At 75.7% G+C, this 114,490-nt stretch carries 102 protein-coding genes, 2 tRNA genes and 5 pseudogenes (2 of these 109 only partly in view); 60 read left to right on the top strand and 49 right to left on the bottom strand.

Annotation, left to right across the window (positions count from 1 at the left end):
• Window positions 1-26 carry the 3' portion of a thioesterase family protein gene (locus tag GC089_RS11700; protein ID WP_155377818.1) on the top strand. The gene continues 469 nt to the left of window position 1, outside the view, so 26 of the gene's 495 nt are visible here — the last part of the coding sequence; the start codon falls outside the window, past its left edge; its stop codon occupies window positions 24-26.
• 22 nt (window positions 27-48) lie between these two features.
• Here GC089_RS11700 and GC089_RS11695 read toward each other — a convergent pair whose 3' ends face one another.
• From GC089_RS11695 to ptsP, 5 genes are all read right to left on the bottom strand, one after another.
• Complete coding sequence (locus GC089_RS11695; protein ID WP_230685235.1) at window positions 49-1,647, bottom strand: SDR family oxidoreductase; 1,599 nt, start codon at window positions 1,645-1,647, stop codon at window positions 49-51.
• 166 nt (window positions 1,648-1,813) lie between these two features.
• The gene (locus tag GC089_RS11690; RefSeq protein WP_155377816.1) at window positions 1,814-2,812 is read right to left on the bottom strand and encodes a DNA topoisomerase IB; all 999 of its coding nucleotides are present in this window, start codon (window positions 2,810-2,812) and stop codon (window positions 1,814-1,816) included.
• A 60-nt stretch (window positions 2,813-2,872) separates the two neighbouring features.
• On the bottom strand, window positions 2,873-3,757 hold the full coding sequence (locus tag GC089_RS11685) for an acyl-CoA thioesterase II (RefSeq protein WP_155377815.1): 885 nt from the start codon (window positions 3,755-3,757) through the stop codon (window positions 2,873-2,875).
• Window positions 3,758-3,770: 13 nt separating this feature from the next.
• Window positions 3,771-4,154 (bottom strand): globin, encoded by a 384-nt coding sequence (locus tag GC089_RS11680; protein WP_155377814.1) that lies wholly within the window; start codon window positions 4,152-4,154, stop codon window positions 3,771-3,773.
• 79 nt (window positions 4,155-4,233) lie between these two features.
• Entirely contained in the window at window positions 4,234-5,919 is a 1,686-nt protein-coding gene (ptsP, locus tag GC089_RS11675; protein ID WP_155377813.1) for a phosphoenolpyruvate--protein phosphotransferase, read from the bottom strand.
• 330 nt (window positions 5,920-6,249) lie between these two features.
• Here ptsP and GC089_RS11670 point away from each other — a divergent pair, with 330 nt between their 5' ends.
• Together GC089_RS11670 and GC089_RS11665 are read left to right on the top strand one after the other, a co-directional pair.
• Window positions 6,250-6,480 carry a glucose PTS transporter subunit EIIB gene (locus GC089_RS11670; RefSeq protein ID WP_136520512.1) on the top strand — a complete coding sequence of 77 codons (231 nt, stop codon included), beginning with the start codon at window positions 6,250-6,252 and terminating at the stop codon, window positions 6,478-6,480.
• A gap of 1 nt (window position 6,481) precedes the next feature.
• A complete protein-coding gene (locus GC089_RS11665; protein ID WP_155377812.1) occupies window positions 6,482-6,949 on the top strand; it encodes a PTS glucose transporter subunit IIA in 468 nt (155 codons plus the stop codon).
• A gap of 18 nt (window positions 6,950-6,967) precedes the next feature.
• Here the strand turns inward: GC089_RS11665 and GC089_RS11660 are convergent, their stop codons facing one another.
• Together GC089_RS11660 and GC089_RS11655 are read right to left on the bottom strand one after the other, a co-directional pair.
• Window positions 6,968-8,215 (bottom strand): mechanosensitive ion channel family protein, encoded by a 1,248-nt coding sequence (locus tag GC089_RS11660; RefSeq protein ID WP_230684766.1) that lies wholly within the window; start codon window positions 8,213-8,215, stop codon window positions 6,968-6,970.
• Window positions 8,212-10,431 (bottom strand): prolyl oligopeptidase family protein, encoded by a 2,220-nt coding sequence (locus tag GC089_RS11655; protein WP_155377811.1) that lies wholly within the window; start codon window positions 10,429-10,431, stop codon window positions 8,212-8,214. The genes GC089_RS11660 and GC089_RS11655 overlap by 4 nt, the downstream gene beginning before the upstream one ends.
• Here GC089_RS11655 and malQ point away from each other — a divergent pair.
• Window positions 10,430-12,691 (top strand): 4-alpha-glucanotransferase, encoded by a 2,262-nt coding sequence (gene malQ / locus GC089_RS11650; protein ID WP_155377810.1) that lies wholly within the window; start codon window positions 10,430-10,432, stop codon window positions 12,689-12,691. The genes GC089_RS11655 and malQ overlap by 2 nt on opposite strands.
• Window positions 12,692-13,373: 682 nt before the next feature.
• Here the strand turns inward: malQ and pepN are convergent.
• The gene (pepN, locus tag GC089_RS11640; protein ID WP_155377809.1) at window positions 13,374-15,980 is read right to left on the bottom strand and encodes an aminopeptidase N; all 2,607 of its coding nucleotides are present in this window, start codon (window positions 15,978-15,980) and stop codon (window positions 13,374-13,376) included.
• Between the two features lie 355 nt (window positions 15,981-16,335).
• Here pepN and GC089_RS11635 point away from each other — a divergent pair.
• Together GC089_RS11635 and GC089_RS11630 are read left to right on the top strand one after the other, a co-directional pair.
• Window positions 16,336-16,922 (top strand): annotated as a pseudogene (locus GC089_RS11635) (disulfide bond formation protein DsbA).
• Window positions 16,922-17,464 (top strand): hypothetical protein, encoded by a 543-nt coding sequence (locus GC089_RS11630; protein WP_230684764.1) that lies wholly within the window; start codon window positions 16,922-16,924, stop codon window positions 17,462-17,464. The pseudogene GC089_RS11635 and the gene GC089_RS11630 overlap by 1 nt, the downstream one beginning before the upstream one ends.
• A gap of 73 nt (window positions 17,465-17,537) precedes the next feature.
• Here GC089_RS11630 and GC089_RS11625 read toward each other — a convergent pair whose 3' ends face one another.
• Entirely contained in the window at window positions 17,538-19,526 is a 1,989-nt protein-coding gene (locus GC089_RS11625; RefSeq protein ID WP_155377808.1) for a M13 family metallopeptidase, read from the bottom strand.
• 59 nt (window positions 19,527-19,585) lie between these two features.
• Here GC089_RS11625 and GC089_RS11620 point away from each other — a divergent pair, with 59 nt between their 5' ends.
• A complete protein-coding gene (locus GC089_RS11620) occupies window positions 19,586-20,038 on the top strand; it encodes a ribose-5-phosphate isomerase (protein WP_155377807.1) in 453 nt (150 codons plus the stop codon).
• 97 nt (window positions 20,039-20,135) lie between these two features.
• Here the strand turns inward: GC089_RS11620 and GC089_RS11615 are convergent, their stop codons facing one another.
• Window positions 20,136-21,389: a GNAT family N-acetyltransferase gene (locus GC089_RS11615; RefSeq protein ID WP_155377806.1), complete on the bottom strand. Its 1,254-nt coding sequence runs from the start codon at window positions 21,387-21,389 to the stop codon at window positions 20,136-20,138.
• 133 nt (window positions 21,390-21,522) lie between these two features.
• On the opposite strand from GC089_RS11615, the gene GC089_RS11610 reads away from it, so the two are divergent.
• Window positions 21,523-22,578, top strand: a complete 1,056-nt coding sequence (locus GC089_RS11610) for a PP2C family protein-serine/threonine phosphatase (RefSeq protein WP_230684763.1) — start codon at window positions 21,523-21,525, stop codon at window positions 22,576-22,578.
• Window positions 22,579-22,666: 88 nt separating this feature from the next.
• Entirely contained in the window at window positions 22,667-22,909 is a 243-nt protein-coding gene (locus tag GC089_RS11605) for an MGMT family protein (protein ID WP_370513992.1), read from the top strand.
• A 52-nt stretch (window positions 22,910-22,961) separates the two neighbouring features.
• On the opposite strand, the gene GC089_RS11600 is transcribed toward GC089_RS11605, so the two are convergent.
• The 9 genes and pseudogenes from GC089_RS11600 to GC089_RS11560 form a co-directional block, all read right to left on the bottom strand.
• A complete protein-coding gene (locus GC089_RS11600; protein WP_136520498.1) occupies window positions 22,962-23,447 on the bottom strand; it encodes a CoA-binding protein in 486 nt (161 codons plus the stop codon).
• Entirely contained in the window at window positions 23,444-24,799 is a 1,356-nt protein-coding gene (locus tag GC089_RS11595; protein ID WP_155377804.1) for an O-acetylhomoserine aminocarboxypropyltransferase/cysteine synthase family protein, read from the bottom strand. The genes GC089_RS11600 and GC089_RS11595 overlap by 4 nt, the downstream gene beginning before the upstream one ends.
• A gap of 91 nt (window positions 24,800-24,890) precedes the next feature.
• On the bottom strand, window positions 24,891-26,948 hold the full coding sequence (gene acs, locus GC089_RS11590; protein ID WP_155377803.1) for an acetate--CoA ligase: 2,058 nt from the start codon (window positions 26,946-26,948) through the stop codon (window positions 24,891-24,893).
• A complete protein-coding gene (locus GC089_RS11585) occupies window positions 26,945-27,766 on the bottom strand; it encodes an ABC transporter permease (protein ID WP_155379170.1) in 822 nt (273 codons plus the stop codon). Before GC089_RS11585 ends, acs begins: the two co-directional genes overlap by 4 nt.
• A gap of 160 nt (window positions 27,767-27,926) precedes the next feature.
• Window positions 27,927-28,976 (bottom strand): aliphatic sulfonate ABC transporter substrate-binding protein, encoded by a 1,050-nt coding sequence (locus tag GC089_RS11580; RefSeq protein WP_155377802.1) that lies wholly within the window; start codon window positions 28,974-28,976, stop codon window positions 27,927-27,929.
• Window positions 28,977-29,027: 51 nt separating this feature from the next.
• Complete coding sequence (locus GC089_RS11575) at window positions 29,028-29,870, bottom strand: ABC transporter ATP-binding protein (protein ID WP_155377801.1); 843 nt, start codon at window positions 29,868-29,870, stop codon at window positions 29,028-29,030.
• A 390-nt stretch (window positions 29,871-30,260) separates the two neighbouring features.
• Window positions 30,261-31,324, bottom strand: a pseudogene (locus GC089_RS11570) (LLM class F420-dependent oxidoreductase).
• A gap of 59 nt (window positions 31,325-31,383) precedes the next feature.
• The gene (locus GC089_RS11565) at window positions 31,384-31,812 is read right to left on the bottom strand and encodes a hypothetical protein (protein ID WP_155377800.1); all 429 of its coding nucleotides are present in this window, start codon (window positions 31,810-31,812) and stop codon (window positions 31,384-31,386) included.
• Window positions 31,813-32,382: 570 nt separating this feature from the next.
• Window positions 32,383-32,736 (bottom strand): GntR family transcriptional regulator, encoded by a 354-nt coding sequence (locus GC089_RS11560; RefSeq protein WP_155377799.1) that lies wholly within the window; start codon window positions 32,734-32,736, stop codon window positions 32,383-32,385.
• Between the two features lie 161 nt (window positions 32,737-32,897).
• Here GC089_RS11560 and GC089_RS11555 point away from each other — a divergent pair, with 161 nt between their 5' ends.
• Window positions 32,898-34,703 carry a calcineurin-like phosphoesterase C-terminal domain-containing protein gene (locus tag GC089_RS11555; protein ID WP_230684761.1) on the top strand — a complete coding sequence of 602 codons (1,806 nt, stop codon included), beginning with the start codon at window positions 32,898-32,900 and terminating at the stop codon, window positions 34,701-34,703.
• A gap of 90 nt (window positions 34,704-34,793) precedes the next feature.
• Here the strand turns inward: GC089_RS11555 and epsC are convergent, their stop codons facing one another.
• The 3 genes from epsC to GC089_RS11540 all read right to left on the bottom strand — a co-directional run bounded on the left by epsC (window position 34,794) and on the right by GC089_RS11540 (window position 37,465).
• Window positions 34,794-35,378 carry a serine O-acetyltransferase EpsC gene (gene epsC, locus GC089_RS11550; protein WP_155377798.1) on the bottom strand — a complete coding sequence of 195 codons (585 nt, stop codon included), beginning with the start codon at window positions 35,376-35,378 and terminating at the stop codon, window positions 34,794-34,796.
• An 85-nt stretch (window positions 35,379-35,463) separates the two neighbouring features.
• Window positions 35,464-36,399 (bottom strand): cysteine synthase A, encoded by a 936-nt coding sequence (gene cysK / locus GC089_RS11545; RefSeq protein ID WP_155377797.1) that lies wholly within the window; start codon window positions 36,397-36,399, stop codon window positions 35,464-35,466.
• A gap of 418 nt (window positions 36,400-36,817) precedes the next feature.
• Complete coding sequence (locus GC089_RS11540) at window positions 36,818-37,465, bottom strand: SGNH/GDSL hydrolase family protein (RefSeq protein ID WP_155377796.1); 648 nt, start codon at window positions 37,463-37,465, stop codon at window positions 36,818-36,820.
• Between the two features lie 70 nt (window positions 37,466-37,535).
• Between GC089_RS11540 and GC089_RS11535 the strand changes: the two genes are divergently transcribed.
• Window positions 37,536-38,948 (top strand): FAD-dependent oxidoreductase, encoded by a 1,413-nt coding sequence (locus tag GC089_RS11535; protein WP_155377795.1) that lies wholly within the window; start codon window positions 37,536-37,538, stop codon window positions 38,946-38,948.
• Here GC089_RS11535 and GC089_RS11530 read toward each other — a convergent pair.
• A tRNA-Gly gene (locus GC089_RS11530) sits at window positions 38,917-38,990 on the bottom strand. The two genes, GC089_RS11535 and GC089_RS11530, sit on opposite strands and share 32 nt — an antisense overlap.
• Window positions 38,991-39,144: 154 nt before the next feature.
• Here GC089_RS11530 and GC089_RS11525 point away from each other — a divergent pair.
• From GC089_RS11525 to GC089_RS11495, 7 genes are all read left to right on the top strand, one after another.
• Window positions 39,145-39,218 (top strand) — tRNA-Pro (locus GC089_RS11525).
• A gap of 213 nt (window positions 39,219-39,431) precedes the next feature.
• The gene (tig, locus tag GC089_RS11520; RefSeq protein WP_155377794.1) at window positions 39,432-40,817 is read left to right on the top strand and encodes a trigger factor; all 1,386 of its coding nucleotides are present in this window, start codon (window positions 39,432-39,434) and stop codon (window positions 40,815-40,817) included.
• Between the two features lie 273 nt (window positions 40,818-41,090).
• Entirely contained in the window at window positions 41,091-41,732 is a 642-nt protein-coding gene (locus tag GC089_RS11515; protein WP_136520483.1) for an ATP-dependent Clp protease proteolytic subunit, read from the top strand.
• Between the two features lie 38 nt (window positions 41,733-41,770).
• Window positions 41,771-42,469: an ATP-dependent Clp protease proteolytic subunit gene (locus GC089_RS11510; RefSeq protein ID WP_155377793.1), complete on the top strand. Its 699-nt coding sequence runs from the start codon at window positions 41,771-41,773 to the stop codon at window positions 42,467-42,469.
• 244 nt (window positions 42,470-42,713) lie between these two features.
• A complete protein-coding gene (gene clpX, locus GC089_RS11505) occupies window positions 42,714-43,991 on the top strand; it encodes an ATP-dependent Clp protease ATP-binding subunit ClpX (RefSeq protein ID WP_155377792.1) in 1,278 nt (425 codons plus the stop codon).
• Window positions 43,988-44,344, top strand: a complete 357-nt coding sequence (locus GC089_RS11500) for a chorismate mutase (RefSeq protein ID WP_136520480.1) — start codon at window positions 43,988-43,990, stop codon at window positions 44,342-44,344. The genes clpX and GC089_RS11500 overlap by 4 nt, the downstream gene beginning before the upstream one ends.
• Before the next feature lie 126 nt (window positions 44,345-44,470).
• Window positions 44,471-45,664, top strand: coding sequence for a Vms1/Ankzf1 family peptidyl-tRNA hydrolase (locus tag GC089_RS11495; RefSeq protein ID WP_155377791.1), 1,194 nt, complete (start codon window positions 44,471-44,473; stop codon window positions 45,662-45,664).
• Between the two features lie 87 nt (window positions 45,665-45,751).
• On the opposite strand, the gene GC089_RS11490 is transcribed toward GC089_RS11495, so the two are convergent.
• From GC089_RS11490 to GC089_RS11455, 8 genes are all read right to left on the bottom strand, one after another.
• Window positions 45,752-47,560, bottom strand: coding sequence for a long-chain fatty acid--CoA ligase (locus GC089_RS11490; protein WP_155377790.1), 1,809 nt, complete (start codon window positions 47,558-47,560; stop codon window positions 45,752-45,754).
• A gap of 36 nt (window positions 47,561-47,596) precedes the next feature.
• Entirely contained in the window at window positions 47,597-48,397 is an 801-nt protein-coding gene (locus tag GC089_RS11485; protein ID WP_155377789.1) for an amino acid ABC transporter ATP-binding protein, read from the bottom strand.
• The gene (locus GC089_RS11480) at window positions 48,394-49,215 is read right to left on the bottom strand and encodes an amino acid ABC transporter permease (RefSeq protein ID WP_155377788.1); all 822 of its coding nucleotides are present in this window, start codon (window positions 49,213-49,215) and stop codon (window positions 48,394-48,396) included. Before GC089_RS11480 ends, GC089_RS11485 begins: the two co-directional genes overlap by 4 nt.
• Complete coding sequence (locus GC089_RS11475) at window positions 49,215-50,075, bottom strand: basic amino acid ABC transporter substrate-binding protein (protein ID WP_155377787.1); 861 nt, start codon at window positions 50,073-50,075, stop codon at window positions 49,215-49,217. Before GC089_RS11475 ends, GC089_RS11480 begins: the two co-directional genes overlap by 1 nt.
• Window positions 50,076-50,218: 143 nt before the next feature.
• Window positions 50,219-52,879 (bottom strand): valine--tRNA ligase, encoded by a 2,661-nt coding sequence (valS, locus tag GC089_RS11470; protein WP_155377786.1) that lies wholly within the window; start codon window positions 52,877-52,879, stop codon window positions 50,219-50,221.
• Window positions 52,880-52,921: 42 nt separating this feature from the next.
• Window positions 52,922-53,632, bottom strand: a complete 711-nt coding sequence (locus GC089_RS11465) for a DUF305 domain-containing protein (protein WP_230684760.1) — start codon at window positions 53,630-53,632, stop codon at window positions 52,922-52,924.
• Window positions 53,629-54,270: a DUF3105 domain-containing protein gene (locus GC089_RS11460; RefSeq protein ID WP_155377785.1), complete on the bottom strand. Its 642-nt coding sequence runs from the start codon at window positions 54,268-54,270 to the stop codon at window positions 53,629-53,631. The genes GC089_RS11465 and GC089_RS11460 overlap by 4 nt, the downstream gene beginning before the upstream one ends.
• Before the next feature lie 60 nt (window positions 54,271-54,330).
• Window positions 54,331-54,903, bottom strand: coding sequence for a CGNR zinc finger domain-containing protein (locus GC089_RS11455; RefSeq protein ID WP_155377784.1), 573 nt, complete (start codon window positions 54,901-54,903; stop codon window positions 54,331-54,333).
• Window positions 54,904-55,079: 176 nt separating this feature from the next.
• Between GC089_RS11455 and GC089_RS11450 the strand changes: the two genes are divergently transcribed.
• On the top strand, window positions 55,080-56,102 hold the full coding sequence (locus GC089_RS11450) for a DMT family transporter (protein WP_230684759.1): 1,023 nt from the start codon (window positions 55,080-55,082) through the stop codon (window positions 56,100-56,102).
• Here GC089_RS11450 and GC089_RS11445 read toward each other — a convergent pair.
• Window positions 56,086-57,789: a PQQ-dependent sugar dehydrogenase gene (locus GC089_RS11445; RefSeq protein WP_230684758.1), complete on the bottom strand. Its 1,704-nt coding sequence runs from the start codon at window positions 57,787-57,789 to the stop codon at window positions 56,086-56,088. The two genes, GC089_RS11450 and GC089_RS11445, sit on opposite strands and share 17 nt — an antisense overlap.
• Window positions 57,790-57,803: 14 nt before the next feature.
• Window positions 57,804-58,265: pseudogene (locus tag GC089_RS20115) on the bottom strand (RICIN domain-containing protein); the annotation flags it as partial.
• Window positions 58,266-58,404: 139 nt separating this feature from the next.
• Here GC089_RS20115 and GC089_RS11435 point away from each other — a divergent pair.
• The 5 genes from GC089_RS11435 to GC089_RS11415 all read left to right on the top strand — a co-directional run bounded on the left by GC089_RS11435 (window position 58,405) and on the right by GC089_RS11415 (window position 62,138).
• Entirely contained in the window at window positions 58,405-58,857 is a 453-nt protein-coding gene (locus GC089_RS11435) for a hypothetical protein (protein WP_230684757.1), read from the top strand.
• Between the two features lies 1 nt (window position 58,858).
• Complete coding sequence (locus tag GC089_RS11430; RefSeq protein ID WP_255449012.1) at window positions 58,859-59,092, top strand: helix-turn-helix transcriptional regulator; 234 nt, start codon at window positions 58,859-58,861, stop codon at window positions 59,090-59,092.
• Between the two features lie 163 nt (window positions 59,093-59,255).
• Window positions 59,256-60,272, top strand: a complete 1,017-nt coding sequence (locus GC089_RS11425; RefSeq protein WP_230684756.1) for an NAD(P)-dependent alcohol dehydrogenase — start codon at window positions 59,256-59,258, stop codon at window positions 60,270-60,272.
• Between the two features lie 80 nt (window positions 60,273-60,352).
• Window positions 60,353-61,354: a TIGR03557 family F420-dependent LLM class oxidoreductase gene (locus GC089_RS11420; protein ID WP_155377782.1), complete on the top strand. Its 1,002-nt coding sequence runs from the start codon at window positions 60,353-60,355 to the stop codon at window positions 61,352-61,354.
• Window position 61,355: 1 nt separating this feature from the next.
• Window positions 61,356-62,138 (top strand): coenzyme F420-0:L-glutamate ligase, encoded by a 783-nt coding sequence (locus tag GC089_RS11415; protein WP_155377781.1) that lies wholly within the window; start codon window positions 61,356-61,358, stop codon window positions 62,136-62,138.
• Window positions 62,139-62,146: 8 nt separating this feature from the next.
• Here the strand turns inward: GC089_RS11415 and GC089_RS11410 are convergent, their stop codons facing one another.
• Window positions 62,147-63,295 (bottom strand): DUF418 domain-containing protein, encoded by a 1,149-nt coding sequence (locus GC089_RS11410; protein WP_155377780.1) that lies wholly within the window; start codon window positions 63,293-63,295, stop codon window positions 62,147-62,149.
• A gap of 500 nt (window positions 63,296-63,795) precedes the next feature.
• On the opposite strand from GC089_RS11410, the gene GC089_RS11405 reads away from it, so the two are divergent.
• The 6 genes and pseudogenes from GC089_RS11405 (at window position 63,796) to GC089_RS11385 (ending at window position 67,054) form a co-directional block, all read left to right on the top strand.
• Window positions 63,796-64,155, top strand: coding sequence for a hypothetical protein (locus GC089_RS11405; RefSeq protein ID WP_155377779.1), 360 nt, complete (start codon window positions 63,796-63,798; stop codon window positions 64,153-64,155).
• A gap of 176 nt (window positions 64,156-64,331) precedes the next feature.
• Window positions 64,332-64,556 (top strand): hypothetical protein, encoded by a 225-nt coding sequence (locus GC089_RS11400; RefSeq protein ID WP_155377778.1) that lies wholly within the window; start codon window positions 64,332-64,334, stop codon window positions 64,554-64,556.
• Window positions 64,553-64,992 (top strand): annotated as a pseudogene (locus GC089_RS19145) (ATP-binding cassette domain-containing protein); the annotation flags it as partial. The gene GC089_RS11400 and the pseudogene GC089_RS19145, both read left to right, overlap by 4 nt.
• A 99-nt stretch (window positions 64,993-65,091) precedes the next feature.
• Complete coding sequence (locus GC089_RS19140) at window positions 65,092-65,514, top strand: hypothetical protein (protein ID WP_230684754.1); 423 nt, start codon at window positions 65,092-65,094, stop codon at window positions 65,512-65,514.
• Complete coding sequence (locus tag GC089_RS11390) at window positions 65,511-66,272, top strand: ABC transporter permease (RefSeq protein ID WP_155377777.1); 762 nt, start codon at window positions 65,511-65,513, stop codon at window positions 66,270-66,272. Before GC089_RS19140 ends, GC089_RS11390 begins: the two co-directional genes overlap by 4 nt.
• Entirely contained in the window at window positions 66,269-67,054 is a 786-nt protein-coding gene (locus GC089_RS11385) for a CPBP family intramembrane glutamic endopeptidase (protein WP_155377776.1), read from the top strand. Before GC089_RS11390 ends, GC089_RS11385 begins: the two co-directional genes overlap by 4 nt.
• Here GC089_RS11385 and GC089_RS11380 read toward each other — a convergent pair.
• The gene (locus GC089_RS11380; protein WP_155377775.1) at window positions 67,021-68,280 is read right to left on the bottom strand and encodes a DUF418 domain-containing protein; all 1,260 of its coding nucleotides are present in this window, start codon (window positions 68,278-68,280) and stop codon (window positions 67,021-67,023) included. The genes GC089_RS11385 and GC089_RS11380 overlap by 34 nt on opposite strands.
• Window positions 68,281-68,419: 139 nt before the next feature.
• Window positions 68,420-68,995 (bottom strand): HhH-GPD-type base excision DNA repair protein, encoded by a 576-nt coding sequence (locus tag GC089_RS11375; protein WP_155377774.1) that lies wholly within the window; start codon window positions 68,993-68,995, stop codon window positions 68,420-68,422.
• 432 nt (window positions 68,996-69,427) lie between these two features.
• Between GC089_RS11375 and GC089_RS11370 the strand changes: the two genes are divergently transcribed.
• From GC089_RS11370 to GC089_RS11360, 3 genes are all read left to right on the top strand, one after another.
• Window positions 69,428-69,907 (top strand): hypothetical protein, encoded by a 480-nt coding sequence (locus tag GC089_RS11370; RefSeq protein ID WP_155377773.1) that lies wholly within the window; start codon window positions 69,428-69,430, stop codon window positions 69,905-69,907.
• Window positions 69,904-70,260 (top strand): DUF2750 domain-containing protein, encoded by a 357-nt coding sequence (locus tag GC089_RS11365; RefSeq protein WP_155377772.1) that lies wholly within the window; start codon window positions 69,904-69,906, stop codon window positions 70,258-70,260. The genes GC089_RS11370 and GC089_RS11365 overlap by 4 nt, the downstream gene beginning before the upstream one ends.
• Window positions 70,261-70,405: 145 nt before the next feature.
• Window positions 70,406-71,212, top strand: a complete 807-nt coding sequence (locus GC089_RS11360; RefSeq protein WP_155377771.1) for a hypothetical protein — start codon at window positions 70,406-70,408, stop codon at window positions 71,210-71,212.
• 94 nt (window positions 71,213-71,306) lie between these two features.
• Here GC089_RS11360 and cofC read toward each other — a convergent pair whose 3' ends face one another.
• From cofC to GC089_RS11335, 5 genes are read right to left on the bottom strand one after another with little or no spacing between them, the layout of a single operon-like run.
• A complete protein-coding gene (gene cofC, locus GC089_RS11355; RefSeq protein ID WP_155377770.1) occupies window positions 71,307-71,912 on the bottom strand; it encodes a 2-phospho-L-lactate guanylyltransferase in 606 nt (201 codons plus the stop codon).
• A complete protein-coding gene (gene cofD, locus GC089_RS11350; RefSeq protein ID WP_155377769.1) occupies window positions 71,909-72,892 on the bottom strand; it encodes a 2-phospho-L-lactate transferase in 984 nt (327 codons plus the stop codon). Before cofD ends, cofC begins: the two co-directional genes overlap by 4 nt.
• Complete coding sequence (locus GC089_RS11345; protein ID WP_155377768.1) at window positions 72,889-73,692, bottom strand: putative F420-0 ABC transporter ATP-binding protein; 804 nt, start codon at window positions 73,690-73,692, stop codon at window positions 72,889-72,891. The genes cofD and GC089_RS11345 overlap by 4 nt, the downstream gene beginning before the upstream one ends.
• Window positions 73,683-74,720: a putative F420-0 ABC transporter permease subunit gene (locus tag GC089_RS11340; RefSeq protein WP_155377767.1), complete on the bottom strand. Its 1,038-nt coding sequence runs from the start codon at window positions 74,718-74,720 to the stop codon at window positions 73,683-73,685. Before GC089_RS11340 ends, GC089_RS11345 begins: the two co-directional genes overlap by 10 nt.
• A 10-nt stretch (window positions 74,721-74,730) precedes the next feature.
• Complete coding sequence (locus tag GC089_RS11335) at window positions 74,731-75,735, bottom strand: putative F420-0 ABC transporter substrate-binding protein (RefSeq protein WP_155377766.1); 1,005 nt, start codon at window positions 75,733-75,735, stop codon at window positions 74,731-74,733.
• Window positions 75,736-75,958: 223 nt separating this feature from the next.
• Here GC089_RS11335 and GC089_RS11330 point away from each other — a divergent pair, with 223 nt between their 5' ends.
• The 3 genes from GC089_RS11330 (at window position 75,959) to GC089_RS11320 (ending at window position 80,491) form a co-directional block, all read left to right on the top strand.
• Complete coding sequence (locus GC089_RS11330; RefSeq protein WP_155377765.1) at window positions 75,959-76,723, top strand: SDR family oxidoreductase; 765 nt, start codon at window positions 75,959-75,961, stop codon at window positions 76,721-76,723.
• Between the two features lie 103 nt (window positions 76,724-76,826).
• Window positions 76,827-78,644 (top strand): ABC transporter ATP-binding protein, encoded by a 1,818-nt coding sequence (locus tag GC089_RS11325; RefSeq protein WP_196250685.1) that lies wholly within the window; start codon window positions 76,827-76,829, stop codon window positions 78,642-78,644.
• Window positions 78,641-80,491 (top strand): ABC transporter ATP-binding protein, encoded by a 1,851-nt coding sequence (locus GC089_RS11320; protein WP_155377764.1) that lies wholly within the window; start codon window positions 78,641-78,643, stop codon window positions 80,489-80,491. The genes GC089_RS11325 and GC089_RS11320 overlap by 4 nt, the downstream gene beginning before the upstream one ends.
• Before the next feature lie 4 nt (window positions 80,492-80,495).
• Here the strand turns inward: GC089_RS11320 and GC089_RS11315 are convergent, their stop codons facing one another.
• The 4 genes from GC089_RS11315 to GC089_RS11305 form a co-directional block, all read right to left on the bottom strand.
• Window positions 80,496-81,140 (bottom strand): response regulator transcription factor, encoded by a 645-nt coding sequence (locus GC089_RS11315; RefSeq protein ID WP_155377763.1) that lies wholly within the window; start codon window positions 81,138-81,140, stop codon window positions 80,496-80,498.
• Window positions 81,137-82,861: a sensor histidine kinase gene (locus GC089_RS11310; RefSeq protein ID WP_230684753.1), complete on the bottom strand. Its 1,725-nt coding sequence runs from the start codon at window positions 82,859-82,861 to the stop codon at window positions 81,137-81,139. Before GC089_RS11310 ends, GC089_RS11315 begins: the two co-directional genes overlap by 4 nt.
• Window positions 82,783-83,109 (bottom strand): hypothetical protein, encoded by a 327-nt coding sequence (locus GC089_RS19135; protein ID WP_230684752.1) that lies wholly within the window; start codon window positions 83,107-83,109, stop codon window positions 82,783-82,785. Before GC089_RS19135 ends, GC089_RS11310 begins: the two co-directional genes overlap by 79 nt.
• An 85-nt stretch (window positions 83,110-83,194) precedes the next feature.
• Window positions 83,195-83,878 (bottom strand): hypothetical protein, encoded by a 684-nt coding sequence (locus tag GC089_RS11305; protein ID WP_155377762.1) that lies wholly within the window; start codon window positions 83,876-83,878, stop codon window positions 83,195-83,197.
• 235 nt (window positions 83,879-84,113) lie between these two features.
• On the opposite strand from GC089_RS11305, the gene GC089_RS11300 reads away from it, so the two are divergent.
• Complete coding sequence (locus tag GC089_RS11300; protein ID WP_155377761.1) at window positions 84,114-85,064, top strand: DUF2207 domain-containing protein; 951 nt, start codon at window positions 84,114-84,116, stop codon at window positions 85,062-85,064.
• Window positions 85,065-85,113: 49 nt separating this feature from the next.
• Here GC089_RS11300 and GC089_RS11295 read toward each other — a convergent pair whose 3' ends face one another.
• A complete protein-coding gene (locus GC089_RS11295) occupies window positions 85,114-85,869 on the bottom strand; it encodes a MerR family transcriptional regulator (RefSeq protein ID WP_155377760.1) in 756 nt (251 codons plus the stop codon).
• Between the two features lie 138 nt (window positions 85,870-86,007).
• On the opposite strand from GC089_RS11295, the gene pnuC reads away from it, so the two are divergent.
• The 8 genes and pseudogenes from pnuC (at window position 86,008) to GC089_RS11260 (ending at window position 94,994) form a co-directional block, all read left to right on the top strand.
• The gene (gene pnuC / locus GC089_RS11290) at window positions 86,008-86,619 is read left to right on the top strand and encodes a nicotinamide riboside transporter PnuC (protein WP_155377759.1); all 612 of its coding nucleotides are present in this window, start codon (window positions 86,008-86,010) and stop codon (window positions 86,617-86,619) included.
• The gene (locus tag GC089_RS11285; RefSeq protein ID WP_155377758.1) at window positions 86,616-87,761 is read left to right on the top strand and encodes an AAA family ATPase; all 1,146 of its coding nucleotides are present in this window, start codon (window positions 86,616-86,618) and stop codon (window positions 87,759-87,761) included. The genes pnuC and GC089_RS11285 overlap by 4 nt, the downstream gene beginning before the upstream one ends.
• Complete coding sequence (locus GC089_RS11280; protein ID WP_230684751.1) at window positions 87,758-88,885, top strand: AAA family ATPase; 1,128 nt, start codon at window positions 87,758-87,760, stop codon at window positions 88,883-88,885. Before GC089_RS11285 ends, GC089_RS11280 begins: the two co-directional genes overlap by 4 nt.
• A gap of 50 nt (window positions 88,886-88,935) precedes the next feature.
• Window positions 88,936-89,367: a hypothetical protein gene (locus tag GC089_RS20110; RefSeq protein WP_370514111.1), complete on the top strand. Its 432-nt coding sequence runs from the start codon at window positions 88,936-88,938 to the stop codon at window positions 89,365-89,367.
• On the top strand, window positions 89,364-90,353 hold the full coding sequence (locus GC089_RS11275; protein ID WP_155377757.1) for a hypothetical protein: 990 nt from the start codon (window positions 89,364-89,366) through the stop codon (window positions 90,351-90,353). Before GC089_RS20110 ends, GC089_RS11275 begins: the two co-directional genes overlap by 4 nt.
• The gene (locus GC089_RS11270; RefSeq protein WP_155377756.1) at window positions 90,350-92,848 is read left to right on the top strand and encodes a hypothetical protein; all 2,499 of its coding nucleotides are present in this window, start codon (window positions 90,350-90,352) and stop codon (window positions 92,846-92,848) included. Before GC089_RS11275 ends, GC089_RS11270 begins: the two co-directional genes overlap by 4 nt.
• Window positions 92,835-93,893, top strand: a pseudogene (locus GC089_RS20105) (AMP-dependent synthetase); the annotation flags it as partial. The gene GC089_RS11270 and the pseudogene GC089_RS20105, both read left to right, overlap by 14 nt.
• A 528-nt stretch (window positions 93,894-94,421) precedes the next feature.
• Window positions 94,422-94,994: a phosphoribosyltransferase gene (locus GC089_RS11260; protein WP_155377755.1), complete on the top strand. Its 573-nt coding sequence runs from the start codon at window positions 94,422-94,424 to the stop codon at window positions 94,992-94,994.
• Here GC089_RS11260 and GC089_RS11255 read toward each other — a convergent pair.
• The 3 genes from GC089_RS11255 to GC089_RS11245 form a co-directional block, all read right to left on the bottom strand.
• Window positions 94,954-95,817 (bottom strand): formate/nitrite transporter family protein, encoded by an 864-nt coding sequence (locus GC089_RS11255; RefSeq protein WP_155377754.1) that lies wholly within the window; start codon window positions 95,815-95,817, stop codon window positions 94,954-94,956. The genes GC089_RS11260 and GC089_RS11255 overlap by 41 nt on opposite strands.
• A 62-nt stretch (window positions 95,818-95,879) precedes the next feature.
• Window positions 95,880-96,575, bottom strand: coding sequence for an HAD hydrolase-like protein (locus tag GC089_RS11250; protein ID WP_155377753.1), 696 nt, complete (start codon window positions 96,573-96,575; stop codon window positions 95,880-95,882).
• A complete protein-coding gene (locus GC089_RS11245; RefSeq protein ID WP_155377752.1) occupies window positions 96,572-97,300 on the bottom strand; it encodes an HAD hydrolase-like protein in 729 nt (242 codons plus the stop codon). Before GC089_RS11245 ends, GC089_RS11250 begins: the two co-directional genes overlap by 4 nt.
• 297 nt (window positions 97,301-97,597) lie before the next feature.
• On the opposite strand from GC089_RS11245, the gene ileS reads away from it, so the two are divergent.
• The 15 genes from ileS to smc form a co-directional block, all read left to right on the top strand.
• The gene (ileS, locus tag GC089_RS11240; protein WP_155377751.1) at window positions 97,598-100,846 is read left to right on the top strand and encodes an isoleucine--tRNA ligase; all 3,249 of its coding nucleotides are present in this window, start codon (window positions 97,598-97,600) and stop codon (window positions 100,844-100,846) included.
• The gene (locus tag GC089_RS11235; protein WP_155377750.1) at window positions 100,843-102,231 is read left to right on the top strand and encodes a folylpolyglutamate synthase/dihydrofolate synthase family protein; all 1,389 of its coding nucleotides are present in this window, start codon (window positions 100,843-100,845) and stop codon (window positions 102,229-102,231) included. Before ileS ends, GC089_RS11235 begins: the two co-directional genes overlap by 4 nt.
• Window positions 102,232-102,412: 181 nt before the next feature.
• Complete coding sequence (gene dhaK, locus GC089_RS11230; protein WP_155377749.1) at window positions 102,413-103,408, top strand: dihydroxyacetone kinase subunit DhaK; 996 nt, start codon at window positions 102,413-102,415, stop codon at window positions 103,406-103,408.
• Window positions 103,409-103,452: 44 nt separating this feature from the next.
• Window positions 103,453-104,094, top strand: a complete 642-nt coding sequence (dhaL, locus tag GC089_RS11225) for a dihydroxyacetone kinase subunit DhaL (protein WP_155377748.1) — start codon at window positions 103,453-103,455, stop codon at window positions 104,092-104,094.
• Between the two features lie 53 nt (window positions 104,095-104,147).
• Window positions 104,148-104,891, top strand: coding sequence for a dihydroxyacetone kinase phosphoryl donor subunit DhaM (gene dhaM, locus GC089_RS11220; protein ID WP_155377747.1), 744 nt, complete (start codon window positions 104,148-104,150; stop codon window positions 104,889-104,891).
• 78 nt (window positions 104,892-104,969) lie between these two features.
• Window positions 104,970-105,605 carry a TetR/AcrR family transcriptional regulator gene (locus GC089_RS11215; protein WP_230684750.1) on the top strand — a complete coding sequence of 212 codons (636 nt, stop codon included), beginning with the start codon at window positions 104,970-104,972 and terminating at the stop codon, window positions 105,603-105,605.
• A gap of 88 nt (window positions 105,606-105,693) precedes the next feature.
• Complete coding sequence (locus GC089_RS11210; protein WP_230684749.1) at window positions 105,694-107,421, top strand: MDR family MFS transporter; 1,728 nt, start codon at window positions 105,694-105,696, stop codon at window positions 107,419-107,421.
• A 9-nt stretch (window positions 107,422-107,430) separates the two neighbouring features.
• Complete coding sequence (locus GC089_RS11205) at window positions 107,431-107,817, top strand: DUF4233 domain-containing protein (RefSeq protein ID WP_155377746.1); 387 nt, start codon at window positions 107,431-107,433, stop codon at window positions 107,815-107,817.
• A 305-nt stretch (window positions 107,818-108,122) separates the two neighbouring features.
• A complete protein-coding gene (locus GC089_RS11200; RefSeq protein WP_155377745.1) occupies window positions 108,123-108,740 on the top strand; it encodes a hypothetical protein in 618 nt (205 codons plus the stop codon).
• A 55-nt stretch (window positions 108,741-108,795) separates the two neighbouring features.
• Window positions 108,796-109,350 (top strand): signal peptidase I, encoded by a 555-nt coding sequence (locus GC089_RS11195; protein ID WP_155377744.1) that lies wholly within the window; start codon window positions 108,796-108,798, stop codon window positions 109,348-109,350.
• Window positions 109,347-109,997, top strand: coding sequence for an LPXTG cell wall anchor domain-containing protein (locus GC089_RS11190; protein ID WP_155377743.1), 651 nt, complete (start codon window positions 109,347-109,349; stop codon window positions 109,995-109,997). Before GC089_RS11195 ends, GC089_RS11190 begins: the two co-directional genes overlap by 4 nt.
• Window positions 109,994-110,539, top strand: a complete 546-nt coding sequence (locus GC089_RS11185; RefSeq protein ID WP_155377742.1) for a hypothetical protein — start codon at window positions 109,994-109,996, stop codon at window positions 110,537-110,539. Before GC089_RS11190 ends, GC089_RS11185 begins: the two co-directional genes overlap by 4 nt.
• A gap of 35 nt (window positions 110,540-110,574) precedes the next feature.
• The gene (locus GC089_RS11180) at window positions 110,575-111,156 is read left to right on the top strand and encodes a hypothetical protein (protein ID WP_155377741.1); all 582 of its coding nucleotides are present in this window, start codon (window positions 110,575-110,577) and stop codon (window positions 111,154-111,156) included.
• Between the two features lie 64 nt (window positions 111,157-111,220).
• Window positions 111,221-111,655, top strand: coding sequence for a nucleoside-diphosphate kinase (gene ndk, locus GC089_RS11175; RefSeq protein ID WP_155377740.1), 435 nt, complete (start codon window positions 111,221-111,223; stop codon window positions 111,653-111,655).
• An 86-nt stretch (window positions 111,656-111,741) separates the two neighbouring features.
• On the top strand, window positions 111,742-114,490 hold the 5' portion of the coding sequence (gene smc / locus GC089_RS11170; protein WP_196250684.1) for a chromosome segregation protein SMC. It continues 812 nt past the right edge of the window; only the first 2,749 of its 3,561 coding nucleotides appear in the window; it begins with the start codon at window positions 111,742-111,744; the stop codon falls past the right edge of the window.

Raw genomic sequence — 114,490 nt, 5'->3', positions numbered from 1 at the left:
CGGTCCGCCTGCGCCGCCGCCGCTGACGGGAGGCGGCGGAGCGACCGGTCACGGACGGCCGCCGGCGTTCGGCGCGACGTCCGTGCGCGCCCGCTCCGCCGTCTCGGCGGCCCGGGCGATGTTGCGCTGCATGCCCCCGAACACCACGCCGTGGAACGGGTACACCGACCACCAGTAGAGCTGGCCGGCCAGACCGTGCGGGTGGAACAGGGCGCGCTGCGCGAAGACGGTGGGCGGGCGGGTCCACGCCGCGTCGTCCGCGTGTCCTGCGTCGTCCGCGCCGGGAGCAGGCCCGTCCACCGGTTCCACCCGCAGCTCGAGCCACGCCAGGCCGGGCAGCCGCATCTCGGCCCGCAGCCGCAGCAGCCGTCCCGGCTCGACGGCCTCGACGCGCCAGAAGTCGACCGCGTCGTCGACGCGCAGGCGGTGCGGGTCGCGCCGGCCCCGGCGCAGGCCCGGCCCGCCGACGACCCGGTCGAGCAGCCCCCGCACGCGCCAGGCGAGGGACCAGGAGAACCAGCCGCGCTCGCCGCCGACGGCCTCGAGCACGCGCCACAGCGCCGCGGGCGAGGCGTCCACCTCCACGCGCCGCTCGTCGACGTACAGCGAGCCGCCCGCCCAGTCGGGGTCGGAGGGCAGCGGGTCGCTGGGCGCGCCCGGCACCGCGGCCGACGACCAGCGCGTCGCCACGCCCGCCTCCCCGATGCGGGCGAGCGCGAGGCGCACCGCGCGGTCGAACCCCACGAGACCTCCCGGCGGGTCGGGCACGTACGCCGCGACGTCGTGCTCGTCGCAGACGACCTCGTGCACGAGGGACTCGACCAGGGGGCGTGCGAGACCGCCGGGGACGGGTGTCACGAGCGACACCCACAGGCTCGACAGGCGGGGCGTGAGCACGGGGACGCCGACGATGACCCGGCGGGGCAGGTCCGAGATCGCCGCGTACCGCTGCATCATCTCCCGGTAGGTGAGGACGTCGGGGCCGCCGATGTCGAAGGCGCGGGACACGTCGGCGGGCATCGACGCCGCGCCCACGAGGTAGCGCAGCACGTCGCGGACCGCGATCGGCTGGATGCGGTTGTCCACCCACGTCGGCACGGTCATCGCCGGCAGCCGCTCGGTGAGGTACCGCATCATCTCGAACGACGCCGACCCCGACCCGAGGACGACCGCCGCCCGCAGCACCGTCGTGGGCACCCCGGAGGCCAGCAGGATCTCGCCGACCTCGGTCCGCGAGGCCAGGTGCGGGGAGAGCTCCTCACCCTCGGGGTGCAGGCCGCCCAGGTACACGACCCGTCCGACGGCGGCCTCGCGGGCCGCGCGCGCGAACGTGAGCGCTGTGCGCCGGTCCCGCTGCTCGAAGCGGCGCCCCGACCCGAGCGCGTGGACGAGGTAGTAGGCGACGTCGGCGCCGGCGAGCCCCGACCGGATCGCGTCGAGGTCGGACGCGTCGGCCTCGACCACCTCGACCTCGTCGTACCAGGGGCGTCCCCGCAGCCGCTCCGGGTGCCGGGCGAGGGCGCGGACGCGGTAGCCGGCGGCGAGCAGCTCGGGCACCAGGCGCCCGCCGACGTACCCCGTGACGCCCGTGACGGCGGCCACCGGTGCGTCCGGCCGGGGACGGCCGTCGGGTCCCGTGCCGGGCACGAGCCCGGCGAGCGTGCGGGCCACGGGCTCGGGCGCCAGGTCCGGCCCGGTGGGTGCGTCGGGCGTGGACGTCGGCGCGCCGGGCGGCGGTGCGTCCCGGTGCCTCACCCCGGCAGTCTGCGGGCCGGCGCCGGCCGACGCACGCGGAGCGTCCGGCGCCCGGGCGTCAGGACGACGACAGCATCGCCAGCGTGCGCTTCTCGGCCACCGCCTGCGACCGGGTGGGGGTGATCGTCTCGCCGCGCTCCCACAGGTCCACCACGCGCGGGTCGATGTAGGAGGCGCGCGCGACCGCCGGGGTGTTCCCCAGCTCCTCCGCCACCGCCTTCACGACCGACGACACCACGCGCCGCCGCCCGCGCTCGCTCGCCGGCGCGGGTCCGGCCTCGGCGAGGCCGCGCGCGGCCAGGACGGTCGCGTGCCACGTGCGGAAGTCCTTGGGCGAGGCGTCGCCGAGCCGGTCCTTGACGTACGCGGCGACGTCGCTGCTCGTCACGTCGTGCCACCCGCGCTCGTCGTGCCAGGCGAGCAGCTCCGGGCTCGGGTCGCGGCGGCGCAGGAGCGTGCGGCACAGGTCCGCGACGACCTCGTCCTCGACGACGGTGTCGCGCACCTGGCCGGACTTGGCGGGGAACACCAGGTGCACCGCACCCGGGTCGTCGTCCCGCTCCGGCTCGAGCACGTGCACGTGCTCCTTGCGCAGCGTCGCGAGCCCGAACGAGCCGTTGCGCCGCGCGTACCCCTCGCCGCCGACCCGCAGGTACGCCCGGTCGAGCAGCCGGAACGCGAGCGCGAGCGCCTTGTCCCGCGGCATGCCCTCGAGCGCGAGGTCGGCCTTCACGCGGCGGCGCGCCGCGGGCAGGCGCCGGGCGACCTCGAGGACGTGGTCGTGCTTGAGCCGCGCCCGCCGGGCGTGCCACTGCTGGTGGTACAGGTACTGGCGGCGCTGCGCGTCGTCGAAGCCGGCGGCCTGGATGTGCCCGTTCGGCCAGGGGCAGATCCACACGTCCTTCCACGCGGGCGGGATCGCCAGCGTGGAGACGCGCTCGAGGTGCTCGGGGTCGTCGATGCGCCGCCGGTCGACGTCGAGGTACACGAAGCCCTTGCCCGCCCGGCGCCGGGTCCAGCCGGGCTGGTCGATGCGCACACGTCGGAGCCGGACCATGCCGGGAGTGTCGCCCGCGCGCCGGCCGTGCGCTCGTCGAGCGGGCCGTGCGGGCGCACGTCACAGCGGCAGGCGCACCATGCCCTCCTGCGCGACGGTCGCCACGAGGACGCCCTCGCGCGTGAACACGCGTGCCGCGCCCAGGCCCCGGCCGCCCTGCGCGCTCGGCGTGGACTGCACGTACAGCAGCCAGTCGTCGACGCGCACGTCCCGGTGCCACCACATCGCGTGGTCGAGGCTCGCCATCGACAGCCCGGGCGTCACCCAGGAGCGGCCGGCGCGCCGCAGGACCGGCTCGAGCATGACCTGGTCGCACGCGTAGGCGAGCAGCGCCCGGTGCAGGAGCTGGTCGTCCGGCAGCGGTGCGCGCGAGCGCATCCACACCGCCTGGCGCCCCAGGCCCGGGTCGGGGTCGGCGTCCAGGTACAGCGAGCCGCCCACGTGCCGCACGTCGAACGCGGCCTCCTGCGTCCAGAACTTCGCGACGGGGTGGTCGATGCCGCCCAGCTGGTCGAGCGCCGACACCACGTCCTCCGGGTCGGGCACGTCGGCGGGCATCGTCTCGGCGTACTCCACGCCGGGCTGCTCCTCCTGGAACGAGGCGATCATCGACAGGATCGGCTGCCCGTCCTGCAGCGCGTGCGTGCGCCGGGCCGTGAACGACCGGCCGTCGCGCAGCCGCTCCACGGTGAGGGCGATCGGCTTGGTCACGTCACCCGGGCGCAGGAAGTAGCCGTGCAGCGAGTGGGGGAGCCGCTCGGCCGGCGTCGTGCGGCCGGCGGCCAGCAGCGCCTGCGCGAGCACCTGGCCGCCGAACACGCGCCCGCCGGGCTGGGCGAGGCTCGTGGCGTGGAACAGGTCGGGGGTCTCGGCGTCGGCCTCGACGTCGAGGACGCGCAGCACGGCGGCGGTGGGGTCGTCGGGGCGCACGTCGGCGTCGGTCATGGCGGGCTGGTCCTCAGTCCTCGAACGTGTTGAGCATGGAGAAGGCGGCGCGCTCGAGGTAGTCCCACAGCTGCGCGCGGTGCAGCGGCGCGAGGTCGAGGCTGTCGACGGCCGTGCGCATGTGCCGCAGCCAGCGGTCGCGCGCGTCGGGGTTCACCTTGTAGGGGGCGTGCCGCATGCGCAGGCGGGGGTGGCCGCGCTGCTCGGAGTAGGTGGTCGGGCCGCCCCAGTACTGCTCGAGGAACAGCGTCAGGCGCTCCGCGGCCGGCCCCAGGTCCTCCTCGGGGTACATCGGCTTGAGCACCGGGTCCTCGGCGACGCCCCGGTAGAACTCGTCGACGAGCCGGACGAATGTCTCGTGCCCGCCGACGGCCTCGTAGAACGAGTCGGCTCTCACGGCGCCCATCCTCACACGGCCCGCGCCGCGCACCGGGGCTGCGCGGCTGCGTCGGGGCGCACGTCACACGCCCGGCGTGTCAGAGCCCGAGCTCCTCGAGCACGGGCAGCGCGCGCCGCACGACGGACCGCGCGTGGTCGGCGCCGGGGGACTCGACCGCCAGCCGTGCGAGGCGCCGGCACTCGTCCCACGGGGTCGCCGCGAGCACGGCCGCGACGTCGGGCAGCGCGCGGGGCGTCATCGACAGGGACGTGACGCCGAGCCCCGCGAGCACGACCGCGAGCGCCGGGTCGGCCGCGGCCTCGCCGCAGACGCCGACGGGTCGCCCCTGCGCCGCACCGCCCAGGGCGGTCGCCTCCACGAGGCGCAGCACGGCCGGCTGCCAGGCGTCGGACAGGCGGGCCACGGCACCGAGCAGGCGGTCGGCGGCCATCGTGTACTGCGTGAGGTCGTTCGTGCCGATGCTGGCGAACGCGGCGTGCGCGAGCATCGGGGCGGCGAGCAGGGCCGCGCTCGGCACCTCGACCATGATCCCGGCCGTCGTCAGCCCGTGCCGCGCGCACGCCCCGACGAACGCCTCCGTCTCCTCGACGGTGGCCACCATGGGCGCCATGACCCACGTCGTGGTGCCCGGGTGCTCGGCGGCGGCGCGGGCGATCGCCGTGAGCTGGTCCTCGAGCACCTGCGGCTGGGCGTCGGCGACCCGCAGCCCGCGGACGCCGAGCGCCGGGTTCGCCTCCGGCGCCGCGTGCAGGAACGGCAGCGGCTTGTCCGCGCCCGCGTCGAGGGTGCGCACGACGACCTTGCGACCGGTGAACGCCGCGAGGACGCGCCCGTAGGCCGCGACCTGCTCGTCGACGCCCGGCGCCTCGGTGCGGTCGAGGAACGCGAACTCCGTGCGGAACAGCCCGACGCCCTGCGCACCGGAGGCCGCGGCGGCCTCCGCCTCGGCCGGGTCGCCGACGTTCGCGAGCAGCTCGACGCGGTGCCCGTCCGCGGTGCGCCCGTCGCCGTCGAAGGTGCGCACCGCCGCGGCACGCGCCCGCACGCGCGCGACCGCCTCGGGGGCGGGGTCGAGCGTCACCGTGCCCGACGCGCCGTCGACGAGCAGCGACGTCCCCTCGGCCACCGCGGCGGCCCCGGCGGCCGCGACGACCGCCGGGATGCCCCGGGCGCGCGCCAGGATCGCCGTGTGCGAGGTCGGGCCCCCGGCGGCGGTGACGACGGCGAGCACACGCTCCGGGTCGAGCGTGGCCGTGAGCGCGGGGGCGAGGTCGTGGGCCACGAGCACGTACGGGTGCGGACGCACCGGCAGGCCCGGCGCGGGACGTCCGGTCAGGCGTGCGACCAGCCGGTCCCGCACGTCGACGACGTCGCGCACGCGCTCGGCCATGTAGCCGCCGAGCTCGGCCAGCTGTGCCGCGACCGCGTCCGCCGCCTCCCACACCGCGCGCTCGGGCACCAGGTGCTCGGCGCGCACGCGGTCCTGGGCGTCCGCGACGAGGGACGGGTCCGCGGCCATCGCCGCGGTCGCGAACAGCAGGTCGGCGCTCGGGCCCTCGGCGGCCTCGGCGGCGGCGTCGAGCTCGGCGCGCACGGCCTCGGCCGCCTCGGCGACCCGTGCGGCGGCGGCCTCCGTGTCCGCGCCCGGCGGCAGGCGGCGCCCGGCGGGCGGCTCGGCGACCGGCTCGGGCAGGAGCGCCGCCGGTGCGACCGCGCGTCCGGGGCTGACGCCGATGCCGGTGACGACGGACGTGCTGCCCACGCGTACCTCCTCGCTGCTCGCACGGTGCGCCCGGGTGCACGGGCCGCGGAGCCGCCCGGTGCTGGACGCACCGGCCGACGACGTCGTCGGCCGGTGGCAGTCTGGCGCGCCCTGCGCCCGCCGTGCCAGCCTCGACACGCCCGGCGTGGCGGGCACGGCCCGGTGCCAGCACACGCGGCGGCGGCGCACCAGGGACCGAGGACCGGTGTGCGGACCCGGTGGGTGGTGCGGCGGCGGCGGCGGTAGCCTGGTGGGCACGCACCGACCGGTGCCCCGCACCGCGGCGGTGCGCGGGCCGTGCGCGTCGCGACGGATCGTGGGGAGAACCACTTGAGCAAGGCACAGCAGATCCTGGCCGCCCTGGGCGGGGAGACCAACGTGGTCGACCTCGAGCCCTGCATCACGCGGCTGCGGGTCGAGGTGGGCGACGCGGAGCTGGTCGACGAGGCCGCCCTCAAGGCGAGCGGCGCGTTCGGCGTCGTGCGCTCCGGCCGCATCGTGCAGGTCATCGTCGGTCCCGAGGCGGACAACCTCGCGGCCGAGCTCGACACCCTCCGCTGACGTGGTCGTGCGGCTGGTCAGCCCGGTGACGGGTGTCGTCCGGCCGCTGGCCGAGGTGCCCGACCCCGTCTTCGCCGAGCAGATGGTCGGCCCCGGTGTCGCCGTGCATCCCGACGCCGTCGACCGTGCGGACGTGCTCGCGCCCTGCGCGGGCGCGGTCGGGGCGCTGCACCCGCACGCGTTCGCCCTTGAGCTCGGCGGCGAGCGCGGCGTTCTCGTGCACGCCGGCATCGACACCGTCGGCCTCGGCGGTGCGGGGTTCACGGTGCACGTCGAGGCCGGCCGGCGCGTGCGGGCGGGCGAGACCGTGATCACGTGGTCGCCGGCCGCGGTCGCCGACGCCGGCCTCGCCACCGTGTGCCCGGTCGTCGTCCTGCAGGGCGACCCCGCGACGCTCACCCAGCTCGTCGCGGACGGCGAGCGGGTCGAGGCCGGGGAGCCGCTGCTGGAGTGGTCGCCCCGGGACTGACCCGCCCGCCGCCCGCGGTCAGGTCCGCCGGCTCCGGCCGGGGTCCGGGTGCACCGCGTCGTGCACCGGGGTGTCGTGGGGGTCGCGGTCCTGCTGCGTGGCCGCGGGGTCGGTCGCGGGGTCGGTCGCGGGGTCGGTCGCGGGGCGTGCGCCCTCGGTCGTGCCGGAGCTCTCGCCCTCGCCCGTGCCGGCGGACGGCTCGCCCGTGCCGGCGGACGGCTCGCCCGTGCCGGCGGACGCCGGGCCGGCGAGCACCTCGCGGTGCGCCGCGAGCAGGTCCCGCTGACCACCCAGCGGGATGCCCGCCTCGGTCAGGTGCCGGCGCACGGCGGCACGCAGGTGCCGCCCCACCTCCCAGTGCTTGCCCGGCTCGGTGCGCAGGCTCAGCTTGACCGTGACGGCCTCGGCGCTGAGCCGCTCCGCCCCGGTCACCGTGGGCGAGCCCTGCACGAACGCGCCCACGACGGGCTCCGCGGCGACCTCCGCCGCCGCCCGCTCCAGCAGGGCGCGCACCTCGTCGAGGTCGGCGAAGTAGTCGACGTCCAGCTCGACGACCGCGGTGCCGAAGCCCTGGGTCTTGTTGCCCACCCGCAGCATCGACCCGTTGGGCACGTACCAGAGCGTGCCGTCGGCGTCCCGGATCTTCGTCACCCGCAGCGCGACGGCCTCGACGGTCCCCGTGGCGGGCCCCACGTCCACGACGTCGCCGACGCCGTACTGGTCCTCCAGCAGCATGAAGAGCCCCGACAGGAAGTCCTTGACGAGCGCCTGCGCGCCGAAGCCGACCGCGACTCCGACGACCCCGGCGGACGCGATGAGCGGGGCGATGTTGACGCGCAGCTGGTCCAGGACCAGCACCACCGTGATCGACCCGACCACCACGGACGCCGTCGAGCGCAGGACGGAGCCGATCGTGCGGGCCCGCTGGGTGCGGCGCGCGGCCGCCACGGGGTTGGCCCGCTGCAGCACCGAGCGGACCTCGCTGCCGCCGAGGGGCTTGAGCACGCCGCGCTCGAGCAGCGAGTCGCCGTTGGCGATGTGGTTCGTGATCGAGCCGATGAGCCGGCGCAGCAGCGCGAGGACGAGTGCGCCGACCGCGACGATGATGACGATCCGCATGGGCAGGCCGACGAACCAGCTCCAGAAGGCGTCGAGCCACGCGAGCGGGTCGAACCGGCGCTCCGCGGGGGGCAGCTGGGGCAGCAGGGTGGGGTCGTCGCTCGGGGACGTCGTGCCGGTGGCGCGGGTGAGCGCTGCGGGCCTCACGCGGCGCCCTCCTCGGTCCCGGAGCGGGACGCGTCGAGCAGACCGGTCCGGTCGGCCACGAACTGCAGCTGCTCCGCCGACAGCGCGACCGTGCGCGACAGGGCGCGTCCGCCGTGGCCGACCCCGGTCTCGCGGCGCAGGAGCACCGGCCGATCGTCGGGGTCGGACGACGTCGCCGCCTGCAGGGCCGCCGCGAGCTTGCGGGCGTGCAGGGGGTCGACCCGCGTGTCGCCCTCGAACACCGTGAACAGCACCGCGGGGTAGGCGGTGGCGTCGACCACCCGGTGGTAGGGCGAGTAGGCGAGCAGCCAGTCGAGCTCCTCGGGCACCGCGGCGTCGCCGTACTCCTCGGTCCACGTGACGCCCAGGCCGAAGCGCTGGTAGCGCACCATGTCGAGCAGCGGGGCGGAGCACACGGCCGCCGCCCACAGGTCGGGCCGCTGCGTGACCGCCGCGCCGACGAGCAGGCCGCCGTTGGACCCGCCCCACACCGCGAGCCGGTCGGTCGTCGTCCACCCCTGCGCGACCAGGTGCTCGGCGACCGCGAACAGGTCGTCGAAGACGTTCTGCTTGGCGCCGCGCATGCCGGCGCGGTGCCACTCCTCACCCTCCTCGCCGCCGCCGCGCAGGTTCGCGACCACGTACACGCCGCCCGCCTCGACCCACGCGAGCGTGCTCGCCGAGTAGGCGGGGTCCAGCGACACCTGGAAGCCGCCGTAGCCGTACAGGACGGTGGGCGCCGGGGCGAGCGGCCGGCCTGCGGCGTCGAGCCGGTCGGCGCGGGCGAGGACGAACGCGCGCACCGCCGTGCCGTCGGCGCTCGTCACCTCGACCTGCCGCGCGCGCACGTCCGGCAGGTCCGGCACCGCGCCGGGCGGCGTCGCCCACAGCGTGACCTCGCCCGTCGCGGCGTCGTAGCGGTGCACGCGCGGGACCGTCACGTGGTCGGTGTAGGAGAACCACAGCGACGTGCCGCCCTCGGGCCGGGTGACGAGCCCGGAGATCGACCCGAGCCCGGGCAGGGGCAGGACGCCCGCGTCACCCGGCCGGCGCTCGCCCGTGGCCGGGTCGTGCAGCGTCACCTCGCTCACCGAGTGCCGTCGCCAGGACGCGACGAGCAGGACGGGAGCGGTGTCGTCGCCGCCGCCGTCGAGCAGCGCGACGTCCTCGAGCACGGCGGCGTCGTCCTGCGCGACGAGCGTCCGCCAGTGGGCGACGCCGGGCGTCGTCGGGTCCGTCACGCAGACGCGCCCGCGCGGCGCGTCGAGGTCCGTGTGCACGTAGAGGCGGCCGTCGCGGCCCACCCACGCGCCCACCTCCGCGTCGAGGCCGACGGCGACCTCGGTGAACGCGGGCGCCTCGACGCCGCCCGGGGCCGTCAGGTCCGCGATCCACACGTCGGTGCGGGGCGCGGTGCCCGCGGACGCCGAGACGATGAGCCAGCGTCCGTCCCGGCTCACGGAGACGCCGTAGTAGTTGGTCCGGTCCAGCCCCGCCCCGAACACCTCGACGTCCCGCTCGGGCGACGTGCCGAGCCGGTGCAGCCACACGCGGCGGTGGTACTGCCGCTCGTCCGCCGGGACGAGGTCGGGGGCGAGGCGGCGCACGTAGTAGAACGCCTCGCCGCCCGGCAGCCACGCGACGGGGGAGTACCGCGCACGGTCGACGGGCCCGTCGACGAGCTCGCCCGTCGCGACGTCCAGCACGTGCAGCACGCTCTCCTCGGTGCCGCCGCTGGAGACCTGGTACGCGAGCAGGTGCCCCTCCTTGGAGGGCTGCCACGCGTCGAGCGTGGTCGTGCCGGCCGGGTCGAGCCGCAACGGGTCGACGAGGACCCGCTCCCGCTCGCCGCCGGAGCCGTCGGGCTCGACGACGACGACCACGGCGTGCTCCTGGTCTCCGGCGCGCCGCGAGACGAACCGGCGCTCGCCCCGCCACGCCGGGGCGGAGACGAAGCCGGCGCCCAGCAGCGTGCCCAGGCGCGCGCGCAGCGCGTCGGTGGCGAACGGGCCACCGTCGGCAGCCGCCGCGACGCGCCGGCGGTACGCCGCGTACAGGGCGTCCTGCTCCGCGGACCACGCCACGGTCGCGGGGTCCTGCGGGTCCTCGAGGCGCCGGTACGGGTCGGCGACGGCACGCCCGTGCAGGTCCTCCACGAGGTCCTCGCGCGGGGCGGTCGGGTAGGCCAGGGCGGTCGGCGGGGAGGCGTCGGTCATGGTCCGACAGGCTACGGACCGATCCTGGGCGCGCGCTCCCCGCGGTGCGCCGCCCGCTGTCCGGGAAGCGCGTGCCACCGGCCCGCGCGCTGTCCGGGCAGGTCAGGTGGGTGCGTGGCAGGATCGACGCGTGCCCGAGCAGCCCGACCGCCCCTCCGCCGACCTGCTGCGCCTCGCGGAGGCGTACGACGTCGCCGGCCAGTACCAGGGCCACGACGGCGAGCAGCACGAGGCCAGCGCGCACACGCTGCGCGCCGTGCTCGCCGCGCTCGGCGTCGACGCCTCCACCCCCGAGCGGATCGCCCTCGCCCTCGCCCACGTCGAGAACATGCCGTGGCGGCGCACGCTGCCGCCCGTCGTCGTGGTCCGCGAGGGCCGTGAGGTGCAGGTGCCCGTCCACGTGACGCACGGGGACCCCGTCGAGGTGTGGGTCGAGCTCGACCCGGAGGCCGGGGGCGGGCGTCGTGAGGTCACGCAGGCCGACGTGTACGTCGAGCCGCGGACCGTCGACGGGCGCCTGGTCGGCCGGGCCACGTTCGTGCTCCCGGCGGACCTGCCGCTCGGCTGGCACGAGGTGTGGGCCGAGGGGCCGAGCGCGCAGGCGCACTGCCCGGTCGTCGTCACCCCCGACCGCCTGGCGCTGCCCGAGCAGCTGCACGACGGGCGGGCGTGGGGCCTCATGGCGCAGCTGTACTCCGTGCGCTCGCGCCAGTCGTGGGGCGTCGGCGACCTCGCCGACCTGGCCGAGCTCGGCTGGCTCGCGGGTCAGCACGGCGCGGACTTCCTGCTCATCAACCCGCTGCACGCGGCCGAGCCCGTCGAGCCGCTCACCCCCAGCCCCTACCTGCCCACGACGCGGCGGTTCGTGAACCCCCTGTACGTCCGACCGGAGGACGTGCGCGAGGCCGCGTACCTGTCGGCCGCGGACCGGGCGCTGCTCGAGTGGGCCGCCGAGCCCGTGCTGCCGCTCGACGTCGACCCCGGCCCGATCGACCGGGACGCCGTCTGGGCCGCCAAGCGCGCCGCGCTGGAGGTCGTCCACGCACAGCCGCGCTCGGCGGCGCGGCAGGCGGCGTTCGACGCGTTCGTCGAGGAGCAGGGCGAGGGGCTGCGCACGTTCGCCCTGTGGTGCGCGCTCGTCGAGCGGTACGGGCCCCCGCAGACGTGGCCCGAGGCGCTGCACGACCCGTGGTCCGACGAGGTCGTCGCCGCGGCCGTCGAGCTCGCGGACCGCGTGCGGTTCTGGTCCTGGCTGCAGTGGGTCGCGGACGAGCAGCTCGGCCGCGCGCAGCAGGCCGCGCTCGACGGCGGCATGACGGTGGGGATCATGCACGACCTGGCGGTGGGGGTGCACCCCGTCGGCGCAGACTCCTGGGCGCTGCGGGACGTGCTCGCGACGGGTGCGTCGGTGGGCGCACCGCCGGACATGTACAACCAGCAGGGGCAGGACTGGTCGCAGCCGCCGTGGCACCCGACCGAGCTCGCCCGGGCCGCGTACAAGCCGTACCGCGACATGCTGCGCACCGTGCTGCGGCACGCGGGGGCGATCCGCATCGACCACGTCATCGGCCTGTTCCGGCTGTGGTGGGTGCCCGAGGGCAACAGCGCGGCCGAGGGCGCGTACGTGCGCTACGACCACGAGGCGTTCGTCGGCATCCTCGCGCTCGAGGCGCACCGCGCCGGCGCCGTCGTCATCGGCGAGGACCTGGGCACCGTCGAGCCGTGGGTGCGCGACTACCTGGCGGACCGCGGCGTCCTCGGCACGTCCGTGCTCTGGTTCGAGCAGACCGAGGACGGCCCGCTGCCGCCCGAGCGGTACCGCCGCGAGGTCCTCGCGACCGTGACCACGCACGACCTGCCGCCCACCGCCGGGTACCTCGCGGGGGAGCACGTGCAGCTGCGCGAGCGGCTCGGGCTGCTGACCAAGCCGCTGCGCGAGGTGCAGGCGGAGGCGGACGCCGAGCGCGAGCGGATGCTGCGGGCGCTGCGCGAGCGCGGGCTGCTCGGGGACGACCCGTCGGAGCGCGAGGTCGTCGAGGCGCTGCACCGCTGGGTGCTCGCGACGCCGTCGGTGCTCGTCGGCGTCTCGCTCGCCGACGCGGTCGGGGAGCGGCGGGCGCAGAACCAGCCCGGCACCGACCAGGAGTACCCGAACTGGAAGGTCCCGCTCGCCGACGGCACCGGCAACGTCGTGCTGCTCGACGACCTGTTCACGAGCGCGCGCCTCGCGTCCCTCGCGCGCGTCATGAACGAGGGATGAGCCGGGCGCCCACCCCGCAGCCGCCCGACCCGCTGCCGCGACGCGTGCGCGTCGTCGGCAACTCCGGCGCCGGCAAGACGACCTACGCCCGGGCGCTCGCGGCCGCCCTCGGCGTGCCGCACGTCGAGCTCGACGACGTGTTCTGGGCGCCCGGGTGGGTGCACCGCGACCCCGCCGAGGGCCGTGCGGACCTCGCGCGCCGGCTCGCGGACGCGCCCGGCTGGGTCGTCGACGGCAACTGGCAGTCGCGCCTCGACGGCATGCTCGACGACGCCGACGCCGTGGTGTGGCTGGACCACCCGCGGCGCGTCGTGATGGCCCGGGTGGTGCGGCGCACCCTGTGGCGGGGGCTCACCCGGCAGGAGCTGTGGCACGGCAACCGCGAGCGGCTGCGCAACCTGCTGCGCCGCGACCCGGAGCAGAACATCGTGCGGTGGTCGTGGACGATGCACGACGCGTACCGCGCGCGGTACGCCGCGCTCGTGGACCGGGGCGCCGTACCCGTCGTGCGGCTGCGCGGTCCGCGGGAGGCGGCCGCGTTCCTGCGCGCGGTCGCCGCCGCGCGCCGTGCCGTCCCGGGGGACGACGGTGGCGGGGTCCCGGGCGACGACGGCGGCGCGGACCGACGCGGCGGGGGGGCGACGCGCCGGCTGACGCGTCGCCCCCCGCGTGGCACCGGGCCTCAGCCGCGGCGGCGGTCCGCCTCCTGCGCGGCCAGCGCGCGGCGCACGCCGTCGCGGTTCTCCGCGACGAGGCGACGCAGCGCCGCCGGCGCCTGCGGGTGCGCCTCGAGCCACGCGTCGGTCGCCCCCAGGACGTCGACGTCCGCGTGGTCGGCGAGCAGCGTCGGGTACAGCCCGAGGACGACGTTCTGCGCCATCTCGTTCGTCTTGTCGGCCCACACGCGCTCGAGCTCGCCGAAGTAGCGCTCGACCCAGGGCAGCAGCAGCGCGGTGTCGTGCACCCGGGTGAAGCCGCTGATCGTCGCAGCCTGCAGCGCGTTCGGCAGCTCGTCGCCGGTGACGACGGCGGCCCAGGCGCGCTCCTTCGCCTCGGGCGTCGGCAGTGCGGCCCGCGCGGCGGCGGCGGCCCGCTGACCGGTGGCCGTGGCGTCCTGCGAGAGCTGGGCCGCGACGTCGGTGTCGCCCGCGCGGCCGCCCGCGACGAGCGCCGTCAGCAGCTCCCAGCGCAGGTCCGTGTCGACCGTCAGACCCTCCAGCGAGCGCCGTCCGTCGAGCAGGTCCGCCACCGCGTCGAGCTGCGCCTGCGTGCGCGAGCGCGCCGCGAACGCCTTGACGAGCTGCAGCTGCAGGTCGGAGCCCGCGGGTGCGGCCTCCGCCAGCGCGAGCAGACGGTCCGCGGCCGCGACCTGCGCCGCCTCCCGGTGCTCGGGCGCCACGTACAGGTCCAGGGTCGTCGCCAGCTGGCGCAGCAGCACGAGCACCACGGACGAGTCCGTCTCGTGCGCGACGTTGCCGAGGACGAGGTCGACGAAGTCGCGCGCCGGCGTCTCGCCGTCCCGCGTCGCGTCCCAGGCCGCGGCCCACACGAGCGTGCGCGGCAGGGAGTCGGTGAACGCGTCGAGGTGCGCGATCGCGGTGGCCATCGACGCCTCGTCGAGGCGGACCTTGGCGTACGCGAGGTCGTCGTCGTTCACGAGCAGCAGGGCCGGCCGCGGGCGGCCGACGAGCTCGGGCACCTCGGTGCGCTCGCCGTCCACGTCGAGCTCGACGCGCACCGTGCGGACCAGGCGCGGCGCGCCGTCGACGTCCTGCACGTCGTACCCGCCGATCGCGAGCCGGTGCGGCCGCTGCGTCGGGTGCTCCTCGGGGACCTCCTGCAGCACCGCGAAGGACGTGACGGTGCCGTCCGCGTCGACCTCGACCTCGGGACGCAGCAGGGTCACGCCGGCCTTCTCGAGCCACAGCGCCGACCACGCGGACAGGTCGCGGCCGCTGGTGGCCTCGAGCTCGGCCAGCAGGTCGCGCAGCTGCGTGTTGCCCCAGGCGTGCTTCGCGAAGTACGCGCGCACCCCCGCGAAGAACTGCTCCTGGCCGACCCACGCGACGAGCTGCTTGAGCACCGACGCGCCCTTGGCGTAGGTGATGCCGTCGAAGTTGACCTCGACGTCCTCGAGGTCGCGCATGTCCGCGACGATCGGGTGCGTCGACGGCAGCTGGTCCTGCCGGTAGGCCCACGACTTCTCCAGCGAGGAGAACGTCGTCCAGGCGCTCGTCCAGCGGGTCGCCTCCGCGGTCGCCAGCGTCGAGGCGTACTCGGCGAACGACTCGTTGAGCCACAGGTCGTCCCACCAGCGCATCGTCACGAGGTCGCCGAACCACATGTGCGCGAGCTCGTGCAGGATCGTCACGGCGCGGCGCTCGACGGTGGCCTCGGGGACCTTGGAGCGGAAGACGTACGACTCGAGGAAGGTCACCGCACCGGCGTTCTCCATCGCCCCCGCGTTGAACTCCGGGACGAACAGCTGGTCGTACTTGGCGAACGGGTACGGGAAGCCGAACCGCTCCTCGTAGAAGCGGAAGCCCGCGCGCGTGACGTCGAGGATGTTGTCCGTGTCGAGGTGCTCCGCCAGCGACGCGCGGCAGTACACCCCGAGGGGGATCGTCCGGCCGTCCGAGCTGACCAGCGAGTCGTGCTCGCCGTGGTACGGCCCCGCGATGACCGCCGTGACGTACGACGAGATCCGCGGCGTCGGCTCGAACCGCCACGTCGCCGTGCCCTCGTCACGGCCGCCGTTGAGGTTCCGCCCGCCCTCGACCCGCTCGGGCTCGCCGACCTGCGGGTAGTTCGACACGACGGTCCAGTGCGCCGGTGCCGTCACCGTGAACGTGAACGCGGCCTTGAGGTCGGGCTGCTCGAACACCGCGAAGACCCGGCGCGAGTCGGCCACCTCGAACTGGCTGTACAGGTACACCTCGTCGTCGACCGGGTCGACGAACCGGTGCAGGCCCTCACCCGTGTGCATGTAGGCGCACTCGGCGACCACGCGCAGCTCGTTCTCCTCGGCCAGGTCGTCGAGCCGGATCCGCGCGTCGGAGACGACGTCGGCCGGGTCGAGGCTGCGGCCGTTGAGCACGACCTCGTGCACGGCCGGCGCGATCAGGTCCACGAACGTGCTCGCCCCCGGCGTGGCCGCGAAGCGGATCGTCGTCACCGACCCGAACGTCTTCGGGCTCGTCGTCAGGTCGAGCGCGACGTCGTACGCGTGGGTGCGCACGACCGAGGCGCGCTCGGCCGCCTCGGCGCGGGTGAGGTTCTCTCCGGGCACGGATCGGCTCCGATCGGGTCGGCGGCGGTGGCCGCGGGGGTCGGCGGCGACCGGTGGGTCGGCGACGACCTGCCGGCGGGCGGTGGCCCGGGGCGCGCGCGGCGCTCGGCAGGTGCGGGGTCGGCCGTGACGGTCGTGCAGGGCCGCGGTGTCGCGACCGGGGTCGATCATGCCACGCGGCCCCCGGCGGACCCCGTGCCTCGCCCGGTGCGTTTCGCGGTGCCCGCCCACGTGTGATGGGCTTGCCCCCGCGCGACGCCGGCGCCCGCCCGAGGCGCCCGTCGCCCCCCGTCGGAAGGAGTGGCCCGTGCCCGTCGTGGACTTCTGGTTCGACCCCGCCTGCCCGTGGGCGTGGATGACGTCACGGTGGATGGACGAGGTCGCGCGGGTGCGCGACGTCGACGTCCGCTGGCACGTCATGAGCCTGTCGGTGCTCAACGAGGGACGTGACCTGCCCGAGGACTACCGGCGGCTCATGGACGCGTCGTGGGGGCCGGTGCGCGTGCTCGTCGCCGCTGCCCGCGACCACGGCGACGAGGTGCTCAAGCCCCTCTACGACGCGATGGGCACCCGCCGGCACCCCGGCCGCCGCCGGGACACCGACGCGATCGTCGCCGAGTCGCTCGCCGAGGTCGGCCTGCCGGCCGCGCTCGCGGCCGTGGCCGGCACCGACGAGGTCGACGACCTGCTCCGCGCGTCGCACGCACGGGCGATGGAGCTCGTCGGCGACGAGGTCGGCACACCCGTCGTCGCGATCGACGGCGTGGGCTACTTCGGACCCGTCGTCACGCCCGCCCGAAGGGCGAGGACGCGGGCCGGCTGTTCGACGGCCTCGCGCTCATGACGAGCGTCCCCGGCTTCTACGAGCTCAAGCGCACGCGCACCGTCGGACCGGTCCTCGACGACGCCGCCCCCGACGCCGCGGCGGCGCAGGGGTCCTGATGGCCGGTCGTGGGCTCGCCGGGCTCAGCCCCGGCATGAAGGCGTTCCTCGCGGTCGACGTCGTGCTCGTCGTGGCGCTCGTCGTCGTGCTGCTGGTGACCCTGCAGGGCCGTGACGGCGGGCCGGACGCGGGGGCGACGGACGGCGCGACGGCGACCGGCACGGCCGGTCCGACCGACGCCGCGACGGACGCGGCCGAACCCGTCTCGTTCGTCCTGCCGAGCGGCAACATCGGCTGCGACATGACGCCCGGCGGGGTCGAGTGCCGCGTCGGCAGCTTCACGTACGCCGCGCCGCAGGTGGCCGGGTGCGAGGGCACGACCGGCAACGTCGTGCGCCTCGACGCCCAGGGCTTCGCGTTCGTGTGCGTCGAGGACGAGGTGCCGCCGGTCGCGGCGGCCGGTGCCGCCCGCCTCGAGTACGGCCGCGAGGCGACCGTCGGCGACTGGACGTGCGCGTCCGGCACCGACGGTGTCACGTGCACGGGCCCCGGCGGCGTGGGCTTCCGGCTCGCCCGCGGGGACTGGGCCGAGCTGCCCTGACGGCCGCGCCGCCCGCGGCGGGCCGGCGCGCCGGACGGTGCCGCCCCTGCGGGCGGCACCGTCCGGCACGGCGTCACCAGATGTGCACGCGGTCCGCCGGGTCGAGCCACAGCCCGTCGCCGGGCTGCACGTCGAACGCCGTGTAGAACTCGTCGATGTTGCGCACGACGCCGTTGCAGCGGAACTCGTCGGGGGCGTGGGGGTCCGTCGCCAGGCGCCGCACGACCTCCTCGTCGCGGCCCTTCGTCCGCCACGACTGCGCCCAGCCCAGGAACACGCGCTGCAGGCCGGTGAACCCGTCGATCACGGGCGCCTCCTCCAGCGGGCGGCCCAGCGCGATGCGGTAGGCGGTGATCGCGATCGCGAGCCCACCCAGGTCGCCGATGTTCTCGCCCACCGTGAGCTCGCCGTTCACGTGGTGGCTGCCGCCGAGCTGGGCGGGGGAGTAGCCGTCGTACTGCGCGACGAGCGCCTTGGTGCGGCGCTCGAACTCCGCGCGGTCGTCCGCGGTCCACCAGTCCTCGAGCCGGCCGTCGCCGTCGTACTTCGACCCCTGGTCGTCGAACCCGTGCCCGATCTCGTGCCCGATCACCGCACCGATCCCGCCGAAGTTCACGGCGTCGTCGGCCTCCGCGTCGAAGAACGGCGGCTGGAGGATCGCCGCGGGGAAGACGATCTCGTTCATCCCCGGGTTGTAGTAGGCGTTGACGGTCTGCGGCGTCATGAACCACTCGTCGCGGTCGATCGGCCGGCCGATCTTGCCCAGCTCGCGGTCCTGCTCGAACGCGTTGGCGCGGCGCACGTTGCCGACGAGGTCGTCGGCGCGCACCTCGAGCGCCGAGTAGTCGCGCCAGCGCACGGGGTAGCCGATCTTGGGCGTGAACTTCTCGAGCTTGTCGAGCGCCTTCGCGCGCGTCTCCTCGCTCATCCAGTCGAGCCGCGAGATGGACTCGCGGTACGCCTCGACGAGGTGCCCGACGAGCGCGTCCATGCGCTCCTTGTGCGTGGGCGGGAAGTGCCGCTCGACGTAGACCTTGCCGACGGCCTCCCCGAGCGCGCCCTGCACGAGGCTCACACCACGCTTCCAGCGCTCGCGCAGCTCCTGCGCACCGGTGAGCGTGCGGCCGTAGAAGTCGAAGTTCGCCTGCACCAGGGCGTCGGTCAGGTAGGGCGCACGCGACGAGACGACGTGGTAGGTCGCCCAGGCCTGCCAGTCCGCGAGGGGGACGTCGGTCCACGCCTGCGCGAACCCCTCGGCGAACGACGGCTCGCGCACCACCAGGCGGTCCAGCGCGCCCTCGGGCGCGCCCAGTGCGACGGCCCAGGCGCGCCAGTCGAAGCCGGGCGCGCGCTCGGCGAGCTCGGCGAGCGTCATCGGGTTGTACGTCAGGTCGGCGTCGCGGTCCTTGACGACGTCCCAGTGCGCCGCCGCGAGGCGGGTCTCGAGCGCGACCACGCGCTCGGACAGGTCCTCGGGGTCGCCCGCCGCGACGACGCCGGACACGTCCCGCACGAGGCCGAGCATGCGCGCCACGTGCGGCCGGTACGCCGCCAGCACGGCGGCGTGCTGCTCCTCGCGGTAGTACGCCTCGTCCGGCAGGCCCAGCCCGCCCTGCACGAGGTGCACGACGTAGGTGTCGGGGTCCTTCGCGTCGTTGTCGACGTAGAACTCCACGACGCCCGCCGCGCCCGTGCGCTGCAGCGCACCCAGCGCGGCGGTCAGCTCCTGCGGCGTGGTCGCGCCGTCGACGAGGGCGAGGTCCTCGCGCAGCGGCTCCAGCCCGGCCGCCTCCACGGCGTCGGTGTCCATGAAGCTCGCGTACAGCGCGCCGATCTTCGCCTCGACGCCGTCCGCGTCGCCGCCGGCGGCGGCGGCGTCCGTGATGATGTCGCGCACCTGGCGCTCGGCCTCGTCGTGCAGCGCGCGGAAGGTGCCGTCCATCGCGCGGTCCGGGGGGATGACGTGGGACGCGGCCCAGCGGCCGTTCACGTACGCGTACAGGTCGTCCTGGGGCCGCGTCGCCGGGTCCAGGTCCTCGAGGGGCAGTCCGCTGCGGGTCATGCGCGACAGCCTACGGACGCACGTGCGTCACGGGTCGCGGGCTGCGGCAGGATGACCCCATGCGCATCCACGTCGCCGCCGACCACGCCGGGTACGAGCTCAAGGCCGCGCTCGTCGAGCACCTGCGCGCCGCCGACCACGAGGTCGTGGACCACGGCGCGCACGAGTACGACAAGGAGGACGACTACCCCTCCTTCTGCATCGCGGCCGGTGAGGCCGTCGTCGCCGACCCCGGCTCCCTGGCGGTCGTCATCGGCGGGTCCGGCAACGGCGAGCAGATCGCCGCGAACAAGGTCGCCGGCGTGCGCGCCGCGCTCGCGTGGAACCTCGACACCGCGCGGCTCGGCCGGCAGCACAACGACGCGAACGTCGTCGCGATCGGCGCGCGGCAGCACTCCGTCGACGAGGCGCTCGCGCTGGTCGACGCGTTCCTCGCCGAGCCGTTCAGCGGCGACCCGCGCCACCAGCGCCGCATCGACGAGATGGCGGCGTACGAGCGCTCGCGCGGCTGACCCACCGGGCGGCAGCGCCCGTCCCCGACCACCACGGCCCGTGCGGGCGGTCCCGAGGGACCGTCCGCACGGGCCGTCGCCGTGCCGGGCCGCGACGTCAGAAGACCCAGCTGCACACGGGTGCGACCGGCCACGCGAACGCCGCGGCGACGGCGTCGACGTCCACGCCGGCGCGCACCGTGACGAGCCCCGCCCGCGCCATCGCGGCGAGGGACCGGCCGCCGAGGTAGGCCGCGCCGAGCTCGCGCACGTCGAGCAGCACGTCGGGCTCCGCGTCCGTCCGGGCGACCTCGGCGGTCCCGCCGGCCGGTGCGACCACCCGCCAGCGGCCGGCGTTGTCCGGCAGCAGCCCGTCCCGGACGTCGAGGACGACGTCGAGCGGCGCCGGGTACCGGCGCGCGGCGAGCGCCGCGGGCAGGTCGAGCAGGCGCACCCACACGTTGTCGGCCAGGCGCGCACGAGCGGGCCGGGGGTCGACGAGCAGGTGGGTGAGCACGTCGTCCACGGGCAGCATCGGCGTCTCCACCGTGCCCGTGAGGTCGAGGTCCAGCAGGAACGACCACAGGCGGTGCGCCGCCGCGGGGTCGAGCGCGAGGGCCTCGCGCACCTTCACGACGAAGGCGGGACCCGTCGGCTCCCACGCCGCCTTGCGTGCGAACGACGCCGCGGCGCGGACCTCGTCGGAGGCGTCGCGGACGACCGCCAGCAGCAGCGGCTCGGCGCCGTCGCGCCACGGCGGCGGGTCGGCCAGCGCGCGGGCCCGCAGCGCCGGCGTGGTGCGCGTCGCCCAGCCGGGCCGGCCGGCACCCGCGCGCACGTGCAGGTCCTGCAGCAGCGGGCCGTGCCGCTCGGGGTCGGCTGTCTCGAGCCGGACCGTGAGCTCGTCGCTGCCGGCGACCGGCCGCAGCGCCGCGCGCCGCGGCAGCGTCATGCGCAGGTCGTCGGCGGCGCACCCGTACCCGAAGCGCCCGTAGATCGGCGTCTCGGCGGCGAACAGCGCCGAGACGACCTCGCCGCGGGCGAGGGAGCGGTCGAGGTGGGCGCGGACCATCGCGCGCAGCAGGCCGCGCCGGCGGTGGTCGGGTCGCACGCCGACCCACGTCAGGCCCGCGCACGGCACGGCCCCGCCGGGCACCGGGAGGTGGAACGGGTAGGAGCCGTGCACGGCGGCCAGGGCGCCGTCGGGCGCCTCGACGCCGACCATGCGGTCGTGCGGGACGGGGAACGGGACGACCGCGTCGACGGCCGGGTCGGCCGGCACCACGAAGGCGAGGCGGTCCACGGCGAGGAACTCGTCCTGCCGCTCGGCGGGTAGCTGGAGGAGGCGGTAGCCCTCGGGGAGGTCGCTCATGGGCCCATGGTGGGCGACGGCCGGGCCCCGGGGCATGCGAATTGGCCGCTGACCTGCTGTGCTCCCCGTGCGGCCGCCCGATCGCGGCCACTAATCTCACGAGGTGGGTGCGGGGAGGGGGACCGGTGGCGCCGTGGCGCTCGTGCGTCGCGCGGCCCGCCGCGTCGTGGGTGCGTGGTCCCAGGGCGTGCTCACCCTGGCGTTCGTCCTCACGGGCGTGGCGCTCGCCGTCGCCGTCGCGCGCGACCCCCGGTGGTTCTCGCCGTCGGCCTTCGTGCTCCTGCTGCTCGTGGCGGCGTCGGTCCTGCGGTGGCGGGCGCTCGTCCTCGTCGTCGCGGTCGTGCTCGGCCTCACCACGGCGCTCGCGGTCGTCGCGAGCCCGACGATGCCGCCGGGCGCCGCGGTCGTCCTGCTGCTCGCGTGCGCCGCGGTGCTCGTCTTCTCGTGGGAGCGGGTGCGGCTGGGCCTGCAGGGCGCGCCGGGCGCGCTCATGCTCGTCGACCTGCGGGACCGGCTGAGCGCCGGCGCACGGGTGCCGCCGCTGCCCGCGGGCTGGTCGGCGGAGGTCGAGGTGCGCTCGGCGCACGGCGCGGGCTTCTCGGGGGACTTCGTCGTGACGCGGCTCGTCGAGGGCCGACGGCTGGAGGTGGCGCTCGTCGACGTCTCCGGCAAGGGCCAGGGCGCCGGCGTGCGCTCGCTGCAGCTGTCGGGAGCCTTCGGCGGCCTGCTCGGCGCGATGGAGCCGCCGCGCTTCCTGCCGGCGGCGAACGCGTACCTGCTCGACCAGGCGTGGGAGGAGGGCTTCGCCACCGCCGTGCACCTCGCGGTCGACCTGCGGACGGGGGACTGGACGATCGCCGCGGCCGGGCACCCGCCGCCGGTCCTGCTCGACGCGCAGTGCGGGCGGCTGGAGCTGCTCACGACGGAGCCGGGGCCCGCGCTCGGCGTCGTCGACGGCATCGCCCCCCGGGTCCGCACGGGCACGCTGCGGCCCGGCGACGTCGTCGTCCTGTACACGGACGGGCTCGTGGAGTCGCCCGGGCGGGACCTGGACCAGGGCATCGACCGCTTGCTGGGCGTGGTCGAGGCCGTCGTGGCGGCAGGGGGCGGCGGTGCGTCGGCGGTGCTGGACGGCATGCGGGCACCGGACGACGACGACCGCGCGGTCGTCGTCGTGCGGAGGGCGTGAGCGTGGACGAGTCGTACGCGGCCGAGGTGCTCGCGGTCGTCGCCGCGGTCCCCCGGGGCGCGCCATCACCTACGGGCTCGTCGCGGAGGTGGTCGCCGACCGGGCGCTCGCCGCGGGCCGGCCCGCGCGTGGCGGGCCGCGGCAGGTGGGTCAGGTGCTGGCGCGCGGGGACGGGGACGTGCCGTGGTGGCGCGTCGTGAACGCCGCCGGCTCGCCCCCGGCGCACCACCTCGCGCGGGCGCTGGAGCACCTGCGCGCCGAGGGCACCCCGCTCACGGCGGACGGCACGCGGGTGCGCCTGCGCGCCGCCGTGTGGTTCCCGGAGGACTGAGCGGCGCCGCGGGTCCCGCAGCCGTGCGTCGGCCCGGGACCCGCGGTGCGGGTCAGCCCAGCGCGCGGCGGGAGCTGATGACGCCGGTGTCGAACCCGGCCAGGTGCAGCCCGCCGTGGAAGCGCGCGTGCTCGATCTTCACGCAGCGGTCCATCACGACCTGCAGCCCGGCCTCCTCGCCACGGCGCGCGACGTCCTCGTGCCACGACCCGAGCTGGAGCCACAGGGTGCGGGCACCGACCGCGACCGTCTCGTCCAGCACGGTCGGCAGGTCGTCGTGCCGGCGGAAGACGTCGACGAGGTCCGGCACGACCGGCAGCGCGTCGAGCGACGGGTACACGGGCCGGCCCAGGATCTCGGTGGCGCGCGGGTTGACGAAGTAGACGTCGTACGGCGAGCTCGACAGCAGGTACGTCGAGACGAAGTACGACGCCCGGGACGGGTTGGCCGAGGCGCCCACGATCGCGATCGAGCGCGTGCCGCGCAGGATCGACAGCCGCTCCGGGGCGCTCGGCCCCTGCCAGGTGCGGGCGCTCACCGGGCCACCGCCGTCGCGTCCGCGTCCGCCACCCGGGTGCCGGACCGGTCGAGCCCGGTCGCGGTGGCCAGGGCCTGGTCGAGGTCCCACACGATGTCCTCCGCGTCCTCGAGGCCGACGCTGATCCGCACGAGGTCCTCCGGGACCCCCGCCGCGACGAGCTGCTCGGCCGACAGCTGCTGGTGCGTCGTCGACCCGGGGTGGATGACGAGCGTGCGGGCGTCGCCCACGTTCGCCAGGTGGCTCGCGAGCTGCAGGCCCTCGATGAACCGCCGCCCGACCTCCCGGCCGCTGCGCTCCGCGGTCTCCCGCAGGCCGAACGCGAACACCGACCCGGGTCCGAGCGGCAGGTACCGCCGCGCGCGCTCGTGGTGCGGGTGCGACGGCAGACCGGCCCACAGGACGTAGCCGACGCGCGGGTCCGCCTCGAGCCACTCGGCGACGACGCGCGCGTTCGCCAGGTGCGCGTCGAGGCGCTGCGGGAGCGTCTCGACGCCCTGCAGCAGCTGGAACGCCGACTGCGGGGACAGCGCCGGCCCGATGTCGCGCAGCTGCTCGGAGCGCAGCTTGGTGAGGAACCCGTACTCGCCGAAGTTCTCCCACCAGCTCACGCCGCCGTAGGACGGCACGGGCTCGGTCATCTGCGGGAACCTCCCGTTGCCCCAGTCGAACCGGCCCGACTCCACGACGACGCCGCCCAGGGTGGTGCCGTGCCCGCCGAGGAACTTGGTCGCCGAGTGGATGACGATGTCGGCGCCGTGCTCGAGCGGCCGGATCAGGTACGGGGTCGTGAGCGTCGAGTCCACGACGAGCGGCACGCCGGCGGCGTGCGCGACCTCGGCGAGCCCGGCCAGGTCCGCGACCTCGCCCGAGGGGTTCGCGACGACCTCGGTGTAGACGACCTTCGTCTCCGGGCGGATCGCGGCGGCGTAGTCGGCCGGGTCGGTGCCGGTGACGAACGTGGTCTCGACGCCGAACCGGCGCAGCGTCACGTCGAGCTGCGTGACCGTGCCGCCGTAGAGCTGCGCGGAGGCGACGACGTGGTCGCCCGCGCCGACGAGCGCCGCGAACGTGATGAACTCCGCCGCCATGCCGGACGACGTCGCGACCGCGCCGATGCCGCCCTCGAGCGAGGCGATGCGCTCCTCGAGCGCCGCGACGGTGGGGTTGCCGATGCGGGAGTAGATGTTCCCGTACTTCTGCAGCGCGAACAGGTTCGCCGCGTCGGCGGTGTCCTGGAACACGAACGACGTCGTCTGGTAGATCGGCACGGCGCGTGCGCCGGTGGCGGCGTCGGGGATGCCGCCGGCGTGCAGGGCGCGGGTGCGGAAGCCGAAGCGGTGCTCGCTCACGGTGCTCCTCGGGGGACGGGGGCCGCAGGGGACGGCCGTGGTGCCGCGGCGCGGGGTCGCCGTGCCGCGGCGGTGGTCGGGGGACGGGTGGTCAGGGGGTCGTGCGCAGCCCGGCCGCCGCGACGAGCGCGGCCACCTGGTCGACGGCCCACGGGTTCTGCAGCGAGGTGGTGTCGCCCAGCGGCGTGCCCTCGACGAGCTGCGTGAGCAGCCTGCGCATGATCTTGCCCGACCGGGTCTTGGGGACCTCCGGCACGACCAGCACGTGGCGCGGCTTGGCGACCGGCCCGATCTCGGCGGCGACGTGCGCGCGCAGCGCCTCGCGGACCTCCGCCGCGGCGGCGAGCCACGCGGCGTGGTCGTCGACGTCGCCGGGGGGCGCGGCCGGCACGACGAACGCCGCGATCGCCTGACCCGTCACGGGGTCGGCGACACCGGCCACGCCCGCCTCGCCGACGGCGGGGTGCGCGACGAGCGCGGACTCCACCTCGATGGTCGACAGCCGGTGGCCGGAGACGTTGATGACGTCGTCGATGCGCCCCAGCAGCCACACGTAGCGGTCCTCGTCGTACGACGCGCCGTCGCCGGCGAGGAAGTACGCGCCGTGCGGCCCGTGCCCGGCGAAGCGCCGCCAGTACGCGTCGAGGTAGCGGCGTGGGTCGCCCCACACCGTGCGGGCCATGCCCGGCCAGGGCCGCTCGACGACGAGGTACCCACCCTGCCCCGGGGCGACCTCGACGCCGGCGTCGTCGACGACCTTCGCGGCGACGCCGGGAAGCGGCCGTGTGGCCGACCCGGGCTTGAGGGTCGTGACGCCGGGCAGCGGCGCGATCATCGCCGCACCGGTCTCGGACTGCCACCAGGTGTCGACGACCGGGGCGCGGTCGGCCCCGAACGTGCGGCGGAACCACACCCACGCCTCGGGGTTGATCGCCTCACCGACGGTGCCGAGCAGGCGGACCGTCGACAGGTCGTACGGCGTGCCGTCGGGCCGCGGCGGCAGGTCGTCGCCGAACCACGTCATGAAGGTCCGGATCAGGGTCGGCGCGGTGTAGTAGGTCGTCACCCCGTAGCGCTCGATGACCTCGAGGTGCCGGGCGCGGTGCGGCGTGTCGGGCGTGCCCTCGTAGATCACCTGGGTCGCGCCGTTCGCGAGCGGCCCGTACAGGACGTACGTGTGGGCGGTGACCCAGGCGAGGTCCGCGGTGCACCAGTGCACGTCCGACGGCTTGTGGTCGAACGCCGCCCAGTACGACCAGGCCGCGTGCGTCAGGTAGCCGCCGGCGGTGTGCACGAGGCCCTTCGGCTTCCCGGTGGTGCCCGAGGTGTAGATGACGAACAGCGGGTGCTCGGCGTCGAACGACCCCGCCTCGTGCACGTCCGGCGCCGTGTCGACGACGTCGTGCCACCAGACGTCGCGGCCCTCCGTCCACGGCACGTCCTGGCCGGTCCTGCGCACGACGAGCACGTGCTCGACGTGGTCCAGCCCCGCGACCGCCGCGTCGGCGGTGGACTTCACCTCGACGTCCACGCCGCGGCGGACCTGGCCGTCGCTCGTCACGAGGACCTTCGCACCGGTGTCCTGCACGCGGAAGCGCAGCGCCTCGGCCGAGAACCCGCCGAACACGAGCGAGTGCACGGCGCCGATGCGGGCGATCGCGAGCGTCACCACGACGGTCTCGGCGAGCACGGGCAGGTAGACGACGACGCGGTCGCCCGGCCCGACGCCGAGCGCCGTGAGCGCGTTGGCCGCGCGGGCCACCTCGCGCTGGAGCTGGGCGTACGTGAGCGAGCGGCGGTCGCCCCGCTCGCCCTCGACGTGCAGCGCCACGACGTCGCCGCGGCCCTCGTCGACGTGGCGGTCCACGCAGTTCACCGCCACGTTGAGGCGCCCGCCGACGAACCAGCGGGCCTCGGGGACGGTGAGCGCGTCCTCGGCGCCGCCGGGCACCGGGACCGGCGGCGCCCAGGTGTGCGCCGTGTGCCAGGGCGTGTCCCAGCGCAGGCGCCGGGCCGCGTCCTCCCAGAACGCGAGGGGGTCGGCCTCGGCGCGCTCCCACGCGCCCGGGCCGACGTTCGCGGCCGCCGCCAGCTCGGGCGGCGGCGCGTACGTGCGCGTCTCGGACTGCAGGGCCGTGATGGTGCTCATGCGTACCTCCGCAGCAGCGCACGCTCGCCGAGGGCGACGAGGGAGTCGGACAGCTTGCCCAGCAGCGCGAGCAGCACGATCGCGAGCAGGATGCGGTCCACGCGGCCGCTGTACTGCGAGTCGTTCAGCAGGAAGCCCAGCCCCATCGAGGAGGCGATGAGCTCGGCCGCGACGAGGAACAGCCAGGCCTGCGCGAGGGCGAGCCGCAGCCCCGACAGCACGGACGGCAGGACGGCGGGCAGCTGCACGGTCTGCAGCAGCCGCACGCCGCGCAGGCCGAACGCGCGCCCCGCCTCCACCAGGTGCGGGTCGACGTGCCGCAGCGCGGCCGCGACCGTCGTGTACACGGGGAAGAAGGCGCCGATCGCGATGAGCGTGACCTTCGACTCCTCGCCGATCTTCAGCCAGAGGATGAGCAGCGGCACCCACGCGAGCGACGGCACGGCCCGCACCGCGCCGAGCAGCGGGGCGAGCAGCACGTCCGCGGCCCGCGACAGGCCCACGAGCGAGCCGAGCACCAGTCCGACCGCCGCACCGGTGACGAACCCGATGAGCACGCGCTGCACCGAGATCGCGACGTGCGTCTGGAGCTGACCGCGCGCGAGCAGGTCGAGCGCCGCGTCCCACACCGACGCCGGTGCGGGCAGCTGGTACGGCGGCACGAGGCCGCCGGCCGTCACGGCGTGCCACACGGCGAGCAGGAGCAGCGGCAGCAGCGCCCCGCCGACGACCCGCACGACCGGGCGGGACCAGAAGCCGCCCCGGGGCCGGCCCGGTGCGGCGGGGCCGGTGGCGGGCGCGGCGTCGGCACCGCGCATCGCGTCGAACGGGTTGAGCGCGCGCAGCGGGCGGCCCGCGCGGTCGGTCACGGGGCCGGTGCCGGTCCCGGCGACGTGGTCGGTCATGACTGCTCCTGGGGGACGAGGAGGGGCGGTCGGGTCCGCGGCGCCCGCCGGGGGAGCGGGGCGCCGCGGTGGGTCAGCCGTCGATGCGCGCGGGGTCCGCCTCCTGCGCGAACCTCGGCTCGAACAGCTCGTCGAGGGCGGTGTCGATCGCCTCCTGGCTCGCGACGTCGCCCGACTCCACGAAGATCGGCCCGACGACCTCGAGCACCTCGCGCTGCGCGTCGCCCGGGACCGGGTCGACCGCGAGGTTGGTGCGCTCGCCGATGACCTTGGCCGCCACGGCCGGCTCGATGCCCGCGACCTCGGCGAGGATCGCGACGACCTCGTCGGGGTTCTCCTGCGCCCAGGCGCGTGCCTTCTCGTACGCGTCGACGACCGCCTGCGCGACGTCGGGGCTCTGCTCGAGGAAGTCCTCGGTCGCGTTGAGGAACCCGTAGGTGTTGAAGTCGATGTTGCGGTAGACCAGCTGCGTGCCCGACTCGGCCTCGCTCGCCGCCATGATCGGGTCGAGGCCCGACCACGCGTCGACGGAGCCCTGCTCGAGAGCGGTGCGCCCGTCGGCGTGCTGGAGGTTCTGGACCTCCACCTGGTCGAGCGGGACGCCGGCCTCCTCGAGCGACTGGAGCAGGAAGAAGTAGGGGTCCGTCCCCTTGGTGGCCGCGACCGAGCGGCCCGCGAGGTCCGCGACCGAGGTGATGTCCGAGCCGGCGGGCACGACGATCGCCGACCACTCCGGCTGCGAGTAGATGTCGATGGTGCGGATCGGCGAGCCGTTGGAGCGCGCCAGGAGGGCCGCCGAGCCCGCCGTCGAGCCGACGTCCACGGCGCCCGCGCGCAGCGCCTCGTTCGCCTTGTTCGACCCGGCCGACTGCACCCAGTTCACGGTGACCTCGTCGCCGAACGTCTCCTCCAGCCAGCCCTGGTCCTTGATGACCAGGCTGAGCGGGTTGTACGTCGCGAAGTCGATGTCGAGCGTGTCGGTGCTCCAGCCGGTGTCGCCGGACGCGGTCCCGCCGGGCTCGGCGGCGGCCGGGGCGGAGCCCTCGCCGGGCACGCAGCCGGCCAGCGCCAGGGCGGTCACGAGGGCCAGCGCGGTGGCGGGGACGGAGGTGCGCAGGGTCATCGGTGGTCCTTCGGGGAGGCGGCCGGGGCCGGGAGGGGGAGAGGGAGGGGGTCAGATGGAGTGGTGCGCGTCGGGGTCGCCCGGGCGGACGTGGTGCGTGGCGACGCCCAGGCCCTCGAGCAGCTCGGCGCGCAGCTCGGCGAGGCGCTGGTCCGCGCGGTCGCGGGGCCGGCGGCCGGGCACGTCGATGACGCGGGCGACGCTGCCGAGGTCGTCGGCGCGGCCCGCGAGCGAACGCAGCAGGAGCACGCGGTCCGCGAGGTACAGCGCCTCCTCGACGTCGTGCGTGACGAGCAGGACCGTCGCCGGCTCCGCCGCGTGCACGTCGAGCAGCAGGTCCTGCATGCGCAGCCGGGTCAGCGCGTCGAGGGCGCCGAACGGCTCGTCCAGCAGCAGCACACCGGGGTTGCGGGCCAGGGCCCGGGCCAGGGACGCGCGCTGCGCCATGCCGCCCGAGACCTGCCGCGGGCGCAGGTCGGCCGACTCCTCGAGACCGACGAGGCGCAGCAGCTCCGCCACCCGCTCGCGGCCGGCGTCCTTCGGCGTCCCGCGGGGCAGCCCGAGCGCGACGTTCGCGGCGAGCGTCCGCCAGGGCAGCAGCCGCGGCTCCTGGAACGCCACGGCCGTGCGGCGGTCGATGCCCGCCACCGGGGTGCCGTCGAGCAGGACGCGTCCGCCGTCCGGGGTGTCCAGGCCGCTCACCTGCCGCAGCAGCGTCGACTTGCCGCAGCCGGAGGGCCCGACGAGCGCGACGATCTCGCCCGCGCGCAGCTCGAGGTCGACGCCGCGCAGCACGGGCCGCGCGCCCGCGGATGTCGCGAACGTGCGGCGCACGTCCTGCAGCACGACGCCGTGCGCGGGTCGGTCGGTGCGGACCGGGGTGGTGAGGGCCATGGGACGTCCCGGGGGTCGGGCGCGGACGTCCGGCGGGCCGGGCGCCCACGAGGGGGCGGGCACCGGCGTGACCCGCGGGGGAGCGGGTCGGCGTGCTGGGGGTCAGCGGGCGCCGGTGCGGGGCGTGCAGCAGCACGACCGACAGCACCGGCACATGAGCGCCGACGGGGCGACGGGGACGAGTGCGCGCGTCGTCGTCATGTCGTCCTCCTCCGTCCGTCGGCGTGGTCTCGGCTGGTGAGACGCGGTGACCACGTCTCGGACGCACTGTAGCCGGGCGTCCAGGACCGGGGCAACGACGTCCGTGCCTGGGCGCGCCGAGGGGGCGGGAGGTCGCACCTCCCGCCCCTCGGGACGTCCCTCGCCGGCGCGGACCCCGCGCCGGCCCGCTCACCCGCCCGCCACCGCGCCGCCCTCCTCCTGCGCCCACAGCGCGGCGAGCCGGGGCAGCGTGCGCGGGTCCGTCTGCGCGAGCACGGTCGTGACGGCCGTCGCGCGCCACGCCGGCAGCTGCGCACGGACGTCGTCCTCCGTGCCGACCAGCGCGACGTCCCGCACGAGCTCGGTGGGCACGGCCGCGGCCGCGCGCGCCCGGTCGCCCGCCAGGAAGTGCGCCTGCACCTCGTCGCACGCCTCGGCGTAGCCGAGCCGGTCGAGCACGTCGCGGTGGAAGTTCGCCCCCTTGGCGCCCATGCCGCCCGCGTACAGCGCGACGAAGGGACGCACGACGTCGGCCGCCTCCTCCACCGACCCGGCGAGCACGACCGGCACGGTCGCGACCACCTCGAAGTCCTCGGCCGGACGCAGCGCGGCCGACCGCCGGGCGAACCCGTCCGCCAGCCGGTTCCGGTACTCCGCGTCCATGCGCGGGGAGTAGAAGAGGGGCAGCCAGCCGTCGGCGAGCTCGGCGGCCAGCGCGACGTTGCGCGGCCCCTCCGCCGCCAGGTGGATCGGCAGGTCGGCGCGCAGGGGGTGCACCGTCGAGCGCAGCGCCTTGCCGAGCCCTGCGCCCTGGTCGGCCGGCAGCGGCAGCCGGTAGAAGTCCCCGTCGAACCGCACGGGCGCCTCGCGGGCCAGCACCTGCCGCACGACCGCCACGAACTCCCGCGTCCGGGCCAGCGGCCGCGGGTACGGCTGCCCGTACCAGCCCTCGACGACCTGCGGGCCCGAGGCGCCCAGCCCCAGCACGAACCGGCCCCCGCACAGGTGGTCGAGCGTCAGCGCGGCCATCGCGGTGGCCGTCGGGGTGCGGGCGGACACCTGGGCGATCGCCGTGCCGAGCCGCACGCGCCGGGTGCCGGCGCCCCACCACGCGAGCGGCGTGAAGGCGTCGGACCCGTACGCCTCCGCGGTCCAGACGGAGTCCAGGCCCAGTGCGTCCGCGGCCTGCACCGCCTCCTGCGCACCCGGGGCGGACCCGCCGACCAGTAGCCGGTGTGGTAGCCCAGTCGCATCCGTGGTCCTCCGTCGCCGTCGACGCACCCGCCGGTCGGCCGGCGCACGCGGCGACACGTTACCCGCGGGTAGCCCCGCGCGAGCGGTCCGCGAGCGTGTTGAGCAGGGCGGCCGCCGTGGCCGCGTCGTCCACGGTCACGACCGTGGCGCGGCCGCCCGTGCGCCGGACCTCGAGGCCCTCGCCCCTGCGCAGGACCACGCCGACGCGTCCCTGAGCACCGACGCGGTAGCCCCAGCCGCCGAAGTCGGCCAACGGGTCGACCGTCACCGTGCGCGCCTCCTCGACCTCCTCGAGCGGCACCCGCAGCGTCGGCCAGCCGAGCGCGGACCGGGCGGTGAGCCCGGCGGCGTCGACGCGCACGCGGAACACCGACATGGCGGCCAGCAGGGCCGCGAGCACGACGACCAGCAGCCACAGCGCGGGCATCGGCATCGTGATCGCGAGGCCCGCGACGAGCAGCACGGCCGCGCCCCCCGCCACGAGCACGGTCGACCCCGACGCGGTCCGGGTCCACGCCGCCCGCTCGTGCTCCGCCAGGGGCACCCGGGGGCGGCCGGGTCGACCGGGCGCTCCGCGGGGAGCGCGCGGTCGCCGGGGACCGCCCAGGCGGCGAGGGCCCCCGCGACGAGCCCGCCGACGAGCATCGCCGTGACCGCCGCGCCCACGTCCCGACGTCCCGCGCGTCCGCCAGCCCGCGCTGCGCGTGCAGCGTGCCCAGGACCAGCGCCGACATCCCGACCGCCAGGCCGGTCGCCACGCCGGCGCACAGGCGGCGCACGGACGCCTGACGTCCCGCGACGAGCGCCAGGACGAGGGCGGCCGCCGCGAGGGCGAGCGTGACCGCGCCCGTGCCGAGGAGCAGGCGGGGCAGGGTGTCGAAGCCGTCGACGCCCGACGGGCCCCAGTGGGTCGCCACGGGGTCGGGCAGGTCGGGCGCCCACGAGAGCGCGACGCCGGTGGCGGCGCCCACGACGACGAGCGGGACGACGCCGCACAGCAGGACGCTGCTGCCGCGGTGCGGCACGGGACCGGCCGGGTTGGCGGGGTGCGGTGCGGTCATCGCAGGGCCTCCTTGACGAGGGTGGTGACGGTCTCCGGGGCGACGGCGAGCCGGCGCGCGACCTGCGCCAGCCGGGCGACGGCGTCGTGCAGCTCGCTCAGGTCGGCGCCGGCGCGCGCGGCCACGACGGCGCCCCGGCCCCGGTGGAGCTCGATGACGCCCTCGTCCCGCAGGTCCTGGTAGGCGTGCAGGACGGTGTGCAGGTTGACGTCGAGCGCCCCGGCGAGCTCCCGTGCGGACGGCAGCCGCTCGCCGGCGCGCAGCTCGCCCCGGGCGACGCCGGAGCGCACCTGTGCGGCGAGCTGGGCGTACAGCGGCTCGCCGGAGGCGGTGTCGATGCGGAAGAGCACGTCCCGAGCCTAGTAGTTACCCAACATCTATAACAAGTCCGCCGCGGCACGCGAACTTCACCCGCTCGTCGGTCGCCCTGCGGCCGGATGTCATCCACGGCTGTGACGGTGGTCGTGGCCGGCCGCCAGGCCCGGCCGCAACCGACAGGGGGAGGAAAGTCGTGAGACCGACCGCACGCCGCACCGCCGTGACCTCGATCGCCGTCGCCGCGACGACGCTCTGCGTCTCGGGCCTCGTGCTCGCGCCGACCGCCCACGCCGAGGGGCGCCACGGCGACCGCCCGGGGCACTCGTGGGACCGGACCGCCTACCGCGGCGACGTCCACGTCGTCCCGGGCCCGGACGAGGACCAGGGCGTCGTCGACGGCACCGTCTTCGACGACCGCAACCGCAACTCCCGGCAGGACCGCGGGGAGCGCGGTGTGCCCGGCGTGGTGGTCTCGAACGGTCTCGAGGTCACGCGGACCGACCGGCACGGGCGGTACTCGCTGCCCGCGACCGACAACTTCACCGTCTTCGTCACGCAGCCCGCCGGGTACCAGGTGCCGGTCGACGACGACAACGTCGCCCGCTTCTTCTACCACCACCTGCCGGCCGGGTCGCCGCCGCTGCGCTACGGCGGTCTCGCCCCGACGGGCGAGCTGCCCGACCAGGTGAACTTCCCCCTCGTGCGCAGCGGCCTCACCGCGAGCCACGAGCAGCACTGCCTCATCGGCGGCGACATCCAGACCTACGACCTCGCCGAGGTCGAGTACGCGCGCGCCGGCGCGTTCGCCGACCTCGCCGAGCGGACGGACTACACCGGCTGCGGCGCCCTGTTCGTCGGTGACGTCGTCGGCGACGACCTGTCGCTGTACCCGCAGACGCGCGAGCTCGTCCGGATGATCAACGGCCCGGCGCGCTTCCTGCCGGGCAACCACGACCTGGACTTCGACGCCACCGACTCCGCGCACACCTTCGACACCTTCAAGGCCCACCTCGCGCCGGAGTACTACTCCTACGACGTCGGCAAGGTGCACGTCGTCGCGCTCAACACCGTCGAGTACCCGGTGCCGGGCGGCTACACGGGCGCGCTGGACGCCCGCCAGCTCGAGTGGCTCCGCAACGACATCGCCGCCGTGCCGCGCGACCGGCTGGTCGTCGTGGCGGCGCACATCCCGCTGCTCGACTTCGCCGACAGCGACAGCGCCAAGCACCAGGTCGCGCAGGTGCGCGAGGTCGTCGAGATCCTCGAGGGGCGCGAGGTGCTCTCCCTCGGCGGGCACACGCACAGCATCGAGAACCTCGAGAAGGGCGACAGCCTCGCCGGCTGGAAGAACCTCTTCGGGATCGACGCGCTGCCGTTCGACCACATCACGGTCGGCGCCATCTCCGGGGACTGGTACTCCGGTGCCGTGCAGCCGGAGGGGTACCCGACGGCGCTGCAGCGCGACGGCGGCAAGCCCGGCGTGCTCACGCTCGACATCCGCGGCCGGCACGTCCGCGAGCGGTTCACCGTGCGCGGGGGCGACGACGCCGAGCAGATGGCGCTGGGCCTCAACACCCCGCGGTACCGGGAGTGGTTCGCGGCGCACCGCGGCGCGGTCGGCTCGGCTCCCGAGCTCACGGACCCGCTGGTCGTCTCGCGCGCCGACCTGCAGGGCACGACGTGGCTGACCACGAACTTCTGGATGGGCTCCACGGGCGCGAAGGTCGTCGCACGGATCGACGGCGGTCGGCCCGTGAGCGCGGTGCGCACGCAGCCGATGCGCGGCGAGGGCCAGCTCGTCGGGGCGGAGCACTCCGACCCGGTCGCGGTCCAGCAGCAGCTCGTCCACGGCGGGTCGGTCGCGGACCGCACGAGCCACCTGTGGCGGCTCGAGCTCCCGGCGGACCTGGCCGCGGGCGAGCACACGGCGACGGTCACGGCGACCGACGCCCACGGTCGCCGGTACACCGACACGCTGACCTTCACCGTCAGCGGCTGACGGGCGGCAGCGGCCGTCGGCCCCGACCCACCTGGTCGGGGCCGACGGCTCACGGCACCTCGCGGGCGGCGTGCGGCACCGCCCCGGAGCTCAGATGTAGATGGCCGGGTCGTCGACCTCGGCGTCGAACGGCGCCGCCGCGGGGCGCCGGCGCACCTGCGCCGGGACGCCGACCGCGATCGCCCCCGCCGGGACGTCGTGGATGACCACCGCGTTCGCGCCGATCTGCGCGCCGTCGCCGACCCAGACCGGCCCCAGGACCTTCGCGCCGGCACCGACGACCACGCCGTCGCCGAGGGTGGGGTGCCGCTTGCCGCGCTTCATCGTCTTGCCGCCGAGCGTGGACCCGTGGAACAGGACGACGTCGTCCCCGACCTCCGCGGTCTCGCCCACGACCACGCCCATGCCGTGGTCGATGAACAGGCGGGCGCCGATGCGTGCGCCCGGGTGGATCTCGACGCCGGTCGCGGCGCGGGCCAGCTGGGACAGCAGCCGTGCCGGCAGCCGCAGGGGGAGCACCTGCCACATCCGGTGGGCGAGCCGGTACACCCAGATGGCGTGCACGCCCGGGTAGCCCAGCGCGACCTCGAGCCGGGAACGCGCCGCGGGGTCGTGCGCGTGCGCCGCGTCGAGGTCGTCGCGCAGCACGCGCAGGAAGTCGGTGAGGTGTCGCATGGGTGCTCCGTCGCCGGTGGTGCGCTGCCGCGCGGGATGACGACGCCCGGCCGCCGTCGCGCAGGACGGCGGCCGGGCGCGGGTGTCAGTCGAGCAGGTCGGCGTAGAGCACCGACGTCAGGTACCGCTCGCCGAACGACGGGATGATCGCGACGATCAGCTTGCCCGCGTTCTCCGGGCGCTTGGCCAGCTCGGTCGCGGCGTACAGGGCGGCGCCGGAGGAGATGCCCACGAGCAGCCCCTCCTCGCGCGCCGCGCGCCGCGCCCACGCGACGGCCGTCTCGGCGTCGACGTCGACGATCTCGTCGTACACCGACGTGTCGAGGATCTCCGGCACGAAGTTCGCGCCGATGCCCTGGATCTTGTGCGGCCCGGGGGCGCCGCCGTTGAGGATCGGCGACTCGGCCGGCTCGACGCCGACGATCTGCACGCCCGGCTTGCGCTCCTTGAGCACCTGGCCGACGCCGGTGATGGTGCCGCCCGTGCCGATGCCGGCGACGAGGATGTCGATCTCGCCGTCCGTGTCGGCCCAGATCTCCTCCGCCGTCGTGCGGCGGTGCACCTCGGGGTTCGCCTCGTTCGCGAACTGGCGGGCGAGGATCGCGCCCGGACGCTCGGCGACGATCTCGTTGGCCCGGTTGACCGCGCCCTTCATGCCCTCGGAGCCCGGCGTCAGGATGAGCTCGGCGCCGAACGCGCGCAGGAGGGCGCGGCGCTCCTTCGACATCGTCTCGGGCATCGTCAGCACGACGTCGTAGCCGCGGGCGGCGCCGACGAACGCCAGCGCGATGCCGGTGTTGCCCGACGTGGCCTCGACGATCGTGCCGCCCGGCTTCAGGTCGCCCGACTTCTCCGCGGCGTCGATGATCGCGACGCCGATGCGGTCCTTGACCGAGTTGGCCGGGTTGTAGAACTCCAGCTTGCCGACCACGGTCGCGCCGGCACCCTCGGTGAGCTTGTTGATGCGGACCAGCGGGGTGTTGCCGACGAGCGCGGTCGCGTCCTCGTAGATGCGTGCCATGGTTCCTCTTCGGTCGGGGCCGCCCGCGGGCGGCGGTGGGGGACGGTGCGGGCTGCTGCGCCGCGGTGCGACGCGGTGGCGCGGGGTGCAGGCCGCGGGCCGGTCGGTCCCATCGTGGGGGAGAAGCCCGTGGGGCGCCGGGTGACGGCCTGCCGGGGCGAGCGCTGGCGCGCGGTGGTGCGGTGCGGTCACGCCCGGGGGCGTGTGCGCAGCCAGCGCTCTACCGACAGCGACAACAGGTGCGCGCCGCACGGGCGCGCACGACGAGGGCGGCAGCGGCGTGGTGCGCGCTCATCGCTCTCCTCGTCGGGTGCGGCGGGCAGCCCCACCGGTGTCCTGTCCGGCCGCACGGCCGGTCCCGGGCGACCGTAGCGGCGTCCGGGACGGTGCGCAAAGGTCGTCCGCGGAGCGTCGCCCGTCAGGACGGCCCGGGGCCGACGCCGACCGCGCGCAGCCACGCCTCGGCGAGCAGGCCGTGGCCCGCGGGGGTCGGGTGCACGCCGTCGTACGCCCACCGCTCGGGGGACGTGCGCACGGCGGCGGCCGCGAGCAGGCCGTCCGCCGGCACCAGCACCGCGCGCAGCTCGGCGGCCAGGCGCCGGACCACGGCGATCCGCGGGTCCAGGTCCGCGCGCCACAGGTGCTGCCCGGGGGTCACCGGGACGAGGAACGGCTCGACCAGCACGAGCCGGGCGTCCAGCCGCTCGCGTGCGGAGGTGAGCACGGCCCGCAGGTGCTCCTCGTACTCCTCGGCGGTCGTGACCACGCCCCGGTCGTAGCGGCGCCACGTGTCGTTGATCCCGACCAGCACGGAGACGACGGTCGGCTCGAGGGCCAGCGCGTCGACGTCCCACCGGTCCCGCAGGGTCGCGGCGGTGTCGCCGCCGACGCCGCGGTTGAGGAACACGAGGTCCCACTCGGGACGCCGGGCGCCGGCCAGCGCGGCGACGACACCCGCGTACCCGTGGCCCAGGCTCGTCGGGTCGGCGCGGTCGCGACCCCCGTCGGTGACGGAGTCGCCGGTCAGGAGCACGCGGTCGCCGGGCCGCAGGAACGTCGTCGTCACCGGGACACCTCACCACGTCGGACGCCGCCACGGGGTCGGATCCGGCGGCCGGCGGTGCCAGACTCCCCGCATGGCGCAGAGTGCCGGCGCCGACGCGGAGGTCGACGTCGTGGTGGTGGGGGCCGGGCTGTCCGGCCTCGCCGCCGCGCGCACCCTGCAGCGGCACGGCCTGACGGTGCGGGTGCTCGAGGCGCTCGACCGGGTCGGCGGCCGGGTCCTGTCGGCCACGGTCGCCGGCGGCCACGCCGACCTGGGCGGGACGTTCGTCGGGCCGGACCACGACCGGATCGCGGCACTGGCCGACGAGGTCGGCGTCCACCGCCGGCCGACCCACGAGGCCGGCGACAACCTCCTGCTCCGGCGCGGGCGCGTGCGGCGCTACCGGGGCACGATCCCGCCCGTCGGCACGGTCGCGCTCCTCGACCTCGCCCGCACCCGGTCGGCCTTCGCGCGCGCGAGCCGCGGGATCCCCCTGGGACGCCCCTGGGACGCGCCGGGCGCCGCGGCCCTCGACGCCCGGACGCTCGGGGACTGGCTCGCCGCCCGCCGGACCACGCGGGCCACCCGCGACCTCATGGCGGTCGTGACGCGGACGTCCTGGGGCTGCGAGCCCGCCGAGATCTCGCTGCTGCACGTCCTGCACCACACTGCGCAGGCGGGCGGGCTCGACCGGATGCTCGACACGGCCGGCGGCGCCCAGGAGCAGCACGTCGTCGAGGGGGCGCAGGAGGTCGCGGTCCGCGTCGCGGCCGCGCTCGGGGCCGGGGCCGTCGAGCTCGGGGCACCCGTGCTGCGCGTCGACCACGGCGACGACGGGGTCGCGGTGCGGACCGACGCCGGCGTGACGCGGGCGCGCCGCGCGGTGGTCGCTGTCCCGCCGGCGATGCGGCGCCGCATCCGGTTCGTCCCGGCGCTGCCCGCCGCGCACCGCCGGCTGGCGCAGCGGTGGTCGCCCGGGCTGCTGTCGAAGGCGTACGCCGTGTACGACACCCCCTTCTGGCGCGACGCCGGCCTCAGCGGCATGACCGTCTCCGACGAGGGGCCCGTCGTGGTCACGTTCGACGTGAGCCCGCCCGACGCGTCACGCGGAGTGCTGCTCGGCTTCGTCGGTGGCGACCACGCCCGCACGTGGGACGAGCTCGACCCGGCCGGGCGCCGGGCGCGGGCGCTCGCGTCCCTCGCGCGCCTGCTCGGCCGGCGTGCGCTGGACCCGCTGGGCTACGTCGACCAGCGCTGGGGCGAGGAGGACTGGATCGGCGGCGGGCCGACGGCGGCACCCGGGCCCGGGGCGGTGGCCTGGTCGGCCACGGGCCTCGCGGAGCCCGTCGGGCCGCTGCACTGGGCGGGCAGCGAGACCGCGCACCGCCTCATGGGGTTCATGGACGGCGCGGTCTCGGCCGGCGAGCGGGCCGCGCACGAGGTGGTGCGCGCCCTCGCGGCGACGGAGCGGGTGGAGCGGACGACGGGAATCGAACCCGCGTAGCCAGTTTGGAAGACTGGGGCTCTACCATTGAGCTACGTCCGCGCAGGTCCGGTGCGTGTCGTGCCCCAGGGGGGCGTGACACGCGGCCCGGACCGCGCACCCAGGGTAGCGGGTGCGCAGCGGGCGGACGCGCACGGGCTTCCGCACCGACGCCGGGCGCTGCGCGCGTCCCGCCGGCGCAGGTCCGTGGTGGTGACGGGATGTGGCGCAGGTTGGTAGCGCGTCCGCTTTGGGAGCGGAAGGTCGTGGGTTCGAATCCCGCCATCCCGACCGGGTGTCCGTCGTCCCCTGCAGCTCGGGGGCGGATGCTGCTTTGGGACGCGCCGACGCGGTGACGTAGCATCGAGGGTCGCGAGCGCGCCGGTGCCGGCTGCGGGCCTCGCCCGCGGCACCAGCGCCCGAACCGCGCGCCTGACCGGCGCGAGACCGTGCCAGCCCGTCGGACCGCCGGCGCGTGGCCATGACCAGTGGGAGACCATCGAAGTGAAGAGCGCCGTCGAGAACCTGGAGCCGACCAAGGTCAGGCTGACCGTCGAGGTGACGTACGACGAGCTCAAGCCGAGCATCGACCACGCGTACCAGCACATCGCGGAGCAGGTGACGGTGCCGGGCTTCCGCAAGGGCAAGGTGCCGCCGCGCATCATCGACCAGCGTGTGGGTCGCCCCGCGGTGCTCGAGCACGCGATCAACGAGGGCCTGTCCGGCTTCTACGCCGAGGCCGTGCGCGAGAACCAGCTGCGCCCGATGGGTCAGCCCGACGTGCAGGTGACGAAGGTGCCCGGCCTGACCGCCGCGCCCGCCGGCGAGGAGGGCGAGCTGCACTTCACGGCCGAGGTCGAGGTGCGTCCCGAGATCACGGTGCCGGCCCTCGACGGCCTGTCGGTGACGGTGGACGACGTCGAGGTCACCGACGAGGACGTGCAGGGCCGCCTCGACGCGCTGCGCGAGCGCTTCGGCTCGCTCGTCGGCGTCGACCGCCCGGCGCAGGAGGGCGACTACGTCGTCCTCGACCTCACCGCGACGATCGGCGACGAGCAGGTCGACCAGGTGTCCGGCGTGAGCTACCAGATCGGCTCGGGCAACATGCTCGAGGGTCTCGACGAGGCGCTGACGGGCCTGTCGGCCGGCGAGTCGACGACGTTCGAGACCGCGCTGGCCGGCGGCGAGCGCGCGGGCGAGCAGGCACAGGTGTCCGTCACGGCGACCGCCGTCAAGGAGCGTCAGCTGCCCGAGGCGGACGACGAGTTCGCGCAGCTCGCGAGCGAGTTCGACACCCTCGAGGAGCTCACGGCCGACCTGCGCGAGCAGGCCGCCCGCATCAAGGCGTCGAACCAGGCCGTGCAGGCGCGCGACCTGCTGCTCGAGCAGCTGCTCGAGGCGACCGAGGTCCCCGTGCCGTCGGGCGTCGTCGAGGCCGAGGTGCACCGCCACCTCGAGGGCGAGGGCCGTCTCGAGGACGACGAGCACCGTGCCGAGGTGACGGAGCAGGCGCAGACCGCGCTGCGCAACCAGATCCTGCTCGACACGCTCGCCGAGCAGCTCGAGGTCAAGGTCGCCCAGGGCGAGCTCATCGACTACCTCGTGAACGCGTCCCGCCAGTACGGCATGGACCCCAACACGTTCATCCGCACGCTCGACGAGCAGGGCCAGATCCCGGCCATGGTCGCCGAGGTCGCGCGCTCCAAGGCCCTCGCGGTCGCGCTGCGCCGCATCACCGTCACCGAGCAGTCGGGCGCGACGGTCGACCTGTCCGAGTTCATCGGCTCGGACGAGGACGACGCCGCGATCGAGCAGGCCGAGGCCGAGGCGGGCGCCGGCGAGGACGCGCAGGCCCAGCCCGTGGCGGACGAGGACCAGGCCAAGGCCTGACGCCGCCCGCACCCACGGCCCCGCGACGTCCGCGTCGCGGGGCCGTCGTGCACCCGGTACGCGGGCGGCCGGCACGCCCCGGGCGGCGCGCGTCCGTGCACGTCACCCGTCCGCACCCGCCCGCGGCACCCCGACTGCGCCCACAGCGAAACGGGGCGAGCGCGGGACGTCCCGGGGCGGGCGCGGGCGTTAGGGTCGCTGCAACGCACGGCCGGTGAGGTGCACGAGCGCCCGCCGGCCCGCCGCACGACGCAGCCAGACGAAGGAGCCTTCGTGAACGAGCAGGTCCCGGCAATCGCCCGGGCGGAGTCCGCCGGACTCGGCCTCAACGACAGCATCTACAACCGTCTGCTCCGCGAGCGGATCATCTGGCTCGGGTCCGAGGTCCGCGACGAGAACGCCAACGCCATCTGCGCGCAGATGATGCTGCTGGCCGCGGAGGACCCCGACAAGGACATCTGGCTCTACATCAACTCGCCCGGCGGCTCGATCACGGCCGGCATGGCGATCTACGACACGATGCAGTACATCAAGCCGGACGTCGCGACGATCGCGATGGGCATGGCCGCCTCGATGGGGCAGTTCCTGCTCTCCTCGGGCGCCAAGGGCAAGCGGTACGCCACGCCCCACGCCCGCGTCATGATGCACCAGCCCTCGGGGGGCATCGGCGGCACGGCGACGGACGTGCGCATCAACGCGCAGCTCATCCTGCACATGAAGAAGGTGCTCGCCGAGCTCATCGCCGAGCAGACCGGCAAGAGCGTCGAGCAGATCAACGCCGACTCCGACCGTGACCGCTGGTTCACGGCACCGGAGGCGCTGGAGTACGGCTTCATCGACCACGTGGTCAGCAGCGCCGGCTCCGTCACCGGTGGCGGCGGCACGGACCCCAACGGCAACGGGGCCTCGGCCTGACGGCCCGGCGAGCGACAGAACCAGCGAGGAGAAGCTTCGTGAGCATGGAGTCCCAGTTCATCGCCCGCGCCGGGCGTCTGGCCGGCGGCACGGCGCCCGCGTCCCCGACCGGCCGCTACGTGCTGCCGCAGTTCGAGGAGCGCACGGCCTACGGGTTCAAGCGCCAGGACCCGTACACCAAGCTGTTCGAGGACCGCATCATCTTCCTCGGCGTGCAGGTGGACGACGCCTCGGCGGACGACGTGATGGCGCAGCTGCTGGTCCTGGAGTCGACCGACCCGGACCGCGACATCACGCTGTACATCAACTCGCCCGGCGGCTCGTTCACGGCGCTGACGGCGATCTACGACACGATGCAGTACATCAAGCCGCAGATCCAGACCGTCTGCCTCGGGCAGGCGGCGTCGGCCGCGGCCGTGCTGCTCGCGGCGGGCTCGCCCGGCAAGCGGCTGGCCCTGCCGAACGCGCGCGTGCTGATCCACCAGCCGGCGATGGAGGGCGGCGGCTACGCGCAGGCCTCCGACATCGAGATCCACGCCAACGAGCTCATCCGCATCCGCGAGTGGCTCGAGCAGGCGCTGTCGCACCACACGGGCCGGTCGGTCGAGCAGGTCCAGCAGGACATCGAGCGCGACAAGATCCTCACCGCCGCGCAGGCGAAGGACTACGGGATCGTCGACCAGGTGCTGGCGAGCCGCAAGGGCGTGCACCCGACGGTGGTCCAGCCCGCCGAGTGACACGGCGGCCCGGTCCCGACGCGCAGCCGCCGGGACCGGGCCGCACCCGCACCACGGCTGCGCCGTCCCGGTGACGGCGCGGTCAGCCCGGCGTGTCGTAGGGGACACGCCGCGACTTACCCGCCCCGTTCGGCTGACACGGCGCCCCCCGTGGTGTGCAATGGGGGAACGTGACTCCCGGGGCGGGTGCGCACGAGCAACGGCTCCCGCCGCGTGGCGGGGCCGCACGAGGAAGGGGACGCACGTGGCGAGGATCGGGGACGGGGCGGACCTCCTCAAGTGCTCCTTCTGCGGCAAGTCCCAGAAGCAGGTCAAGAAGCTCATCGCGGGCCCCGGGGTCTACATCTGCGACGAGTGCATCGAGCTGTGCAACGAGATCATCGAGGAGGAGCTCGCCGAGGCGACCGAGGTCGGCATGGTCGAGCTGCCGAAGCCGAAGGAGATCTTCGAGTTCCTCGAGCAGTACATCGTCGGGCAGGAGGCGGCCAAGCGGTCCCTCGCCGTGGCGGTGTACAACCACTACAAGCGCATCCAGGCCGGCGAGGGCGCCCGCGTCGCCGGCGAGGAGCACGTCGAGATCGCCAAGTCGAACATCCTGCTGATCGGCCCCACGGGCTGCGGCAAGACGTACCTGGCGCAGACGCTCGCGAAGATGCTCAACGTCCCGTTCGCGATCGCGGACGCCACGGCCCTCACCGAGGCGGGCTACGTCGGCGAGGACGTCGAGAACATCCTCCTCAAGCTCATCCAGGCCGCGGACTACGACGTCAAGAAGGCCGAGACGGGCATCATCTACATCGACGAGATCGACAAGATCGCCCGCAAGAGCGAGAACCCGTCGATCACCCGCGACGTGTCCGGCGAGGGCGTGCAGCAGGCGCTGCTGAAGATCCTCGAGGGCACCACGGCCTCGGTGCCGCCGCAGGGCGGGCGCAAGCACCCGCACCAGGAGTTCATCCAGATCGACACGACGAACGTGCTGTTCATCGTCGCCGGCGCGTTCGCGGGCCTCGACGAGATCATCACGTCGCGCTCGGGCCGGCGCGGCATCGGCTTCGGCGCCCCGCTGCACACCGCCGACGACAAGGACGTCTACGGCGACGTCATGCCCGAGGACCTGCTGAAGTTCGGGCTCATCCCCGAGTTCATCGGCCGCGTCCCGGTCATCACGACCGTGTCGCCGCTCGACCGCACCGCCCTCGTGCGCATCCTCACCGAGCCCCGCAACGCGCTGATCAAGCAGTACCAGCGCATGTTCGCGATCGACGGCGTCGAGCTCGAGTTCGACGAGGACGCGGTCGCCGCGATCGCCGACCAGGCGCTGCTGCGCGGCACCGGTGCGCGCGGCCTGCGGGCGATCATGGAGGAGGTCCTCCAGCAGGTCATGTTCGAGGTCCCGTCGCGCGACGACGTGGCCCGCGTGGTCATCACCCGGGACGTCGTCCTGGACAACGTCAACCCGACGCTCGTGCCGCGCGAGGTGGGCCGGGACAAGCGCACGCCCCGCGAGAAGAGCGCGTGAGCGACCTGCCCGGGCCCGTCCCGCCGGAGCTCGCCCGGCTGCGCAGCAGCATCGACAACATCGACGCCGCGCTCGTGCACCTGCTGGCCGAGCGCTTCAAGGCCACGCAGCAGGTCGGCGTGCTCAAGGCCCGGCTCGACCTGCCGCCGTCCGACCCGGGCCGCGAGGTGGCGCAGGTCGCCCGCCTGCGTGCGCTCGCGCAGGAGGCCGACCTCGACCCGGTGTTCGCGGAGAAGTTCCTCGCGTTCATCGTCGAGGAGGTCATCCGGCACCACGAGGCCATCGCGCTCGACCACGCCAACGGCACGAGCACGCAGGAGACCGCGCAGGACGCGAGCGTCGGGCACGCCTGACGCGGGTGCGGGCCGCGCGGTGGCGGGTCCGCACGTCCTGGCGGATGGTGGAGGGGTCCGACCCGTGGGGGCGGCGGGCAACCGACGCCCCGGCGGATCAGTCGCCGACGCGAGGAGACCTGCCTGATGGACCTGCACTGGCTGAAGCCGCTGCTCGGGCGCCCGGCGCCCTTCACGACCGTGTACCTGGACTCGACGCGTGACGACGCGACGGGCGCCGCGGACGTGCAGACCCGCTGGAAGGCCCTGCGCCGCCAGCTCGAGCGCGACGGGTCGCCCGAGTCGGTCCTGGACGCCATCGACGAGCTCGTGGCGCGGCCCACGCACGTGCCCGGGCCGCACGGTCGCGTGCTCGTGGCCGACGCGCAGGAGGTCCTCGTCGACCGCGTCCTGACCGAGCCGCCGGCGCAGTCGACGGCCGCGTGCGGGCCGGCGCCGCTGCTGCTGCCGGCGGCGCGGGCAGCCGACGAGTCGACGCCCTTCCTGCTCGTGGAGGTGAACCGGCAGGGCGCGGACCTCACCTGGACCGACGGGTCGGGGCTCCTGCCGACGGGCACCGAGACGGTCGAGGGCGACCACGACGAGATGCACAAGGTGCAGGGCGGCGGCTGGGCGCACCGACGCTGGCAGCAGCGCGTCCAGGACTCCTGGGAGCGCAACGTCGACACGGTCGCGGCCGACCTCGACCGCCAGGTGACCGAGCGCAAGCCGGAGCTCGTGATCCTGACGGGCGACGTGCGGGCGGTGGCGCTGCTCAAGGACGCCGTCGGCCAGGAGGTGCGCGAGGTCCTCGTCGAGGTGCCGGGCGGGTCGCGGGCCGAGGGTGTGAACGAGGCGGCGTTCCAGGAGCGGATCGACGCGGTCCTCGCCGAGCACCGGGTGCGGCGGCGCGAGCAGGCGCTGGACCGGTTCCGGCAGGAGCAGGGCCGGGGCGACGAGGCAGTCACGTCCCTGGCGGACGTCGTGGCGGTGCTGCAGCGGGGCCAGGTGTCCGAGCTCATCCTCGGTGAGCCGGCGGCCGGCGCGCCGTCGCCGCTGTCCGACCGGCAGCTGTGGGTCGGCAGCGGGCCGCTCGAGCTCGCCCTGACGAAGGACGACCTCGCAGCGATCGGCACGACCGAGAACGTGCGGCAGATGCCGGCGGACGTCGCGCTCGTGCGGGCCGCGGTGGGTCAGGACGCGGGCCTGACCTTCGCGGACGAGGGTGCGGTCGACCTCGTCGACGGCGTGGGGGCGCTCCTGCGCTGGCGCGACGAGTCGACGCCGCGGGAGTCGGTGCTCAGCCAGTCGGCGGACACCCACCGCGTGCACAACGTCTGACCGACCGGGGCGCGACGACGGCGCCGACCCTCGCGGGGTCGGCGCCGTCGTCGTGCCGTGGGGCTGCGCGCTGCCCCCGGGCTCGCGTCAGTGCCGTGTGTCGACGTACAGCTCGTCGACCTGCGCGGCGAAGTCGGCGAGCACCTTCGCCCGCTTCACCTTGAGCGAGGGCGTGAGGTAGCCGTTCGCCTCGGTGAAGTCGGTCGTGAGGACGCGGATCTTGCGGATCGACTCCGCGCGTGACACCGCCTCGTTCGCGCGCGCGACGGCGCGGTCCAGCGCCTCGAGCACCTGCGGGTGCGTGGCGGCCGCGACGACGTCGAGCGGGGGCAGCCCGTGCGTGCGCAGCCACCCGGGCAGCATCTCCGCGTCGAGGGTGACGAGGGCGCCGATGAACGGGCGCTGGTCGCCGACCACGACGACCTGGCTGACGATCGGGTGACCGCGCAGGCGGTCCTCGAGCACCGCGGGGGCGACGTTCTTGCCGCCGGCGGTGACGATGATCTCCTTGCTGCGTCCCGTGATGCGCAGGTAGCCGTCGTCGTCGAGGGTGCCGAGGTCGCCGGTCGCGAACCAGCCGTCGACGAGCACCTCGGCGGTCGCCTCGGGCTGGTGCCGGTACCCGCGGAACACGTGCGGGCCCTTGACCCAGATCGCTCCGTCGTCGTCCACCCGCAGGGACGTGCCGGGGAACGCGGGACCGACGGTGCCGACCTTCGTCAGGCCGGGCCGGTTGACGGCCGTGGGGGCGGTGGTCTCGGTCAGCCCGTAGCCCTCGAGGACGCGCACGCCGATGCCCCGGTAGAAGTGGCCGAGCCGCTCGCCCAGCGGTGCGCCGCCCGACACGGCCCACTCGGCGCGCCCGCCCAGCGCCGCGCGCAGGCGGGCGTGCACGAGGCGCCCGGCGAGGCGGTGCTGCGCCGTCAGGGCCGCGCCGGGACCGGACGGGGTGTCCAGCGCACGGGAGTACGCGATCGCGACCTTCGCGGCCCACCGGAACAGCCGCAGCCGCGTCCCGGTGCCCGCCTTCTGCTCCGCGGAGTTGTAGACCTTCTCGAACACGCGCGGCACGGCCAGGACGAACGTCGGCTGGAACGACGCGAGGTCCGGCAGCAGGTTGCGGGTGTCGGGCGTGTGCCCGAGCACGGCGCCCGACGGCACGCACAGCACCTGGATGAACCGCGCGAACACGTGCGCGAGCGGCATGAACAGCAGCGTGCGCGAGCCGGGACGCGCGCAGACCTCCCCGAGGCCCTCGACGCCGTTGCGGGTGAGCTCGACGAAGTTGCCGTGGGTGAGCTCGACGCCCTTCGGGCGCCCGGTCGTGCCGGAGGTGTAGATGATCGTGGCCAGGTCGTCGGCGCGGGTGCGGCGCCAGCGGGCGGTCACGTCCTCGTCCGGCACGTCCCGGCCGCGCTGCACGAGCGTCGTCACGGCGCCCTCGTCGAGGACGAGGACCTCGCGCAGGCCCGGCAGGTCGTCGCGCACCTGGGCGACGACGGCCGCGTGCGCGGGCGTCTCGACGACCGCGAGGCGCACGCCGGAGTCGGAGGCGATCCAGCGGACCTGCTCCGCCGAGGAGGTCTCGTACACCGGCACCCCGACCGCACCCGCCGCCCACACGGCGAAGTCGAGCAGCGTCCACTCGTAGCGGGTGCGGGACATGATCGCGACGCGGTCGCCGGCCTCGACGCCGGACGCCACGAGGCCCTTCGCCACCGCCGTCACGTCGGCGACGAACGCCTCGACGGACACGGCCTGCCAGGTGCCGCCGAGCGCGGTCTGGCGCTCGGCGAACGTGCCCCGGGGGTCGCGCGCGAGCCGGTCGGCGAGCATCGACGGGATCGACGCGGCCGGGTCGGCGGGGACGAGGGCGGGGGAGTGGGTCTCGCGCATGGGGGGCTCCGGGACGACGACGGGGTCGGCTCGACCCTAGCCCTGGGTGGCGGCGCCGGACGCGCCGGCGGTGTCGTGCCGGTGCGTCGGGTCGAGCACGCGCTGCAGGAACGCGCGCGTGCGCTCCTCGCGCGGGGCGCCGATGACCTGCGAGGCCGGGCCGTCCTCGACGACGTGCCCGTCGTCCATGAAGACGACGCGGTCGCCCACCTCGCGCGCGAACGCCATCTCGTGCGTGACGACGAGCATCGTCATGCCGGCGTCGGCGAGGTCGCGCATGACGCCGAGCACGTCGCCGACGAGCTCGGGGTCGAGCGCCGAGGTCGGCTCGTCGAAGAGCATGAGCTGCGGGTCCATCGACAGCGCGCGCGCGATGGCGACGCGCTGCTGCTGCCCGCCGGACAGCTGGGACGGCATCGCCTTCGCGCGGTCGGCCAGGCCGACGCGCTCGAGGTTGGCCAGGGCGACCCGCTCCGCCTCCGCGCGGCCGCGGCGCAGCACCGTGCGCTGCGCCATGGTGCAGTTGTCGAGGACCGTGCGGTGGCTGAACAGGTTGAACTGCTGGAACACCATGCCCACGTGGGTGCGGACGCGGTCGATGTCGACGTCCGGGTCGGTGACCTCGGCGCCGAGGAGCTCGACGGTCCCCGACGTGGGCTGCTCGAGCAGGTTGACGCAGCGCAGCAGCGTGGACTTGCCGGACCCCGACGGTCCGATCACGCAGACCACCTCGCCCGCCTGCACGTCCAGGTCGATGCCGCGCAGCACCTCCCGCTCGCCGAAGGACTTGTGCAGGTCGCGGATGCTGACGACCGGGCGCGTCGTGTCGGCGCTCATGCGCGGCCTCCCGTGCGCCGCTCGAGCCGGCGTGCGACCAGGCCGAGCGGGATGGTGATGACGAGGTAGCAGGCGCCGATGACGAACAGGCCCGTCAGGCCGCCCGACGCGGTCGACAGCGCGTCGCGGCCGACCTTGGTCAGCTCGAAGAACTCCGGCGTCTGACCGATGATGAACAGCAGCGACGTGTCCTTCGTCAGCAGCAGGACCTCGTTCGTCAGCGGCGGCAGGACGGTGCGGAACGCCTGGGGCAGGACGACCTGCACCATGGTGCGCGTGTGCGACATGCCGAGGGAGCGGGCGGCCTCGACCTGGCCCTTCGGCACGGCCTCGATGCCGGCGCGGACGGTCTCGGAGATGTACGCGGCCGACACCGACCCGAGCGCGATCGCCGCGATCGCGACGATCGAGGTGAACGAGACGCCGAACGCGATCGGGACCGCGTACGCGACGGCGATGACGACGAGCAGCGCCGGGATGCCCCGGAAGAACTCGACGTACGTCGTGGCGATCCAGCGGTAGGGGGCGACCGACGACAGGCGCATGAGAGCGAGCAGCGTGCCGAGGCTGAGGCCGACGGCGAACGCGGCGAGCGTGTACCGGACCGTGTTGTAGAAGGCGCGGGGCAGCCGGTCGACGATCTCGCCCGCCGCGGCGGGGTTGAAGATCGTCTGGCCGACCGCGCTCCAGTCCGCCGTCGCGAGGAGCAGGGCCAGCACGGCCAGCAGCACGACGTACTGCACGCCCCGGGAGACGCGCGCCCGCCGGCGCGGGCTCATGCGAGCCCGGCCGGCGGGTGCGGACAGGTCGACGGACATCAGTCGGTGGGCTCGGCCGACTCGGTGGGCTCGGCCGGCTCCGACTCCGACGGCGCGGCGGACTCGGTGGTGCCACCCGTGCCGAAGTACTGCGCGACGAGCGCGTCGTAGGTGCCGTCCTCGGTGATGCGGGCGAGCGTCGCGTTCGCGGCCTCGAGGAGCGCGGTGTTGCCCTTGCGGACGCCGAAGCCGTACTGCTCGCCCGTCTTGATGACGAACGCGACCGTGAGCTCGTCGCTCTCGAACGGCTCGAGCACGGTGACGTCGTTGACGGCCGCGTCGACCTGGCCGTTGCGCAGCGCCTGGACCTGCAGGCCCAGGTCCTCGAACTCGGTGCCGGTCAGCCCCGCCTCGGTGACCCACTCGGCGCCCGTCGTGGCCTGCTGGACGCCGATCGTCAGGCCCTCGAGGTCGTCCTCGCCCTCGACCGTCGTGCCCGACGCGACGAGCACGCCCTGGTCGGCGTCGAAGTACGGGTCGGTGAAGTCGATGTTCTGCTTGCGGCCCTCGGTGATCGTGATGGCCGAGGCGACCATGTCGCACTGCTTCGCGTTGAGCGCGGCGCCCGACTCGATGGCGTCGAAGCCGGTGTTGAGCGGGCGCACCTCGACGCCGAGGTCCTTCGCGATCTCGCCCGTGAGCGCGATGTCCAGGCCGACGATCTCGCCGTCCTGCTCGAACTCGAACGGCTCGTACGGCGGGTTGGTGCAGACCGTCAGCGCGCCGGGGGAGACGAGCTCGACGCCGGAGGCGTCGGTGGACCCGCCGGTCGGCTCGTCGGAGCCCGACCCGCCGGAGCAGGCGCCGAGCGCGAGGACGGCGCCCGCGACGAGGGCGGTGGTGGGGAGCAGGTGACGCATGAGGTTCCTTCCGTGCTGGAGCGCGGATGACTATACGTCGCCCAGCATGGCTATGCGGAATCGGTCGGGGGCAGGACCAGCGTCCCACCACGGGTGCACGACGCCACCGGGACGGCCCTCGCGGACCGTCCCGGACGTCGGGCTCAGGAGCGGGCGACGGCCTCGCCGAGGCGGGCGTCGCGGGCGACGACGGACTCGTCGGCGGACTCGACGAGCTCCAGCGTCCCGGTCGCGCGGCCCGCGGCCCGGACGTCGTCGAGCGACACCTCGACGGCCGGGCGCAGCGCGGCCGGCACGGCGAGGACGGCGTGCTCGATCGGCGTGCGCATCGAGACCTTCGCCTCGGACTTCACCTTGCGCAGGGCCGCGAGCGCGGCTCCGGCGGCGGCGACGACACCGGGGTCGGCGTCGCCCGCCGCGGCGTGCAGCGGCTCGGCCGTCGGCCAGGGGGCGCGGTGCACCGAGCCCTCGCGCCACCAGGACCAGACCTCCTCGGTCGCGAACGGCAGCACGGGTGCGAACAGGCGCAGCAGCGTGTCGAGCGCGATGCCGAGGGCCGCGCGCGCCGACGCGGTCTGCGCCGGCACGTCCCCGGCCGCGGCGCCCGCGCCGTACGCGCGGTCCTTGACGAGCTCCAGGTAGTCGTCGCAGAACGTCCAGAAGAACGTCTCCGTCGTCTCCAGCGCGCGCGTGTGGTCGTAGGACTCCAGCGCGGCCGTCGCCGTCTCGACGACCTGCGCGAGGCCCGCGAGCATCGCGCGGTCGAGTGTCTCGGTGACGAGGGCGGGGTCGGTGAGGACGGGCTCCGACGGGTCGCCGAACGACAGCACGAACTTGCTGGCGTTGAGCACCTTGATCGCCAGGCGGCGGCCGATCTTCATCTGGCCGACCTCGAACGCCGCGTCCGTGCCGAGGCGGGCCGAGGCCGCCCAGTACCGCACCGCGTCGGAGCCGTGCTCCTCGAGCAGGCCGAGCGGCGTCACGACGTTGCCCTTGGACTTGCTCATCTTCTTGCGGTCGGGGTCGAGGATCCACCCGCTGATCGCGGCGTCCGTCCACGGCAGCGAGCCGTTCTCGAGGTGCGCGCGGACCACGGTCGAGAACAGCCAGGTGCGGATGATGTCCTGCCCCTGCGGGCGCAGGTCCATGGGGAAGGTGCGCGCGAACAGGTCGGGGTCGTCGAGCCAGCCGCACACGATCTGCGGTGTCAGCGAGCTGGTCGCCCACGTGTCCATGACGTCGGGGTCGGCGACGAAGCCGCCCGGGACGCCGCGCTGCTGCGCGGTGTAGCCCGGGGGGACGTCGCTCGTCGGGTCGACCGGGAGCGCCTCCTCCTCGGGCGTGATCGGGCGGTCGTACTGCGGCTCGCCGTTCTCGTCGAGCGGGTACCAGACCGGGAACGGCACGCCGAAGAAGCGCTGGCGCGAGACGAGCCAGTCGCCGTTGAGCCCGCCGACCCAGTTCTCGTACCGGACGCGCATGAAGTCGGGGTGGAAGCCGAGCTCGGTCCCGCGGGCGAGCAGCGCCTCGCGCAGGTCCTCGTCGCGACCGCCGTTGCGGATGTACCACTGGCGGCTCGTGACGATCTCGAGGGGCTTGTCGCCCTTCTCGTAGAAGTTCGCCTTGCGCTGCGTGGGGACCGGGTCGCCCAGCAGGTCGCCCGACTCGCGCAGCGCGGACACCAGCGCCTCGCGCGCGGAGAACGTCGTCTTCCCGGCGATCTCGCCGTAGAGCGCGCGGCCGTCCTGCGAGGCGATCCACTCCGGGGTCTCGCGCAGCAGGCGCCCGTCGCGGCCGACGACCGAGCGCGTCGGCAGGCGCAGCTCGCGCCACCACTGCACGTCGGTCAGGTCGCCGAAGGTGCAGCACATTGCGATGCCGGCGCCCTTGTCCGGCTCGGCGGCCGGGTGCGCGAGCACGGGCAGCTCGACGCCGAAGAGCGGGCTCGTCACGGTCGTGCCGAACAGGTGCTGGTACCGCTCGTCGTCCGGGTGCGCGATGAGCGCGACGCACGCGGGCAGCAGCTCGGGGCGGGTCGTCTCGATGACGACCTGCTCACCGCCCGGGCGGTGGAACGCGACCTTGTGGAACGCACCCGGGTAGTCGCGCGCCTCGAGCTCGGCCTGCGCGACCGCCGTCTGGAACGTCACGTCCCACAGGCCCGGCGCCTCGGCCTGGTAGGCCTCCCCGCGCTCGAGGTTGCGCAGGAACGCGCGCTGGGACACGGCTCGGGCCTTGCGGCCGATCGTCTGGTAGGTCAGCGACCAGTCGACCGACAGGCCGAGCCGGCGCCACAGCGCCTCGAACTGCTGCTCGTCGTCCGCCGTGAGGCGCTCGCACAGCTCGATGAAGTTGCGGCGCGAGACCGGCACCTGGTCGGCCGGCTTCACGGCCTTGCCGTCGGTGCCCTCGTGCGGCGGCGTGAAGTCGGGGTCGTAGGGGAGCGACGGGTCGCAGCGCACGCCGTAGTAGTTCTGCACGCGCCGCTCGGTCGGCAGGCCGTTGTCGTCCCAGCCCATGGGGTAGAAGACCTCGAACCCGCGCATGCGGCGGTAGCGCGCCACGACGTCGGTGTGCGTGAACGAGAAGACGTGGCCGACGTGCAGCGAGCCGGACACCGTGGGGGGCGGGGTGTCGATGGAGTAGACCTGCGCGCGCTCCTTCGAGCGGTCGAAGGCGTACGCGCCGGCGGCGGTCCAGGCGCCGTCCCAGCGCTCCTCGAGGCCGTCGACCGTGACCTTGTCCGGTACCTGGCGGGCGGGGGCGCTCGTCGGGGCGTCGGGACGTGAGGTCAGGTCGGTCATGAGCACACATCCTCCCAGATCCCGGCGTGGGCCCTGCACCCCTTACAGACCGGGTGGGCGCCCGCCCCGCGCGTCGAGGAGGTCGCGCAGGACGTCGACCTCGCGGGACTGCGCCGTGATGACCGCGCCCGCGAGCCGGCGCACCTCGGGGTGCCCGGCGCGCTGCGCGGCCTGCTGGGCCATCGCGACGCCGCCGACGTGGTGGTCGATCATCAGCGCGAGGTAGACGCGCTCGGCCTCGACGCCGTCCGCGGCCTCCAGCAGCGCCATGCGCTCGGGCGTCACCCACCCGGGCATCGCGGCGAGCCCGGATGCGCCCGGGGTCGACGCCGCGTGCGCGTGCTCGTCCGTCATCCACGCCATCGCGGGACGCGACCCCGCGACCGGCAGGTCCCACAGGCGCAGCCACGCCACGAACTGACCGATCTGCTGCTGCTGCGCGGTGAGCACGTCGAGCGCGATCGCGCGCAGCGCCGGGTCCTGCGCGCGGTCGCGCAGCAGGACGGACATCTGCACGGCCTGCGCGTGGTGCGCCTGCATGTCCCGGGCGAAGCCGGCGTCGACCGACGTGTCGGTCGGGACGGCCCGGTCCGGCCGTGCGACGAGCGCCGCGCCGAGAGCCGTCCCGGCGACGAGGGCCAGCGCGACGGCGAGCGCCACGACCGCCCGCGCGGAGCCGTCGAGCGCCCGCCAGGCGCGGGCGAGCGCCGAGCCGTCCGCGGAGGACGGCGCGGCGGGCGCGCGCACCGTCACGCGGGCTGCCCGATGCCGTTGCTGCAGAGCGCACCGGCCTCGGGGAGCTCGGGGTTGAGCAGGTACTTGCGCACGAAGACGTCGATCCGCTCGTCGTCCGCGGACGGCAGCTGCAGCTGGTGACCCCACGCCGTGGCGACGACGGGGGAGGGCAGGCCCTCGTACGGGCTCACGAGCACGTAGGACTCGTCCGCCGCGTGCTGCTCGAGCAGGGCCACCTGGTCCGCGGGCAGGTCGGGGTCGTAGGTCAGCCACACCGCGCCGTGCTCGAGGGAGTGCACCGCGTGCTCGTCGACGACGGGCGCGTCGTAGACGCCGCAGTTCTGCCAGACCGCGTTGTGCGCCCCGCCCGCGGGCGGGTTCTGGGCGTAGTCGACGCTGCCCTCGACGTGGTCGAACACGAGGCCGTCGAACGACTCCACGCCCTCGATGTCGGCGGCCGCCTGCGCCTCGAGGGCGGACCTGCGGCGCGCCTCCCCGACGAGCACGACCGTCGCCGTGGCGACGAGGCCGAGCACCAGCGTGCCCGCCACGCCGGCCACGACCAGCATCCGGCGCCGTTCGGCGCGTGCCTGCTCCTTGCGCAGGCGCGCCACCGTCGCGGCGCGCTCGTCCCTCGTGCGGGGCCTCGTGCTCATGTCCGTCCCGTCGTCGAGCGCGGCACGGGCGCCGCGCGGACGGTCAGGATAGGTGAAGGTTCAACCGTCCCCGCGGTCCCGCGTCGGTGCGGCGCCGCGCCGGGCCCGGTAGGCGGCCACGTGCACCCGGTTGGCGCAGCCGTTGACGTCGCAGAACCGGCGCGAGCGGTTGCGCGAGAGGTCGACGAGCACGGCGTCGCAGTCGTCGGCCGCGCACGTGCCCAGGCGGTCCCACTCGTCCGCGCGCACGAGGTCCGCGGCTGCGAGCGCCGACTCGGCGAGCACGACCGCGGCGGGAGGGGCGTCCGGCGCGGTGGCGTGCAGGTGCCAGTCCATCGCGTCGTGCCGCACGAGCGAGGGGACCGCCTCGGCGTCCTGCAGCATGGCGTTGACCGCACCCGCCGCCGCGTCGCGGTCGAGCGCCCAGAGGGCGGCGACCCGGGTGCGGGCGTCGCGGACGGCCGCGAGCTCGGCCGCGTCCCCGTCGTGCCGGCCGGTGTAGCCCCACCGGGCGCGGAACGCCGCGAGGTCGGCGACCGACGCGAGCGCGTCCGTCCCGTCGCGTCGGCGCTCCGTGTTCACGAGGTCGGCGGCGGCGCGCAGGTTCGCCTCCGTGTCATGGGCGAAAAGCATGTTGACCCCTGTCGCGACGGCACCGTAGCGTCATGAGCATAGGAGCGCTTCGCACCTGACACCGGCGACGCCGGCGCGTGCACCGGCTCCTCGTCGTCGCGGTCACCGGCCGCGACGCCGGCCGTCCGCGCCGCGGGCGGCGTCCGTCGCCCGCACGGCGGGCCGGGGTGTCGGGGGTGCACGTGCAGGGGACGGGTGCGCGCAGCGCGGGGGTCGTCGCCGGTCTCGCGGCCGCGCTGGCGTTCGCGACGAGCGGTCCGGTCGTCAAGCCGCTGCTCGCCGCCGGCTGGTCGCCGGGCGCGGCGATCCTCGTGCGGCTCACGCTCGGGGCGGTGCTCCTCGCCGGCCCGGCGGTGCTGGCCCTGCGCGGGCGGTGGTCGGTGCTGCGCGCCGACGCCGCCACGGTCGTCGGGCTCGGGCTCCTCGGCGTCGCGGGCGCCTCGACGTCCTACTTCCTGGCCGTCGACCGGCTGCCCGTCGCCGTCGCCCTCCTCGTCGAGTACACGGGCCCGCTGCTGCTCGTGCTCTGGTCCTGGCTGCGCACGCGGCAGGCGCCGTCCCGCACGACGCTCGCCGGGGCCGCGCTCGCCATGGGCGGCCTCGTGCTCGTGCTGGACGTGACGGGCTCGCTGCGGCTGGACCCGCTCGGCCTGGTGTTCGCGCTCGCCGCCGCCGTGGGCAACGCCGCCTACTTCGCGCTCACCGCGCGGCCGATCGCGCTGCCGGCCGTGACGCTGGCCGGTGCGGCGATGGTCGTGGGCGCGGCCACGGTGGCGCTCCTCGCGCTCGTGCGGGTCCTGCCGCTGGAGGCGCCCGACGTGCGGGTGGACGTGCTCGGCGCGCGCGTGCACTGGGCGGTGCCGCTCGCCGTCGTCGGCGTGGTGCCGACGGCGGTCGCGTACGGGGTGTCCGCCGTGTCGGTGCGCCTGCTCGGCGAGCGCGTCGCGTCCTTCCTCGCGCTGTCCGAGGTGCTGTTCGCCGTGCTGCTGGCGTGGGTGCTGCTCGGCGAGGCGCCGCGCGGCGTGCAGGTCCTCGGTGCGGCGCTCGTCGTGGCCGGGGTCGCGACCGTGCGGCGCGGCGCGGACCGGGACGTCGTCTCCGGCGCCGCACCGCCGCCCGCGGACGTCCTCGCCCCGGCGCCCGACCAGGACCTCGACCCCCCGGCCGGGCGCGCGACGACCGTCAGCCCCCGAGCGTGACCTTCAGGACCCGCTCGTCGCTGTTGTTCGCGACCGAGTCCTTGTCGCCGCGCGTGCTCGTCGTGACCCACAGGCCGCCGTCGGCGCTCGGCTCGACCGTGCGCAGCCGCCCGTACGTGCCCTGCAGCAGCGACTGCACGTCGGTCAGCGCGCCGTCCGCGGTGATCGTGGCGCGGTACAGGCGGGTGCCGCGCAGGCACGCGATCCACAGGTCGTCGCCCACGACCGCGATGCCGCTGCACGACGCCGCCGCGACGGGCAGCGTCAGCCGCGGGGCGACCAGGCCCGGACCCGAGCACTGGCCGGTCGTGCCCTCGCACTGCGGCCAGCCGTAGTTGCCGCCGCGCACCACCAGGTTCGTCTCGTCCATCACGGAGTTGCCGAACTCCTGCTGCCACAGGCGCCCGCGCGCGTCGAACGCGAGCCCCTGCGGGTTGCGGTGGCCGTAGCTCCACACGGCGTTGCCGAACGGGTTGTCCGCCGGGATGCCGCCGTCGGGACGCACCCGCAGCACCTTGCCGGCGAGGTTCGCGGTGTCCTGCGCCCAGGCGGGGTTCTGCCCGTCGCCGGTCGCGACGTAGAGCATGCCGTCCGGGCCGAACCGCAGCCGGCCGCCGTTGTGGTACTTGTTGCGCGGGATCCCCTGGACGAGCACCTGCGGCGCGCCGGACAGGGCACCGTCGACGTACCGCACGCGCACCACGCGGTTGTCCGTCGCGGTGGTGTGCATGACGTACAGCCAGGGGTCGGTCGCGAAGTCCGCGGCCACCGCCAGGCCGAGCAGGCCGCCCTCGCCGTCCGTGCCGACGAGTCCCGGCAGGGTGCCGACGACACGCGTCGCACCCGTGGCCGGGTCGAGGCGCACGACCTGGCCCGCGTCCCGGCGCCCGTAGAGGACGGAGCCGTCGGGCAGCTCCACGAGCCCCCACGGCAGGTCGCGGTCCGTGGCGACCTGGCGCACGGAGCAGATCGCGCTGCTGCACCCCGCGCCCGTCGTCACGGCGACCGCCGCGGACGCCGGCGACCGGTTGCCCGCCTGGTCGCGCGCGCGGACGGCGTAGGAGTAGGCCGTGCGCGGTGCGAGGCCGGAGTCGACGAAGGACGTGGCCGACCCGGGGACCGAGCCGACGACCGTGCCGTCGCGCAGCACCTCGTACCCCGTCACGCCGACGTCGTCGGTGGACGCGCGCCAGCTGACCGTCACGGCGGTGCCGGACGCGCTCGCCGCGACGCCGGTGGGCGTGGTCGGCGCCGTCGTGTCCGTCTGGCACGGCGGGACGGTGAGCTCCAGCGTCGGGCTGGCCTGCGAGACGTTGCCCGCGGCGTCGCGCGCGTTGACGTACAGGCCCCACGTGACGCCCGGGACGAGCGTCAGCCGGGCCGACGTCGGGGACGCCGGGACCGTGAGCATGTGCTGGCCGTCGTGGTAGACGTCGTACGCGGTGACCCCGACGTCGTCGGTCGACGCCGTCCACGTCAGCGTCGCGGCCGTGCACGTGAGCCCCGAGACGCGCAGCCCGCCCGGCGCCGTCGGCGGCGTCGAGTCCGCCGTCGTGCCGAGCGGCACGAGCCGCCACTGCTCGTTGGGCCCGCCGTGGTCCCGCCACTGGATGATGCGCGCGCCGTCGGCGCGGGAGGCGTCGCGCACGTCGAGGACCATCGCGCTGTGCCGCAGCTGCAGGCGCACGTGCCCTCGGGGGAGTCGAGGAGCCGGACCTGCTGGTGCGTCGCGGTCCCGGCCGTGCGCTGCGTCACGGCGGCCCCGCGGGTGCGGGACCCGTCGGCGACCTCGAGCGCCTTGCCGGAGTGGCGTGCCCGCAGGGAGTACCAGCCGCCCCCGGCGTCGACGAACCGCCACTGCTGGGAGGCGCGGTCGTCGCGGGTGGTCTGGACGAGCGCGGCACCGTCGGCCGTGGAGGCCCCCGCGACGTCGAGCGCCTTGCCGCTGTGCCGGTTGACGAGCACGTACCAGCGGCCCGGGTCGACCGTCGCCGCGCTCGCGGGCGCGGCCGCGACCGGGACGAGCAGGACGGCGAGCGCCGCCACGAGGGCGCCGACGAGCGCGCGGGCGCCCGCCCGGCGGCGCCGTGCCGCTCGCCCGTGCTGGACGGGCCGCTGCCGGCGTGCGGCGTGGTGGTGCGGTGCCGGGGTCTCGGACGTCATCGCTCGGTCCCTTCGCGCAGGTGCACCCGACGATGCGCCCGTGCGCCGGGACGGACAACCCCGGGCCGGGTCCGAATCGCTTCGGGGCGACCCGAGTCAAAGATTCTTGACACGCTCCCGTTGTGCGGGCATCCTCGTGATGTCAAAGATTCATGACATCGAGGAGGCGGACGTGTCGTACGAGGAGAAGGGCGCCTGGGTCTACGGGCTCGTCGCCCTCGCCGGCTGGGTGACGTACGTCCTGGTGCTCCTGGTCCGGGCCGACGGGGCCGCCCTGGCCGACTCGCCGTACGTGCCGACGCTGCTGTGGACCATCGGGATCTCGGCGTTCGCCCCCGTCGTCGGACGTCTGCTCGTGGAGGTGGTCCGACCGAGCGAGACGCACCGTCCCGACGTCCGCGACCGCGAGATCGACCGCCGCGGCGAGTACGTCGGCGGCATCGTGCTCGGCGTCGGGATGGTCGGGCCGTTCGCGCTCGCCCTCCTCGACGCCGACAGCTTCTGGATCGCCAACGCCATGTACACCGCGTTCGTCGTCGCGGCCGTCGTCGGGTCGCTCGTCAAGGTCGTCGCCTACCGCCGGGGGCTGTGACGTGGGTCCGAGCCCGAAGCCGACCCGCGTCACGAACGCCATCCGGGCGCTGCGGGCCGCGCGCGGCGACATGACCCAGGCCGAGCTCGCCCGCCGCATCGGCGTGACGCGCCAGACCGTCATCGCCATCGAGCAGGGCCGGTACTCGCCCTCGCTCGAGACCGCGTTCCAGATCGCGCGCGCCCTCGACGTCCGCATCGACGAGGCGTTCGCCTACCCCGACGACGCCGACTGACCCGGGCGCCGCGACCCCCGCGCCGCAGCCGCCGCCGGCACCGCCCGCCCGTGGTCCCGCCCGTGGTCCCGCCCGTCGCCCCGCCCGTCGCCCAGCCCGTCGTCCAGTCCGTCGCCCAGCCCGTCGCCCAGCCCGTCGTCCGACCGCCGCCCAGGAGGCCGCCGTGCCCGCTCCCGCCCGTCCCCGCCCCGCCACGCCGGCGGCGACCACCACGACCGCCGTCGCCTACGACCGGTACGGCCCGCCGGACGTGCTCGCCGTCACGCAGGTGCCGATGCCCGTCCCCGGGCCCGACGACGTCGTCCTGGCCGTCGAGGCCGTCGCCGTCAGCCGCGCGGAGACGGCCTTCCGCGCCGGCGACCCGCCCCTCGCACGGCTCGCCACCGGCCTGCGGCGGCCGCGGAACCGCGTCCTGGGCGGTGACGTCGGCGGACGCGTCGTCGCGGTGGGGGAACGCGTGATCCGCGTGCAGCGAGGCGACCGGGTCGTCGCCCAGACCGGCATCGCCATGGGCGGGTACGCCCGCCACGTGCGCGTGCCGGCGGCGTCGGTCGTCCCCGTGCCCGACGGCGTGGGCACGCACGAGGCCGTCGCGCTCGTCGAGGGCGGGTCGACCGCGCTGCCGTTCCTGCGCGACCACGCGCACGTGCGGCCGGGCACCCGCCTGCTCGTGCATGGGGCCGCGGGTGCCGTCGGCGCCGCGGCCGTCCAGCTCGCGGCCCACCTCGGCGCGGACGTGACCGGCGTCTGCGGCCCCGACCACGTCGCGCTCGTGCGCTCGCTCGGCGCCGCGACCGTGGTCGACCGCACGGTCACACCCGTCGAGCGCGTCCGTGGGACGTTCGACGTCGTCCTCGACGCCGTCGGCGCGAGCTCGTTCCGCCGCTGCCGCCACCTGCTCGCGCCGCGCGGCCTGTACCTCACCACGGTGCCGAGCGCGGGGATCCTCGTGCGCACCGCGCTGCGCCCCCTCGCCCGGGGCCGGACCGCTGCGATCGCCTTCACCGGTCTGCGACCGGCCGCCGACAAGGCCTCCGACGCGGTGCACCTGCTCGGCCTGGCCGCGGACGGTGCGGTCCGCGGCGTCGTCGACCGCACGTGGCCGCTGGAGGAGGCCGCCGCTGCGCACGCCTACGTCGACGCCGGCCACAAGGCGGGCGCGGTGCTGCTCCTGCCGTGAGCCCCGGCCCGACGAGCGCGTATCGTCACGACGGGGCGGCGCCCGGGCGCCGCGACGAGGCACCACGGGGAGGACGACGGATGGCTGGGCTGACGGTCGGGTACGCGGCGATGCTCGAGCAGTTCCACCCGCGCGAGGCGGTCGAGCTGTCCGCGTACGCCGAGGAGCACGGCTTCTCCGGCGTCATGGCCGCCGACCACTTCCAGCCGTGGGTCCCGGCGCAGGGCCAGTCGTCCTTCGTCTGGAACGTGCTCACCGCCGTGGGGGAGCGCACCACCGGCGACCTGGGCCCCGGTGTCACCGCGCCGACGTTCCGCTGGCACCCGGCGATGGTCGCGCAGGCGTCCGCGACGCTCGCGGCCATGTACCCGGGCCGGCACTGGCTCGGCCTCGGGTCCGGCGAGGCGCTCAACGAGCACGTCGTCGCCGGGTACTGGCCGGAGGCGCCCGAGCGGATCAACCGCATGTTCGAGGCGATCGAGATCATCAAGAAGCTGTTCACGTCGTCGCTCGCGGGCAAGGACGTCAAGCACGCCGGGCAGTTCTACAAGCTCGAGTCGACGCGCCTGTGGACCATGCCGGAGGAGGCGCCCGAGATCCTCGTGGCCACGGCCGGTCCGGTCACGGCCAAGCGCACCGGCAAGCACGCGGACGGCATCATCACGGTCGGTGCCCCCCTGGAGAAGATCTCCGGGCTGTTCGGCAAGTTCGCCGAGGGCGCGCGCGAGGCGGGCAAGGACCCGGACGCGATGCCCAAGGTGCTGCAGCTGCACCTGTCGTGGGCGGAGACGGACGAGCAGGCGCTGGCGAACGCGATGCACGAGTGGCCCAACGGCGGCATGAAGTTCCCCAAGGCGGACATCCGCTCGCCGTTCGACTTCGAGCAGATGGCCAGGCTCGTGCGCCCCGAGGACTTCCAGGGCCGCATGGTGATCTCCGCGGACCCCGACGCGCACCGCGCGGAGATCCAGAAGTACGTCGACCTGGGCTTCGACCGCATCTACCTGCACAACGTCGGCCGCAACCAGCGCGAGTGGATCGAGGTCTTCGGCCGCGACGTGCTGCCGAAGCTGGTGCGCTGACGTGGGCGAGCTGCGGCTGTGGGCGCCCGACGGCGTGCCCGAGGTCGTCCCGGGGGACGACCTCGTCGCGCTGCTGGCGGCGGCGCTGCGTGCCGACCCCGACCCCGCGCACGCGCTCGCGGACGGTGACGTCCTCGTCGTGACGAGCAAGGTGGTCTCCAAGGCCGAGGGGCGCGTCGTGGCCGCCGACGACCGCGAGCAGGCGATCACCGACGAGACCGTGCGGGTCGTGGCGACCCGTGAGCACGCTGGTGGCGTCACGCGGATCGTCGAGAACCGCCTCGGGCTGGTCATGGCCGCGGCCGGCGTCGACGCGTCCAACACGCCCGAGGGCACCGTGCTGCTGCTGCCCCACGACCCCGACGCGTCGGCCCGCGCGCTGCGCGCGGGGCTGCAGGACGCGTTCGGCGTGCGGCTCGGCGTCGTCGTGACCGACACCGCGGGGCGGCCCTGGCGCCAGGGGGTCACCGACCTCGCGATCGGCGCCGCGGGCGTCCAGGTGCTCGACGACCTGCGCGGTCAGCTCGACACGTTCGGGCGTCCGCTGACGATGACGGTGGCCGCGGTCGCCGACGAGCTCGCGAGCGCCGCCGAGCTCGTCAAGGGCAAGGCCGCGGGTCGTCCCGTCGCGGTCGTGCGCGGAGCGGCGCACCTGGTGAGCGAGGACGACGGGCCCGGTGCGCGCGTGCTCGTGCGCACCGGACCGGACGACATGTTCCACCAGGGGTCGGCCGAGGCCTACGCGCAGGGGTGGAAGGACGCGCTGGCCTCCGAGGAGCGCTGACCGCGGCCTCAGGTCCGGTCGTGCCGGCCGCGGCCGTAGGCGACCCGCCGGAGGAACCACTCGGCCGGGCCCCGCACCCCCGCGCGCTCGAGCCCGACCGCCAGGGCGGTGGTGGCCGCGGCCACGCCCACCCCGACGACCACGCCCGCGGCCATGCCCACGCTGCCCAGCACACCCGTCGGCGGCGTCAGCAGCACGAGGAAGAGCGCGGACTGCGCGAGGTAGACCGTGAGCGAGCGGGCACCGAGGGCGGCGGCCGCGGTGACGGCGGGCCGCGGCACGGCCCCGGCCCGCACCGCGGCCACGACCAGCAGCACCGAGGTCCCCGCGGCGACGGGCGCGGCGAGCAGCTGGGCCGACGAGGCGACGAGCGCGCCGACCGGGCCGGGCGACCACAGCCCTCCGACAGCGGCCGCCATCGGGGCGCCGGCGGCCAGGGCCAGGACGAGCGCGACGACCCGCGTGCGCGCGGGACCCACGGGCGTGGCGGAATCGAGGCGACCGGTCCGCGCCCACCACACACCGAGGAGCGCCGCCGGGAGGACGGTCGTGAGGTGGACCGGCGCGACCAGCGCCGAGGCGGCGAAGGACGCCGCACGCTCGGCCAGCGCCTCGCCCCCGCTGGTCGCCGGGGCCGCTGCGCCCGCTGACGCGTCCGCGAGGAGGAGCGCGTCCAGGCCGCCGAGCAGCAGGGCGCCGGCGAGCCACGTCGTCACGCCCGTCCACACCAGGACCCGCGGCGACGCACGCACGAGGGCGAGCGCGACGAGCAGGGTGAGGCCGAGGAGCAGCAGCACGTCCCCGTCGAAGAGCAGGACGCCGTGCGCGACGCCGAGCGCGGCGAGCGCGGCGCACCGGCGGCGGACGTGGCGGCGCACCTCCGCGTCCGGAGCGTGGCGGGCGCGCATCGTCGCGACGACCCGCGCCAGGCCCCAGCCGAGGAGGAGGGCGAAGACGGGCAGGGTGGTGCGGTCCACGGTGAGCACGACGACGGCCGCCGCGAGCCGGTCGAGCGCGGTGACGGACGCCGGGTCGGGGTAGAGGCCCAGCCCGACGGCCGCGGCACCGACATGGGCGACGACGTTGGCGAGCGCAATTCCGAGCAGCGCGCCGCCACGTGCGACGTCGACGGCGAGGTCGCGTTCTGCGAGGGCCACCGGAACCGGTGCGTCGGCCGCCCGCGGCGCCGTTGCGCCGGCAATCTGAGCGTTCACGTTCCCCCGTCGAGAAGTGTCAGGCTGCGACGTGGGACGTTATCGACAATGTGCAGCGGCGGGCAACCGTCCTGACAGCCGACGTCGTGGCGGGAAAGCTGGACGAGCGCCCATGACGCGTGATTTCCAGCCGATTGCCAGCATATGAGACAAAACTAGACGGTGCTGTGCCGGCCCCGACACGATCTCCTCGGCCGACAGGCCACCAGGGGGGCTGCAGGTTGCCGGCGTCGTCGCCGGCCTCCGGACCCTTCCTGACACAAGTCACGCCGAGCGCGATGCGCCCGGCGTGACGTGCCAGCCATGGCAGTGGCTGGCGGGCTCACACATTCGCGAAGGGAAGTGTGATGGATCGAGGTTACAGGGCACGTCTGTGGCGGGCAACGGCGGTCGTCGCTCTCGGCGCCGCTGCGTTCTCGGGTGCGGGTGCCGCGAGCACGGCCGTGACGGCGCAGTCGTCGCAGGGGGTCGTCGTGGTGGCGGGGGCGTCGGCTCCCGCGTCCTCGCTGACGTCCTCGTCGGTGGGTGCGCTCTCGCAGGGCGCCGGCACCGTCGGTGAGGCGTCCGCCGCGGGGCAGACGTCCGAGAAGCGGCTGCGTCCGATCATCAACTGGATCAAGAACAACGCGAGCGCCGCGTGGAACTGGTTCGTGCAGCAGGCCAAGCGCAGCTACAACGCGCTGCGGAATGCCGTGGTGTCGTGGTGGAACGACCTGAACAGCGCGGTCCGGTGGCTCCTGCAGACGCTCGCGTCCTTCTCCATCGAGGAGCTGGTGCGCGCGATCTGGGACGCGATCTTCTGATCGTCTCCCTGACACCGCAGACGTTCTTCCAGGACGACTGACAAGAATGCACCCCGGGCGCTCGACGCGCCCGGGGTGCATTCCACACGGAGGGTGGAATGACGACGGTGAACGACAGGCGTGACGATGCGGCACCCGACAGGCCGCGACCGCGCCCGCGGCGGGCGACGGTTCTCGTGGCCGTTCTGGTCACGGTTCTCGCCTACCCGGCGGCGCTGTTCGTCGACGCGAGCTGGGACCTGCCGGCGGGAGCGCTGAAGTGGGTCCTCCTCTTCGCGGGGGTGGCGTCCGTCGACCCCCTGATGAAGCGGTGGCCGCGCGCGTCCGTGGCGTTCGTGGTCTGGGGCGGTGTCTACGTCGTCACCGCCGTGCGCTTCGTGCTCGAGGGCCGGTCGGCATGACGTCCGCACCACCCCGCCGGCCCGCGGAAGGGCTGCGTGCCGTCGGTCTCACCCGCAGGTACGGGCGCCGCACCGTCGTGGACGACGTCTCCTTCGAGGTCCGTCCTGGCCAGGTCGTCGGCTTCCTCGGGCCGAACGGCGCCGGGAAGTCGACCACGCTGCGCATGCTGTGCGGGCTCTCGCGTCCGGACGCCGGCACCGCGCTGCTCGACGGCGTGCCCGTGGCCCGGCTGCCCAACGCCGGGCGCGCGGTCGGGGTGCTGCTCGACGCGTCCGCCGTGCACGCGGGCCGCACGGTCCGTGAGACCGTCGCGCTCGTCGCGGCCACGATCGGCGAGCCGCCCGAACGCGCCGACCGGATGCTCGAGGCGGTCGGCCTCGGCCGGGTGGGCCGCCGGCGGGCGGGGCTCTGTCGCTCGGAATGCGACAGCGGCTCGCGCTCGCCATCGCCCTCCTGGGGGATCCGCGCTACCTCGTCCTCGACGAGCCGCTCAACGGCCTCGACACCGAGGGCGTGGGCTGGGTGCGCGGCGTCGTGACCGACTTCGCCGCGCGCGGCGGCGGGGTCCTGCTCTCGAGCCACCTCATGGCAGAGGTGGCCGGGCTGGTCGACCGGGTCGTGCTGATCGACCGCGGACGCGTCGTCGAGGACCGGCCGCTGGACGAGGTGCTGCGCGAGGACGGACTGACGCTCTGCCGCAGCCTCGACGACGTGCGGCTCGCGGGCGCGCTCGCGCGTGCCGGCGTGCACGCCGTCCCGGACACCGCGGGTCTGGTGTGCCGCTGCGACCCCGTCGACGTCGGCCGGGTGGCCGCCGCGGAGGGGGTCGTCCTCGTCGAGCTCCGCCCCGTCGTGCGGGAGCTGGCCGACTTCGTCCTGGAACGGACCCGCGGGGAGTTCCGGGCCGGCAAGCGCGCCGTCCGGCTCACCCCGGCCGACGAGGGGAGGGCGGGATGAACCGCGCCGCAGTCGTCACCCAGCCGTCGGCCGTGGGCGAGCACACGCCGGTGCCGTTCGCCCGCCTGGTACGGGTCGAGATCCGCAAGTGCCTCGACACGCGAGCCGCGCTGACGCTCATCGCGTCGTTCCTCGCGGTGGGCACCATCGCGCTGGTCCTCGTCCTCGTGGCGTCCCCGGAGCCGACGCTGGCGCTCGCCGCGCTGCCCGCCGCGCTCCTGGCGGTGGCGCTGCCGCTGCTCGGCGTGCTCGTCATGACGTCCGAGTGGAGCCAGCGGACCGCGCTGGTCACGTTCTGGCTCGTGCCGCGGCGCTCCCGCGTGCTCGGCGCGAAGGTGGTCGCGACGCTCCTGACCGGGGCCGCCCTGCTCGCCGTGACCGTGGTCGTGTTCCTCCTCGTGTCCGTGCTCGTCCTGGCCGTCCGGGGCGAGCCCCTGCGGCTGCAGGACGCGGGCTCCGGGCTCGCGCCGCTCCTCGCCGCCGGCATGACGGGCGTGGTGTTCGGGCTCGCGTGGGGTGCGCTGCTGCCCTGGACACCGGTCGCGGTGCTCGTCGTGGTGCTCGTGCCGCTCGCGGTCGACCCCCTCCTCGCCGTCGCCCTCGGGGACCGCGCGACGTGGTTCTCGTCGGGCGCGGTCCAGGACGCGCTCCTGGGCGGGTCCACCCCGGTCCCGGCGCTGCTGTCGTCGCTCACGCTCTGGTACGTGCTGCCCCTCGCCGCCGGGTGGTGGGTGCAGCTGCGCCGGGAGGCGCGGTGAGCGTCCCCGAGCTCCCGCGGGCGCGTGGCACCGTGGCGTGGTCCGCCGTCACGACCACCGGCGCAGCCCTCGGCTTCCTGCTCGTCGCCGGCTGGTGGGTCATGGTGCTGCCGGCCGGCGGGGAGGGGCTGCCGGGAGTGGTCGGCGCCCTCGGCGTGGTGCTGCTCGTCCTCGCGGTCGTGTACGTCGTCACCGGCCGCCCCGGGGACGTCCTCGACCGGCGGCCCGCGTACGGCGGGCCCGCCGGCCGCGTGGCGTGGCTCGCGCTGCCCGTCGTCGTGCTGCCGGCGGTCGCGCACGGCCTCACCACCGCGGGTGCCGCCGCCGCCGTCGCCCTGGAGGAGGTGCTGTTCCGCGGCGCGCCCGTGGCCCTGCTGGCGGCGTCGAGGTTCGCGGGCAGCCGGCGCGCGCTCGTCCTCACCGGTGGCGCGACCGCCGTCGCGTTCGCGCTCGCCCACGGCGAGCAGTCCGCCGCCGTCGCCGCGAACAGGTTGGGCTACGGGGTGGGCCTGTTCGTGCTCGCGTGGTGCGCGCGGAGCCTGCTCGCCCCCGTCGTGGTGCACCTGGCGTCCAACACCCTGTGGGGGGCGCTGCCGGCCGAGGTGCCCCTGGCCGTCGCGCACACCCTCGACGCCGTCCTGCTGGCCGCGGCGGTGACGCTCGCCCTCCTCGTCGCACGACGACGGGCCGACCTCCCGACGGCACGGCCCGCGTCGGGCACGGGCACGCCGCCCGAGGCGACTGCACCTCAGCGGGCGGCGACGAGTGCGCCCGGGCGGTAGACCAGACGGCGGTAGAGCGCCTCGGCCGGGCCGCGGCGTCCGACGCGCTCGAGCGCGACGGCGACCGCCACGGTGACGAGCCACACGCCGACGGCCCACGCGACCACGCCGGCCGAGGACAGGCGCTCCCCGAGCCCGCCCGCCCACGCGGCGAGCGGCAGCACGAACAGCACCGACTGGAGCAGATAGCAGGTCAGCGACCGCGTGCCGACGGCGCGCAGCGCGCGCCCGACCGGTCCGAGCGTCGCGACCGTCGTGCCGCGGGCGGCCACGAGCCAGGCCACGCCGGCGGCGAACGCGACGCCACCGGCGGTCCCGCTGACCTCGTGCAGGGCGGCGACGCCGAACAGCTGACCGGCCGTCGGCGTCCACACCTCGGCCACCGCCAGGGCCATCGGCAGGCCGCCGAGGACGCTCGCCGTCAGGCCGCCCACGACCCAGCGCCGCAGCAGCGGCAGGTGCGCCGCGGGCTGCTCGAGGACGCCGCGCCGGGCGAACCACAGGCCCAGGAGCACGAGCGGCAGCGCCGCGACCGCCCCGAACGGCGCGATGAGCACGGACCACGAGCGCAGCAGCATCGCGCCGAGGACCGATCCCTCTGCCCCGCCCATCACGTCGCCCTGGCCCATGAGGTCGGGCTGGTCCGCCGCCCACACGCTCAGCGCCTGGACCGCGCCCATGAGCACACCGGACAGCACGAGCGCCACGACGCCCACGACGGCGATCCGTCGCCCGGGCGCGCGGACGAAGGCGACGGCGACGAGGCCGGCCACGCCGTAGATCGCGAGGATGTCGCCGGCGAACAGCAGGAGGATGTGCACCACGCCGAACGCGACGAGCCACGCGGCGCGTCGCAGCAGGTCACGGCGGCAGTCGGGCCACGGCACCCACGCGGCGGCACGCCGCCGGACGACCACCCCGACGCCGTACCCGTAGAGCAGCGCGAACATCGGCATGGTCCGGCGGTCGACGAAGAGCGACACGACGCCGTTGACGAGCCGGTCGACGGGTGAGCCGTCGACCGGGCGGCTGCCGACGCCGACCTCGACGCCCCACAGGTGCAGCACGGAGTTGGCGATCGCGATGCCCAGCAGCGCGAGGCCGCGGGCGACGTCCGGCGCGACCGCGCGCTCGGCGGCCGGCACGGGCGTGACGGCGGGCGGGGACGCGGACGGTCCCGGGGCGGGCGGGTGCGGGGTGGGCGCCGGCGGCGTGGGCGTGCTCATGCGGACCATCCTCGCGAACCGGGGGGTCCGGGCGCCTCGTCCCCCAGGTGGGTGCGACGCTCCGCCGGAAGGACGAGCGCCGGGCCCGTCCACGGGTCGACGCGGCGGTCGGTGGACCGGTGGACCCGGCGGCGTGGTGTCAGCGGGCCGCGCGGGCGGCCGCCTTCGCGGCCTTCTTCGTCTCGCGGACGCGGGCGAGCGAGACCGGGTCGCGCACGTCGGCGATGGACCGGAACTCCTCGTCGCCGTACGCACCGGCGGCCTCGCGCCAGCCCGCGGGCGTGACGCCGCGCTGCTTGCCGAGCAGCGCGAGGAAGATCCGCGCCTTCTGGTCGCCGAACCCGGGCAGAGCCTTGAGCCGCTTCAGGACGGTGGGGCCGTCGGGGTCGCCGTCCGTCCACAGCCGCGTGACGTCGCCGTCGTACTCGTCCACCACCGCGCGCGCCACCGCCTGGATGCGGCTCGCCATCGAGCCGGGGTAGCGGTGGACCGCCGGCGGCGTCGCGCACAGCGCGGCGAACTCCTCGGGGTCGGCGCCGGCGACGCGGTGCGGGTCGAGGCCGCCCATGCGCTCCGCGATCTTCGCCGGCCCGGCGAACGCCGTCTCCATCGCGACCTGCTGGTCGAGCAGCATGCCGAGCAGGAGGGCGAAGGGGTCCTCGTCGAGCAGGCGGTCCGCCGCCTCGTCCCCGGTCATCCACAGCGGTGCCGTCATGGCGCCATTCTGACGCAGGGCGGCACGCGGGCGGGGCCGGTGGCGAGGTCGTCCCCGCCGTGCGGCGAACGACAGCATGGTGGGGGATCGTCGCGAACCAGCGCTCGTCCGCGGTCCACTCGTGCTCGGGTGCCCGGTGTCACGGGAGCGACGGCGGCTCCTCCATGTCGACGACGACCATGCCGGCGTCGCGCAGGCGCTGGACGTACAGGCGAGCGGCCGGTGGTAGTGGCGGTGCGTGCCATCCTCGCGCACGTCCTCGGGGGTCGTCGTCGCCCGGTCGCCGCACGCCGTCACCCTCGGCGCGAGAGCCGTACGGGTCATCCTCGTCGGTTCGCGCGACGCGCGCCCGGGCCTGCCGCCACACTGACCACGGTCCCCGTCGTGGTGGGCCTGTACTGAGTCAGGGGGCGATATGACCGACATGGTGCGGTGGACGGCTGGCGCGGCGACGTCGCGGCGGCGCGGCCGACGGTGGAGCACCTGACCTCGGCCCGCGTCGCGGCCCTGCGCGAGCAGGTGCTGCGACGCTGGCCCGAGGAGGTGCAGGAGCGGCTCTGGGACCGGACGCTGTGGCGCGTCGCCGTCCCGGCCCGGGGCCTGACGATCGAGGCGGAGGACCTCGAGGGGTACTGGTCGGTGCTCGTCGGCCCGGCGGGGCACGCGTTCGAGACGCACGACGCGACCGTCGGCACCCTGGTGCGCCTCGTGGACGCCGCCGTGCGGGGCGAGCTGTGGGTGGTGCGGTGGCGCATCGGCCGGCTGGCGGCCGGCTCGTGGCTGGAGGACGGCGAGGGTGTCGGCTTCACGGGCGGGCCGGGGGGCAGCTGGCTCGACCGCGTCGCCGCGTCCGTGCCCGGCTACCGCCGCACGCGCGTGCCGCTGCCGGCGGACCAGGGGGACCCGGCATGAGGGGCGCGGTGGAGGGGTTCTGCGTCGCCGCCACGGCCGCCGGGTGCGTCTGGGTGCTGCGCGACGCCGACGGGTACGTGACCGTGGGCTCGGCCGACGCGACGCGCACCGTCATGCCGTTCTGGTCGAGCAGGGCGGGAGCGGCCACGGTGACACGCCGGGCGCCCGCCGCGCGTGACCTCGTCCCCGAGCCCGTCGACCTCGAGGCGTTCACGTCACGGTGGCTTCCCGGCCTCGCGCGCGACGCGACCCGCGTCGGCGTCGACTGGACGGGCGTGCGGTCCGGGGGCGGCGAGTGCGAGCCGGACGAGCTGGTGGCGGCGCTGGCGCGCGCGGCGGCAGGAGCGGGCTGACGACGAGCGGGCGGCGGCGCCGGCCGCCGCCTGCTCGGTCGTGCGCACGGGGCCCCGCCGGGACGCGCGCCCGAGCACGGGTGCACCCCGGCGGCACCGGCGGGCAGACTCCTGCTCCGTCGGGACGTCGCCGGGAGGAGCGCGGGTGAAGCGGCGGGAGGTCGTGTGGCCGGTGGCCGTCTTCGACGACGACGCGTACGGGTACCTGTGCGCCGTCCCGGTGGCTCTCGACGCCCTCGCCGAGGGCGACGTGGACGACCTGGTCGCCGCGTTCGACTCCCGCGGTCGCGCCCTCACGCTCGTGGCGGACGCACGGGGTCACGTCGTCGCCCGGGTGGCCCGCGCGGACAGGGCCGGGCTGCAACGCGCCGTCCGGCGGTTCGCCGCCAACCCGTCCGCCGCCGGCGTCGACCTGCCGTCGCCGGACGACGGACCCGAGGCGTGGGTCGCGGTCGTCGGCGAGCTCGGCGCGCCCCGCCGTCGCAGGTCCCGCGGCGTGCCGGGACCAGGCCGGTGGGTCCCGCCGCCCCGCCTGCTGACGAGCGTCTGGGCCTCCGCCCTCGTCGTCCTCCTGGCGCCCCTCGAGGCACCGCGGGGGAGGAGGGCCGCGTGGCTGGCGGACTGGTTCTCCTTCTGGTCGGCGGACCCGCGCCTCGACCCGCACGAGGTCCACTCCCGCGCCTTCGCCGCGTGGCTGCGGGCGGGGTACCCGCTGCTCGCCCTGACGGCCGGCGTGCTGTGGCTGGTCGACGAGCGGTGGCCGGGCCGGGCGGACCCGCGGCACTACCTCACCGTCGCGCTCGTCGCCCTGCTGTCCGCTGCGCTGCACCTGGGACGGTCGCTGGCCGTCGGTCCCGCACGGGCCGCGGCGGCACGGGTGGTGGCCGGGTGGCCCGCCGAGCTGGTCCTGCTCGCCGCCTCGGTCCTCGTGAGCACGCTGCTGGTCCGGTGACCGGACGCGGGCGGAGACACCGGTTCCCGTGGGGGTCCACCCCGGGTGCGCCGTGACCGGGCGATCCGCGTCCTCGTGGTCCTCCCGACGCCGCTCAGGCCTCCTGCAGGTCGCGCGCCTCGTCGACGTCGTGCCGCAGCGTGGACGTGACCGGCACGTCGAGACGCACGTGCCCCGCGTCGGCGTGCCGCCCTGACGACCCGGCGCCGAACCGGGGCCGCAGGCGGTGCCCGCGCGTCGCGGTGAGCAGCGTCGTGCCCGTGCCCGCGGCGTCGGGGACGTGGGCGTGGTCGTGCGCCGCGGCGAGGGCGAGCGCGACGTCCAGGTCGGCCGGGTCGAGGCGCGGCAGGTCCCCCGGGACGACGGCGACCGGGGCGCCGGGGGTGCGGGCGCGGACGTGGGCGGCACCGGCGACGGCGGCGGCGTCCAGCCCGGGCTCGGGGCCGCCGGCCGCCGGCGTCGACGTCGGCTCGTCGACGACCAGCACCCCGAGCGCGTCGGCCGCGGCGGCCAGGTCGGCGTCCGGCGTCACGAGGACGACACCGGCGACGGAGCGTGCGGCCCGCACCGCCGTCAGCGTGTCGAGCGCCATCGACCGGACGAGCGCCGCGCGGGCGGTGTCGTCGAGCACGCCCGCCAGGCGGGACTTGCCCCGGTGCGCGTCCTTGACGGGGACGACGACCCACCAGCCGCCCGTCACGGCAGCCGGTCCACGAGCGCCAGGGCGCGGGCGGCGATCGCGGCCGTCGCGGGCACGTCCGTCATGAGGGTCGGCGCGGACGCGACGGCCCAGCCCTCGGCGGCCAGGGCGGGCACGGCGGCCGCGTCGGCGTCGTCGACGAGCCAGGCGTCGAGCACGCCGCCGTCGGCGCGCCGGCCGTAGTGGCGGGCGACCGCCACGGCGTCCGTCGCGACGCCGATCGCCGCGAGGCACGCGTCCGCCATACCGCGCACGGGCGCCCCGCCGACCACGGGGGAGACCGCGACGACGGGCGCGGCGGTCGCGCGCAGCGCGTCCCGCACGCCCGGCACGCCGAGGACCGTGCCGACGGACACGACCGGGTTCGACGGCGGTACGACGACGACGTCCGCCGTCGCGAGCGCGTCGAGCACCCCCGGCGCGGGCCTGGCGCGCTCGACGCCCGCCTGCACGAAGCCCCGCGCGGGCACCGCGGCCCGGTGCCGCACCCACCACTCCTCGAAGTGGATCGTCCCCGCGTCGGTGACGACGTGGGTCTCGACCTCCTCGTCGCTCATCGGCAGCAGCGTCACGCCCGGCTGCCAGCGCTCGGCGAGGCGCGCGGTGACCGCGGACAGCGGCAGCCCGCGGCGCAGCAGCTCGGTGCGCGCGAGGTGCGTCGCGAGGTCGAGGTCGCCGAGCGTGAACCACTCCCAGCCGAGCCCGTAGGCGGCGAGGTCCGCGGCCACGCGCGTCGACTCGTCGCGCCGGCCCCAGCCCTGGTCCTCGTGGACCGCGCCGCCGAGGGTGTACATCAGCGTGTCGAGGTCCGGGCAGACCCGCACGCCGTGCAGCCACAGGTCGTCGCCGGTGTTGGCGACGACCGTGACGTCGGCGGTCGTCCCGCCGGCGCCGTCGGGGAGGCGGTCGCGCAGCAGGGCGAGCAGTCCTCGGGTGAAGCGCGCCCCGCCGACGCCGCCGGACAGCACGGTGATCCTCATGCGCCCTCCTCGGGTGCGCCGCCGGTCAGCGCGATCACCGGACGGCCGGTCGTCGGGTGCGCGAGGACCTCGGCCTCGACGCGGTAGACCTCGCGCAGCAGCGCGGGTGTGAGGACGTCCGCGGGCGCGCCGGCCGCCGCCAGCCGGCCGCGGTGCAGGACGAGGACGTGCGTGCAGAACGCCGCCGCGAGGTTGAGGTCGTGCAGCGCGGCGACGGTGGTGACGCCGAGGTCGCGGACGAACGCCAGCAGGGAGAGCTGGGCGCTGACGTCGAGGTGGTTCGTCGGCTCGTCGAGCAGCAGCAGGTCGGGCTCCTGCGCGAGCGCCCGGGCGACCTGCACCCGCTGGCGCTCGCCCCCGGACAGCGTCGACCAGGCGCGGTCGGCGAGGTGCGCGGCGGAGGCCGCCGCGAGGGCGCGGTCGACGGCGCCGTCGTCGCTGTCCGTGCCCCACAGGGACCGGTAGGGGATCCGGCCGAGCCCGACGACCTCGCGCACGCTCAGCGGCACGGTCGCGTTCGACTCCTGCTCGAGCAGCGCGACGTGCCGGGCGCGCCGCCGCCGGGGCAGGGTGTGCACCGGCACGGCCGGGCCGGCCGAGGACGCGTCGGGGTCGGAGACGAGCACGGCGCCCCGCTCGGGTGGCAGCAGCCCGGCGACCAGGCGCAGCAGGGTCGTCTTGCCGGCGCCGTTCGGGCCGAGCAGACCGGTGAGCGCACCGTCCGGGGGAGTGGCGTCGACGCCGTCGACGACCCAGCGTCCCCCCAGGCGCGTCCCGACGCCGTCGATCCTCAGCTCCACGCCGTCCCCCGTCCCCGGCGCAGCAGCACCGCGAAGACCGGTACGCCGATGAGGGCGGTGACGATGCCGACCGGCAGCTCGCGCGGGTCGAACACGGTGCGCGCGAGCGTGTCCGCCCAGACGAGGAACACCGCGCCCGTGACGCCCGCGACCGGCAGCAGGCGGCGGTGCGCCGGGCCGGTCACGACCGACACCGCGTGCGGGAGCACCAGCCCGACGAACCCGATGGCGCCGCTGACCGCCACCATCGCGCCCGTGAGCAGCGCGACGAGCGTCATGAGGGTCCACCGGGTGCGGTCGACGGCGATGCCGAGCGCCGCCGCCGACGTGTCGCCGAACGCGAACGCGTCGAGCCGCGTGGCCGCCGCGACCAGCACGGTGCCGACCAGCAGCAGCGCGAGGCCCGAGATCGCCACCGACGTCCACGTCGCACCCGCGAGGGAGCCCATGAGCCAGGACAGGATCTCCCGGTAGGAGTCGCCCGTCGCGGTCCAGAAGATGACGAAGGACGTCCCGGCCGCCGCGAGCTGCGACACCGCGAGCCCGGCGAGGACCGCCCGGGCCGGGGTGAGCGTGCCGCTCGTGCGCGCCAGCGCCAGGGTCGTGACGAGCGCCGCCAGCGCACCCGCGAACGCCGCGACCGGCAGCAGCACCGCCACGCCGAGCACCAGTACCGCGACCGCGCCCAGCGACGCGCCGGACGACAGGCCCAGCAGGTACGGGTCCGCGAGCGGGTTGCGCGTGAGCGACTGCATGACCGCACCCGCGACCGCCAGGCCCGCCCCCACCGCGGCGGCGGTGAGCACGCGCGGCAGGCGCAGGTCCCACACGATCGCGTCGTGCAGCCGCGCGACGTCGGCCACCGGCAGGCCCAGGTGCCCGGCGACCGAGCGCGCGACCTCGGCCACGGACAGGTCGGCGGGGCCGATCGTCACGGTGACCAGCACGCTGAGCACCAGCAGCGCTGCGCCGACCGCGAGCAGCAGCGGCAGCGGCGGGCGCAGGGGTGGACGGTCCGTGGGCGCCATGACGGGAGCGTCAGCCCCCGAGGCCCAGCGCGCCGACCTGCTCGACGAGGTCGGCCACCGTGTCGGCGTTGCGCACGCCCGCCTCGGTCGCGGCGAACGGCACCACCACGTACCGCCGCTCGCGCACGGCGGCCAGCTGGGACGTCGCCGGGTGGGACTCGAGGAACGCCTGCTTGCTCTCCGCGGTGTTCCACGCGGAGTCGACGAGGACGAGCACGTCCGGGTCCGCGGCGACGACCTGCTCCCAGCCCACCGACGTCCACGTGTCGTGCACGTCGGCGAACACGTTCTCGATGCCCGCGGCACCGAGGACCATCTGCGGGGCGCCGATGCCCGCGCCGACGTACGGGGTGTCCGTGCCCGACGACCACCACACCGCGGTCGGCCCGTCGAGCGGCTCGACGGCCTCGAGCGTCGCCTCCTGGTCCGCGACGACCTCCTCCGCGGCGTCCGGCGCACCGAGCAGGGCGCCCGCCTGGCGGATCTCGTCGAAGACCAGGTCGAACGTCAGCGGGTCGGGCTGGTAGCCCTCCGCCTTGCACGCCGACGGCGAGACGTACGTGGCGATGCCGAGCTGGGCGAGCACGTCGCGCTCGCCGGCGCCGTCCGCGGAGAAGTTCGACTCCCAGCCGCCGTACACGAGGTCGGGCTCGACCTCGAGCAGCGCCTCCTGCCCCGGCACCTTGTCCGACAGGACCGGCACGTCGGCGAGATCGTCCGCCCACTCCTGCGGCGGCGGGCCGTCGCTGAACGCGGTGCCGACGAGCCGGTCGGCCAGGCCGAGGGCCGCGACCATCTCCGTGGTCGAGGACTTGATCGTGACGATCCGCTCGGGCGCCTGCTCGACCGTGACCTCGGTGCCGCAGTTGTCGACCGTGACGGGGAAGCCGGCGGCCGCCGCGGTGGCGCTCGGGGACGACGTGGCGGGGGAGCCCGCGCCGCCCGACGCGCACGCGGCGAGCGCGACGACGGGGAGCAGGGCGGTGACGACGAGGGCACGGGCGCGCGAGGGCATCAGGTCTCCGGGTGACGGGGCGCCGCGCACGCCGTCGGGCGCGGGGTGAGTGGGAGTCGGCGCACGTCGCGTCGTGGAGGACCGTCCCAGCCGGGGGCGGCGCGACCCGGCCACGCGCGGCCGGGTTCCGAGGCGCCACCCTAGGCACCGGACGGGGGGTGCGCGCAACCGGCCCTGCCCGGCGTGCCATGCTCGCCGGTGACGCCGTCACGAGGGAGATCGCATGTCCACGCCCACCGACCGTCCCCGCCGCGCCCTCGTCACGGGGGCGTCCTCCGGCATCGGCGCCGCGACCGTGCGGCGGCTGCGCGCCGAGGGCTGGGACGTCGTCGCCACCGCGCGCCGGGCGGACCGGCTGGACGCGCTCGCGGCCGAGACCGGGGCGTCCGCGGTCGTCGCCGACGTCACGAGCGCCGCGGACGTCGACGCGCTGGTGGCGCACGTGCGCGACTCGGGCGGCCTCGACGCGGTCGTCAACAACGCCGGGGGCGCCTTCGGGCTCGACCCGGTGGAGCACGCGGACGTCGAGCAGTGGCGGGCGATGTACGAGCTCAACGTGCTCGGCACGCTGCGGGTGACGCAGGGCGTGCTGCCGCTGCTGCGCGAGCGCGGCGGGGGCGACGTCGTCGTCGTGACGTCCACCGCCGCGCACGGCGCCTACCCCGGCGGGGCCGGCTACACGGCGGCGAAGCACGGCGAGCGGATGCTCAGCGAGACGCTGCGCTGGGAGATCGTCGGCGAGCCGGTGCGGGTCATCGAGATCGCACCCGGCGCCGTCGCGACCGAGGAGTTCTCGCTCGTGCGGTTCGACGGGGACGCCGAGCGCGCCGCGCAGGTGTACGCGGGCTACGAGCCGCTCGTCGCCGAGGACGTCGCGGACGCGATCGTCTGGACGCTCACCCGGCCTGCGCACGTCAACGTCGACCTCCTCGTGGTGCGGCCCCGCGCGCAGGCGAACAACACGACGATCGCGCGCTCGCCGGGCTGATCCGGCCTCCCCCGGGCGGCGGGCACGACGTCGACAGGTGAGGTCGGCTCAGCATCCGGACGTCGCCGGGTGCGGTGTCGGCGCCCGTGCCTACGCTGCACCGGTGCCCCCCTCCGCGTCCGCCCCGGCCGGCCCGTCCGTGTCCACGACGCGGGCGCTCGCCCGTCTGATCCGCTGGGCGCGGCCGGCCGTGCCCCGGGTCGTCGCGGGCGGCACGGCGACCCTCGCGGCCAGCCTGCTCGCGCTCGCGGTGCCGCAGGTGCTGCGGGAGGTCGTCAACGGTCCGCTCCTGACGGACGGCGACCGCACGGCCGTCGTCCAGGCGGCCCTGCTCGTGCTCCTGCTCGGCGTGCTCGAGGCCTTCCTCGTCTGGTGCCGCCGCGCGCTCATCGCGACGCCCGGCACGGGCGTCGAGCGGCACATGCGCACCGACCTGTTCCGGCACCTGCTCGACCTGCCCGTCGCGTTCCACGACCGGTGGTCCGGCGGGCAGCTGCTGCAGCGCTCGATGGGCGACCTGCACACCGTGCGGCGGTGGATGGTGTTCGGGCTCGTCCAGCTGGTCGTGTCCGCCACCACCGTGCTGGTGGGCGCCGGCCTGCTCATCGCCACGACGCCGCTGCTCGGGCTCGTGTACCTGGCCGGCGCCGTCCCCGTGGTGTGGCTCGGCTTCTCCTTCCGGCAGGACTACAAGGTCGTGGCGCGCCGCGCGCGGGACCAGGCCGGCGACCTCGCGACGTCCGTCGAGGAGTCGGTGCACGGCATTCGCGTCCTCAAGGCGTTCGGCCGCGGCGAGGACGCGCTCGAGGACTTCGTGCGGCAGGCCGACGGCCTGCGGGAGACCGAGATCGACAAGGCGCGCGCGCAGTCGCGCATGTCGTTCGCGCTCGCGTGGATCCCCGAGACGACGCTCGCGGTCGCGCTCGGCCTCGGGGTCTGGCTCGCCGCGTCCGACCGCGTGAGCGTCGGCGCGCTCGTCGCGTTCTTCGCCACCGCCGCCGTGATGAACCGGCCGGTGGAGAGCCTCGGGCAGCTGCTCGCCATGACGCTCGACGCCCGTGCGGGGACCGACCGGTTCTTCGAGGTCATGGACACCGCGCCCGCCGTCCGCGACCCCGAGCGCCCGGTCGCGCTGCCCCCGGCGCCGGCGGGCGGGTCGCGTGTCGAGCTCGACGGCGTGCGGTTCGCGCACGGCGGCGAGGAGGTGCTGTCGGGGCTGGACCTCGTGCTCGAGCCGGGCCGCACGACGGCCCTCGTGGGGTTGACCGGCAGCGGCAAGACGACCCTGCTGCAGCTCGTGCCGCGGCTGTACGACGTCACCGGCGGCGCGGTCCGGCTCGACGGCGTCGACGTGCGCGACCTCACGCGGCGCGACCTGCGCAGCGCGGTGTCGGTCGCGTTCGAGGACCCGATCCTGTTCTCGGCGTCGGTGCGCGACAACGTCCTCATGGGGGTCCCCGAGGAGCAGCTCGCGCGCATGGACGAGGCCGAGGTCGACGCGCTCGTGCACGAGGCCCTCGACGTGGCCCGGGCGGGCTTCGTGCACCGGCTGCCGCACGGCCTCGACACGGTCATCGGCGAGGAGGGGCTGTCGCTGTCGGGCGGGCAGCGCCAGCGCGTCGCGCTCGCCCGCGCGATCGCCGGACGCCCCCGCGTCCTCGTCCTCGACGACCCGCTGTCGGCGCTCGACGTCGCGACCGAGGCGGAGGTGACGGAGGGGCTGCGCCGCATGCTCACCGGGACCACCACGCTCGTCGTCGCGCACCGCACGTCGACGGTCGCGCTCGCGGACCGCGTCGCGGTGCTGGAGGACGGCCGCGTCACCGGGGTGGGGCGGCACGCCGACCTGCTCGCCACGCACCCGCACTACCGCTTCGTGCTCACCGCCGAGTCCGACGACCGCACGGAGGTGGCCCGATGAGCACCACGGAACGGCGGCCCCCCGCACCTCCGCAGCCGCCCGCGGCGCCGTCGCCCGGGCACGACGAGGACGGCGACCTCGCGCTGCACCCGGCCGCGGTCCGCCGGCGGTCGCTCGCGCTGCTCGGCTCCCTGCTCCGCCCCGTCGCGGGGCGGGTCTGGGCGACCGCGCTGGTCGTCGTCGGCGCGCAGCTCGCGCTCGTGGCCGGTCCCGCCCTCGTGGCCCTCGGCATCGACCGCGGGCTGCCCGCGCTGCGCGACGGGGACGCGGGACCGCTGCTCGCCGTGGCCGGGACGTACGCGGTCGCCGCGCTCGTCGCGGGCGTCCTCACCGCAGCGACGGTGCGCCTCGCCGCCCGCGTGAGCCAGGGCGTGCTCCTCGACCTGCGCCGTCGCGTCTTCCGGCACACGCAGCGCCTGAGCCTGGAGTTCCACGAGCGGTACACGTCCGGCCGCGTCATCTCCCGGCAGACCTCGGACGTGGAGGCGCTGCGCGAGCTGCTCGACGGCGGGGTCACGACGCTCGCCGCGAGCGGGCTCGCGATGGTGTTCACCGCGGTCAGCCTCGTCGTGCTCGACTGGCGCAGCGGGCTCGTGCTGCTCGTCGCCGTCGTGCCCGGCGTGCTGCTCACGCGGTGGTTCCAGGTGCGCTCGCAGGCGCAGTACCGGCGCAGCCGCACCGCCGTGGCCCGGGTGATCGTCCGGTTCGTCGAGACGATGACCGGGATCCGCGCGGTGCAGGCGTTCCGCCGTGAGCGGCAGGTCGCCGAGGTCTACGACGACCTGACGGAGGAGTACCGCGCGGCGAACGCGGAGGCGATCCGCGTCAACGGCGTCTTCGACACCGGGCTCGTGCTCATCGGCAACGTCACCGTGGCCGCGGTGCTTCTGGTCGGGGGTCTGCGCGTGCTCGACGGCGGCCTGGCGGTCGGCGTCCTCGTCGCCGCCGTGCTGTACGCGCGGCGCTTCTTCGCGCCGCTCGCGCAGATCGGCATGTTCTACAACAGCTTCCAGTCCGCGACGGCCGCCCTCGAGAAGCTCTCGGCGCTGCTGGCGGAGGAGCCGACGGTGCCCGACCCGGAGCGGCCCGTGCGGCTCGCGCGCACGACCGGGGACGTGCGGTTCGACGGCGTCGAGTTCGGGTACGGCGCGGGGCCGTCGGTGCTGCCGCGCCTCGACCTGCACGTGCCCGCCGGGCAGACCGTCGCGCTCGTCGGGGAGACCGGCGCCGGCAAGTCGACCGTCGCCAAGCTGCTCGCCCGGTTCTACGACCCGCGCGAGGGCGCCGTGCGACTCGACGGCGTCGACCTGCGCGACCTCGACCCCGCCGACCTGCGCCGGTCCGTCGTCATGGTGACGCAGGAGGCGTACCTGTTCTCGGGCTCCGTCGGTGCCAACATCGCGCTCGGCCGGCCGGACGCGACGCCCGCGGAGATCGAGGCGGCCGCGCGTGCGGTCGGCGTGCACGAGCTCATCACGGCTCTGCCCGAGGGGTACGAGACGGGCGTCGACACGCGCGGCGTCCGCCTGTCGGCAGGGCAGCGCCAGCTCGTGTCGTTCGCGCGCGCGTTCCTCGCCGACCCGGCGGTGCTCGTGCTCGACGAGGCGACGAGCTCGCTCGACATCCCCGGGGAGCAGCTCGTCCAGGACGGGCTGCGCACCCTCCTGACCGGCCGCACCGCCGTCGTGATCGCGCACCGCCTGTCGACCGTCATGCACGCCGACCGCGTGCTGGTGGTCGACGGCGGGCGCGTCGTCGAGGACGGCAGCCCGCAGGAGCTGGTCGCCGCCGGCGGCCGGTTCGCCGCCCTGCACGCGCAGTGGCAGGAGTCGTTGCTGCGGACCTGACGGCTCAGGTCCCGAGGCCCTCGGCGCGGGCCCGCACCACCGCCGCCGCCCGGTCGCTGACGGCGAGCTTCGCCAGGACCGAGCCGACGGCGTTGCGCACGGTCTTCGGGCTCACGCCCAGGCGCCGGGCCACGGCGACGTTGTCCAGGCCGCGGGCGACGAGGTCCAGCACCTCGCGCTCGCGGTCCGTCAGCTGGGGGAACGGCACCCGCGTCGACGTCCGACCGGCGAGGACGTAGGACATCGCCCGCTCCGCCACCGCCGGCGAGAGGATCATCTCCCCGGCGGCCACGGCGCGCACCGCCCGCTCCACCGCGTCGGGGGCGGCGGACTTCAGCAGGTACCCGCGGGCGCCGGCGCGCACCGACGCCACCACGGCGTCGTCGTCCTCGTGCATCGTGACGACCAGGACCCGCAGGTCCGGCCGCGCGCGCACGACGTCGCGGGTGACGTCGACCCCGGAGCCGTCGCCGAGGTCGAGGTCCATCAGCACGACGTCCGGGCCCGGGGACTGCAGCAGGACCTCGCGCGCGGCCGCCGCCCCGTCGGCCTGCGCGACGACCCGCACGCCGGGCAGCGAGTCGAGCAGCGCGACCATGCCGAGGCGGAACACCGGGTGGTCGTCGACGACGGCGACGCGCACCGTCATGCCGGCACCGCCGCTCGCGCGAGCGGCAGGCGGGCGGTCACCCGCGTGCCCGTGCCGGCGGGGCCGGAGGTGATGGACACCGTGCCGCCCAGCTCCTCCGCGCGTTCGCGCATCGACCGGGTGCCGACCCCGTCCGGCGTCCCGGGTGCGCGGCCCCGGCCGGCGTCGGTGCACACCACGACGAGCGTCCCGTCCTCACGGTGCACCTCCAGCCGGCAGCCGGGGGCACCGCTGTGCCGTGCCGCGTTCGTGACCGCCTCGGCGGCGATCGCGTACGCGGCGGCGGCGACGTGGGGCCCGACGTCCCGGAGCGCGGCGCCCTGCCCCGTCAGTGCGCCCGCCGGCTCGACGACGAAGCCGTCCGCGGCCGCGTTCCGCACGAGCTCCCCGACGGCAGCGGCGAGGCCCTCCTGGTCGAGGGCAGGCGGGAGCAGGGTGCGGGACAGGGTCCGCACGTCCTCGATGCGCTGCACCACCTGCGCCTGGAGCGTCGCGAGCACCGAGTCGGCGGTCGCCGGGTCCGCGGGCAGGGCGTTGCGCGCCCCCTGCAGCCCGAGCCGCAGACCGGTCAGCCACGGGCCGATCCCGTCGTGCAGCTCGCGCCGGATGACCCGGCGCTCGGCGAGCCGCGCGCGCGTCGCCGCGTCCCGGGCGCGGGCGAGCGCGCGTGCGCCCTGCACGAGGTCGAGGCCGGCGCCGACGACGGGCAGCAGGGCGTCGAGGGCCTGGTGCGTGCGCGCGTCGAGCCGCTCCCCGGGACGTGCGGTGAACGCGACGGTCCCGGCGGGGCGCCCCGCCCGGTGCACCGTCCGCGTGACGGGCTCGGCCGTGGCGTCGCCCCAGGTGCCTCGTGCCGCCGGGTCGTCGGCGAGGGTCAGGGTGACCGACTCCAGGTGCAGCGCCTCGCCCACGCCGGCGGCGAGCGACGACAGCAGGTCGTCGGCACCGGCGTCGGACAGCCGGGCGCCCAGGCGCAGCGCGGCGCGCCCGGGCGTCGTGGCGTCGCCGTACACGAGGCGGCGTACCCGCACGTCGAGCCGGGAGCGCACCGGCTGCACGGCCAGGACCACGCCGACGGCGCCGACGACCTGCGCCACGGCGGAGCTGCCGGCGAGTGCCGTGGTGGCCCACACCAGGCCCGCGTAGACGGCGACGAGCCCGACGGTGAGCAGTCCGAGCAGCACGGCACGGCTGACGACGAGGTCGATGCCCCACAGCCGGTTGCGCAGGACCGTGACGAGGAGGGCACCGGGGAACAGCGCCTGGCACACCAGGTGGGTGAGCGGCACCGCGAGCAGCAGGTCGTCCGGCGTCGTCGACCGGACCAGGGGCAGGAACGACAGCGCCATGAGCGCGGTGCCGAGGGCGAGGAGACCGAGCCCGGGGCGCTCGCGCAGGGGCCCGCGCCACCGGCGCCACGCCGTGGCCGCGGCCGTGAGCAGCCCGGTCAGCACGACGGCGAGGAGGAGCGCGCTCGTGTCCGACATCGGCAGCAGCAGGCGCTGGAGTGCGAGGGACGCGGTCACCACGACGCCGAGCGCGAGGCCGGCCCGCTCCAGGCGTCCGGGAGGCTCCTCGCGCACCAGCCACGGCACGACGAGGAAGAGCGCGAGCGTGCCGGGCACCCACGCCCACCCGAACGTCATGGCGAGGCCCTCGGGCGGCGCCGTGCCCGGGTGCGCGGCGCCCCACGCGCCCCACCCGCCGCCCAGCGCGGACACGCCCCGCCCACCGCTGCCAGTGCCACGAGCCAGGCCACGGCGTGCACGCGCCGCGACAGGATCACGGCCGCGACCGTGCCGTAGACGACGGCCACGGTCACGTCGACGAGGAGGAACAGCAGGTCGGCGGTGACGGGCACCCGGGCGGCGACGAGGAGCACGGCACCGGCGACGGCCGGCGTCACGGCCGCCACGGCCACCGCGACGGCGGTGCGGGGGCGCCCGGGTGCGGACGTCGGGTGTGTCACGCCCTGCACCGTATTGTCCGGCGTGGACGGGCGGAACGCCCGCACCGGGTGATCCGGTGCGGGCGTCCTGCGGTCGTGCCGGGTGTCAGCGCCGGTCGCCGAGCGCGAAGCCGAGCGCCACGAGGAGGACCCAGAGCGGGCCGGTGAAGCCCGCCATGTACTGGAACGGCGAGACGCCCGCGACGACGGTCAGCGCTCCGAGCACGGCGGAGACGACGCCGATCCAGCGCGGCGCGGCGCCGTGCCGCAGCGCCGTGACGGCGAGCGCGAGGGCCGACAGGCCCGCGCCGACCCACAGCCACGGGATGGTGGCGACCCAGTCGGTGTAGAAGGCGGCGGACTCGGGCACGAACGCGGCGGTGTCCGACAGGCCGAGCGCGAACTGCGTGTCGAGGCCGCTGCCGAGCAGCAGCGCCGTGGCGGTCAGCAGCAGGCCCGCCAGCGCGACCTGACCGTGCAGGGCACCGGCCGGGCCCTGCTGGTCCAGGCGCCTGCGCAGCCCTGCGCCGAAGACCGGCAGCGCGAGCGCGGTGAGCACGGCGAGCACGTGGAACGTCAGGTACGTGCCCTGCTTGGTCGAGGCGTCCTCGAGCATGGCGACCGCGTCGCCGGCGGTCGCCTCCCAGTCCACCGACGCGGCCATGGACGTCTGGATCGTCGCGACGCCGAGGGCGCCGGCGGCCACGCCGACCCAGGCCCAGGCGCGGGAGGGGGCGGCGGCCGCGGGGGCGGGCGCGGAGGTGGGGGAGTGGGTGGGGGCGGCGTGCATGGACCGGCTCCTCGTGTCGTGCCGCGGTGCGGCGGGGTGGGTGTGCGGACCACGCTGGTCCGGGCGCCGTCCCGGGCACCAGGGCGCGGCGCCCGTCCTCTCGGGCGGTTGCCCCGGGCGCGCCGAGATGCCGCCCGACCACTCCACGTGGCGTCGCGCGGGCTCCTGCGCCCGTCGCGACCCGTGGTCGGGCACGCGTCACCCCCTGTTCACCCGTACCTGCTGGGGTGGCCACGTGACCGGAGAGGAACTCCTGCCCCTCGCCCTGCTGCTGCTGGCCGCCGCCCTCGCGGTCACCCTGTGGGCCTTCGTGGCGGAGCGGCCGCCGTCCGACCCGTCCGTGCCCACGTGGCCCGCCCGGCGGTCCGACCCGCCCCGCGACGTCCCGGTCCTGGTGGGCGCGCACGTGGTCGGGTGGCGGCGTCGGAGCACGTCCGCGCAGGTCGCCGACCTCGTGGTCCGTGGTGCCCTGCGGGTCGTCCCGGGCGACGTGGCACAGGTCGAGGTCGTCGACCTCACGGGGCTGGCGCCCGTCGAGCGCGGGTTCGTCGCCGCGCTCGTCGGCCACGGCGAGCCGCGCGCGGGGGACCGCGCGGTGCTGTCCGGGTCCGACCACGGTCGCGACGAGCGGCTGCGCGAGCTGCAGGCGGCCGTGAACACGCTGGTCGTGCGCGAGGGGTGGCGCAGGGTGCCCTCTCCGCCGACCGGGCGGGTCGCGCGGCGCGTCGCGATGGTCGTCGTCGTCCTGCTCTCGGTCCCGCTGCTGCGCGGCGGGTGGCTGACCGGATGGGCGACCATGACGATCGCGTTCATGGCGGTGCTCACGCTGCTGCCGCCGCGCCTGCCGCACGTGCTCAGCGACCGGGGCGTCGTCCTGCGCGACCACCTGCACGGCCTGCGTGACCACCTGCGGCTGGGCGACCGGGAGGACACGCGGTCCGGCACCGCGGCGCACGCCGCCCTGCTGCCGTGGGCGGTGCTGTTCGCGCAGGTCCCGGCCTGGTGCCGGGGCGCGGGGAGCGGGGCCGAGGAGCAGGCGGACCTGCTGGCCCTGCTGCGGCGGCTGCAGGTCGACCGCCCGGGGTACGGCACGGGTCCCGAGCAGTCCGGGGACCCCTGGGGCGAGGTGGCCACGGGAGGCAGCCGGGCCGAGCACGACGGTGCGTTCGTGCGGTCCCTGGACTGACGCCACCTGCGTGTGCGCACCCGCGTCGCGGCGCGGGTGCGCACACGCGTCAGAGGGCGCGCGCGGCGTACGCGTGCAGGGCCTCGCGCACGAAGGTCGCCCCTGCCGTGCCGCCGTAGGCCGCCGCGAACCTCGGGTCGGCGACGTACATGTCGGCGAGGCCCGTCACGTACCCGGCGTCGGGCGTCGAGCCGTACCCGGGCGTGCCGGGGATGCCGCCGAGCCACTCCACGTGGCGTCGCGCGAGCTCCTGCGCCGCGTCGGACGTCGGGTCGGTGCCCGCCTGCGCCGCGGCGGCCCAGTCGGCGCCGAGGCGCTCGGACGCGGCCTTCCAGGACGCGCGGTCCTCGTCGGACAGGCCGCGCCACCAGGCGTCGGACGCGGCGTACGCGTCGGCGCCCCAGCGCTGCTCCACCTCCTCCTTGTACTGCGTGTGGTCGAACCCGTCGAACATCTCGTCGGCCATCAGCCGGTCTCCCTTCTCGCGTGCGGTGAGCGTGCGGTGCACGGACGCCGCCTGGCGGGCCAGGCGGTCCTGCTCGGCGCGCAGCCACGTGAGGTGCCGGCGCAGGGCCGTCGCCTCGTCGGTCTCGCGGTCGAGGACCCGGCGGATCTCGGTGAGCCCGAGCCCCAGGTCGCGCAGCAGGAGGATGCGCTGGAGGCGCACGAGCGCGTCGTCGTCGTACCAGCGGTACCCGTTCTCGCCGACGCGGGAGGGCGCGAGCAGCCCGATCGCGTCGTAGTGGCGCAGCGTGCGGCTGGTCGTGCCGGTCAGCCGGGCCACCTCCTGGATGGACGCCTCCACGCCTCCTCCTCCCGTGTCCGTGCCCGCCGTCGTGCGGACCTGCTCCACGGTAGGAGTTGACGCGACGTCAAGGTCAAGGGCACCGGACGGGCGAGCGTCGACCGGTTGCGCCGCGCCGGCGGGTTAGCCTCACGCTCCGTGACATGGGTCGAGGTGGTCGGGTTCGTCACCGGTGCGGCGTGCGTGTGGCTCGCGGCGCGCCAGCACGTGGCGAACTTCCCGGTGGGCATCGCCAACACCGTGGTGTTCGCCGTGCTGTTCTGGCAGGCGGGCATCGGCGCCAACGCGGCGCTGCAGGTCGTGTACCTCGTGCTGGGCGCGCTCGGCTGGTACTGGTGGGTGCGCGGCGGTCCCGACCGCTCGACGCTGCCCGTGCGCCGGACGCCGCGCCTCGTCTGGCCCGTGGCCGCCCTGGCGGTGGTGCTCGGCACGGTCGCGCTCGCGCGCGTGCTCGACGCGACGGGCGCGTCCGTCCAGCCGCTGTGGGACGGCGGGACGACCGCGCTGAGCCTCGTCGCGCAGGTGATGCTCGGACGCAAGTGGGTCGGCAGCTGGGCGGTGTGGATCGTCACCGACGTGCTGCTCGTCGGGCTGTACCTCAGCCTCGGCCTGTACCTGACCGCCGCGCTCTACGTGCTGCTCATCGCGCTGTGCGTGCAGGGGTGGCGGTCGTGGGCACGCGACCTGCGCGCGGACCCCGACGACGAGGTGCCCGCCCCGGCCGTCGCGACCCCGGGCGCCCCCGCGTGACCCGCGCCCGCTTCCGCCACGGTCTCGTCATCGGCAAGTTCTACCCGCCGCACGCGGGCCACCTCGCGCTCGTGCGGCACGCGCTGGCCCGCTGCGAACGGGTGACGGTGCAGGTCCTGGCGTCGTCGGTCGAGTCCCTGCCCGCGGCGACGCGCGCGGCGTGGCTCGCAGAGGAGCTGCCGACCGCCCGCGTCGTGCACGCGGTGGACGACGCCCCGGTCGACTACGCCGACCCCGCCGCGTGGGACGCGCACGTCGCCGTCATGCAGAGCCTGCTCGACGCGCCGGTCGACGCCGTCGCCACCTCGGACGCGTACGGAGCCGAGCTCGCCCGCCGCCTCGGTGCGACGTGGCTGCGGGCCGACCCGGGCCGCCGCGGGGTGCCCGTGTCCGGCACCGCGGTGCGCGCCGACCCCGCCGGGCACTGGTGGGCCCTGCCCGCGCCGGTGCGCGCCTGGTACGTGCGGCGCGTCGTCGTCCTCGGCGCGGAGTCGACCGGCACGACGACCCTCGCCGAGGACCTGACGGCGCTGTTCGGCCTGCCGACGGTCGCCGAGTTCGGGCGCGAGTGGTCCGAGCAGCGCCCGGGTGGGCTGGACGCGCCCTGGCACACGAGCGAGTTCGACCTCGTCGCGCGCGAGCAGGCCCGCCGCGAGGACGACGCCGCCCGCCGCACCCCGGTCCCGCTGCTCGTGTGCGACACGGACGTGCTCGCCACGACGGTGTGGCACGAGCGGTACGTCGGCACGTCGTCGCCGACCGTGGAGGCGCTCGCGGCGTCCCGCGTGCCGGACCTGTACCTGCTGACGGGCGACGAGATCCCGTTCGTGCAGGACGGCCTGCGCGACGGCGAGCACGTGCGGCACGCGATGCAGGACCGGTTCCGCGAGGTCCTGGCGCGGCAGGAGGCGGCCGGGGGAGCGCCCTGGGTGGAGGTGCGCGGCGACCGCGCGACCCGGCTCGCCGCGGCCGAGGCGCTCGTCCGCCCGCTGCTGACGACGCCGCGCACGCTCGCCGACCCGCTGCCCCAGGCGAACGGCGACCTCGTCGACCTGGCCGCCGCGCACGGCGCCGCGACCGCCGACCGCCCGGGTGACGGTCGCGTGCCCGTGCCGGCCGCCGTGCCAGACTCCCCGGCGTGAGCGCACCCGGACCCGCCGGCGACGCCGGCCTCGCCCACGTCTCGGCCGCCCCCACCCGCGCGGGGGTGCAGCCGCGCGGCGGTGACGGCGTCGCCCTCGACGTCGCCCACCTGTTCGCCGACGAGACGGCCGCCGGGGGTGCGCCCGCCGGTGCGCCGCTCGACGAGAAGCTGCGCCAGGCGTACTTCTGGATGGTCAACCACGCGATCATCAGCCCGCACTACGACCTGGAGTTCCACGACCCGCAGCGGCCGCGCACGACGTTCCACGTCGGCGACTCGCGCGCCGCGGTCGAGCTGCCGACCGACCAGTCGTACTCCTCGTTCGTCCTGCTGCCGCTGCTGACGTTCGCCGTGCGCGGCCGGTGCCTGCTCGTCGGCGGTCCGGGCCGCGGCAAGACCGCGTCCGCGGTGCTCATGGGCGTGATCGCGGGCTACCCGCTGCGGGACGTCCGCCGGGCGATGCAGCACGGGCACCCGCAGCTGACGGTGCAGGACATGTTCGGCACGCCGCTGCCGCGCGACCTCATCGGCGCCGAGCGGCTGTCGGACATCGACGTCGCGTGGCGCTCGTGGCTGGGCATGCGCGTGAAGATCGTCGACGAGTACAACCGCATCCCCACCCGCACGCAGTCCGCCCTGCTCACGGTGCTCGCGGACGGGTACGTCGAGGTGTTCGACCAGGTCTACGAGACCGGTGCGTCCGCCTGGTACCTCACGGCGAACGACGACGCGGGCGGCGGCACGTTCCAGGTGGTCGACGCGCTGCGCGACCGCATCGACGTCGTCGTCAAGGCGCTGGCCTTCAACCACCGCTTCCTCGGCGACCTCGTCACGCGGGCCGAGCGCCGGCTGCGCCCGGAGGAGAACGTGCCCCGGGCATCGTCTTCGACGCCGACGAGCACGACCGCCTGCACGCCGAGGTGCTGCGCGTGCCGTTCCCGGTGCCGGTCCGCCGGCGCCTGGAGCACTTCGCGGCCCAGCTCGAGCTGCTGGAGAAGGCCGCGTGGCAGCTCGAGTACCGCACCAAGGACACCGCCCGCCTGGCCGGGGTCGACCCGCACCTGCTCGCGGTCGCGGACGACGGCCGCGACCGCCGCGAGGACGTCGGCGCGCAGACCCTGACGGGCCTGTCGGTGCGCGCGCTGCAGTCGCTCATCTCCTACGCGAAGGCCATGGCGTACTTCCGCGGCAACGCCGAGGTGACGCTCGACGACCTGCGCGCCGTGCTGCCGTTCGTCCTGCACGACAAGCTGCAGCCGGACCTGCAGGCGCCCGCGTTCGACGACCCGGAGCGCGAGGCGCTGCGCACCGACCGCGTCTCGTGGATCCGGGACCTGTTCGACACCGCCTGCCGCCAGTACGACGCCGCCGGGCTCGACGACGACGACCCGGTGGGCGACGTGCTCGCCGAGCTGGCCCGCGGCCTGGACGGCGTCGACGAGCGGACCGTGCGCGAGCGCCTCGCCCGGATCGAGGGCCTCCTGGGCCGCTGGGGCAGGACCGCCAAGCTGCACGGCGACGTCTACGAGGACGCCCTCGCGCTCAAGTACGCCCACCAGCGCTACTCGTCCTACCTGGAGTGGCTGCGCTGGAGCGGCGCGTGAGCGCAGCGGCCCTGCGGCGCGACGGTCCGCTGGGACGGGCGCTGCGCGTGCACGCCGCGTCCGCCGACCCGTGGCTGCGCGCCGCGGCGGCCGCCGGCGCCCGGGCGGACGACGTGCGCGCCGCGCTGGCCGACCTCGAGCCCGTCACGCCGGGCCTCGTGGACGCCGGCGACGACGCCGAGCCGGCGACGTCCGCCCTGCTGGATGTCGTGCGCGTGACGCTCGACCTCGTGGCCCGCGGCCGGTGGCACGCCGGCCACCCGCAGCGGGCCGCGGTCCTGGAGGTCCTGCCCGCGCTCACGCCCTGGTGCCGCGCGCTCGGCGGTGCCGTCGTCGCACCGGTCGTCGCCGCCGCCGCGGTCGTCGGCCGCCGCGGTGCGCTCGACCGCTGGGCCGCTCTGCTCGCCGCGGCCCCGCCGCCGCCGTCCGCGGCGCTCGTCCGTCCCGCGCTGCTGCTCGCGGCGTGGCGGTGCGGTCTCGTCCGGTACCGGGACGCCGCGCTCGACGCCGCCGCCGGGCTGCCCGCCGACGTCGTGCGCGCGCTGCTCGCGCTGCCCGCGGACGCGGACGTCGCGGCCGTGCTGGACCGGAACCGTGCCGATCGCTGGTGGTGGCCGGGCACGTCCACCGGTGCGGGCGTGGTGTCGCGTGCCGGCGGGTTCACCGTGTGGGGCGGCCCATGGCTGACGCCGCCCCGGGCCGTGGCCGCCGGCCCCACCGGGTGGGGAGCCGTCGCGGACGGGTACCGGTGGTCGGTGCTGGCCGACGTCCACGGATCCGCCGTCGTGCGCCTGGCACCCGACACGGACGAGCCGTGGGGAGCCGGCCCGCAGCCCGCCGCGCCGGCTGCGCTGCCCGTGCCCTGGACGGACGAGGTCACGGGCGCCGCACCGGACCCGGACGACCCCGCGCTCGTGCTCGTCAGCCGGGTCCACTCGTACGCGCTCGACGTCGTGCGGCTCGCCGCCGCGGACGGGGCGGCGTGAGCGCGGCCGGCCCCGGCGGTGCCCCCGCACCGGGGGTGCGCCTGACGCAGGCGGAGCTCGACGCGCTCGCGGAGGCCTGGCGCGCCCGCTGGCCGGACGCGCTGGCCGCCTGGGGGCGCGTCTCCCGCATGCACCCGCCCGTGCTGCACACGAGGCCGGTGCGCGGCGCCCGCTCGTTCGCCTGGTACGACTCGCAGCGCGTCGAGGTGCATGTCGATCTCCGCCACGCCGTCGCCCGCGGCATCGGCGACCACGCGCTCGCCGTGCTCGCCCACGAGGTCGGGCACCACCTGCTCGCGCCCGTGGACCGACGCACCGCCCTGCGCACGGCCGCACGCGTGCGGGCCGGCCTCGTGGACCAGGACCACCTGGTCGCCGTCGTCGCGAACCTGTGGTCCGACCTGCTCGTCAACGACCGGCTGCAGCGCACGGGCGCGGCCGACCTGGCGGCCGTGTGGCGGGCGCTCGCCCCCGCGGCGGACCCGCTCATGGCGCTCGTCCTGCGCGCGGACGAGATCCTGTGGCACCAGCCGCGCGGCTCGCTCACCGGCCCCGGCGTCGACGTCGACGAGGGCGCGGCGTGGCTGTGCGCGCGCCTCGTGCGCGCCTACGCGCGCGACCCCGTCGGCGGTGCGGCGGGGTTCGCGAGCCTCGTGCGCACGGCGCTGCCGGAGGACGCGCTGCGCGACCTGGACGTGCGCCGCCTGCGCCTCGTGGTGTGCGGGGACGCGGACGAGGGCACCGGCCTGCCCGCCGGGCTCGCCGGCGACCCGTCCCTCGCGGCACCCGTGCTGCACCCGTCGCTCGACCCGGCCGTGGTGGGCGACGTGACCGGCGATGCCGCCGGCACGGCCGACGAGGACGTGCAGCCCCCCGTGGCCGACGCGTCCGCGCCCGGCTCCGCGCACGGCACCCTCGGCAACACGCTCCTGCCGGGTGACCTGCACGCCGTGCTCCGGGCCCTCGGCGACACCACCTCGCTCGAGGACGTCGCCATCGCCTGGTACCGCGACCGCGCGGCCGCGTACCTCGTGCCGTTCCCGGTGGAGCGGACACCCGGCGTCCCCGAGGACCTGATCGGCGGCTACGACACCTGGGAGGTCGGCGACGACCTGGCCGACGTGGACTGGACCGGCACGGTCACGGCGTCGCCGGTGGTCCTGCCGGGTGTGACGACCGTCCGCCGCGAGGTGCTCGACGACGCGCCCGCGCTCGCGCACGAGACGCCCGTCGACCTCGACCTCTACCTCGACTCGTCCGGCTCGATGCCGGACCCGAAGCGGTTCTCCGCCATCGCGCTCGCGGGCGCGGTGCTCGCCCTGTCCGCGCTGCGCGTCGGGGCGCGCGTGCAGGCCACGACGTGGAGCGGCCGGCACCAGGTGGCGGGACGGACGGGTTCACGCGGGACCCCGAGGCGGTGCTGCGAGCGGTCGTGGCGCACTTCGGCGGCGCCACCGCGTTCCCGCTGGGCGTCCTGCGGCGCACCTACCTGGGCGAGGACGGCCGTCCGCCGGCCGCGACGCGGCCCACGCACATCGCGGTGGTGTCGGACGACGGGGCGCGCACGATGCTCGCCGACGCGTCCCCCGACGGCGACGGCCCGACCCCGCTGGCGGTGCAGGCGCTCGAGCGCGCCGGCGGGGCGGCTCGCTCCTGCTCGACGTGCCCGAGGGATGGCGCTCGCGGACGGAGGCGGGGCTGCCCGCCGGCTACGACGTCTACTGGGTCGGGGCGGACACGGACCTGGTGGACTTCGCGCGCGACTTCGCGCGGCGCACGTACGCGAGGACGCCCGGGCCGCGGTCGGCCGGCGCGACGGGAGGGACACGATGAGCGACGTCACCCCGGACGAGCCCACGGGGCGCCTCCCGTCGAGCGCCGTCCCCGGCGAGCGGACGGACGGCCCGCCGCTCGCGGTGCTGCTGCACCGGCTGACCGCGTGCCCGGCCGACCTCCTGGACCCGCAGGTGCACGCGACCGCCGCGGTCGCCGACCTCGCCGTCGCGCTGGACGGCACGGTGCTCGACCCCGCCTGGCTGCGCCACCTGGACGAGCGGCTCGCCGCCGGCACCCCCGAGGGCCGGGACGCGGCCGCCCTGGCGCTGCTCGCCTCGTGGCTGGTCGCGGACCCCGCCCTGCGCGGCGCACCGGGAGCGCAGGACGCCGCGGCACGGGCGGGCGGCACCGGCAGCTGGCTCCTGCGGGTCGTCGCCGCGCTCCCGCGTGCGCTCGCCGGCCTGCGCGCGGGACCCGCGTGGCTGGCGCAGGACGGCCCGCGTGAGGAGCTCGCTCGCGCGTTCCTCGCCGTCGCCGGGCTGCGGCCGGCGGGTGAGGACGACGACCTCGCGGCGGACGCCTGGGCCGCGGTCAGCACGGCGCACCAGCGCGTCCTGACGGCGCAGATGGCGCAGGAGCAGGAGCGTGCCCGGGAGCTCGCCGCGCGGCTGGCGGAGCAGCGGGCGAAGGAGGCGGCGGCGCAGTATGCGAACTACTGACGGCGACGCGCGGGACGCCGTCGGTGCCGGGGGCGCCGACCCCGCGCTCGACCTGACCGCACCGGACGGCCTGCTGGCGGAGTACGCGCCGATGGGTGCGGCGACGCTCGCCGACGCCGAGCGGTGGCCGAGCCTGCCCGCGTCCGACCTGGCGCGTGTCGCGCGGGCCCGGGCGCACCCGGCTGCCCCGGTGTGGGTGCACGAGACGGGCGACCGCCTGGACGAGGCGGACCTGCGCGCCCTCGGCGGCCGCCACGCAGCGCCGACCGACGCCGGGAGCGGACGCACCGCGGCGCGGGACGACCCGCCCGCCTGGGTCGCCGACCTCGTCGCGCGCGCCCACGCCGTCGTGCCGCGGTACCGCCGGGCGGCGCGCGCGGGCACGAGCGGGCCCACGACACCGCTGGCCGACCTGCCCCGGGTGACGCGCGCCGACCTCGTCGCGGACCTCGCGGCGCACGTGCCCGTCGACGTGCCGCTGGACCGGGTGCTGGAGGGCACGAGCTCGGGCAGCACGGGCGCGGCGCTGCGCGTGCCGCTGCACCCGCGCGCGGTCGCCTCGGACCTGCTGCTGCTGCACGGGCTCGTCACCGCGGCGGGCGCCCGCTGGGAGGCGGACGCGGACCGGCTCGGCCTGCTCAACCTCGTCGACCAGCGGACGGCCTTCACGTACGTCTCCGCGATGTCGGCGTTCCCGCGGCCGGCCGGCACCCCGGTGCCCCTCATGGCGCGGGCAAACCTCGACCCGTCGGCGTGGCGGGCGCCGGGCGACCGCGAGCGGTGGCTCGCCGACGTCGACCCGCAGGTGGTGAGCACGAGCGCGCTGCCGCTGCTGCACCTGCTGGAGCTCGCGGCGGCGGGTCTCGACCTGCACCCCGTCGCGGTCGTCAACGGCGCCACCCACGTCACGCCGGCCGTGCGGGCGGCGGTCCGCGCCACGTGGGACGCGCCCCTCGTGGACCTGTACGGCCTGCGCGAGACGGGCCCGGTGGCCGCGGCGCTCGACGACGGCGACCACGTGGTCGTCGACCGGCGCGTGCACGTCGAGGTGCTCGGCGCCGACGGCCGTCCGGTGCCCGACGGGGTGCGCGGTGAGGTCGTCGTCACGGTGGACGAGAACCCGTACCTGCCGCTGCTGCGGTACCGGACCGGCGACCACGCCGCCCTGCGCCGGGACGCGCGCGGCACGGTGCTGGTCGGCCTCGAGGGCCGCGCACCCGTGCGGTTCGCCGACGCGTCGGGGCGGTGGCGGCCGTCGGTGGACGCGACGCAGGTGCTGCAGGCGGCGGGCCTGCTGGCGTGGCACCTGCACCAGGCCGCCGACGGCACCGTCCGGCTCGTGGCCGTGCCCGGGGTGCGGGTGCGGCGGACGAGGCGGCGCGTGCGGTCCGGGACTGGCTCGGCCGCCCGGTCGAGCTCGACGTCCGGGACCGACCCGAGCGCGCGGACGGCAAGCCGCACCGCTTCACGACCGACCTCGACGCCGCCACCCGCGCACCCTGACGGCGCCGGTGACCGCGCCGGTCATGCGCCGGCGACGGCGCCGGCACCGCCTCCGGGGGAGACTCGGAGCATGACGACGACGGGTGGGGCGGGCGTTGCGGCGACGCCGGCGACGGGGGAGCAGGCGGACGGGCAGGAGCTCCCGCCGGACCGCGAGGTGCTGGACTGGGCGCTGTTCGGCGAGGCGTCCCGGGAGCTCGCGCAGGCCGTCGTGGACTCCGGCTTCGTGCCGGACGTCGTCGTCGCGGTCGCGCGGGGCGGGCTGCTGCCGGGCGGGTCGCTCGCGTACGCGCTCGGCACGAAGGGCGTCGGGACGCTCAACGTCGAGTTCTACACCGGCGTCGACTCGCGCCTGCCGGAGCCGCAGGTGCTGCCGCCGCTGCTCGACGTCGACGCGCTGCACGGCATGCGCGCCCTGGTGGTCGACGACGTCGCGGACACCGGCGAGACGCTCGCGCTCGTCCAGCGGCTGGTCGCGCAGCACTGCGCCGAGGCGCGTTCCGCGGTGCTGTACGCCAAGCCGCGCTCGGTCATCGACCCCGACTACGTGTGGCGTCGCACCGACCGGTGGATCACGTTCCCGTGGTCGGCGCTGCCCCCGGTCACGCCGGCGTCGTCGGACGCCAGCGCGAGTCGTCGTTGACCCACGCGTAGTACAGGCCGATGAGCAGGCCGCCGCCGACGAAGTTGCCGACGAGCGCGAGCGCGACGTTGCCGGCGGCGAGCCCGAGGTCGAGGCCCTCGCGCAGCCCGACGATCGAGAACAGCACGGTGTTGGCGACCGAGTGCTCGAGGCCGAGGAACGCGAAGATGAAGACGGACACGATCATGACCAGCGACTTCGTCAGGTCGTCCTTGATGAGCCCGTTGTAGACGAGCAGCATCGCGAGGTTGATGCAGAAGTTGCACAGCACGGCGCGCACGAGCAGGTCACCCCAGCCGACCGGCCCGGCCGACACGTACGCGAGCTTGTGGTCGACCGACGCGAGCATCTGGTCGAGCGCGGCCCCGTCGACGAGTGTGGAGAACCGCACCAGCAGGGCCACGAACAGCCCGCCGACGAGGTTGCCCAGGTAGCACAGCCCGAGCAGCCGCACCGCGCGCCGCCAGGTCGTGCGCCGGTGGTACGCGCCGATGGAGACGATCATCATGTTCGAGGTCAGCAGCTCGGACCGCGAGTAGTAGATGAAGACGAGCGCCCACCCGAACGCGACGGCGCCGGCCATCCGGCCGAGCGGCTGCAGCGACGTCCCGGCCGCCTCGACCGACGCGAACGCGGCGACCACCGCGTAGTACGTGGCGTACAGGAGCCCGATGATGACGCCCGCCATCGCGGCACGCTGCAGGTACCGGCGCGTGAGCCGGCCCGACATCGTCGTCTTGGCCTCGAGGGCCTCCAGGACGGTGCTGATGAAGTACCGGCCGGGGAAGAGCCCGGCGAGCGGGTCGGGCGCGGGGGCGTTCACGCTGGTCAGGCTTCCACAGCCGGTGGGGGCCCGCAGCGGACCTCCCGCCGTTGCGACGGCCCTCAGCCGTGGACGGGTGCGGCGAGCCCGAGCCGGTCGAGCAGCCGCGGCGCGAGGTCGGCGACGTCGTGCACGACCTCCGCGGCCCCGGCCCGGCGCAGCTCGTCCTCGCCGCCGTAGCCCCAGGCGACGCCGACGCACGCGACGCCGTGGGCGGCGGCACCGACGACGTCGTGCTCGCGGTCGCCGACCATGAGGGTGCGTGCCGGGTCGACCGGTGCGGTCGCGGCCAGCGCGGCGAGCGCGTGCGCCACGACGTCGGCCTTGGTCGACGGGGAGTCCAGCGGTGCGCCGGCCACGACCTCGAGGTGCGTGTCGAGGTCGAGGCGCGCGCAGATGGGGACGGCGAACGGCTCCGGCTTGCTCGTCGCGACCGCGAGGCGGACGCCCGCGGCGGAGAGCAGGGCGAGCTGCTCCGGCACACCGTCGTACACGTGGTTCTCCCACATCAGGCCGCCGCGGTACGCGGTGCGGTAGGCCGCGACGGCGTCCGGCACGCGGTCCGCCGGCACGCCGTGCGCCGCGAACGAGTCGCCGAGGGGCGGCCCGACGAACCGGCGCAGCGCGGCCCCGTCGGGCGCCGGCAGTCCGAGCGCCGCGTACGCGGCGCGCACGGAGGCCGCGATGCCGGGGTAGGAGTCGGTGAGCGTCCCGTCGAGGTCGAGCAGGACGACGGGCCGCGCGGGGGACGCGGTCACGCGGTGCGCCGGCCGGCGTCCGTGAGCCCGAGCCGGTCGAGCAGCCGCGGCGCGAGGTCGGCGACGTCGTGCACGACCTCCGCGGCCCCGGTCCGGCGCAGCTCGTCCTCGCCGCCGTAGCCCCAGGCGACGCCGACGCAGGCGATGCCGTGCTCGTGCGCGCCCTCGACGTCGTGCTCGCGGTCCCCGACCATGACGGTGCGTGCGGGGTCGTGCGCGACGCCGGTGTGCTCGCGCACCCACGCCAGCGCGCGGCCCATGATCTGCCCCTTCGACTCCGACTCGTCGTCGGGGGCCCCGACGACCGCGTCGAGCAGCGGGGTCAGGCCGACCTCCGCGCAGATGGGCAGCGCCCACGTGGCCGGCTTCGCGGTGGCGACGACGAGCAGCGCGCCGGCCTCCCGCAGCGTGCGCAGCGCCTCCGGGATGCCGTCGAAGACGGTCGTGTCCCACACGCCGACACGGCCGAAGTGCTCGTTGTAGACGGCGATCGCGTCCGCGAGGTTCTCGGCGGCGACGCCGTGCGCGGGGAACGAGTGCCCGATCGGCGGGCCGATGAAGGTGCGCATCGCGGCCTCGGTGGGCGCCGGCATGCCGAGGTGCGCGTACGCCGCGCGCACCGACGACAGCACGCCGGGTGCCGAGTTCATGAGGGTGCCGTCGAGGTCGAGCAGGACGAGCGGACGGGAGCGGGGGACGGGCGTGGGGCGGGGCTGGCTGGTCATCGCGTCCCATTGTCGTGGACGGACGTGACCGCACGGTGGCTACGATGGACCGCACAGGCGTCGACCCGGCCATCACCGGTGAGCCTCCGGAAGAACGGGACACGCACCCAGCTCGGGAGCGGTCCTCAGTAGAACCGGACGGGGCAGGCCCGTCACAGCCGCAGGGAGAGTGGTCCGGGGGTCTCGGCGCCCGGGCAAGCGAGGTGGTACCGCGGTGCCGTCCGGGTCGTCCGGGTGTCGTCGTCCTCGTGGTCCGTCAGTTCCGCACCGTCGTGCGCGAGACCAGGAGCACCGCCCGTGGCGTACCCGCTGCACCGCCCCGACACCCCCGTCCCCGCGTCGCCGGACCTGCCCGCGCTCGAGCGCGACGTCCTGGCCCACTGGGACGCCGACGGCACGTTCCAGGCGTCGGTCGACCAGCGTCCGGCGGGCGAGAACGGGGCGAACGAGTACGTCTTCTACGACGGGCCGCCGTTCGCCAACGGGCTGCCGCACTACGGCCACCTGCTCACCGGGTACGCCAAGGACGTCGTGCCCCGGTTCCAGACGATGCGCGGCAAGCGTGTCGAGCGCCGGTTCGGCTGGGACACGCACGGCCTGCCCGCCGAGCTCGAGGCCGAGCGCGTCCTCGGGATCACCGACAAGTCGCAGATCGACGAGATGGGCATCGCCGCGTTCAACGAGGCGTGCCGCACGTCGGTGCTGCAGTACACGCAGGAGTGGCAGGACTACGTCACCCGCCAGGCGCGCTGGGTCGACTTCGAGCACGACTACAAGACGCTCGACCCGACGTTCATGGAGTCGGTGATCTGGGCGTTCAAGCAGCTCTACGACAAGGGCCTGGCCTACGAGGGCTACCGCGTCCTGCCGTACTGCTGGCGCGACGAGACGCCGCTGAGCAACCACGAGCTGCGCATGGACGACGACGTGTACGCGTCGCGCCAGGACCCCGCGCTCACGGTCGGGTTCCGCCTGGACTCCGGCGAGCTGCTGCTGATCTGGACGACGACGCCGTGGACCCTGCCGTCCAACCTCGCCGTCGCGGTCGGCCCGGAGATCGAGTACGTCGTCGTCGAGCCGCAGGAGGGCTCGCCGTTCGCCGGGACGCACCCGGGCGAGCGCGTCGTGCTGGCCGCCTCGCGCCTGGCCGCCTACGCCCGCGAGCTCGGCGAGGAGCCAACGGTGGTGGCACGTCTGACGGGCACCGACCTCGTGGGGCGCCGCTACACGCCGCCGTTCGACTTCTTCCTCGGGCACGAGAACGCCCACCAGGTGCTCTCCGGCGACTTCGTCACCACCGAGGACGGCACCGGCGTCGTGCACATGGCGCCCGCCTTCGGCGAGGACGACATGGCCGCGTGCGACGCCGCGGGCATCCCGCCGGTCGTCCCGGTCGACTCCAAGGGCCGCTTCACGAGCCTCGTGCCCGACTACGCCGGCGTGCAGGTGTTCGAGGCGAACAAGCAGATCATCGCCGACCTCAAGGCCGGCACCGGGCCGTTCGCGCGAGCCGCGGCCGACGTGCGCCCGGCCCTCGTGCGGCACGAGACGTACGAGCACGCCTACCCGCACTGCTGGCGGTGCCGGAACCCGCTCATCTACAAGGCCGTGTCCTCGTGGTTCGTGCGGGTGTCGGCGTTCAAGGACCGCATGGTCGAGCTGAACAAGGGCATCACCTGGATCCCGGGGCACATCCAGGAGGGCCAGTTCGGCAAGTGGCTCGAGAACGCGCGCGACTGGTCGATCAGCCGCAACCGGTACTGGGGCACGCCCATCCCGGTGTGGGTGAGCGACGACCCCGCGTACCCGCGCGTGGACGTGTACGGCTCGTTCGCCGAGATCGAGGCGGACTTCGGCCGCGTCCCGACGAACGACCGCGGCGAGCCGGACCTGCACCGGCCGTACGTCGACGACCTCACGCGCCCGAACCCGGACGACCCGACGGGCGCGTCGACGATGCGCCGCATCCCGGACGTCCTCGACGTGTGGTTCGACTCGGGCTCGATGCCGTTCGCGCAGGTGCACTACCCGTTCGAGAACCGCGACTGGTTCGAGGACCACTACCCGGGTGACTTCATCGTCGAGTACATCGGGCAGACGCGCGGCTGGTTCTACACGCTGCACGTGCTCGCGACGGCGATCTTCGACCGCGCCGCGTTCCGCAACGTCATGTGCCACGGCATCGTGCTCGGCGACGACGGCCGCAAGGCCAGCAAGTCGCTGCGCAACTTCCCGGACCCGGCCGAGATGTGGGACCGGTACGGGTCGGACGCCGTGCGCTGGAACCTCATGTCGTCCTCGATCCTGCGCGGCGGCAACCTCGTCGTGACCGAGGACGGCATCCGCGACGGCGTGCGCCAGGTGCTGCTGCCGCTGTGGAGCACGTACTACTTCTTCACGCTGTACGCGGGCGCCGCGGACGAGGGCCGCGGGTACACCGCGCGCCCGGTCGACGCGGCGCGCGCCGCCGGCCTGGCGCCCATGGACCGCTACCTGCTGGCCCGCACGGCTCTGCTGGCCGAGCGCGTCACCGTCCAGCTCGAGGAGTACGACATCCCCGCCGCGTGCGAGTCGGTCCGGGAGCACCTCGACGTGCTCACGAACTGGTACGTGCGCACGCAGCGCGACCGGTTCTGGTCGGAGGACGCCGACGCGTTCGACACGCTGTGGACCGCGCTCGAGCGCCTCACGCGCGTCATGGCGCCGCTCGCGCCGCTGGTGACGGAGGAGGTGTGGCGCGGCCTGACGGGCGAGCGCAGCGTGCACCTGACGGACTGGCCGACGGCCGACGAGGCGCTCGTCCGCGACGACGCGCTCGTGACCGCCATGGACGAGGTCCGCGCGGTCGTGTCGGCCGCGCTCGGCCTGCGCAAGGCGCACCAGGTGCGCGTCCGCCAGCCGCTGCGCCGCCTCACGGTGGCCGTCGCGGACCCGGCGGCGCTCGCGCCGTACACCGACCTGCTGGCCGCGGAGCTCAACGTCAAGCACGTCGACACCGTGACGGCGGACCTCGCCACGGCCGAGGGCTTCGGCATCACGCAGCGCCTCGCGGTCAACGCCCGGGCCGCCGGTCCGCGCCTGGGGCGCGGCGTGCAGGCGGTCATCAAGGCCGCCCGCGCCGGGGCGTGGCGGCAGGACGGGGACACGGTCGTGGTGACGACCGACGACGGCGACGTGGCTCTCGAGCCCGCCGAGTACGAGCTGACGACCGTGGTCGCCGGCGGCGAGGGCGGGGACGCCACGGTCGCGGCGACCGTCCTGCCGGGCGGCGCCTTCGTGGTCCTCGACCTCGCGCTCGACGACGCCCTGCGTGCCGAGGGCTACGCGCGCGACGTCGTGCGCGCCGTGCAGGACGCCCGCAAGGCGGCGGGCCTGCACGTGGCGGACCGGATCGACCTCACGCTGACCGTGCCGGCCGACCAGCTCGCCGCGGTGGAGGCGCACCGGGAGTTCGTCGCGGCGGAGACGCTCGCGACGGGCCTGTCGGTGGTCGCCGGCGACGGCGCGCTCGAGGTGTCCGTCGTGCGGGCGGGGGAGCAGGCGTGAGCGCGGCACGCCCCGGCGGGGCCGACCACCGCCGCGACGAGCAGGCGCGCGCGGCCCGCGAGGCCGCGGACGAGGTCTACCGGGCGATCCTGTCCCGGGCGCCCGAGCACGACATCGACCCCGAGCTGGGCCGCGTCCGGGCCGTGCTCGAGCTGCTGGGCGACCCGCAGCGCGCGTTCCGGTCCGTGCACCTGACCGGCACGAACGGCAAGACGTCGACCGCGCGCATGGTCGAGCGGCTGCTGCGCGAGCACGGCCTGCGCACGGGCCGCTTCACCAGCCCGCACCTGACCCGCGTGACCGAGCGCATCGCGATCGACGGCGAGCCGATCAGCGACGAGCGCTTCGTGGAGGTGTGGCAGGACGTCGCGCCGTACGTGCACATGGTCGACACGCAGTCGGCCGAGCGCGGCGAGCCCCGCCTGTCGTTCTTCGAGGTGTTCGTCGTCATGGCCTACGCCGCGTTCGCGGACGCGCCGGTCGACGTCGCGGTCGTCGAGGTCGGCATGGGCGGGCGCTGGGACGCGACCAACGTGCTCGACGCCGAGGTCGCGGTCATCACGCCCGTCGCGATGGACCACGAGCGCTACCTCGGGCACTCCCTGGTGGAGATCGCGTCGGAGAAGGTTGGCATCGTCAAGGACGGCGCGACGCTCGTGCTCGCGCAGCAGCAGGAGGACGTCGAGGGCGTCGTCCTCGCGGCGGCCGCCGAGCGCGGTGCCCGCGTCGTGCGCGAGAACGTCGACGTCGCGGTCGTCGAGCGGCAGGTCGCCGTCGGTGGGCAGCTCGTGGCGCTGCGCGGCATGGGCGGCGTCTACACGGACGTGTTCGTGCCGCTGCACGGCGAGCACCAGGCGCACAACGCGCTGCTCGCACTGGTCGCGACCGAGGCGCTGCTCACCGGCGGCGCCGCGCTCGACGGCGACGTCGTGGGCACCGCGTTCGCCGACGTCTCGTCGCCGGGCCGGCTCGAGGTCGTCCGGTCGAGCCCGACCGTGCTCGTCGACGGCGCGCACAACCCCGCGGGCACCGAGGCGCTCGTCGCGGCCGTCGAGGAGGCGTTCGCGTTCCAGCGGCTCGTCGGCGTCGTCGGCGTCATGGCGGACAAGGACCCGGAGGCGATGCTGTCGATCCTCGAGCCGGTCCTCGACGAGGTCGTCGTCACGCAGGCGACGTCCGAGCGGGCCCTCGACGTGGACGACCTCGCGGAGATCGCCGTCGAGGTGTTCGGGGAGGACCGCGTGCACGTCGCGCCGCGCCTGCCCGACGCGGTCGACATCGCGGTGCAGCGGGCCGAGGGGGAGGTGGAGCGCGGCGCCGGCGTGCTGGTCACCGGCTCGATCCTGCTCGTCGCGGAGGCGCGCGTCCTGCTCGGCCGCGACTGACGGGCGTGGGCGCACCGTACCGGCGCGGGACACCGCCGCGCCGGTGCGGCGACGCGCAGGAGGCGCGCCCCGTCCCGCCGCGTCGTCTTGACCGGCGACGGGGTGCCACCGAAGGTGGGCTGTGCGGGGACGACGCCGCCCCCGCACGTCGTGTGCGGCGGCCCGAGCCAGGAGGACGCGAGTGAAGAAGCTCATCAACGACCCGCAGGACGTCGTCGTCGAGTCGGTCGAGGGCTTCGGCCTCGCACACGCCGACCTCGTGCGGGTGCACCGCGACCCGCTGTTCCTCACGCGCACCGGCGGCGCCGTCCCCGGCAAGGTCGGGCTGGTCAGCGGCGGGGGCAGCGGGCACGAGCCGCTGCACGGCGGCTTCGTCGGCGTCGGGATGCTCGACGCGGCCGTGCCCGGCGCGATGTTCACGTCGCCGACCCCGGACCAGGTCGCGCCCGCGATCGCGGCGGCGGACGGTGGTGCGGGCGTCCTGACGATCGTGAAGAACTACACCGGGGACGTCCTCAACTTCGAGACCGCGGCCGAGCTGGCGGAGGCCGACGGCATCACGGTCCGCTCGGTGCTCGTGAACGACGACGTCGCCGTCGAGGACTCCCTGTACACGGCCGGCCGCCGCGGCGTCGCCGGAACCGTGGCGGTGGAGAAGATCGCCGGCGCCGCCGCCGAGCGCGGCGACGACCTCGACGCGGTCGCGGCCGTGGCCGAGCGCGTCGTGGCGAACGTGCGGTCCATGGGGGTCGCGCTCACGGCGTGCACGGTCCCGCACGCGGGCCGCCCGAGCTTCGACCTGCCCGAGGACGAGATCGAGGTCGGCATCGGCATCCACGGCGAGCCGGGGCGCCGGCGGGTCCCCCTGGCGAGCGCGGACGAGATCACCGAGATGCTGCTCACCCCCGTCGTCGAGGACCTGGGCCTGCGCGGGGGCGAGCAGGTGCTGCTGCTCGTGAACGGCATGGGCGGCACGCCCGCCTCGGAGCTGTACGTCGTCTATCGTCGGGCACGCGCGTTGCTCTCCGAGCGCGGGGTCGAGGTGACCCGCTCGCTCGTCGGCAACTACGTGACTTCGCTGGAGATGCAGGGTGCGTCGGTCACCGTCCTGCGTCTGGACGACGAGCTGACCGCGCTCTGGGACGCCCCCGTGCACACCGCCGCACTGCGCTGGTGACGGCGAGCGGCGCCGTGGGCGCGGACGCCTGAGGAGGAGAGCCGATGACGCTGGACGTGGCGTGGGCGGTCGACTGGGTACGCCGGTCGGCGGCCACCGTGACGGAGCACCGGGACGAGCTCGTCGAGCTCGACCGGCTCATCGGCGACGGTGACCACGGGGAGAACCTCCGCCGGGGCTTCGCCGCCGTCCTGGCCAAGCTCGACGCGCTCGAGGAGCCGCCGGCGCAGATCGGCGACGTGCTGCGGCTCGTCGCGACGACGCTCATGTCGACGGTGGGCGGCGCCGCCGGGCCGCTGTACGGCACCGCGTACCTGCGTGCGTCCAAGGCCACGGCGACGACCACGCTGGACAGCGGGGGCGTCGTCGCGCTGCTGGAGGCCGCGCTCGACGGCGTCGTGACGCGGGGCAAGGCGGGCCCGGGTGAGAAGACCATGGTCGACGCGTGGACCCCGGCGGTCGCCGCCGCGGTCGAGGCGGCGGACCACGGCGCGCCGCCCTCGGAGGTGCTCGCCTCGGCCGCCCGCGCCGCGCACGAGGGCGCGGAGGCGACCGTGCCGCTGGTCGCGACGAAGGGCCGCGCGAGCTACCTCGGCGAGCGCTCCGCGGGGCACCTGGACCCCGGGGCGCGGTCGAGCGAGCTCATCCTGGCGGCCGCGGCGGACGCCGCCGCCGCGGCCGGCTGAGGGGTGCAGGGCGCGTGCGGGGCGCACGCGACGGGCGAGGAGAGGGACGGTCGATGGGGGAGCGGTGGGCGCGGGTCGCGCTCGTGCTGGTGTCGCACTCGCGTGCGCTCGCGGAGGGGACGGCCGAGGTCGCCGCGCAGATGGCGCCCGGGGTCCGCATCGTCCCGGCCGGCGGGCTCGACAACGGCGGGATCGGCACGAGCTTCGACCGCGTCGAGGCGGCGGTGCACGACGCGGCGGCCGACGGTCGTGCCGTGGTGGTGCTGACCGACCTGGGCTCCGCCGTCATGACGACCGAGTCCGTGCTCGAGGCCGTCGACCCCGACCTCGCGGAGCGGGTGCGGCTCGCCGACGCGCCGTTCGTCGAGGGTGCCGTGGCCGCGGGGGTCACGGCGCACGGCGGGGGCGACCTCGAGGCCGTGCTGGCCTCGGCGCACGACGCGGGCGGCACCTTCGCGGGGTTCACCCCGGGGGGCGCCGACGCGGCCGCCCGCGACGGCGTGGCCGGGAGCGACGGCGCGCCCGTCACCGACGCGGACGGGGTGGTGCGCGCGTCGGCGGTGGTGCGCAACCGGCTCGGCCTGCACGCCCGGCCCGCCGCGGTGCTCGCGCGGGCCCTGGCGGGGTACGACGCGCGGGTGCGCGTCAACGGCGCCAACGGGGCGAGCGTCCTGGAGCTGATGAAGCTCGGCGCGGGGCAGGGCGCACGGCTCGAGGTGGTCGGTGAGGGGCCGCAGGCCGCCGCGGCGGTGCAGCGCTTCGTCAGCGCCGTCGAGGACGGGTTCGGGGAGGAGTAGCCGCTCCCGGGCCCCTCACGGTGCATCCGCTGCAAATATGCATTGACTGCAAACTTGCAGCGAGTGCATGATGCGGGTGTGACGACCCCTCAGCCCGCTCCTGACGCGGCCGCCGACCCGGCGGCCGTGGTGGGCGGGCTGCGGGAGCGCAAGAAGGCACAGCGTCGCGTGGCGCTCGTCGACGCGACGCACCGGCTGGTCCGTGAGCACGGCCTGGACGGCGTGACCGTCGAGATGGTCTGCGCGGAGGCGGGCGTCTCGCCGCGGACGTTCTTCAACTACTTCCCGACGAAGGACGACGCGGTGCTCGGGCACGCGCCGTGGGCCCTCGACGAGGGCGCGGCCGCCGCGTTCGTGGCCGGCGGCCCGACGGGGCACCTGCTCGAGGACCTCTTCGCGCTCCTCGCGCCCGTGCTCGAGGACCCGCCGCTCGGGCACGAGCGCATGCACCGCGCCATCGAGCTCGCGGCCGAGCACCCGCGTCTCATGGCCCACCACGTCGCCTGGATGGACCAGCAGAAGGACCGTCTGCTCGAGGTGGTCCGCGCCCGGCTCGGCGCGGCCTCCCCACACCTGGCGGACACCGTCGCAGGGCTCGTGCTCGTGCTCGTGCACAGCACGTTCGTGCGCTGGGAGGCCGCCGGCGGCGACGGCGACCCGGCGGGCCACGCCCGCGACGTCCTCGCCGACCTGCGCGCCATCGTCACCGCCTGAACGGAGCGGGGGACGCCCCCGCGCCCGAGACCCGGCAGCGTCGCCGTGACCGACCACCACCCACCACCAGAAGGACGAGGCACCCCCCATGGCCGGCACCGCCACCGCACCGGGCCGCGCGGACGACGCGCCGCTCGTCGTGCTGACGCCACGCACCGTGTGGCTCATCTTCGGCGCCCTCATGGCGTCGATGTTCCTGTCGTCGCTCGACCAGTCCATCGTCGGCACGGCGATGCCGACGATCGTCGGGGAGCTCGACGGCGTCGAGCACCAGGGCTGGGTCGTGACCGCCTACATCCTGGCCATCGCGATCGTCATGCCCCTGTACGGCAAGTTCGGCGACCTGTGGGGCCGGCGCTGGCCGTTCCTCGTCGCGATCGCGCTGTTCACCCTCGGTTCCGCGGTCGCGGGCTTCGCGGGCTCGTTCGGGTGGCTCGTCGTCGGCCGCGGGGTCCAGGGCCTCGGCGGCGGCGGCCTGATGATCCTGTCGCAGGCGATCATCGCGGACATCGTGCCCGCCAAGGACCGCGGCAAGTACATGGGCCCGATGGGTGCGCTGTTCGGCATCGCGGCCGTCGTCGGCCCGCTCCTCGGCGGCCTGTTCACCGAGCACGCCGACTGGCGCTGGTGCTTCTGGATCAACATCCCGATCGGCGCCGCGGCGTTCGCCGTCGCGTGGTTCGCCCTCAAGCTCCCGACGCACCGCTCGGGCCGCCGCATCGACGTCGCGGGCATCCTCTTCGTCGTCCTCGGGACCTCGGGCCTCGTGCTCGCGACGAGCTGGGAGAGCTGGAGCGGGCAGCGCGGCTACGACTGGTCCGACCCGGGCCTGCTCGCGCTCGTGGTCGGGACGCTCGCGTCGATCGCGCTGTTCGTGCTCGCCGAGGCCAAGGCGTCCGACCCGATCCTGCCGCTGCGCCTGTTCCGCAACCCGACGTTCACGATCGCCACGACGATCGGGTTCATCCTCGGCATGGGCATGTTCTCCGCGCTCGCGTTCCTGCCGACGTTCCTGCAGATGTCCACCGGCGTCGGCGTCACGCAGTCCGGCTACCTGCTGCTGCCGATGATGGCGGGCGTCATGCTCACCGCGATCGGCTCCGGCATCGCGATCACGAGGACGGGGCGCTACAAGGTCTTCCCCGTCGTCGGCCTCGCGATCACGACCGTCGGCATGGTGTGGCTCACGCGCATCACGGGCGACATGTCGATGTGGCTGTTCGGCGCGATGATCTTCGTGCTCGGCGCCGGGATGGGCCTCGTCATGCAGACGATCGTCCTGGCCGTGCAGAACGCCGTGGACCCGCACGAGCTCGGCACGGCGACGTCCGCGAACAACTTCTTCCGCGAGATCGGCGCCGCGGTCGGCGTCGCGGTGTTCAGCACCATGTTCACCAGCCGCCTCGTCGACCAGGTCACCGACGTCTTCGCGGACGTGCCGCAGGGTGCGGGCGCCGGCGAGGCGTCGGGCCTCACGCCGGACGCCGTGCAGCAGCTGCCGGAGCCGTTCCGGACCGGCGTGATCGACGCCTACGCCGACAGCCTGTCCTCGTCGTTCTGGTACTTCATCCCGCTCGTCGTGGTCGGCTTCGTGCTCGCGCTGTTCCTCCGCGAGGTCGCGCTCTCCGACGTGGCCGGCATGGTCGCCCGCGGCGAGGCCGTCGCGGACCCGTCCCGGGCGACGCAGGCGGGCGAGCCGGACGTGGCCGTGCCCGGTTCTGCGGAGGCCGAGGGCGACGACCCGTCGGCCGACGCCCTCGCCGGTCCCGACGAGGACGACCGGGCCACGGCCGGGGCGCCCGGCGCGCGCGGCTAGCCTGGTCCGATGAGCATGCACGGTGGCGGCCGGGGCGGTCGCAAGCGGCCCGCGAAGCCGCAGTTCACCCAGATGACGCTGATCCTCGAGGCGCTCCTGGTGTTCTTCGCGACGCTCGTGGCCTACGGGCTGCGGGTCGCCCCGCCCGCCACCGTGTGGACCCTCGGCGGCGTGACCGCCCTCGTGCTCCTGCTGCTCGCCGGCTACGTCGGCCGCCCGGGCGGCTACGTCGCGGGGACGGTCGCCCAGCTGGCCGTCCTCGGGTTCGGCGTGCTCGTCCCGATGATGTTCGTGATCGGCGGCGTCTTCGTCGTGCTGTGGGTCGTCTCGCTGCGCCTCGGCGGGCGGATCGACCGCGAGCGGGCGGAGTACGACGCGGCCCACCCGGCCGGCTGACGCCCCGTTCGCACCGCGCCGGAAGCCCGGCAGAGCCCTGACGGCGGTCCTCCCGGACCGGGCCGTCAGGGCTCTTCGGCGTTCGCGGGTCCCCGCCCGGCGCGCGCAGCGGGTGAAAGTGACGCGGATGCGTGACGGATCGAGGACGCGTCCTCGCAGGTCATCTGGACGGGTGTCCTGGACGTAGGTCCAACGGCCCAATCGTGCCCGAGAAGGGCGGCGCACCCTGGTTCCGTACCTGTTGATGCACAGACCCGGCCGCCAGCACAAGCGCCCGGTCGGGTGAGCGGAGCGAGGAGCTGACCATGACCACCACGCCGTCCCCCGACGTCACCTCGACCACCGAGCGCGACGAGCGCAAGCGTCGGAAGGCCGCGATCGCGAAGTACTCCCTGGCCGGCGTCGCCCTCCTGGGCATCGGCGCGGCGCTGACCTCCGCCGCGTGGACGGACGACGCCTGGTTCACTGCGTCCGCGAGCGCCGTCGACGGTGGGGACATCGAGCTGCTCGGGGGTCTGTCCGCCGACAAGCTCGTCGAGGCGGACGACGTGTCCGGTGCGGTGAACATCTCCGTCCCCGCGAACCAGCTGGCCGGCTTCGTGCCCGGGGAGACGCGCGACGTCACGCTGTACCTGCACAACGACGGCGAGCTGCCGCTGAGCGTCACCGGCACGTTCGCGAAGCAGACCGCGGGCGGGCTCTTCGACGGCCCCAAGCCGGTCGAGGTGTCCCTGCTCAACTCGGCCGGCACGGAGCCACTGCCGGGGACCAGCGACTCCCAGACCGTCGGCCCCCTCGCGCCGGACGCCGGCACCACCGTGGTCCTGCGTCTGGCCGCACCCCACTGGACCAACGCCGACACCGGCTACTTCGGTGCGACCGGTGACATGACCGTGACCTTCACCGGCACGGTCACCAACTGACCGACGACGCGGGGGCCGGCGCGCGCGCCGGCCCCCCGTGACCTGGGGAGCGGAGATGCGGATCCTGAAGGCTGTCGGCAGCGCGGCGGTCTGGGCCGTCGCGGCCGTCGGCGTGCTGTCGGTCCTCGTGTGGGCCGCGAGCGCACTCGGGCTGGTCAAGCCGCTCGTCGTGATCTCCGGATCCATGGAGCCGCGGATCATGACCGGCGACCTCCTGCTCGCCGTGCCGACGCCCACCGACGAGCTGCAGGTGGGCGACGTCGCGACGATCAGGGACGAGCACACCGGGCGGCTGGTGTCGCACCGGGTCGTCTCCGTGGAGCCGTCGGGCGACGGGCGCTGGGACGTGCGCATGAAGGGCGACGCGAACGTGTCGCCCGACGGGGGCACGTACGTGGTCGGCGACCGCGTGTGGCAGCCGGTCGCCCAGGTCAGCGGGGGCGGCGACGTCCTCGCGCGCGTGACGCAGCCGTCCGTCGCGATCCCGTTCGGCGTCGCGCTCGCCGCACTACTGGGCCTCAGCCTCCTGCCGCCGACGACGCCGCAGGCAGCGTCGGCGGTCGTGGTGCCGGAGGGGCAGGGGTCCGTGCCGGAGGAGGTGCGGTCGTGAGCGCGCGCCGGGGCGCGGCCTCGAGCCTCGTGCTCGCGGTCGTCCTCGCCCTCGTCTCCCTGCTGGTCGGCGGCGGGAGTGCCACCGCCTCGACGCGCACCGCGCCCCTGCGGGCCACCTTCACGGGGTTGCTGCCCGGGTCGGTGGACAGCCACGCCTGGGGGCTGCGGCTCAGCCGCGACGCGGTCGTCACCGAGGTGACGACCACAGCCCTGCGCCCGGGCACGGGTGTCGAGTGGGACGCGTGGCTCTCGTCGCGTGCGACGGGCGAGCGCGTCCCGGTCACGCCCGACGCGGTCGGGGTCCGGGTCGCCGCGGGCGACTACGACCTCACGGTTCGGGTCAGGGCGCTCGACGACATCGCGCCCGGCGCGACCTACAGCCTCGACGGCCACCTCGTGGTCGCCGACGCCACCACCGGACCGGAGGTCGGGCAGCGCGGGTCTCGAGGTCCGCTGGCGCTCACCGGCGCCGACGCCCTGCCACTACTGCTGGCCGCGCTCGCGGCCGCGCTCGTGGGGCTCCTCCTGCTCGTGGCTGCCCGGCGCCGCCGGCGCGACGACGAGACGACGACGCCCGAGCCCGCGGACGACGACCCCTCACCGGTCCTGCCGACGCCCCACCATTTCCCGAGGAGGGAACCGTGAGCACGACCGCGGACGAGGACGGACGCACCGTGCGCCGTCGCCGGCTGCCCGCCGTGGCCGCCGTGCTCGGGCTCGGGCTCGCCACGGGGGCCGGCGTCGCGAGCACGAGCGCCGCCTGGACCGACGATGCGTGGTTCTCCGCCTCGGCCTCCGCGGCCACCGCGGTCGACCTGCGCGGGTCGACGGACGGGGTGACGTACGTGCCGGGGGACGACGGCGCGACCGCGGTCGTGCTCGACGCGGTCACCGGCCTGACACCCGACGCCCCGGTCACGCGGACCCTCCACCTCTGGAACGCCTCGACCGTCCCGCTGCGGCTGCAGTGGGTGACCGACAGCGCCGGCCTCGGCGGCGCGTGCGTCGACGTCGAGCTCGGCTCGCTGCCGACGAACCAGCTGCCGGCCGGCCCGGACGGCCCCGCCGCACCGGCCGTCACCACCACCACCGTGACCTTCCGTGTCGCACCCGACGCCACACCCGGCGACTGCGCGGGCCAGGTGCTGACCGGCCTCGAGATCGTCGTCCTTGGGAGCACCGCATGACTCGCCTCCGGCCCCGCACTCGCCCTGTCTGGGCGATGCTCGTCGTCCTCGGCCTGCTGGTCGCAGGACTGGTCGCGGCCTCGCGCGTCACGACCGGCACGTCCGCCGCGTGGACGGATGACGTGAACGTGCGCACCGACGTCAGCCTGGGCACCTGGACCGCCACGCCGCAGCCACCCCAGCTCGTTCACGAGTGCGTCGTACGCGATGCCACGACGCATCAGGTCGCGCCCGAGCACACCTGCACCATGCACCTCAACCTGTCCCTCTACCCGGACGGCGCCCAGTGGGGCAACGTGTACTGGCAGGAGTACCAGAGCCAAGTCACGATCGGCATCAACGCAGGCAGCGAGGTCCAGGAGCCGGTGCCGGTCGGCTACTACGTCGACTTCACCGCCCGTCTACCCGTGGGCGGGCAGCCGGACTGGTGGTCGTGGACCGGCGCCGAGCTCGTGGGGTTCCAGACCGACGGGCAGGGCGTGAGCAGCGTCTCGTCTCGGTGCGCCGCGCTGCCCGAGGTGAGCGGAACGCTCGGTGCGGGCAGCACGATGGTGCAGATCCGAATCCGGACGGCGGCAGGCCAGAACGTGCAGGGCCCTGTGCTCTGCCAGCCGTGAGGTACAGGCGAGCGGCTGGGGCACGACCGGCCCCTGGCGGACGTCCCCCGCTAGGGTTACCGCCATGGCAGACGCACCCCTCCCGCAGCGCACCCTCGTCCTGGTCAAGCCCGACGGCGTCCGGCGCGGGCACGTCGGCGAGGTCCTGCGCCGCATCGAGGCGAAGGGCTACACGCTCGTCGCCGTCGAGCTGCGCCAGGCCGACGAGGCGCTCCTCGCCGAGCACTACGCCGAGCACGCCGGCAAGCCGTTCGTCCAGGCGCTCATCGACTTCATGCGGTCGGGCCCCGTGCTCGCCGCTGTCGTCGAGGGGCACCGCGTGATCGAGGGCTTCCGCTCGCTCGCGGGCGCGACCGACCCGACCGTCGCGGCCCCCGGCACCATCCGCGGCGACCTCGCCCGCGACTGGGGCACCAAGCTGATCGAGAACATCGTGCACGGCTCGGACGGCGAGGAGTCCGCCGCTCGCGAGATCGCCCTCTGGTTCCCGCACCTCTGACGCGCGTCCCGACGCCCCGCCCCCGGCTCGCCGCCGCCCGGGCGGGGCGTCGTCGTGCGCGGGCCCGCGTTGCCTAGGCTCAGCCCGTGCACCTGAAGACCCTGACCCTGCGCGGGTTCAAGTCGTTCGCCTCCGCGACGACGCTGAGCCTCGAGCCGGGCATCACCTGCGTCGTCGGGCCGAACGGCTCCGGCAAGTCGAACGTCGTGGACGCGCTGGCGTGGGTGATGGGGGAGCAGGGCGCCAAGTCGCTGCGCGGCGGGAAGATGGAGGACGTCATCTTCGCCGGCACGTCGGGCCGTCCGCCGCTCGGCCGGGCCGAGGTCTCGCTCACGATCGACAACAGCGACGGCGCGCTGCCGATCGAGTACTCCGAGGTGACGATCTCCCGGACGCTGTTCCGCAACGGCGGCTCCGAGTACGCGATCAACGGCCGACCCTGCCGGCTGCTCGACATCCAGGACCTGCTGAGCGACTCGGGCCTGGGACGCGAGATGCACGTCATCGTCGGGCAGGGGCAGCTCGACGCCGTGCTGCGTGCGACGCCTGAGGAGCGACGTGGCTTCATCGAGGAGGCGGCGGGCGTCCTCAAGCACCGCAAGCGCAAGGAGAAGGCGCTGCGCAAGCTCGACGCGATGCAGGGCAACCTCACGCGTCTGGCGGACCTCACGGCGGAGATCCGCCGGCAGCTCGGGCCGCTGGGCCGGCAGGCGGAGGTCGCGCGCAAGGCCGCGGTCGTGCAGGCGGACCTGCGCGACGCCCGTGCGCGGCTGCTGGCGGACGACCTCGCCCAGCTGCGCGCCCAGCTCGAGCAGGAGATCGCCGACGAGTCCGCGCTGCGCACCCGCCGCGAGGACGTCGAGGCGCGGCTGACCGTCGCCCGCGAGGAGCTGGCGGCCCTGGAGCGGGAGGCGGCCGAGGCGGCGCCGGCCGTGAGCGAGGCGAGCGACGTCTGGTACCGGCTGTCGTCGCTGCGCGAGCGCCTGCGCGGCACGGCGTCGCTCGCCGCCGACCGTGCCCGCCTGCTCGGCGCCGCGGCGGCCGAGCGTGCGCCCGGGCAGGACCCCGCCGACCTGGAGGCGCAGGCGGCGCGCGTGCGGGCGGCCGAGCAGGAGCTGGCGACGGAGGTGGCGTCGGCGCGCGCCGCGGTGGCCGCCGCGACCGACGACCGCCAGGCGGCCGAGGCTGCCGCGACGGCGGCGGAGCGGGCGCTCGCGGACCTGCAGCGCGCCGCGGCGGACCGGCGCGAGGGCGTGGCGCGTCTGGCGGGGCAGGTCGCCGCCCGCCGCAGCCGCGTCGAGGCGACCGAGGCCGAGATCGGGCGGCTGCGCGAGTCCCTCGCGGCGGCGGAGGAGCGTGCTCGCGACGCGACGACCCGGTTCGCGGCCCTCGAGACCCAGGTCGCCGGCGTGGAGGAGGGGGAGGAGGGGCTCGACGCCGCGCACGAGGCCGCCGCCGAGGCGCTCGACGAGGCGGTCGCCCGGGTCGCGGCCCTCGAGGAGGCCCTGCGCGCGGCGGAGCGCGAGCGCGACCAGCAGGCCTCGCGGGCGGAGACGCTCGAGATGTCGCTGAGCCGCAAGGACGGCGCCGGTGCGCTGCTCGCCGCCGACGACCTGCCCGGTGTGGTCGGTTCGGTCGCGGCGCTGCTCCAGGTCGAGCCGCGGGACGAGGAGGCGGTCGTCGCCGCGCTCGGCGCCCTCGCCGACGCCGTCGCGGTCGAGTCGGTCGACGCCGCGGTCGACGCGATCCGGCACCTGCGCACCGAGGACGCGGGCCGGGCGGCGCTGCTCGTCGCGGGGGCGGACACGGCGCCCGCCGTGCCGCTGCCGGACGGCGTCGACCGCGCGGTCGACCTGGTCCAGGCGCCCGCGTCCGTCCGCGACGCCGTGCACGCGCTGCTCGCGGACGTCGTCGTCGTGGACGACCTCGCCGCCGCGCGTCCCCTCGTCGCCGCGCACCCCCACCTCGTCGTCGCCACGCGCACGGGTGACGTCCTGTCCCGCTTCCGGGCGTCGGGCGGCTCCGCGTCCGCGCCGTCCGCCCTGCACCTGCAGGCGGCGCTCGAGACCGCCCGTGAGACGGGCGCACGGGCTGCCGCGACGGCCGAGCGGCTGCGCTTCGAGCTCGCCGCCGCCCGTGAGGAGCGCGGCGCCGCCCAGGACGCCGTCGACGCCGCGCTGGACCGGCTCAACGAGTCCGACGCCGCGCTCGCGGCCGTCGCGGAGCAGCTGGGTCAGCTCGGCTCCGCGGCCCGGGCGGCCCGCGCCGAGGCGGAGCGGGTGGAGCGGTCGCTCGAGGCGGCGGACAGCCGGCTGGCGGAGGACCACGCCGCGCTCGCCGAGCTCACGCAGCGCCTCGCGGCCGCCGAGCAGCAGCCCGAGGACACCGAGGCGGAGATCGCGGCGGCGACGACGCGCCGGGACGGGGCCGCCGCCGCGGCGACGGCGGCGCGCTCGCGCGAGACCGAGGCGCGGCTGACGCTGCGCACGAGCGAGGAGCGCGCGCGGGCGCTGGCCGGCCGCGCCGAGGGGCTCGAGCGGGCGGCAGCCGCCGAGCGGGCCGCGCGTGAGCGGGCCGCGGCGCGCGAGCGGGAGCGCCGTCGGCAGGCGGCGGTCGCGTCAGCCGTGCACACCGGCGCGGTGCGCGCCACGGCCCTGCTCGAGCGGGCGCTGCAGCGTGCAGCCGACGAGCGCGACGCGGCGGAGGCCGCGCGTGCCGAGCGGGAGCGCCGCATCGCGGACGTGCGCGGCCGCGTCGACGTCCTCGCCCGCGAGCTGGCCGAGCTGACCGACGTCGCGCACCGCGACGAGGTCGCGCGGACGCAGCAGCGCCTGC

The sequence above is a fragment of the Cellulomonas sp. JZ18 genome (assembly GCF_009720485.1).
Lineage (GTDB): Bacteria > Actinomycetota > Actinomycetes > Actinomycetales > Cellulomonadaceae > Cellulomonas.
This window is presented reverse-complemented; position numbering and strand designations above follow the sequence as displayed.

What these genes read in the sequence shown, in the direction of transcription:
- GC089_RS11305 (WP_155377762.1), bottom strand. Translation starts at nt 83,878, where the DNA reads ATGCACGCCGCCCCCACCCACTCCCCCACCTCCGCGCCCGCCCCCGCG.
- GC089_RS11390 (WP_155377777.1), top strand. Translation starts at nt 65,511, where the DNA reads ATGAACCGCGCCGCAGTCGTCACCCAGCCGTCGGCCGTGGGCGAGCAC.
- GC089_RS11200 (WP_155377745.1), top strand. Translation starts at nt 108,123, where the DNA reads ATGACCACCACGCCGTCCCCCGACGTCACCTCGACCACCGAGCGCGAC.
- acs (WP_155377803.1), bottom strand. Translation starts at nt 26,948, where the DNA reads ATGAGCACCATCACGGCCCTGCAGTCCGAGACGCGCACGTACGCGCCG.
- malQ (WP_155377810.1), top strand. Translation starts at nt 10,430, where the DNA reads ATGGTCCGACAGGCTACGGACCGATCCTGGGCGCGCGCTCCCCGCGGT.
- GC089_RS11620 (WP_155377807.1), top strand. Translation starts at nt 19,586, where the DNA reads ATGCGCATCCACGTCGCCGCCGACCACGCCGGGTACGAGCTCAAGGCC.
- GC089_RS11655 (WP_155377811.1), bottom strand. Translation starts at nt 10,431, where the DNA reads ATGACCGACGCCTCCCCGCCGACCGCCCTGGCCTACCCGACCGCCCCG.
- GC089_RS11615 (WP_155377806.1), bottom strand. Translation starts at nt 21,389, where the DNA reads ATGAGCGACCTCCCCGAGGGCTACCGCCTCCTCCAGCTACCCGCCGAG.
- GC089_RS11335 (WP_155377766.1), bottom strand. Translation starts at nt 75,735, where the DNA reads ATGCCCTCGCGCGCCCGTGCCCTCGTCGTCACCGCCCTGCTCCCCGTC.
- GC089_RS11330 (WP_155377765.1), top strand. Translation starts at nt 75,959, where the DNA reads ATGTCCACGCCCACCGACCGTCCCCGCCGCGCCCTCGTCACGGGGGCG.
- GC089_RS11245 (WP_155377752.1), bottom strand. Translation starts at nt 97,300, where the DNA reads ATGACCAGCCAGCCCCGCCCCACGCCCGTCCCCCGCTCCCGTCCGCTC.
- epsC (WP_155377798.1), bottom strand. Translation starts at nt 35,378, where the DNA reads ATGCGACACCTCACCGACTTCCTGCGCGTGCTGCGCGACGACCTCGAC.
- GC089_RS11490 (WP_155377790.1), bottom strand. Translation starts at nt 47,560, where the DNA reads ATGCGCGAGACCCACTCCCCCGCCCTCGTCCCCGCCGACCCGGCCGCG.
- GC089_RS11630 (WP_230684764.1), top strand. Translation starts at nt 16,922, where the DNA reads ATGGCCGGTCGTGGGCTCGCCGGGCTCAGCCCCGGCATGAAGGCGTTC.
- GC089_RS11690 (WP_155377816.1), bottom strand. Translation starts at nt 2,812, where the DNA reads ATGGTCCGGCTCCGACGTGTGCGCATCGACCAGCCCGGCTGGACCCGG.
- GC089_RS11460 (WP_155377785.1), bottom strand. Translation starts at nt 54,270, where the DNA reads ATGAGCACGAGGCCCCGCACGAGGGACGAGCGCGCCGCGACGGTGGCG.
- cofD (WP_155377769.1), bottom strand. Translation starts at nt 72,892, where the DNA reads ATGAGGATCACCGTGCTGTCCGGCGGCGTCGGCGGGGCGCGCTTCACC.
- GC089_RS11625 (WP_155377808.1), bottom strand. Translation starts at nt 19,526, where the DNA reads ATGACCCGCAGCGGACTGCCCCTCGAGGACCTGGACCCGGCGACGCGG.
- GC089_RS11485 (WP_155377789.1), bottom strand. Translation starts at nt 48,397, where the DNA reads ATGAGCGCCGACACGACGCGCCCGGTCGTCAGCATCCGCGACCTGCAC.
- GC089_RS11380 (WP_155377775.1), bottom strand. Translation starts at nt 68,280, where the DNA reads ATGAGCACGCCCACGCCGCCGGCGCCCACCCCGCACCCGCCCGCCCCG.
- GC089_RS11340 (WP_155377767.1), bottom strand. Translation starts at nt 74,720, where the DNA reads ATGGCGCCCACGGACCGTCCACCCCTGCGCCCGCCGCTGCCGCTGCTG.
- GC089_RS11180 (WP_155377741.1), top strand. Translation starts at nt 110,575, where the DNA reads ATGCTCGTCGTCCTCGGCCTGCTGGTCGCAGGACTGGTCGCGGCCTCG.
- GC089_RS11435 (WP_230684757.1), top strand. Translation starts at nt 58,405, where the DNA reads ATGTCAAAGATTCATGACATCGAGGAGGCGGACGTGTCGTACGAGGAG.
- GC089_RS11535 (WP_155377795.1), top strand. Translation starts at nt 37,536, where the DNA reads ATGGCGCAGAGTGCCGGCGCCGACGCGGAGGTCGACGTCGTGGTGGTG.
- GC089_RS11315 (WP_155377763.1), bottom strand. Translation starts at nt 81,140, where the DNA reads ATGACGGTGCGCGTCGCCGTCGTCGACGACCACCCGGTGTTCCGCCTC.
- GC089_RS11420 (WP_155377782.1), top strand. Translation starts at nt 60,353, where the DNA reads ATGGCTGGGCTGACGGTCGGGTACGCGGCGATGCTCGAGCAGTTCCAC.
- ndk (WP_155377740.1), top strand. Translation starts at nt 111,221, where the DNA reads ATGGCAGACGCACCCCTCCCGCAGCGCACCCTCGTCCTGGTCAAGCCC.
- GC089_RS11195 (WP_155377744.1), top strand. Translation starts at nt 108,796, where the DNA reads ATGCGGATCCTGAAGGCTGTCGGCAGCGCGGCGGTCTGGGCCGTCGCG.
- GC089_RS20110 (WP_370514111.1), top strand. Translation starts at nt 88,936, where the DNA reads ATGGCGTACTTCCGCGGCAACGCCGAGGTGACGCTCGACGACCTGCGC.
- GC089_RS11580 (WP_155377802.1), bottom strand. Translation starts at nt 28,976, where the DNA reads ATGACCCTGCGCACCTCCGTCCCCGCCACCGCGCTGGCCCTCGTGACC.
- dhaM (WP_155377747.1), top strand. Translation starts at nt 104,148, where the DNA reads ATGGGGGAGCGGTGGGCGCGGGTCGCGCTCGTGCTGGTGTCGCACTCG.
- GC089_RS11455 (WP_155377784.1), bottom strand. Translation starts at nt 54,903, where the DNA reads ATGCTTTTCGCCCATGACACGGAGGCGAACCTGCGCGCCGCCGCCGAC.
- valS (WP_155377786.1), bottom strand. Translation starts at nt 52,879, where the DNA reads ATGACCGACCTGACCTCACGTCCCGACGCCCCGACGAGCGCCCCCGCC.
- GC089_RS11475 (WP_155377787.1), bottom strand. Translation starts at nt 50,075, where the DNA reads ATGCGTCACCTGCTCCCCACCACCGCCCTCGTCGCGGGCGCCGTCCTC.
- GC089_RS11320 (WP_155377764.1), top strand. Translation starts at nt 78,641, where the DNA reads ATGAGCACCACGGAACGGCGGCCCCCCGCACCTCCGCAGCCGCCCGCG.
- GC089_RS11480 (WP_155377788.1), bottom strand. Translation starts at nt 49,215, where the DNA reads ATGTCCGTCGACCTGTCCGCACCCGCCGGCCGGGCTCGCATGAGCCCG.
- GC089_RS11685 (WP_155377815.1), bottom strand. Translation starts at nt 3,757, where the DNA reads ATGACCGACGCCGACGTGCGCCCCGACGACCCCACCGCCGCCGTGCTG.
- GC089_RS11260 (WP_155377755.1), top strand. Translation starts at nt 94,422, where the DNA reads ATGACGACGACGGGTGGGGCGGGCGTTGCGGCGACGCCGGCGACGGGG.
- GC089_RS11495 (WP_155377791.1), top strand. Translation starts at nt 44,471, where the DNA reads ATGGACCTGCACTGGCTGAAGCCGCTGCTCGGGCGCCCGGCGCCCTTC.
- GC089_RS11365 (WP_155377772.1), top strand. Translation starts at nt 69,904, where the DNA reads ATGAGGGGCGCGGTGGAGGGGTTCTGCGTCGCCGCCACGGCCGCCGGG.
- dhaL (WP_155377748.1), top strand. Translation starts at nt 103,453, where the DNA reads ATGACGCTGGACGTGGCGTGGGCGGTCGACTGGGTACGCCGGTCGGCG.
- cysK (WP_155377797.1), bottom strand. Translation starts at nt 36,399, where the DNA reads ATGGCACGCATCTACGAGGACGCGACCGCGCTCGTCGGCAACACCCCG.
- GC089_RS11575 (WP_155377801.1), bottom strand. Translation starts at nt 29,870, where the DNA reads ATGGCCCTCACCACCCCGGTCCGCACCGACCGACCCGCGCACGGCGTC.
- GC089_RS11585 (WP_155379170.1), bottom strand. Translation starts at nt 27,766, where the DNA reads ATGCGCGGTGCCGACGCCGCGCCCGCCACCGGCCCCGCCGCACCGGGC.
- GC089_RS11210 (WP_230684749.1), top strand. Translation starts at nt 105,694, where the DNA reads ATGGCCGGCACCGCCACCGCACCGGGCCGCGCGGACGACGCGCCGCTC.
- GC089_RS11205 (WP_155377746.1), top strand. Translation starts at nt 107,431, where the DNA reads ATGAGCATGCACGGTGGCGGCCGGGGCGGTCGCAAGCGGCCCGCGAAG.
- GC089_RS11375 (WP_155377774.1), bottom strand. Translation starts at nt 68,995, where the DNA reads ATGACGGCACCGCTGTGGATGACCGGGGACGAGGCGGCGGACCGCCTG.